Annotated in this window: 104 protein-coding genes, 1 tRNA gene and 1 pseudogene (1 of these 106 only partly in view); 50 read left to right on the forward strand and 56 right to left on the reverse strand. The window is 63.3% G+C overall.

Annotated features, from left to right (window positions below; all coding sequences use genetic code 11):
* The 4 genes from EN861_RS06385 to EN861_RS06400 form a co-directional block, all read right to left on the reverse strand.
* A partial coding sequence (locus tag EN861_RS06385; protein ID WP_135863019.1) for an E3 binding domain-containing protein occupies positions 1–862 on the reverse strand: 862 nt, incomplete at its 3' end.
* 3 nt (positions 863–865) lie between these two features.
* Positions 866–1864 (reverse strand): alpha-ketoacid dehydrogenase subunit beta, encoded by a 999-nt coding sequence (locus EN861_RS06390; protein WP_127279552.1) that lies wholly within the window; start codon positions 1862–1864, stop codon positions 866–868.
* Entirely contained in the window at positions 1864–2892 is a 1029-nt protein-coding gene (locus tag EN861_RS06395; protein ID WP_127279553.1) for a thiamine pyrophosphate-dependent dehydrogenase E1 component subunit alpha, read from the reverse strand. Before EN861_RS06395 ends, EN861_RS06390 begins: the two co-directional genes overlap by 1 nt.
* Positions 2893–2894: 2 nt before the next feature.
* Positions 2895–4223, reverse strand: coding sequence for an NAD(P)H-dependent oxidoreductase (locus EN861_RS06400; RefSeq protein ID WP_135863021.1), 1329 nt, complete (start codon positions 4221–4223; stop codon positions 2895–2897).
* A 294-nt stretch (positions 4224–4517) separates the two neighbouring features.
* Here EN861_RS06400 and EN861_RS06405 point away from each other — a divergent pair, with 294 nt between their 5' ends.
* The 4 genes from EN861_RS06405 (at position 4518) to EN861_RS06415 (ending at position 7343) form a co-directional block, all read left to right on the forward strand.
* Positions 4518–5405, forward strand: coding sequence for an acyl carrier protein (locus EN861_RS06405; RefSeq protein ID WP_245512004.1), 888 nt, complete (start codon positions 4518–4520; stop codon positions 5403–5405).
* Positions 5402–5572 carry a hypothetical protein gene (locus EN861_RS36075; protein WP_245512005.1) on the forward strand — a complete coding sequence of 57 codons (171 nt, stop codon included), beginning with the start codon at positions 5402–5404 and terminating at the stop codon, positions 5570–5572. The genes EN861_RS06405 and EN861_RS36075 overlap by 4 nt, the downstream gene beginning before the upstream one ends.
* Positions 5496–6272, forward strand: a complete 777-nt coding sequence (locus EN861_RS06410; RefSeq protein WP_245512006.1) for a class I adenylate-forming enzyme family protein — start codon at positions 5496–5498, stop codon at positions 6270–6272. The genes EN861_RS36075 and EN861_RS06410 overlap by 77 nt, the downstream gene beginning before the upstream one ends.
* 171 nt (positions 6273–6443) lie before the next feature.
* Positions 6444–7343, forward strand: coding sequence for a hypothetical protein (locus EN861_RS06415; protein ID WP_135863024.1), 900 nt, complete (start codon positions 6444–6446; stop codon positions 7341–7343).
* Here the strand turns inward: EN861_RS06415 and EN861_RS06420 are convergent.
* Together EN861_RS06420 and EN861_RS06425 are read right to left on the reverse strand one after the other, a co-directional pair.
* A complete protein-coding gene (locus EN861_RS06420; protein WP_135863026.1) occupies positions 7330–8109 on the reverse strand; it encodes a phosphodiesterase in 780 nt (259 codons plus the stop codon). The two genes, EN861_RS06415 and EN861_RS06420, sit on opposite strands and share 14 nt — an antisense overlap.
* A gap of 66 nt (positions 8110–8175) precedes the next feature.
* Complete coding sequence (locus EN861_RS06425) at positions 8176–8964, reverse strand: 3-hydroxybutyrate dehydrogenase (protein ID WP_135863028.1); 789 nt, start codon at positions 8962–8964, stop codon at positions 8176–8178.
* Positions 8965–9191: 227 nt separating this feature from the next.
* On the opposite strand from EN861_RS06425, the gene EN861_RS06430 reads away from it, so the two are divergent.
* From EN861_RS06430 to EN861_RS06440, 3 genes are all read left to right on the forward strand, one after another.
* Positions 9192–9980, forward strand: coding sequence for an acetoacetate decarboxylase (locus EN861_RS06430; RefSeq protein ID WP_127280247.1), 789 nt, complete (start codon positions 9192–9194; stop codon positions 9978–9980).
* Positions 9973–11133, forward strand: coding sequence for a patatin-like phospholipase family protein (locus EN861_RS06435; RefSeq protein ID WP_127280248.1), 1161 nt, complete (start codon positions 9973–9975; stop codon positions 11131–11133). The genes EN861_RS06430 and EN861_RS06435 overlap by 8 nt, the downstream gene beginning before the upstream one ends.
* A 183-nt stretch (positions 11134–11316) precedes the next feature.
* Entirely contained in the window at positions 11317–12168 is an 852-nt protein-coding gene (locus EN861_RS06440; protein WP_135863031.1) for an MFS transporter, read from the forward strand.
* A gap of 159 nt (positions 12169–12327) precedes the next feature.
* Here the strand turns inward: EN861_RS06440 and EN861_RS06445 are convergent, their stop codons facing one another.
* Together EN861_RS06445 and EN861_RS06450 are read right to left on the reverse strand one after the other, a co-directional pair.
* Positions 12328–13938: an inorganic phosphate transporter gene (locus EN861_RS06445; protein WP_135863033.1), complete on the reverse strand. Its 1611-nt coding sequence runs from the start codon at positions 13936–13938 to the stop codon at positions 12328–12330.
* Positions 13939–14045: 107 nt separating this feature from the next.
* On the reverse strand, positions 14046–15260 hold the full coding sequence (locus EN861_RS06450) for an ROK family transcriptional regulator (protein WP_127278696.1): 1215 nt from the start codon (positions 15258–15260) through the stop codon (positions 14046–14048).
* Positions 15261–15477: 217 nt separating this feature from the next.
* On the opposite strand from EN861_RS06450, the gene EN861_RS06455 reads away from it, so the two are divergent.
* The 6 genes from EN861_RS06455 to ugpC all read left to right on the forward strand — a co-directional run bounded on the left by EN861_RS06455 (position 15478) and on the right by ugpC (position 21689).
* Entirely contained in the window at positions 15478–16716 is a 1239-nt protein-coding gene (locus tag EN861_RS06455) for an extracellular solute-binding protein (RefSeq protein WP_135863035.1), read from the forward strand.
* A gap of 187 nt (positions 16717–16903) precedes the next feature.
* Complete coding sequence (locus tag EN861_RS06460) at positions 16904–17788, forward strand: sugar ABC transporter permease (protein WP_127278694.1); 885 nt, start codon at positions 16904–16906, stop codon at positions 17786–17788.
* Complete coding sequence (locus EN861_RS06465) at positions 17788–18633, forward strand: carbohydrate ABC transporter permease (protein WP_135863037.1); 846 nt, start codon at positions 17788–17790, stop codon at positions 18631–18633. Before EN861_RS06460 ends, EN861_RS06465 begins: the two co-directional genes overlap by 1 nt.
* Positions 18633–19655 carry an SIS domain-containing protein gene (locus tag EN861_RS06470; protein WP_127278692.1) on the forward strand — a complete coding sequence of 341 codons (1023 nt, stop codon included), beginning with the start codon at positions 18633–18635 and terminating at the stop codon, positions 19653–19655. Before EN861_RS06465 ends, EN861_RS06470 begins: the two co-directional genes overlap by 1 nt.
* A complete protein-coding gene (locus tag EN861_RS06475; RefSeq protein WP_135863040.1) occupies positions 19655–20593 on the forward strand; it encodes a PfkB family carbohydrate kinase in 939 nt (312 codons plus the stop codon). The genes EN861_RS06470 and EN861_RS06475 overlap by 1 nt, the downstream gene beginning before the upstream one ends.
* Entirely contained in the window at positions 20580–21689 is a 1110-nt protein-coding gene (gene ugpC, locus EN861_RS06480; RefSeq protein WP_135863042.1) for a sn-glycerol-3-phosphate ABC transporter ATP-binding protein UgpC, read from the forward strand. The genes EN861_RS06475 and ugpC overlap by 14 nt, the downstream gene beginning before the upstream one ends.
* A 41-nt stretch (positions 21690–21730) precedes the next feature.
* Here ugpC and EN861_RS06485 read toward each other — a convergent pair whose 3' ends face one another.
* The 7 genes from EN861_RS06485 to EN861_RS06515 all read right to left on the reverse strand — a co-directional run bounded on the left by EN861_RS06485 (position 21731) and on the right by EN861_RS06515 (position 31750).
* Complete coding sequence (locus EN861_RS06485; protein WP_127872024.1) at positions 21731–22399, reverse strand: SDR family oxidoreductase; 669 nt, start codon at positions 22397–22399, stop codon at positions 21731–21733.
* Between the two features lie 31 nt (positions 22400–22430).
* Positions 22431–23834 carry a GH1 family beta-glucosidase gene (locus EN861_RS06490; protein ID WP_127280295.1) on the reverse strand — a complete coding sequence of 468 codons (1404 nt, stop codon included), beginning with the start codon at positions 23832–23834 and terminating at the stop codon, positions 22431–22433.
* Positions 23815–25467 (reverse strand): amino acid ABC transporter permease, encoded by a 1653-nt coding sequence (locus EN861_RS06495; protein ID WP_135863044.1) that lies wholly within the window; start codon positions 25465–25467, stop codon positions 23815–23817. The genes EN861_RS06490 and EN861_RS06495 overlap by 20 nt, the downstream gene beginning before the upstream one ends.
* A 65-nt stretch (positions 25468–25532) precedes the next feature.
* A complete protein-coding gene (locus EN861_RS06500; protein WP_135863048.1) occupies positions 25533–26279 on the reverse strand; it encodes a transporter substrate-binding domain-containing protein in 747 nt (248 codons plus the stop codon).
* Between the two features lie 22 nt (positions 26280–26301).
* Positions 26302–27372, reverse strand: coding sequence for a LacI family transcriptional regulator (locus EN861_RS06505; RefSeq protein WP_135863049.1), 1071 nt, complete (start codon positions 27370–27372; stop codon positions 26302–26304).
* Between the two features lie 198 nt (positions 27373–27570).
* Complete coding sequence (locus tag EN861_RS06510; RefSeq protein ID WP_127278761.1) at positions 27571–28578, reverse strand: amino acid ABC transporter substrate-binding protein; 1008 nt, start codon at positions 28576–28578, stop codon at positions 27571–27573.
* A gap of 115 nt (positions 28579–28693) precedes the next feature.
* Positions 28694–31750 carry an aminotransferase class III-fold pyridoxal phosphate-dependent enzyme gene (locus tag EN861_RS06515; RefSeq protein ID WP_127278762.1) on the reverse strand — a complete coding sequence of 1019 codons (3057 nt, stop codon included), beginning with the start codon at positions 31748–31750 and terminating at the stop codon, positions 28694–28696.
* A 130-nt stretch (positions 31751–31880) separates the two neighbouring features.
* Between EN861_RS06515 and EN861_RS06520 the strand changes: the two genes are divergently transcribed.
* Positions 31881–32321: an Lrp/AsnC family transcriptional regulator gene (locus EN861_RS06520; protein ID WP_135863050.1), complete on the forward strand. Its 441-nt coding sequence runs from the start codon at positions 31881–31883 to the stop codon at positions 32319–32321.
* 37 nt (positions 32322–32358) lie between these two features.
* Here EN861_RS06520 and EN861_RS06525 read toward each other — a convergent pair whose 3' ends face one another.
* Positions 32359–32892: a TetR/AcrR family transcriptional regulator gene (locus EN861_RS06525; protein ID WP_127278764.1), complete on the reverse strand. Its 534-nt coding sequence runs from the start codon at positions 32890–32892 to the stop codon at positions 32359–32361.
* 145 nt (positions 32893–33037) lie between these two features.
* On the opposite strand from EN861_RS06525, the gene EN861_RS06530 reads away from it, so the two are divergent.
* On the forward strand, positions 33038–34411 hold the full coding sequence (locus EN861_RS06530) for an efflux RND transporter periplasmic adaptor subunit (RefSeq protein WP_127278765.1): 1374 nt from the start codon (positions 33038–33040) through the stop codon (positions 34409–34411).
* Positions 34408–37491 carry an efflux RND transporter permease subunit gene (locus tag EN861_RS06535; protein ID WP_135863051.1) on the forward strand — a complete coding sequence of 1028 codons (3084 nt, stop codon included), beginning with the start codon at positions 34408–34410 and terminating at the stop codon, positions 37489–37491. Before EN861_RS06530 ends, EN861_RS06535 begins: the two co-directional genes overlap by 4 nt.
* A gap of 105 nt (positions 37492–37596) precedes the next feature.
* Here the strand turns inward: EN861_RS06535 and EN861_RS06540 are convergent, their stop codons facing one another.
* On the reverse strand, positions 37597–38052 hold the full coding sequence (locus tag EN861_RS06540) for a L,D-transpeptidase (protein WP_127275743.1): 456 nt from the start codon (positions 38050–38052) through the stop codon (positions 37597–37599).
* A 342-nt stretch (positions 38053–38394) separates the two neighbouring features.
* Here EN861_RS06540 and EN861_RS06545 point away from each other — a divergent pair, with 342 nt between their 5' ends.
* Both EN861_RS06545 and EN861_RS06550 read left to right on the forward strand, forming a co-directional pair.
* The gene (locus EN861_RS06545) at positions 38395–38727 is read left to right on the forward strand and encodes a hypothetical protein (RefSeq protein WP_127275744.1); all 333 of its coding nucleotides are present in this window, start codon (positions 38395–38397) and stop codon (positions 38725–38727) included.
* Between the two features lie 40 nt (positions 38728–38767).
* Positions 38768–38935: a hypothetical protein gene (locus EN861_RS06550; RefSeq protein ID WP_127275745.1), complete on the forward strand. Its 168-nt coding sequence runs from the start codon at positions 38768–38770 to the stop codon at positions 38933–38935.
* 71 nt (positions 38936–39006) lie between these two features.
* On the opposite strand, the gene EN861_RS06555 is transcribed toward EN861_RS06550, so the two are convergent.
* Complete coding sequence (locus EN861_RS06555) at positions 39007–39708, reverse strand: response regulator transcription factor (RefSeq protein WP_127275746.1); 702 nt, start codon at positions 39706–39708, stop codon at positions 39007–39009.
* A gap of 45 nt (positions 39709–39753) precedes the next feature.
* Between EN861_RS06555 and EN861_RS06560 the strand changes: the two genes are divergently transcribed.
* Positions 39754–40527: a response regulator transcription factor gene (locus EN861_RS06560; protein WP_189343576.1), complete on the forward strand. Its 774-nt coding sequence runs from the start codon at positions 39754–39756 to the stop codon at positions 40525–40527.
* Between the two features lie 77 nt (positions 40528–40604).
* Complete coding sequence (locus EN861_RS06565; RefSeq protein ID WP_167531408.1) at positions 40605–42692, forward strand: PAS domain S-box protein; 2088 nt, start codon at positions 40605–40607, stop codon at positions 42690–42692.
* 133 nt (positions 42693–42825) lie between these two features.
* On the opposite strand, the gene EN861_RS06570 is transcribed toward EN861_RS06565, so the two are convergent.
* Positions 42826–43233: a hypothetical protein gene (locus tag EN861_RS06570; RefSeq protein ID WP_135863052.1), complete on the reverse strand. Its 408-nt coding sequence runs from the start codon at positions 43231–43233 to the stop codon at positions 42826–42828.
* A gap of 437 nt (positions 43234–43670) precedes the next feature.
* Between EN861_RS06570 and EN861_RS06575 the strand changes: the two genes are divergently transcribed.
* Positions 43671–44873, forward strand: a complete 1203-nt coding sequence (locus tag EN861_RS06575; RefSeq protein WP_135863054.1) for an aromatic ring-hydroxylating dioxygenase subunit alpha — start codon at positions 43671–43673, stop codon at positions 44871–44873.
* 10 nt (positions 44874–44883) lie between these two features.
* Here EN861_RS06575 and EN861_RS06580 read toward each other — a convergent pair whose 3' ends face one another.
* Positions 44884–46302: an aminotransferase gene (locus tag EN861_RS06580; protein ID WP_135863056.1), complete on the reverse strand. Its 1419-nt coding sequence runs from the start codon at positions 46300–46302 to the stop codon at positions 44884–44886.
* Between the two features lie 269 nt (positions 46303–46571).
* Between EN861_RS06580 and EN861_RS06585 the strand changes: the two genes are divergently transcribed.
* Genes EN861_RS06585 through EN861_RS06595 form a run of 3 tightly spaced genes read left to right on the forward strand, consistent with a single transcriptional unit; the run spans position 46572 to position 49433 of the window.
* Positions 46572–47489, forward strand: coding sequence for an ABC transporter permease (locus EN861_RS06585; protein ID WP_127872038.1), 918 nt, complete (start codon positions 46572–46574; stop codon positions 47487–47489).
* Positions 47486–48307 (forward strand): ABC transporter permease, encoded by an 822-nt coding sequence (locus tag EN861_RS06590; RefSeq protein WP_127275751.1) that lies wholly within the window; start codon positions 47486–47488, stop codon positions 48305–48307. The genes EN861_RS06585 and EN861_RS06590 overlap by 4 nt, the downstream gene beginning before the upstream one ends.
* Before the next feature lie 52 nt (positions 48308–48359).
* Complete coding sequence (locus EN861_RS06595; RefSeq protein ID WP_135863058.1) at positions 48360–49433, forward strand: ABC transporter ATP-binding protein; 1074 nt, start codon at positions 48360–48362, stop codon at positions 49431–49433.
* On the opposite strand, the gene EN861_RS06600 is transcribed toward EN861_RS06595, so the two are convergent.
* The 5 genes from EN861_RS06600 to EN861_RS06625 form a co-directional block, all read right to left on the reverse strand.
* Positions 49397–50707 carry a flavin monoamine oxidase family protein gene (locus EN861_RS06600; protein ID WP_135863060.1) on the reverse strand — a complete coding sequence of 437 codons (1311 nt, stop codon included), beginning with the start codon at positions 50705–50707 and terminating at the stop codon, positions 49397–49399. The two genes, EN861_RS06595 and EN861_RS06600, sit on opposite strands and share 37 nt — an antisense overlap.
* Positions 50704–51780, reverse strand: a complete 1077-nt coding sequence (locus EN861_RS06605; RefSeq protein ID WP_127275754.1) for an extracellular solute-binding protein — start codon at positions 51778–51780, stop codon at positions 50704–50706. The genes EN861_RS06600 and EN861_RS06605 overlap by 4 nt, the downstream gene beginning before the upstream one ends.
* Positions 51781–52182: 402 nt before the next feature.
* Positions 52183–53265, reverse strand: a complete 1083-nt coding sequence (locus EN861_RS06615; protein ID WP_135863063.1) for an ABC transporter substrate-binding protein — start codon at positions 53263–53265, stop codon at positions 52183–52185.
* Positions 53266–53290: 25 nt separating this feature from the next.
* Positions 53291–54001, reverse strand: a complete 711-nt coding sequence (gene betI, locus EN861_RS06620) for a transcriptional regulator BetI (protein WP_245512007.1) — start codon at positions 53999–54001, stop codon at positions 53291–53293.
* A 27-nt stretch (positions 54002–54028) separates the two neighbouring features.
* On the reverse strand, positions 54029–54829 hold the full coding sequence (locus EN861_RS06625; RefSeq protein ID WP_135863067.1) for a methyltransferase domain-containing protein: 801 nt from the start codon (positions 54827–54829) through the stop codon (positions 54029–54031).
* Positions 54830–55109: 280 nt separating this feature from the next.
* Between EN861_RS06625 and EN861_RS06630 the strand changes: the two genes are divergently transcribed.
* Genes EN861_RS06630 through EN861_RS06645 form a run of 4 tightly spaced genes read left to right on the forward strand, consistent with a single transcriptional unit; the run spans position 55110 to position 59792 of the window.
* On the forward strand, positions 55110–56729 hold the full coding sequence (locus EN861_RS06630) for an NAD(P)/FAD-dependent oxidoreductase (protein ID WP_135863069.1): 1620 nt from the start codon (positions 55110–55112) through the stop codon (positions 56727–56729).
* Positions 56716–58281, forward strand: coding sequence for an NAD(P)/FAD-dependent oxidoreductase (locus tag EN861_RS06635; protein WP_135863072.1), 1566 nt, complete (start codon positions 56716–56718; stop codon positions 58279–58281). The genes EN861_RS06630 and EN861_RS06635 overlap by 14 nt, the downstream gene beginning before the upstream one ends.
* A gap of 3 nt (positions 58282–58284) precedes the next feature.
* Positions 58285–59544 (forward strand): aminomethyltransferase family protein, encoded by a 1260-nt coding sequence (locus EN861_RS06640; RefSeq protein WP_135863074.1) that lies wholly within the window; start codon positions 58285–58287, stop codon positions 59542–59544.
* 2 nt (positions 59545–59546) lie between these two features.
* On the forward strand, positions 59547–59792 hold the full coding sequence (locus tag EN861_RS06645; protein WP_127872049.1) for a hypothetical protein: 246 nt from the start codon (positions 59547–59549) through the stop codon (positions 59790–59792).
* A 7-nt stretch (positions 59793–59799) separates the two neighbouring features.
* On the opposite strand, the gene EN861_RS06650 is transcribed toward EN861_RS06645, so the two are convergent.
* The 4 genes and pseudogenes from EN861_RS06650 to EN861_RS06665 all read right to left on the reverse strand — a co-directional run bounded on the left by EN861_RS06650 (position 59800) and on the right by EN861_RS06665 (position 62812).
* On the reverse strand, positions 59800–60858 hold the full coding sequence (locus EN861_RS06650; protein WP_135863076.1) for a dipeptidase: 1059 nt from the start codon (positions 60856–60858) through the stop codon (positions 59800–59802).
* Positions 60859–60955: 97 nt separating this feature from the next.
* Positions 60956–61255, reverse strand: a complete 300-nt coding sequence (locus EN861_RS06655) for a GNAT family N-acetyltransferase (RefSeq protein WP_015315410.1) — start codon at positions 61253–61255, stop codon at positions 60956–60958.
* 4 nt (positions 61256–61259) lie between these two features.
* Positions 61260–61877 carry an alpha/beta hydrolase gene (locus EN861_RS06660; RefSeq protein WP_127278574.1) on the reverse strand — a complete coding sequence of 206 codons (618 nt, stop codon included), beginning with the start codon at positions 61875–61877 and terminating at the stop codon, positions 61260–61262.
* 3 nt (positions 61878–61880) lie between these two features.
* Positions 61881–62812: pseudogene (locus EN861_RS06665) on the reverse strand (VOC family protein).
* Between the two features lie 225 nt (positions 62813–63037).
* On the opposite strand from EN861_RS06665, the gene EN861_RS06670 reads away from it, so the two are divergent.
* The gene (locus EN861_RS06670) at positions 63038–64597 is read left to right on the forward strand and encodes an alkaline phosphatase family protein (RefSeq protein WP_135863079.1); all 1560 of its coding nucleotides are present in this window, start codon (positions 63038–63040) and stop codon (positions 64595–64597) included.
* Between the two features lie 29 nt (positions 64598–64626).
* On the opposite strand, the gene EN861_RS06675 is transcribed toward EN861_RS06670, so the two are convergent.
* Positions 64627–65919, reverse strand: a complete 1293-nt coding sequence (locus tag EN861_RS06675; RefSeq protein ID WP_127278577.1) for a PRC-barrel domain-containing protein — start codon at positions 65917–65919, stop codon at positions 64627–64629.
* Positions 65920–66170: 251 nt separating this feature from the next.
* Between EN861_RS06675 and EN861_RS06680 the strand changes: the two genes are divergently transcribed.
* Positions 66171–67091, forward strand: coding sequence for a diacylglycerol kinase family protein (locus tag EN861_RS06680; RefSeq protein ID WP_135863081.1), 921 nt, complete (start codon positions 66171–66173; stop codon positions 67089–67091).
* Between the two features lie 29 nt (positions 67092–67120).
* Here EN861_RS06680 and EN861_RS35305 read toward each other — a convergent pair whose 3' ends face one another.
* Positions 67121–67294, reverse strand: coding sequence for a hypothetical protein (locus EN861_RS35305; protein WP_189343577.1), 174 nt, complete (start codon positions 67292–67294; stop codon positions 67121–67123).
* 155 nt (positions 67295–67449) lie between these two features.
* On the opposite strand from EN861_RS35305, the gene EN861_RS06685 reads away from it, so the two are divergent.
* Positions 67450–68982 (forward strand): HWE histidine kinase domain-containing protein, encoded by a 1533-nt coding sequence (locus EN861_RS06685; protein WP_127872057.1) that lies wholly within the window; start codon positions 67450–67452, stop codon positions 68980–68982.
* 26 nt (positions 68983–69008) lie between these two features.
* On the opposite strand, the gene EN861_RS06690 is transcribed toward EN861_RS06685, so the two are convergent.
* The 3 genes from EN861_RS06690 to EN861_RS06700 form a co-directional block, all read right to left on the reverse strand.
* Complete coding sequence (locus EN861_RS06690) at positions 69009–69470, reverse strand: hypothetical protein (protein WP_127872058.1); 462 nt, start codon at positions 69468–69470, stop codon at positions 69009–69011.
* A gap of 10 nt (positions 69471–69480) precedes the next feature.
* Positions 69481–69807 carry a DUF883 family protein gene (locus EN861_RS06695; RefSeq protein ID WP_135863083.1) on the reverse strand — a complete coding sequence of 109 codons (327 nt, stop codon included), beginning with the start codon at positions 69805–69807 and terminating at the stop codon, positions 69481–69483.
* Between the two features lie 126 nt (positions 69808–69933).
* Positions 69934–70695 carry a Crp/Fnr family transcriptional regulator gene (locus EN861_RS06700; protein ID WP_135863085.1) on the reverse strand — a complete coding sequence of 254 codons (762 nt, stop codon included), beginning with the start codon at positions 70693–70695 and terminating at the stop codon, positions 69934–69936.
* A 150-nt stretch (positions 70696–70845) separates the two neighbouring features.
* Between EN861_RS06700 and EN861_RS06705 the strand changes: the two genes are divergently transcribed.
* Positions 70846–71226 (forward strand): response regulator, encoded by a 381-nt coding sequence (locus EN861_RS06705; RefSeq protein WP_245464483.1) that lies wholly within the window; start codon positions 70846–70848, stop codon positions 71224–71226.
* Between the two features lie 44 nt (positions 71227–71270).
* Here the strand turns inward: EN861_RS06705 and EN861_RS06710 are convergent, their stop codons facing one another.
* Entirely contained in the window at positions 71271–71822 is a 552-nt protein-coding gene (locus EN861_RS06710; RefSeq protein ID WP_010911883.1) for an RNA polymerase sigma factor, read from the reverse strand.
* Positions 71823–71825: 3 nt separating this feature from the next.
* Entirely contained in the window at positions 71826–72029 is a 204-nt protein-coding gene (locus tag EN861_RS06715) for a NepR family anti-sigma factor (protein WP_127280183.1), read from the reverse strand.
* Positions 72030–72251: 222 nt separating this feature from the next.
* Between EN861_RS06715 and EN861_RS06720 the strand changes: the two genes are divergently transcribed.
* The 5 genes from EN861_RS06720 to EN861_RS06740 all read left to right on the forward strand — a co-directional run bounded on the left by EN861_RS06720 (position 72252) and on the right by EN861_RS06740 (position 75687).
* Positions 72252–73046 (forward strand): response regulator, encoded by a 795-nt coding sequence (locus tag EN861_RS06720; protein ID WP_127280180.1) that lies wholly within the window; start codon positions 72252–72254, stop codon positions 73044–73046.
* A 208-nt stretch (positions 73047–73254) separates the two neighbouring features.
* Positions 73255–73419 carry a DUF1328 domain-containing protein gene (locus tag EN861_RS06725; RefSeq protein ID WP_027031438.1) on the forward strand — a complete coding sequence of 55 codons (165 nt, stop codon included), beginning with the start codon at positions 73255–73257 and terminating at the stop codon, positions 73417–73419.
* Positions 73420–73582: 163 nt separating this feature from the next.
* Positions 73583–74617, forward strand: a complete 1035-nt coding sequence (locus tag EN861_RS06730; protein ID WP_135863088.1) for a sensor histidine kinase — start codon at positions 73583–73585, stop codon at positions 74615–74617.
* Between the two features lie 414 nt (positions 74618–75031).
* Positions 75032–75358 carry a hypothetical protein gene (locus EN861_RS06735; protein ID WP_135863092.1) on the forward strand — a complete coding sequence of 109 codons (327 nt, stop codon included), beginning with the start codon at positions 75032–75034 and terminating at the stop codon, positions 75356–75358.
* A gap of 83 nt (positions 75359–75441) precedes the next feature.
* A complete protein-coding gene (locus EN861_RS06740; RefSeq protein WP_027141909.1) occupies positions 75442–75687 on the forward strand; it encodes a YMGG-like glycine zipper-containing protein in 246 nt (81 codons plus the stop codon).
* Positions 75688–75823: 136 nt separating this feature from the next.
* Here EN861_RS06740 and EN861_RS06745 read toward each other — a convergent pair whose 3' ends face one another.
* The 4 genes from EN861_RS06745 to xylF all read right to left on the reverse strand — a co-directional run bounded on the left by EN861_RS06745 (position 75824) and on the right by xylF (position 80971).
* Positions 75824–77464, reverse strand: a complete 1641-nt coding sequence (locus EN861_RS06745) for a CHASE domain-containing protein (protein ID WP_127277538.1) — start codon at positions 77462–77464, stop codon at positions 75824–75826.
* Positions 77465–77613: 149 nt separating this feature from the next.
* A complete protein-coding gene (locus EN861_RS06750; RefSeq protein ID WP_135863094.1) occupies positions 77614–78426 on the reverse strand; it encodes an ATP-binding cassette domain-containing protein in 813 nt (270 codons plus the stop codon).
* Positions 78427–78436: 10 nt separating this feature from the next.
* Positions 78437–79789 (reverse strand): sugar ABC transporter permease, encoded by a 1353-nt coding sequence (locus EN861_RS06755; protein ID WP_127277544.1) that lies wholly within the window; start codon positions 79787–79789, stop codon positions 78437–78439.
* A 141-nt stretch (positions 79790–79930) separates the two neighbouring features.
* Positions 79931–80971: a D-xylose ABC transporter substrate-binding protein gene (gene xylF, locus EN861_RS06760; protein ID WP_135863096.1), complete on the reverse strand. Its 1041-nt coding sequence runs from the start codon at positions 80969–80971 to the stop codon at positions 79931–79933.
* Positions 80972–81235: 264 nt separating this feature from the next.
* Here xylF and EN861_RS06765 point away from each other — a divergent pair, with 264 nt between their 5' ends.
* Positions 81236–82480: an ROK family protein gene (locus EN861_RS06765; RefSeq protein WP_127277549.1), complete on the forward strand. Its 1245-nt coding sequence runs from the start codon at positions 81236–81238 to the stop codon at positions 82478–82480.
* A gap of 265 nt (positions 82481–82745) precedes the next feature.
* On the opposite strand, the gene phoB is transcribed toward EN861_RS06765, so the two are convergent.
* The 7 genes from phoB to EN861_RS06800 form a co-directional block, all read right to left on the reverse strand.
* Positions 82746–83435, reverse strand: a complete 690-nt coding sequence (gene phoB, locus EN861_RS06770; protein WP_010911896.1) for a phosphate regulon transcriptional regulator PhoB — start codon at positions 83433–83435, stop codon at positions 82746–82748.
* Positions 83436–83453: 18 nt separating this feature from the next.
* Complete coding sequence (phoU, locus tag EN861_RS06775) at positions 83454–84161, reverse strand: phosphate signaling complex protein PhoU (RefSeq protein ID WP_135863098.1); 708 nt, start codon at positions 84159–84161, stop codon at positions 83454–83456.
* Between the two features lie 25 nt (positions 84162–84186).
* Positions 84187–84990: a phosphate ABC transporter ATP-binding protein PstB gene (pstB, locus tag EN861_RS06780; RefSeq protein ID WP_127277554.1), complete on the reverse strand. Its 804-nt coding sequence runs from the start codon at positions 84988–84990 to the stop codon at positions 84187–84189.
* The gene (gene pstA, locus EN861_RS06785; RefSeq protein ID WP_135863100.1) at positions 84987–85838 is read right to left on the reverse strand and encodes a phosphate ABC transporter permease PstA; all 852 of its coding nucleotides are present in this window, start codon (positions 85836–85838) and stop codon (positions 84987–84989) included. Before pstA ends, pstB begins: the two co-directional genes overlap by 4 nt.
* A gap of 3 nt (positions 85839–85841) precedes the next feature.
* Positions 85842–86825 (reverse strand): phosphate ABC transporter permease subunit PstC, encoded by a 984-nt coding sequence (pstC, locus tag EN861_RS06790; protein WP_127872064.1) that lies wholly within the window; start codon positions 86823–86825, stop codon positions 85842–85844.
* A gap of 66 nt (positions 86826–86891) precedes the next feature.
* Positions 86892–87947, reverse strand: coding sequence for a phosphate ABC transporter substrate-binding protein PstS (pstS, locus tag EN861_RS06795; RefSeq protein WP_127277560.1), 1056 nt, complete (start codon positions 87945–87947; stop codon positions 86892–86894).
* A gap of 531 nt (positions 87948–88478) precedes the next feature.
* Positions 88479–93029: a PAS domain-containing protein gene (locus EN861_RS06800; protein WP_189343578.1), complete on the reverse strand. Its 4551-nt coding sequence runs from the start codon at positions 93027–93029 to the stop codon at positions 88479–88481.
* A gap of 1157 nt (positions 93030–94186) precedes the next feature.
* Here EN861_RS06800 and EN861_RS06810 point away from each other — a divergent pair.
* From EN861_RS06810 to EN861_RS06825, 4 genes are all read left to right on the forward strand, one after another.
* Complete coding sequence (locus EN861_RS06810; protein WP_135863104.1) at positions 94187–95980, forward strand: hypothetical protein; 1794 nt, start codon at positions 94187–94189, stop codon at positions 95978–95980.
* Between the two features lie 14 nt (positions 95981–95994).
* The gene (locus EN861_RS06815; protein ID WP_281041209.1) at positions 95995–96885 is read left to right on the forward strand and encodes an autotransporter outer membrane beta-barrel domain-containing protein; all 891 of its coding nucleotides are present in this window, start codon (positions 95995–95997) and stop codon (positions 96883–96885) included.
* A 31-nt stretch (positions 96886–96916) separates the two neighbouring features.
* Entirely contained in the window at positions 96917–97765 is an 849-nt protein-coding gene (locus EN861_RS06820; protein WP_245464328.1) for a DUF6065 family protein, read from the forward strand.
* Positions 97766–98177: 412 nt separating this feature from the next.
* Positions 98178–98393 (forward strand): hypothetical protein, encoded by a 216-nt coding sequence (locus EN861_RS06825; RefSeq protein WP_127872069.1) that lies wholly within the window; start codon positions 98178–98180, stop codon positions 98391–98393.
* A 44-nt stretch (positions 98394–98437) separates the two neighbouring features.
* Here the strand turns inward: EN861_RS06825 and EN861_RS06830 are convergent, their stop codons facing one another.
* The 5 genes from EN861_RS06830 to EN861_RS06850 form a co-directional block, all read right to left on the reverse strand.
* Positions 98438–98806 carry a cell envelope integrity protein TolA gene (locus tag EN861_RS06830; RefSeq protein ID WP_135863108.1) on the reverse strand — a complete coding sequence of 123 codons (369 nt, stop codon included), beginning with the start codon at positions 98804–98806 and terminating at the stop codon, positions 98438–98440.
* 15 nt (positions 98807–98821) lie between these two features.
* Positions 98822–99124 carry a hypothetical protein gene (locus EN861_RS06835; RefSeq protein ID WP_135863110.1) on the reverse strand — a complete coding sequence of 101 codons (303 nt, stop codon included), beginning with the start codon at positions 99122–99124 and terminating at the stop codon, positions 98822–98824.
* A gap of 451 nt (positions 99125–99575) precedes the next feature.
* Positions 99576–99650, reverse strand: a tRNA-Glu gene (locus EN861_RS06840).
* Positions 99651–99735: 85 nt separating this feature from the next.
* Positions 99736–100149: a VOC family protein gene (locus tag EN861_RS06845; protein WP_135863113.1), complete on the reverse strand. Its 414-nt coding sequence runs from the start codon at positions 100147–100149 to the stop codon at positions 99736–99738.
* Positions 100150–100162: 13 nt separating this feature from the next.
* Positions 100163–100546 carry a fimbrial protein gene (locus tag EN861_RS06850; RefSeq protein ID WP_127277834.1) on the reverse strand — a complete coding sequence of 128 codons (384 nt, stop codon included), beginning with the start codon at positions 100544–100546 and terminating at the stop codon, positions 100163–100165.
* Positions 100547–100572: 26 nt separating this feature from the next.
* On the opposite strand from EN861_RS06850, the gene EN861_RS06855 reads away from it, so the two are divergent.
* Together EN861_RS06855 and rpoH are read left to right on the forward strand one after the other, a co-directional pair.
* A complete protein-coding gene (locus EN861_RS06855) occupies positions 100573–101628 on the forward strand; it encodes an RluA family pseudouridine synthase (RefSeq protein ID WP_135863115.1) in 1056 nt (351 codons plus the stop codon).
* A 190-nt stretch (positions 101629–101818) separates the two neighbouring features.
* Entirely contained in the window at positions 101819–102730 is a 912-nt protein-coding gene (rpoH, locus tag EN861_RS06860; protein ID WP_015315375.1) for an RNA polymerase sigma factor RpoH, read from the forward strand.
* A gap of 260 nt (positions 102731–102990) precedes the next feature.
* Here rpoH and EN861_RS06865 read toward each other — a convergent pair whose 3' ends face one another.
* From EN861_RS06865 to EN861_RS06880, 4 genes are all read right to left on the reverse strand, one after another.
* Complete coding sequence (locus EN861_RS06865; protein WP_127277836.1) at positions 102991–103863, reverse strand: MBL fold metallo-hydrolase; 873 nt, start codon at positions 103861–103863, stop codon at positions 102991–102993.
* 145 nt (positions 103864–104008) lie between these two features.
* On the reverse strand, positions 104009–104668 hold the full coding sequence (locus tag EN861_RS06870; RefSeq protein ID WP_015315373.1) for a peroxiredoxin: 660 nt from the start codon (positions 104666–104668) through the stop codon (positions 104009–104011).
* Positions 104669–104882: 214 nt separating this feature from the next.
* Complete coding sequence (locus EN861_RS06875; protein WP_135863117.1) at positions 104883–105248, reverse strand: cell division protein ZapA; 366 nt, start codon at positions 105246–105248, stop codon at positions 104883–104885.
* Between the two features lie 11 nt (positions 105249–105259).
* Positions 105260–105532 (reverse strand): DUF4164 domain-containing protein, encoded by a 273-nt coding sequence (locus EN861_RS06880; protein WP_015315371.1) that lies wholly within the window; start codon positions 105530–105532, stop codon positions 105260–105262.
* Positions 105533–105794: 262 nt separating this feature from the next.
* Between EN861_RS06880 and tkt the strand changes: the two genes are divergently transcribed.
* From tkt to EN861_RS06910, 6 genes are all read left to right on the forward strand, one after another.
* Positions 105795–107786 (forward strand): transketolase, encoded by a 1992-nt coding sequence (gene tkt, locus EN861_RS06885; protein WP_135863119.1) that lies wholly within the window; start codon positions 105795–105797, stop codon positions 107784–107786.
* A 205-nt stretch (positions 107787–107991) separates the two neighbouring features.
* On the forward strand, positions 107992–109002 hold the full coding sequence (gene gap / locus EN861_RS06890; RefSeq protein ID WP_135863121.1) for a type I glyceraldehyde-3-phosphate dehydrogenase: 1011 nt from the start codon (positions 107992–107994) through the stop codon (positions 109000–109002).
* 186 nt (positions 109003–109188) lie between these two features.
* Positions 109189–111069 carry a potassium/proton antiporter gene (locus EN861_RS06895; RefSeq protein ID WP_135863123.1) on the forward strand — a complete coding sequence of 627 codons (1881 nt, stop codon included), beginning with the start codon at positions 109189–109191 and terminating at the stop codon, positions 111067–111069.
* Positions 111070–111228: 159 nt separating this feature from the next.
* The gene (locus tag EN861_RS06900) at positions 111229–112425 is read left to right on the forward strand and encodes a phosphoglycerate kinase (RefSeq protein WP_135863125.1); all 1197 of its coding nucleotides are present in this window, start codon (positions 111229–111231) and stop codon (positions 112423–112425) included.
* A 148-nt stretch (positions 112426–112573) separates the two neighbouring features.
* On the forward strand, positions 112574–113599 hold the full coding sequence (locus tag EN861_RS06905; RefSeq protein WP_127278668.1) for a class I fructose-bisphosphate aldolase: 1026 nt from the start codon (positions 112574–112576) through the stop codon (positions 113597–113599).
* Positions 113600–113777: 178 nt separating this feature from the next.
* A protein-coding gene (locus tag EN861_RS06910; protein WP_127278669.1) for a thioredoxin family protein crosses the window boundary here: on the forward strand, positions 113778–114243 show its 5' portion. The gene runs 272 nt beyond the window's last position; 466 of the gene's 738 nt are visible here — the first part of the coding sequence; the start codon lies at positions 113778–113780; its stop codon lies off the right edge, out of view.

Here is a 114243-nt window from a genome sequence, read left to right on the forward strand (position 1 = left end):
CCTTCAGCGCCATGGCCATCGCCTTGATCACCATGTCGTTGACCGACAGCTTGTAGGCGGGCGCCTCACCCTTGTCGGTCTTCTTCACCGGTGCCGCCGCATTGAGCTGCGTGCGCAGCGAAAGCAGTGCATCGAGCTCGCAGTCGAGCGTCAGGTAGAAATGCGGGATGCTGGTCTTGGCCTCGACCAGGCGCCGCGCGATGGTCTTGCGCATATTGTCGTGCGGGACGAGTTCATAAGAGCCTTGCTCGAACAGCTTCAGCACCTGATCGTCCGACATCGCCTTTACTGCCGGCGCAGATGCGGCAGGAGCTTCGGGAGCGACCGCCGGAGCCTCCCTGGCGCCGCCCTTGGCAATCGCCGCATCGATGTCCGCCTTGACCACACGGCCATGCGGGCCGGTGCCTGATATGGCTGAAAGGGTGAGACCCGCCTCGCGCGCCAAGCGGCGAGCCAACGGTGTCGCGCGTGCGCCCGACGGCGATTGGCCGATCTCCCCCCTTGTGGGGGAGATGCCCGGCAGGGCGAAGGGGGGCGCCTCGCTCCCGGCAGTTGAAAGGACATCGTGCTTCGTCGCGAGGGGGGAGACTGGCGCCGAGTCCTGCTTGGTCCCATAAGCCTCGCCGTCGGCATAGATCCAGGCGACCGGCGCGCCGACCGGAATATCGACGCCTTCCTTGCCGGTCACGTCGCGAAGCACGCCACTGGCAGGCGCATCGATCTCCATCGCGGCCTTGTCGGTCTCGATCTCGAACAGCACGTCGCCCTTCTTGACCTGAGCGCCTTCCTCGGCGAACCAGCGCGAAATCTGTCCGGTCGCCATGTCCATGTCGACCTTGGGAAGAATGACTTCGGTCGGCATCTCTCAGCGAACCCCTTTCACGAGGTCGCGCGCGGCGATGATGATGTCGGGAACCTGCGGCACCGTGGCCTTTTCCAGCTCCGGATTGTAGGGGATCGGCGTTTCCGCGCCGCCCAGTCGCACGATCGGCGCATCGAGATAATCGAACGCCTCGCTCTCGGCGATCATGGCGCTGACCTCGGCGCCGATGCCCAGCGTCTTGACGGCTTCGTAGACGCACATCAGCCGCGACGTCTTCTTGACGCTGTCGATGACGGTCTGCTTGTCCATCGGCCGGATGGTCCGGAGGTCGACGACTTCGACGTCGATGCCTTCGGCCTCCAGCGTGGCGGCGGCGTCAAGGGCCTTCTGCACCATGATCGAGGTGGCGACTATGGTGAGGTCGCGGCCCTCGCGGCGGATGTCGGCCTTGCCGATCGGCACGGTGTAATAGCCTTCCGGCACCGGCCCCTTCATCTTGTAGAGCAGCTTGTGCTCGAAGATCATGACCGGATCGGGATCGGCGACAGCAGCCAGAAGCATGCCCTTGGCATCATAGGGTGTCGCCGGCTGGATGACCTTCAGTCCCGGCACATGGCCGAGCCAGGCTTCCAGGCTCTGGCTGTGCTGCGCGGCGGCCCCCGTGCCGGAGCCGGCAGGGAAGCGCATGACGACAGGCACTGAAACCTCGCCGCCCAGCATGAAGCGCATCTTGGCGGCCTGGTTGACGATCTGCTCCATGGCGAGCGTGGCGAAATCCGAAAACTGGAATTCGAAGATCGGCCGCATGCCGGTGACGGCAGCGCCGACTGCGACGCCAGCACCACCCAGTTCCGAGATTGGCGTGTCCAGCACCCGGTCCGCGCCGTAACGATCGACCAGGTCGCCAGTGACCTGGAAGGCGCCGCCATAGACGCCGATATCCTCGCCCATCAGGAAGACGCGCTCGTCCATGTCCATGGCGATCGCCATAGCTTCCTGGATCGCCTGGGCGTAGCTCAGTTCACGCACCATCGCGTCCATCACGCCTGCTCCGTATACACGTAATTTCCGGTCTCGCTGACGTCGGGCGAGGGGCTCGCCTTGGCGAACTCGATGCCGTCGGCGATCTCTTGCGCCACCGCGTCGCGGATGGCTTCGATGCCCTTGTCGTCGATGAAACCGAATTCCCGCAACTCGTTCTCGAACAGCGTGATCGGGTCGCGGTTCGACATCCAGTCCTCGATCTCTTCCTTGGTGCGGTAGCGGTTGCGGTCGCTCTTGGAGTGACCGCGATGGCGGTAGGTCTTGGACTCGATCAGCGTCGGCCCCTCGCCCGCGCGTGCCCGCTCGACCGCCTTGTACGAAGCCTCGGCGACCTCGGAGAAGATGTTGCCGTTGACGATGACGCCAGGCATCGAATAGGCGGCGGCACGGTCGGCGATGTTCTTGACCGCGGTCGACCGGGCCGTCGATGTCGACATGCCGTAGCCATTGTTCTCGCAGACGAAAATGACAGGCAGCTTCCAGACCGCCGCCATATTGAGCGCCTCGTGGAAGGCGCCCTCATTGTTGGCGCCGTCGCCGAAGAAGGAGACGACCACCTTGCCGGTCTTCATCATCTTGGAGGACAGCGCGGCGCCAACCGCGATCGGAATGCCGCCGCCGACAATGCCGTTGGCGCCGAGATTGCCCTTGGCGACATCGGCGATGTGCATCGAACCGCCGCGGCCCTTGCAGTAGCCCGTGGTCTTGCCGAAGAACTCGGCGAACATGCGCTTCACTTCCGCGCCCTTGGCGATGCAATGGCCATGGCCTCGATGCGTCGAGGTGATCTGGTCATCCTCGCCAAGCGGCATGCAGATGCCCATGGCGCTGGCCTCCTGGCCGATCGATAGATGCATGGTGCCGTGGATGAGGCCGCGCGTGTAGCTTTCCTCTGCGCCCTCTTCAAAGCGGCGGATGAGGTACATCTTGTAGAGCACCTGCTTCAACTGCTCGGCGCTGTACTGGCGATAGACGAAAGGCAGGTTGGCGCGGCTGTCCGCGACGGCTTTGCTGGCTCCGGCCATGATCACGCCTCCACGGTTCCGTAGACGAGCTTGTCCTGGCGGGCGCGCAGTTCGGCGATCTTGGAGCCCGGAGCCGGGGTGGCATTGGCGTAGGTGATCAACTCACCCTTCTTGACGGGCGCCGTCACCGAACCGCCCTGCAGCAGGCCGCAGGGAATGGCCCTGACGGCATGCGCTTCCGGCGCCGTCATGATCCAGGCGCGATAGCAATATTCGCCGATCGCGTCGAGCTTCTCGCCCGGCTGCATGTCCTTCTTGGCAACCGCGGCCACTTCGGCCACCGGCTTGGCCAGCGGCACCATGTCGGCCTTGCCGTAGAGCACGACGCGGGCGCAGGTCAGAGGCACTTCGAGCGAAGTCAGGTGATAGGGGCGGTGGAAGGTGAAGTACGGGCCCTTGCCCATCTTCAGATCTTCCATGCGCTCCGAGATGCGCGGGTGGGACATGTCGGCGACGACGAAGACGCCCGGCGCGACGCCCTTGCCGATCGAATAGTCGACGACGCCGACCCTGGACAGGACGCCGCCATCCTTCTGCGGCACCAGGACCTTGTTCAACTCGCCAAGCGTCGCCGCAGGGCCATGCATGCCAGCCTTGTCCGGCACCAGTCCGGTGGCATTGGCGATCGCCGCCATCTCGACCATGGTCTTCGAGCCGTCGACGAACTCGACCAGCATGCGCACGTTCATGTGCCGGCGCCTGGCCTCTTCCTCATAGGCGGGCGGCGTGGCGTCGATGTTGAGCGGATTGTTCTTGCCCTTGCCGGCGGCGACGATCGGATGGCCCATCGCCGAGACGAATTCGATCAGCTCCATGCAGGAGGACGGCTCGTCGCCGGCGCCCAGCGAATAGGTGACGCCGAGCCGGTCGGCTTCGCTCTTCAGATAGGCGCCGATGGTGACGTCGGCCTCGACATTCATCATCACCAGATGCTTGCCATGCTCCATGGCGCGCAAACCGATCTCGGCGCCGACGGCGGGAACGCCGGTGGCATCGATGACGACGTCGATAAGATCATTGTTGATGACCAGGCTGGCGTCATTGGTGACCGCCACCTTGCCGGCTTCCATGGCAGCCGTCATCGCCGAAGCGTTCGACACTTCGCGCGCATGGCCGGTTTCCTGGAAGGCTATGTCCACCGCCTTGCTGGCGGCAGGCAGGTTCAGCTCGGAGATCGCCCCGATCTCGATGCCCGACATGTGGGCGACACGGGTGACGATGTCGGTTCCCATCTCGCCCGACCCGATCAGGCCGATGCGGATCGGCTTGCCCGATTTGCCGCGTTCCTCGAGATCGCGAGCAAGGCCCGTCAACGAAACATTGGAAGCCATACCGCTCATCCTCCCATAATGCAGGCTTGTTCAATTGCCTGACGGGTATTGAACATCTGTATTTCTGTCAAGACTAATGTCCAAAATCTGCGTGTTTTTGCAGCACTTTCACAATGCGTGCAGCACAGCAGAAAAAGCCGGTGGAGAGCCGGCAAACCGCGTAATTCCACATTGCCGTGACGAGACTGCACGCAATGGCGGCGCGCGTGCGTCCCGTCCCATGGCGCACAGGATACTTGTTAGGAGCCTGCGTAAAAGCGTTGGCAGTGAACATGCATCGGTTAGGGGCTTCCGATGAACGTGCAACAACGGGTTGGACCTGTGGCAGTGCCAGGCGATGGCCCGGCCCATGCGATTGCCGGCATCTTCGCCACGGAGTTGGGCGTACCGGCAGTCGGCTTCGACGACAATTTCTTCGATCTCGGCGGCGATTCGCTGATGGCGGAGACTTTGGTGCTTGCCGTGCAGAAGCGGTTCGGCGTCAAATTGCAGACCTCGGTCCTGCTCGAAGCCCAGACACCGCGCGAATTCGGCCGCTTGATCGCGTCGCTGGTACCGGAGCATCCGGCCCGCGAACTGATCGTGCCGGTGTCCGGCAGCGTCGGCCAGGAGCCGATCGCGATGATCCACGGCATCACCGGCTCGGCCTTGTTCGCCAATCGCTTCAGCAGGCGTCTGAAAGACAGATACGCGATCATGGCCGTGCGCGGCATGGGCACGGAACCCGGCGAGACGCCCTATTCCACCATGGCCGAAATTGGCACCAACTATTTTGAAGCCCTGACCTCGGTGACCGGCAGGCATCCCGAGATCATCGGTGGCATATGCGTGGGTGGCTTGCTGGCGATCGAGGTCGGCCGGCTGGGCCACGAGGCGACGGGCAAACGGCCGGCGATCGTGCTCATCGATCCGCCATCGCCAGGTTCGGCCTGGCTGGAACCAATGCCCGACGATCGCCTCACCGAGAGAAGGCGGCGCGATATCGCCCGCAAGGTGATCTACTGGCGCCTGTTGCGCGACACGCTGAAGACGGTCGCCTCGGACAGAGACGTCTGGGGCGGCATCTGCGCAAGAAAGCCTACAAGAGCGCGCTGCTGCAGACCGCTGCCGGCTTTGTGCCCTCGTCCTATCCCTGCGACATCCTCATTCTCGCCAGTTCGGAATGGGGCGCCACGACCGTGAAGGATTACAAGGGCTGGGCCTCCGACAAGGCCAGCGTGAAGACGGTCGTCATGCCGGGCACGCACAACAAATTCCGCAAGGCCAACATGGATGCGATCGACGCGGAGATCATCACGTTCCTCTCCGCCCGGGTCGGGGCCGTACGCAAGAACCCGCATCGCCAATGAGTTTTGGCCGGCAGATACTGGAGGCCTTCGCCGCCCATGGCGACAAGGTCGCGATGGTCAGCGACCGCTCACCTATGCCCAGGCGCTGGCGCAGAGAGGGCATCTTGCCGCCAATTTCGGCGCATCGGGCATCGGGCCGGGCGACCGCGTCGGCCTTGCCATGGTCGACAACATCGACGTGGTGCTGTCCATCCTTGCCTGCTGGAAAATCGGCGCCACCCCCGTCGTTGTCGATTTTCGAACCCCCAGGAGCCAGCGTGCCAGGCAGGCCCGCGACTTCGGCCTGAAAATGGTTTTCGAAAGCCGCGCCATGCCGGGCGACGAGGCATATCCGAACGCGCTTTTCGACGCCGGCTGGAAATCGGCCTCGGCGCCAGGATTCGACGCCAACGCCGCCGCGATGGATGACGCTAGTCCGGCCTTCCTGATCTTCTCGTCCGGCACGACGGGCGATCCAGAGGCCTACACGCAGTCGCATGAGGCGCTCGCCAGGCGCATCGCGGCGCGCCGCGGGGTGGTGGAGGGAACCGCCAAGCGATTCCTGACGCCGATGGCCCTGTCATACTCGGCAATGCGCCACCAGGTCCTGGGCTATCTGCTTTACGGCGCAATACTTGCAGCAATGAAGGGAATGGCGCGCAATGCGCGAAAGATCGCAACAAACATATCAACCCCGTGCAGAACCCGGATGGCGTTTTAGCGCTACGATGTCGCGATTGATAGCGCCCGCGACCAGATCAGGTTGAAATACAGCATGCGTGTACGGACCAGCCGGTGGTCGCGAATTCTCGCGGTTCAAGACCAGGGTTGTGGGAAGATGGGCTTCGTCTTATGAGCAGGCATCCGATTTTGGAGCAATGGCGAAGTTTGCATGAGTTGGAAGCCGGCCAAGGGCCTTGTTGATCTGCTGAACCACAACTGGCCTGTCAGAAAGGTCAAGGCTTTTCGCAACGCATTGATTGAGCGTGATTTTCGCGCGCGCGGCATTCCCGAAGGCCTGAAATTCGCCGAGGAGTTGCGGCAAACCGGCTCCCAGCGCTTCTGCTTTGTCATTGCCTTCAATACGCCCTGGGTCATCGATGCGCTCACCCGCGCCTGGCATTTGTATTCCTCGGGAATGACGCTGGTCGTCGTTGACAATTCATCCGATCGATCAGCCAGGGTGCGTATTGCGGACATCTGCAGGGAGCGAAAAGTCACTTATTTCGGTTTGCCTCGGAATCGGGAAGGCCATCCCAACCGGTCGCACGGGATTTCCATGAACTGGATCTTCCACAACGTCGTTCGGCCATTGCGGCCGGAGCTTTTCGGATTTCTGGATCACGACTGCTTTCCGATCGCCCGCGTGGACATTCCCGCAATGATGGAGGGAAAAGTCGTCTACGGCTCAAAGCGCCCAGCGCAAGCGGACCCTGAAGCCTGGTTCATGTGGGCTGGGTTCTGCTTCTTCCGCTTCAGCGCCGTGCAAGGACTGGACCTGGACTTCACACCGCGTTTTGTCAGCGGAATGGACACCGGCGGCGGAAACTGGACGCTGCTGTATCGCGGGCTTGCTGAGAACGACGTTTCGGATGCGCAGAAAACCGCAGCCGATCTCGACTTTGGTGGGATAGAGGCGGACCATCGCATGCTGGGCGGCGCTTTTTTTCACATCGGCGGCGCCTCGCACAGAAAACTGGTCATGACCCGGGAGTACCGGCGGCTGATCTCGGACCATGTGTGGGAGACCCACCTCGGCGGCGGCGAAAGCCGCCTCGTCAAGGACCCTTGACCGGCTCGGGCTGGCCGGCCCCAAAATCGTGGAAATGCACCACCACTCCATCCGCGTCGATGAAGATGACGGCATAGGCTGGCGGCTCATGGCCCAGCCGCCAGCTGTCCGAAAAATCCAGTGCGCTCTGGTGGTTGGTGCTGCGCAGCGTGCTGACTGGTATGCCGCGCCAGCTGCCGGCGATCAGCCGATGGACATGGCCGGCGAAGATGTGGCCGACATTGCCGTGGCGCCGGAGAATGTCATGCAAGGCATCGGCGTCGCCGAGCCTGACCTCGTCAAGCACCGGCATGTGGATCCGGAACGGCGGATGGTGCATGAAGAGGAAAACCGGCCGGTCGCGCGCTTCCTGCAGCTTCTCGTCGAGCCAGTCGAGACGGGCCGCGCACAGCCTGCCCTCGACATGTCCGGCGTCCAGCGTGTCGAGCAGGATCAGGCGGCCATCGCTGCCATCGAAGACGCTCTGGACGAACCCGCGCCCGGCCGGCGCTTCCGGGAACATCTCGAGAAAAAGCGCCCTGTCGTCGTGGTTGCCGAGCATCAACCGGCAAGGCGGCACGAACCCCGCCAGCGTCTGCCTCAATGCCGCATAGGCGGCGCGCTCGCCATCATTGGTCAGGTCGCCTGATACCACCACCAGATCGGCATCGGCATGGTTCCTGCCGATATCGGCCAGGCAAGCCTCCAGCCGGGCGAGCGGATCGGAGCCATGAAGACGGCCACCCGGCGCCATCAGATGCGGATCGGAGAGCTGGATGATTTTCATGGGCCCGCGCACTGCCTTCCTGCCGCCGCCTGGCGTCGGCCTGAAGCCGGTATGTTTCGACCAGCTCTACTGTGCCGTCCAGCCACCGTCCATCGGCAAGGTCGTGCCGGTGATCTGCTTGGCCGCATCCGAACACAGGAACAATGCCAGTGCCGCAAGCTCTTCCACGGTGACGAATTCCTTGGTCGGCTGTGCGGCCAGCAGCACGTCGTGCTTGACCTGCTCCTCGGTCATGCCGCGCGCCTTCATCGTGTCGGGGATCTGCTTTTCGACCAGCGGCGTCCAGACATAGCCGGGCGCGATCGCGTTCACGGTGATGCCGTTCTGGGCGACTTCCAGGGCCACCGTCTTGGTCAGGCCCGATATGCCATGCTTGGCCGAGACATAGGCCGACTTGAACGGCGAGGCGACCAGTGCGTGCGCCGAGGCCGTGTTGATGATGCGGCCCCATTTGCGGCTTTTCATGCCCGGCACCACCGCCTTGATGGCGTAGAAGGCGGCAAGCAGGTTGATGCGGATGATGGCTTCCCATTTGTCGTCGGGGAACTCCTCGATCGGCGCCACATGCTGGATACCGGCATTGTTGACCAGGATGTCGAGGCTGCCGAACGCCTCTTCCGCGTCATGGATCATGGCGGTGACCGCGGCGCCATCCATCATGTTGGCGTCGGAATAGCGGCACCTGACGCCGAAATCCTTCTCGATGCCGGCTCGCTCCTGCTCGATGGCAGCGGCGTCGCCAAGGCCATTGATGGTGACGTTGGCACCCTCGGCGGCAAAGGCGCGGGCGATCGCGAGGCCGATGCCGCTGGTCGAGCCGGTGACAAGCGCATTCTTCGAAGACAGGGAACCCATGGGGAGATCTCGCAAGAGGTGGGAGGGAGTGGTGTTGAGGCAGATAGTTTGTGCGGCGCAACAAGACAATGCCACGGCCATGTGTCGGCTCGATTACAGCCCCGCGACCGCCTTTGCCGGCTTCGTGAAAGGGCGTCTTGGCGATGACACGGCATTGTCATGCTGCCATGCAACATATTTCCCAGCGCATTCGCGCGGGGTCATTTTCGAACGTTGGGGGCACCTGGATGGAAATCGCCGATGTCGTGAAGCGCGCCTATGCGATGCCGCTCACCAATCCCTCCTTCCCGCCCGGCCCTTATCGTTTCTTCGACCGCGAATACATCATCATCACCTACCGCACGACACGCGAGGCGCTCGAGGCCGTCGTGCCGGCGCCATTGGAGATCGATGAGCCGCTGGTCAAATACGAATTCATCCGCATGCCGGACTCGACCGGCTTCGGCGACTACACCGAGACCGGTCAGGTCATTCCCGTACGCCATAAGGGCCAGCACGGCGGCTATGTCCATTCCATGTATCTCGACGACGACGCGCCGATCGCCGGCGGCCGTGAGCTGTGGGGGTTTCCGAAAAAGCTCGCCAACCCCAAGATCGTCCATGAAGGCGAGGTGATCGTCGGCACGCTGCACTATGGCAGCGTTCTGTGCGCCACCGGCACGATGGGCTACAAGCATCGGGAAGCCGACCACGATTCCGTGCTCGCTTCGCTCGCCGCCCCCAATTTCCTGATCAAGATCATCCCGCATGTCGACGGCACGCCGCGCATCTGCGAACTGGTCCGCTACTACCTCACCGACATCACGCTGAAGGAAGCCTGGACCGCGCCGGCCGCGCTCGATCTGCGGCCCCATGTCATGGCCGACGTGGCGAAGCTGCCCGTGCTCGACATCGTGTCGGCGGTTCACTTCAAGGCGGACCTCACGCTCGGCCTGGGCGAAGTCGTACATGATTACCTCGCTGACCACAGCCGATCCGCTGCCAGCGCAACCCAGCTGGAGAAAGTCAGTGCTTGAGCGTACCCGCAACAAGGCAGCAGCCGCCACCATCGAGGAAATCACGGCGCAGTATGACCGTATCGCGCTGGTCTTCCAAGGCGGCGGTGCGCTCGGCGCCTATCAGGCAGGGGTCTATCAGGCGCTGGCCGATGCCGGCTGCGAACCGAGCTGGCTATCCGGCGTCTCGATCGGCGCCATCAACGCCGCGATCATCGCCGGCAATGAACCGAGCCGCCGGTTGCAGCGGCTGGAACAGTTCTGGCAGACGATTTCTGGCCGCAAGATCTGGTCCTACACGCCCGAAGGCGACATCTACCGCGACATCCGCAACCAAACCTCGTCGTTGATGACGATGACGATGGGCCAGCCCGGTTTCTTCAAGCCGCGCAATCCCAATCCCTGGTTCCAGCTGTCGGGGGCAGAAGGCGCCACCAGCTTCTACGACACCGCCGAGTTGAAGGACACGCTGGAGAGCCTGATCGATTTCGATGTGCTGAACGACGGCAAGAAGCGGCTGAGTGTCGGCGCGGTCAATGTCAGGACCGGTAACTTCGTCTATTTCGACACCGAGAAGGTGCGGATCGCGCCGGAGCACATCATGGCCAGCGGCGCGCTGCCACCGGCCTTCCCCTCGATCCGCATCGAGGGCGAATATTACTGGGATGGCGGCATCGTCTCCAACACGCCGCTGCAATATCTGCTCGACCAGGAAGAGGACCGTTCCTCGCTGGTGTTCCAGGTCGATCTGTTCAGCGCTCGCGGCGTGCTGCCGCGCGGCATGGCCGACGTGCTGTCGCGCCACAAGGACATCATGTATTCGAGCCGCACGCGGCAGAACACCGACAATTTCGAGCGCATCCATGCGCTGAAGATGAAGCTGCTCGATGCGCTGAAGCGCGTGCCGCCGGAGCAGCTCAAGGAAGGCGAGAAGGAGCTGATCGCCGACTATTCCAACGCCGGCGTCGTCAACATCGTCCACCTGATCTATCAGCACAAGGGCTACGAGGGTCACGCCAAGGACTACGAGTTTTCAGGCACCTCGATGCGCGAGCATTGGGAGATGGGCCTCGAGGACACCGAGCGCACGCTGCGTCACAAGAAATGGCTGATGCTGCCGACCAATGCCGATGGCGTCACCATCCACGACCTGCATCGCGAAGATCCGACTTGATACTTGCACCCGCCACAAGCTGAGCAATCTCGGGAAAATGCATAGCGGTCGCTCGGCTGGAAGCCCGTAAACTGTGAAGCTCTGCTTCATAGGCCATCAACATTATCGCGGATAGCCGCTCGCGGAGAGCGGGCTTACATCTGGGCGCCAGCAGAATGCGCTGGGCTCAATGGAGTACCGCCGATGACCGCCGAAGCCGTTTCCCCTGCTGTCGTTCCATCGCGTGACGCCTGGCGCGGCCTGCTGTGGTTTGTGCCGCTCACGGCGCTGTGGCTACTCTTGATCTATCGTTGGCCGGCGATCCCGGACAGCGGCGTTCCGACCACGTTCCACCAGCTCGCGGCTCACGGGCTCGTCGCTCTGGGATTGTGGCTCGGCCTCGAACATACGAGCCTGACGCCCGGTCAACGTCGCGCGACCTGGTTGGCGATCATGATCGCGGACACGCTGTGGTTCGCCGTCGCTTGGAGCGCCGCGATCAATGGCGTCTTCCACCAGGACGCCACGGCTTTGCCGGCGTTGCCATCGGCCATCTTCCTGCCGGTGGTCATCGGCGCGCCGCTGTTGCTGTTCTCTGGGCGGATCGGGCAGGTGCTCGATGCGATGCCAGCGAGCTGGCTCGTCGCGGTTCAGCTCTACCGCGTATTCGGCAGTTGGGCTCTCGCGGCGTGGCTGCATGGTGCGCTGCCCGGCGTGTTCGCAGTGCCAGCAGGCATCGGAGACATGCTGACAGGACTGCTCGCGTTGCCGGCGGCGATCGCGGTGGCGAACGGCACAGCCGGAGGCGGGAGGGCGGCAACTCTCTGGAACGTCCTTGGCCTTGCCGATTTCGCTGTCGCGATCACCATGGGCATAATCACCTCGCCCGGCCCGTGGCAGTTGATCGTTCCGGATGTGCTGAGCATCGGCGCTGGCGATTATCCGGGTGTGCTAACCCCTGCTTTCGTGGTGCCGAGTTCAATCCTGCTGCATGTGTTGTCGCTGCGCCAGCTGCGCCGCCGTAGCCGGGCGGAAGTTGCGCGGCGGCAGGAGTGAGGCTGGAGCCGGCCAACGATTCCATCGAAAGCTGAACCGTTCGAAGCGGCGCGTTCGCTTGGGAAGGCGCACGCTCTGACTCCTCAGTGGTCTTCGCAGGATGGGCCGACAAAGAGAAACGGCGCCGCAGGTGGCGCCGTTCTTTTGAGGGTCTGGCGCTCAGAACACCTGACGGAAGACGATGAACAGCGCGAAGGCGAGCGCGATCGAGCACGGCAGGGTCAGCACCCAGGCGAGCAGCAGATTGCGCACCGTCGACCACTGCAGGCCCGAGCCGTTCGCCGCCATCGTGCCGGCGACGCCGGATGACAGAACATGGGTCGTCGACACCGGCAGACCCAGACGGTCGGCCATGCCGATGGTGACCATGGCGACGAGTTCCGCGGCAGCGCCCTGGCCGTAGGTCAGGTGGCTCTTGCCGATCTTCTCGCCGACCGTGACGACGATGCGTTTCCAGCCGACCATCGTGCCCAGGCCGAGCGCCAAGGCGACCGCGACCTTCACCCAGATCGGGATGAACTTCGTCGCGTTGTCGACGGCCTTGTGATAGTCGGTGACCGCCTTGAGATCGGCGGCCTCCATCGGCAGCAACTGCTTCTTGTCGATCAATTTCAGCGCCTCGCCGATCAGATAGATGTCGTTGCGGGCGTTGCTGACCAGATCGGTCGGCACATTATCGACCGAAGCGTAAGGCTGCAGCTCGGCCGTTGTGCTGTGGATGTAGGTCTGCAACGCAACCGTCGTCTTGTCGCTCCAGGTCCGGGTGCGCACGGCATCCTGCACCGCTGCCTTGGCATCCTTCGCATCGGCGACGGTGACACCAGGCTTCACATATTTGCCCAGCGCGGTCTCCACGCTAGCCGAAGCCGACTTGTAGGCTTCGAGATAATTGATGTCGGGCGTACGGTTCAGCGCATAGGCCGTCGGCACGACGCCGATCAGGATCAGCATGATCAGGCCCATGCCCTTCTGGCCGTCATTGGAGCCATGCGCGAAGCTGACGCCGGTGCAGGTGAAGATCAGCAGCGCCCGGATCCACCAGGGCGGCGGGGCATTGCCCTTCGGCGCCTCGTAGAGCGCCGGATTGCGGACGAGAAGCTTCATCGCATAGAGCAGGATGGCGGCGGCGAAGAAGCCGATGATCGGCGACACCAGCAAGGTCACGCCAACATTGGTCGCCTGCGACCAGTCGACGCCGCTGGTGGCGCTGCCGGCGGGTGCCATGAACTGGTTGGCGAGGCCGACGCCGATGATCGAGCCGACCATCGTGTGCGAGCTGGACGCCGGCAGGCCGAGGAACCAGGTGCCGAGGTTCCACAGGATCGCGGCCACCAGCAATGCGAACACCATGGCGAAGCCGGAGGAGGAGCCGACCTGCAGGATCAGCTCGACCGGCAGCAGCGACAGGATGCCGAAGGCAACCGCGCCGCTGGAGGTGAGAACGCCGAGAAAATTGAAGGCGCCGGACCAGATGACGGCGAATTCCGCCGGCAGCGAGCGCGTGTAGATGACGGTCGCAACCGCATTGGCGGTGTCATGGAAACCGTTGACGAATTCGAAGCCGAGCGCGATCAGCAAGGCGATGCCGAGCAGGATCCACGGCACCGTCTTGGCCGCCGCCAGGTCCTGGCTCAGCGCGTAGCCAACATAGACCACGCCGACCAGCACCAGCACCCCGAAGGCCGGCAGGAACCACTTCGCGCCGCCAGAACTATCCAGCGGATGATCTGGTCTCGGAATGCCCGCCTCACTAGAAACTATGTCCACCATGTCCCACTCCTATTGCATTGCAGCAAAGAACTGGAAAAGACGCTATGTCCGGACGATGAACCCTGTGTGACGTGGGGCGAGGCTCTGCCTTCGACGCACGGTCCCTTTCAAGCGGGCCCGGAGCGTGTCTTCAGGATCGCCGAGAACAGCGGATCGAAGGCACGGCTGATCGGCGCCGCCGCCGCGCCCAGCGCGATCGACCAGGGGTCGGTGGTGCCGAGCTGCAGCCGCGGCAAGGTCCGGCTTGGCCGGTCGGCGATCGACGGCAGCAGCGGATGCATCGCCTCGACAAGCCGGCGCGCCAGCGCTTCCGGCGCGCCGCTGGTCAGGATCACTGTCTGTGGGTCGAAGATGGTTTCGATCAGATGCACGCTCCAGCGCAGGTCGTGCGCCGCCCCGTCGATCCAGCGCATGATCTTCACGTCACCCGACGCGGCCAGCGCGCCGATCTTTCCGTAGAGGTCCTCGTCGGCGGGATCGAGACCGAGATGCTGGTAAAGCGAGGCCAGCGACGCGCGATGTTCGAGCGGTGTCGAGCCCGGACCGGCCGGCGACAGCAACGCCATGCCGATTTCGCCGGCATTGCCATGGCCGCCGCTGTACAGCTCGCCGTTGAGGATCAGTCCGGCGCCAATGCCATAGCCGACATAGAGGCACACCGCGTGGTCGACGCCATGCGCGGCACCCACGATGCGCTCCGCCGTCGCGCAGGCCGCGGCGTCGTTCTGCAGGCCGACATTCAGGCCCGTGCCCTTGGCCAGCGTGTCCAGCAGCGGAAACTTCTGCCAGGCCGGCATCATCCATTTGTCATCCGAATTCTTCAGGCCGAACGGGCCGGGCATGGCGACGCCGAGACCGACCAGGCGTTTCTCCGACTGCGAGGAGATGCCGGCCAGCTCACGCCGGACGCCATCGATCAGGGCCAGGATGACCTCGACGCCCTTTGACGGCTCGTTGAAAGGCAGGTTCGCCTCGGCGCGCGCCAGCACGCTGCCCATCAGGTCGACCGCGACCGCCCGCGTCAGGTGACGGTCGATCTGCAGGCCGATGGCGAAAGCGCCTTCGGGCACCAGCCTGTAGGGGGTCGACGGCTGGCCCCTGCCCTTGCGCACCGCATCGAGCGCCACGACCAGTCCATCGCTTTCCAGGTCCTCGACGATGTTGGATACCGCCTGCTTGGTGAGCTGCGTCGCCCGCGCCAGATCGGCCCGCGACAGCGCGCCATTGAGACGCAGCGCCTCGATCATGACGCGGCGATTATGCGCGCTGGTGCCCTCCTGGTTGGTGCCGCTTTTGGCGCGGATCGGGCTGATGTCGTCCATCGGCGTTTTCCCCTCTTGACTCCATTAGAATATTGATCGACTAATTAAGTCAAGCGAGTTGACTTAATGTAAGCCGGGCGCCGCAAAACAAGATGGTCAGGCTCCCAGCCTGTCGCCACGGGCAGCCGGTGATGATCAGGTCGCGCGACATGGATCCGGGAAGACGATGCCAAACGCAGGCACCGCCGACCCGTCAACGCCGGAATGGGAGAAGAAAATGCTTAAGACAATCACCAAGACACTGGTCGGCGCCGTCTTTGCCGGAGGACTGTTCGTCCCCCACGCATTCGCCGAAACGACGCTCAACGCGCTGTTCATGGCGCAGGCCGCCTACAGCGAGGCCGACGTGCGCGCCATGACGGATGCCTTCACCAAGGCCAATCCGGACGTCAAGGTCAATCTCGAATTCGTCCCCTATGAGGGCCTGCACGACAAGACCGTGCTCGCTCAAGGGTCGGGCGGCGGTTATGACGTCGTCCTGTTCGACGTCATCTGGCCGGCCGAATACGCCACCAACAAGGTGCTGGGCGATGTGTCTTCGAAGATCACGGACGACATGAAGAAGGGCGTGCTGCCGGGCGCCTGGACCACCGTCCAGTATGACGGCAAGTTCTATGGCATGCCCTGGATCCTCGACACCAAATACCTGTTCTACAACAAGGACATCCTGGAAAAGGCCGGCATCAAGACCCCGCCGAAGACCTGGGAAGAACTCGGCGCACAGGCCAAGATGATCCAGGACAAGGGCCTGCTGAAGACGCCGATCGCGTGGAGCTGGTCGCAGGCCGAGGCCGCGATCTGCGACTACACCACGCTGGTCAGCGCCTATGGCGGCGACTTCCTCAAGGACGGCAAGCCTGACTTCCAGAATGGCGGCGGCCTGCTGGCGCTGAAATACATGGTCGACAGCTACAAGTCGGGTCTCACCAATCCCAATTCCAAGGAATTCCTGGAAGAGGACGTTCGCAAGGTCTTCGAAAACGGCGACGCCGCCTTCGCGCTGAACTGGACCTACATGTACAACATGGCCAACGACCCGAAGGACTCGAAGGTGGCCGGCAAGGTCGGCGTCGTGCCGGCGCCGGGCGTTGCCGGCACAAGCGAAGTGTCGGCCGTCAACGGCTCGATGGGCCTTGGCGTCACCGCGGTCTCCAAGCACCCGGACGAGGCCTGGAAGTACATCACCTTCATGACCTCGCAAGCCACGCAGAACCAATACGCCAAGCTCTCTTTGCCGATCTGGGCCTCGTCCTATGACGACCCGGCCGTCACCAAGGGCCAGGAGGAGCTGATCGCCGCCGCCAAGCTCGGTCTGGCAGCCATGTATCCGCGTCCGACCACGCCGAAATACCAGGAGCTGTCGACCGCGCTGCAGCAGGCCATCCAGGAATCGCTGCTCGGCACATCTTCGCCGGAAGATGCCCTGAAGACCGCCGCGCAGAACAGCGGCCTTTGAGACAAGCTAGTCGTTCAATACGGGCGACACTACAGCGTCGCGTCCCTTATGACGCGCAAAAGACGCTGTAGCACTTTCTATCTTGCGCATGATCCTTTCCGGAAATCGGCCTCCGATTTCCGGGGTCATGCGCGAGTGCCGCCCGTGCTATGTCCGGATCACAGATGAAAGAAGAGAGGCTGCTCCGATGTCGAGCACCTGGATGACGACCCGCGCATGGCTCTTGATGCTGCCTTTGCTCGTGGTCATGGTCGCCGTCATCGGCTGGCCGCTGGTCGACACGGTCGGCCTTTCCTTCACCGACGCCAAGCTGGTCGGCACGGGCGGCGATTTCGTCGGCTTAGACAATTACTCCAACATGCTGTCGAGCTCGAATTTCTCGCGTACGCTGGTGACCACGACATTGTTCGCGGTCATCTCTGTTGCCGCCGAAATGGTGATCGGCGTCCTCGCCGCCCTTCTGCTCAATCAGGAATTTCGCGGCCGGGCCATCCTGCGCGCCCTGATGATCCTGCCCTGGGCATTGCCGACCGTGGTCAACGCCACGCTGTGGCGGCTGATCTACAATCCCGAATATGGCGCGCTCAATGCCGCGCTGACGCAACTGCATCTCATCGACGCCTACCGCTCCTGGCTCGGCGAGCCGGGAACGGCGCTGGCGGCCCTGATCGTCGCCGATTGCTGGAAGAATTTTCCGCTGGTGGCGCTGATCGCGCTCGCCGCTCTCCAAGCCGTGCCGCGCGACATCACCGCCGCCTCGCTCGTCGATGGCGCGGGACCTTTCAACCGCTTTCGCTTCGTCATCCTGCCCTATCTCGCCGGGCCGCTGATGGTGGCGCTGGTGCTGCGCACCATCGAGGCCTTCAAGGTTTTCGACATCATCTGGGTGATGACCCGCGGCGGGCCTGCAAACACCACGCGAACGCTCTCGATCCTCGTCTACCAGGAAGCCTTCTCCTTCCAGCGCGCCGGCTCGGGCGCGTCGCTGGCGCTGATCGTCACCTTGCTCGTCACGCTGCTCGCCGTCGCCTATGCGGCACTGGTGCGAAAGACCGCCGGGAGCGCCGCCTGATGGAACGCAGGAGCCCCGCCTTCACCGTCTTCATTTATGCCTGCGCGCTGCTGCTCGCCGCGATCATCCTGGCGCCCATCGCCTGGCTGTTCATCATGAGCATCTCGCCGGCCGCCGATCTTGCCGCCAAGCCGCTGCGCTGGTGGCCGCAGGCAGCCGACTTCTCCCGCTACCGACAATTGCTGTCGACGGCCGAAAACAGCGCGGGCGCCGCCTTCACCTCATCGCTGCGCAACAGCCTGGAGATATCAGGCATGGCGACGCTGGCGGCACTCGCCTTAGCCATCCCCGCCGGCTGGGCGGTATCGCGAACGCCCGCGATCGGCTGGTCGCTGTCGATGGTCATCGCCACCTACATGCTGCCGCCGGTGGCGCTCGCCGTGCCGCTCTATATGGGCCTGTCGCATCTTGGCCTGCTCAACAATGTCTTCGGCCTGGCGCTGGTTTATCTCACCATATTGGCGCCGTTCACCACGTGGCTGATGAGGTCCGGCTTCGATTCCATCCCGCGCGAGATCGAGGCGGCGGCGATGATCGACGGCGCCGGCCTGTTCCAGACATTGCGCATCATCACATTGCCGCTGGCGGCGCCGGTCATGGCGACATCGGCGCTGTTCGCCGTGCTGCTGGCGTGGGACGAATTCTTCTACGCGCTGCTGTTCACCTCCGACCAGCGCGCCAAGACCTTGACCGTCGCCATCGCCGATTTGGCCGGCGGCCGTGTTTCCGACTACGGCCTGATCGCAACCGCCGGCGTGCTGGCGGCCTTGCCGCCGGTGCTGATCGGCCTTGTCATGCAGCGGGCGCTGATCTCGGGCCTGACCAGCGGCGGTGTGAAAGGATGATGATGATGACTGCAGATAAGGAACGGCCGGCCGGATTGGTCGCCATCGACCGCGAAATGACGCGCCAGCACGCGGATGCGATCGCTTCGTTCCGGCAGAACACGGCCGAGGCGAAGAAGGCCGCAGCTTCCATCAAGCGCACCGGTCGTCTGCTCCTGCTTGGCATGGGCGGCTCGCATGCGGTGGGGCGTGCCGTCGAGCCGCTCTATCGCGGGCTCGGCATCGATGCGCTGGCGCTGCCGCTGTCCGAACAGCTTGGCCAGCCACTGCCGCTCACGGGCCGCACCGTAATCGTGACCTCGCAATCCGGCGAAAGCGCCGAGGTCGTCAGATGGTTTTCGCGGGCCGGCGGCAGCTCGGACATTTTCGGCCTGACGCTCGAAGGCGGTTCATTTCTCGCCCGCACCGCGCCTTGCCTGGTCGGCGACGGCGGCACCGAGCTGGCTTTCGCCGCCACACGCAGCCTGACCGTGACCCTGGCCCTGCATCTGGCCATCCTGGCTGCTCTGGGTGAGGATCCGGCCCCTGCCCTTGCCATGCTCGAGGCTCCGCAGGATTGCGACGTCGCCCCCGCGCTCGCAGCACTTGGCAAGGTGGATACGATCGTCACCTCCGGCCGCCGCCTGCAAGGCGTGGCCGAAGCCCTGGCGCTTGGCCTGACCGAACTGTCGCGGCTGCCCTGCTTTTCGCTCGAAGGCGGCCAGTTGCGGCACGGGCCGATGGAGATGCTCGGCCCCAAAATCGGCGTCATACTGTTTCGCGGCAACGACCCCACGTCGGAGCTGGTGACCGCCATGGCCCTTTCAGTGATCGAGGCCGGCGCGCCGCTGGTCATTTTCGACGCGTCCGGGCAAGCGCCTGTCGCCGGTGCCGTCACGCTCTCGTTCAGACCCGCTTCAGGGATGGCCGCTGTCTTCACCATGCTGCCGGTGGCGCAGCGCCTCATGATCGCCTTCGCCGACAGCCGCGTCGACAATGCCGGCACGCCCGTGCGCACCACCAAGATCACCAGGAGCGAGTGATGCGTCCGCTTGCGGTGATCGGCAACGTCAATGTCGACCTGATTGTCGGCCCGGTCGCGCCATGGCCGAAGGCGGGAACCGAGACCGTCGTCGATCATGACGAAATGCGCGTCGGCGGCCAGGCTGGCAACACCGGGCTCGCCTGGCAAGCGCTGGGCGTCGATTTCGCCATTGCCGCCAATGTCGGTGACGACCAGTTCGGCCATTGGCTTCGAGAAGCGTTCGGCGCCCGTGCCGAGAAATGGCCGGTCCGTCCCGAAGGCACGACCTTGTCGGTCGGCATGACCCATCCCGATGGCGAACGGACTTTCTTGACCACGCGCGGCCATTTGCCCCGCTTCAGCCTCGGGGATGTCTTGTCCGTTCTCGACGGCAGCGCGCTCTCCGGCGGCTACGCACTGCTCTCCGGCTCCTTCCTGACCGAGGACCTCACGCGCGAGTACAATGCATTTTTTGACTGGGCCGACAGCCACGGCATATCAGTGGCGCTCGACACAGGCTGGCCGATCGATGGCTGGACCGAGGCCAATTGCGCCGCGACAAGGGCGTGGTTGTCACGCTGCGCGCTGGCGTTGTTCAACGAAGTCGAGACGGTGACCCTGGCGGGATTGCCGAGTCCTGAGGGCGCGGCGCGGGAAATCCGATCCAGCATGAGGCAAGGCGCGACCTTCGTCGTCAAGCGCGGGCCGCGGGGCGCCATCGCAATCGGCCCGGATAGCGCGCTTGTCGAAGCCGCCGCGCCGGATGTCCGTGTCGTCGACACGATCGGCGCCGGCGACGTCTTCAATGCCGCCTTCCTGGCCGCTTTGGCGCAGGAACAGCCGCTGTCCGTCTGCCTCCGCGCCGCGACCTATGTCGCCTCGCGCGCCATTTCCACCTTGCCCCGCACCTATGGCGGGCCGATGCAGTCTGGGGAATCCATGCATGAGCGCGCTTGAAATCCGCGGCATCCGCAAAAGCTACGGCAGTGTCGAAACGCTGAAAGGCATCGACATCGCACTGCAGAGCGGTGAATTCCTGGTGCTGCTCGGATCGTCCGGCTGTGGAAAGTCGACGCTTCTCAACATCATCGCCGGCCTTGCCGAAGCGACCAGCGGCGATGTGCTGATCGGCGGCCGCTCGATCCTCGGCGTCCACCCCAAAAACCGCGATATCGCCATGGTCTTCCAGTCCTACGCGCTCTATCCGAACCTGACCGTGCGCCGCAACATCGGCTTCGGGCTGGAGATGCGCGGCGTCGCCACTGACGAGCGCGACAGGGCGGTGAACGAAGCGGCGAGATTGCTGCAGATCGAAGCTCTGCTCGACCGCAAGCCGAGCCAGCTTTCCGGTGGCCAGCGCCAGCGCGTCGCCATCGGCCGAGCGCTGGTGCGCAACCCGCAGGTCTTCCTCTTCGACGAGCCGTTGTCCAATCTCGACGCCAAGCTGCGCCTGGAGATGCGCACCGAATTGAAGCGCCTGCACCAGATGCTGCAGACGACCATTGTCTACGTTACCCACGACCAGATCGAGGCGATGACGCTGGCCAGCCGCATCGCCGTCATGCGTGACGGCAGGATCGAGCAGCTCGGCACGCCGGAAGAAATCTACAACGAGCCGGCAACACTCTATGTCGCCGGCTTCGTCGGCGCGCCGTCGATGAATATGCTGCAGGCCACCGTCACCGGCGGCAAGCTGGCCATTGCCGAATCCGATGTACGGATCTCCTTGCCGGCACGCTATGCGAACGCGGCTCGTGAAGGCGCACAAATGGTCGTCGGCATCAGGCCGGAAGCGCTTCGTGTGGCGACCGGAGCCGCCACCGACCTGTCATTGCCGGTGGAGATCGAGGTCGTCGAACTGACCGGCCCCGAACTGGTCACGACGGCCAGGATCGGCACGCAGCGGCTGACCGCTTGCCTCCCGCCGCGAGCCCAGGTCGCCAAGGGCGAAAAGCGCAGCCTCACCTTCGACGAGGCCGCGCTTCGCTTGTTCGACCCCTCGACGGGCAAAGCCCTGCCGGCGACGGGTCTCGAACGGACGACGTCCCACTGAGATATCGAGGGCATCGGGCGTAGACAGGCAGCACCATCTGGCTACCACCCGATATGCGTGCCATCGAGGGTCTGGAAGGAGCCGCTATTCTCAATCGTGGCGCTGTCGATCACCATGCGCAGGCCCCGCGCGCTGTCCTCGACAGCCAAGACCGCCTGATCGCCCCCCATGTCAGTCTTCACCCAGCCCGGATGCAGTGACAACACCGTTATCCCGTCGACGCGTAAATCCTGCGCCAGTTGAGCGCTTGCCATGTTGAGCGCTGCCTTCGAGCAACGGTAGGCATAGTCGTCATCGTAATCATCAATCAGTCCCTCGGCCATCGACCCGGCACGGCTGCCGATATTGGCGATGACCCCCATGCGCCCCGCGGCCAGGTTCGGGCGCAGCGCCCTCGCCAGCAGCAGCGGACCGAGCGTGTTGGTCCGCATGACCTTCAGGAATTCGTCCGGGGCGAATCTGTACAGGCCAGGGTTTCCGCTGCGGATGGCGGCGTTGTTGACAAGCACGTCCAGCGGCCTGCCACCAAGACGCGTGGCAAGATCCAGAATTGAAGCCGGATCGGCGACGTCGAGGGGGTGGAACTCGATGCGACCCTCGAAAGCTTGGGCCGGATGTGCGCGCCCGCAAGCGATCACCTGCCAGCCTTGTTGGGCGTATTGCCGCGCGAGTTCGCGGCCGAGCCCGCGCGCAGCGCCGGTTATCAGCACGGTCCGGTCGCCTTGCCCTTCTCTAGCCAAGTCAGGCGCTCTTCGCGACGGGCGCGGTCTCCTGCCGGGCGATCATTGCGTAGACGTCGCCGGAATACTTGATGTGGCGCTGCTGCGTCGCGAAATCGACATGGGTGATGCCGAAGGGCGTCGTATAGCCATAGGCCCATTCGAAATTGTCGGTCAGCGTCCAGGCGAAATAGCCGCGCACCGGCACGCCCTCGGCCGCCGCCTTGGCCACCTGCTCGAGATGGTCGACATAATAGGTGGCGCGCAGATCATCCCAGACATGCCCGTCCTTGCCGACGGTTTCCGGCGTCGTGGCGACGCCATTCTCGGAAATGTAGATCGCCGGCGGCGCATAGCGGTCGTTCACGTAGCGCAGGATGTCGTACATGCAGCGCGGCCAGATCTCGTAGTCGACCGCCGAATAAATGCCTTCCGGCTGTACCCGCCGGTAGCTCAGCGGCGCCAGTTCGTCACCCGCCGCGATCACCGAGCGGCGATAGATATTGATGCCGAGATAGTCGAGTGGCGCGGCGATGATCTCGTTGTCTTGTGCGTGGATCGGCGGCAACAGATCGCCGTAAAGCGCCAGCATGTCCTCCGGATACGCACCCTTGAAGACGGCGTCGAGAAACCAGCGGTTCTGGGCGCCGTCGAAGCGCCGTGTCGCGGCGACATCGCGCGGCTCGTCGCTGGCGGCCTCCGCGACGTTGAGATCGAAGACGATGCCGACCTGAGCATCCGCCACCTCGGCCCGGATGACCGGAACGGCCAGGCCATGCGCCAGTAAGGCATGATGACTGGCAGCCACGCCGCCCTTCACTCCGTCCCGGAATCCTGGCGCGTCCTCGCCGGTCGCGTGTCCCGACCAGCAGAACGTCCACGGTTCGTTGAGCGTCGTCCATTTCCTGACACGGTCGCCGAAGCTGCGGGCGGCAAGCCCGGCATAATCGGCGAAGGCGGCGGCTGTTTCCCGGTTGTACCAGCCGCCACGATCCTGCAGCGCCTGCGGCAGGTCCCAATGGTAGAGCGTTGCATAGGGCTCGATACCGGCTTCGAGCAGATCATCGATCAGCCGGTCATAGAAGGCGATGCCCTTGGCGTTGACCTCGCCACGACCTTCGGGAAGAAGCCGCGTCCATGCGAAGGAAAAGCGGTAGGCGCCAAGGCCGAGCGCCTTGAGCACGGCGATATCCTCCTTCCAGCGATGATAGTGGTCGCAGGCGACATCGCCGCTCGAGCCGTCCACGATCGCACCCGGAATGCGGCAGAACCGGTCCCAGATGCTTTCGCCCTTGCCGTCGGCATCAGGCGAGCCCTCGATCTGGTAGGCCGCGGTCGCGGCGCCGAACACGAAGCCCCGGGGAAAGACCAGCCCGGAGGCGCGGGCTTCGAGGGCTCGGCGAGCGTTATCGATGCTTGATGTCATATTTTCTCTCGATGGTGCTGACGAGGCTTGCCGCGGCCAGCGTCAGGAAAATGTAGAAGATGGCGGCTGAGTTGTAGGGCGCGAACGGCAGGAAACTTGCCGATTGGAATTCCCGCATGCGCTGCGTGATGTCGCGGATCGACAGGATCGACAAGAGCGACGTGTCCTTGAGGATGGCGATCAGCTCGTTGCCTAGCGGCGGGATGATGATGCGGAAGGCCTGCGGCAGCACGACCAGCCGGGCGGTACGCCAGCCGTTGAGGCCGAGACTGTGCGCTGCCTCGATCTGGCCCGCCGGGATTGCATTGATGCCGGAGCGGAAGATCTCGGCGAGATAGGCGGAATAGGCGAGCGCCATGGCGGCGATTCCCCGCACCAGGTTCGGCGGATCGACCACGCCCTGCGTCGCGTCCTTGAGCGCTCCGGCGAGCGGCAAGCCGACATAGAGCACGATGACCAGCATCGGGATGCCGCGGATCGTGTCGACGATGAATTCCGACCCGATGGACAGCGGGTGCCTGCGGTGGATATGGCCGCCGAAAGTCAGCAGGCCGAGCACGATCGCCAGCACCGCGATCGTGATGCCGAACGCCTTGTCGCGGTCGTTCAACGCCTCCGTTCGCCACAGCACCTGCAGTCCGTCCGGCGCCATCGCGGCTGGAACGAGCGCAGCACTGACATCAGGGATCTTGCCGATCGCGTCGATCGCCTCCCGCGCGCCCCGAAAGGTGCGCAGCGGCACCTCGTTGTTGTCGGGGCCGCCCGGAAATTGCCCATAGCGGACCGCACCGAGTATGCCGGACGGCGTGCCGGACGTGACCGCGACCTTCCCGGCGAGAGAGCCGACGAGCACGTAGCTGTCGCGCGGCTGAAGCAGGAACCACGTTGCGGCGCAAACCATGAGGATGGTTGCCGCGATGCAGGTCAGGTCGGCCCGCCAGCTGTATTTGAGCTTGAGGAGCCCGACCCAGAGCAGCCCCATCATTGCCGCCAGTATGTAGGCCGCGATAGCGGCGCGGATCGTCGTGGCGACACCCGCGGCGAATGCGATATGCGCGAAAAGCAGGATAAAGACCAAGCCCACGCCGTTCACCGCCGCAAGCGCCAAGCGCGCAAAACGCTGCATCGGGTTGCCGGTCTCACGACCGGCGCCGATGAAGAACATACCGAGCGCCACGATCGTCACGCCTAGATAGGCGCGCAACAGCATAGCGGCCTGACCGCGCACCATGAGGTCGGCGGCATCCGTCAATCGCCGTGGCGTGACGCCCTGAACCACCAGGTCGGAGGTGAACGGATCGACCGCGTTCGCCACGACCGATGCCGCGAAGGGATGGACCAGGCCGGTTGTCGCGAGCACCATGGCGGTGGCAAGGCTGATCCCGGCGGCAACGACCGCGAGGCGCGGCGATCTGGACGAGGCGCGCGAGAACACAACCACGGCAAGGCCGGCGATAAACGCGACGGCAAGCGCCAGGAAGCCCGGCACGAAGGCTGACGAGCCATTCTCCACGCCGAGGATGGCGCGAAGCGAGCGCTGGTAGTTAACCGACGAAGCAAAGAGATAGACGATGAACGGCAACGCCGCGACGATGATCAGATTGCTGGGCCGCAGGCGCATGAGAAGCTGCATCCGGTCCCGTCCTCCCGTTCCCATGGCTCCGGCGCCAGGCGCCGGAGCCGAAGTCCTTCAAGCGGCTATTTTGCGCCCCAGTATTTGGCGATCAGCGCGTCGAGGCTGCCGTCGGCCTTGATCGCCTTCAGCCCTTCATTGAACGCGGCGATGTTCTCGTCGCCCTTGCGGAAGACCAGCCCGAGAGGATCGGACTGGAGATTCCTGATCGGCACGACCAGCTCGCCGGCGAATTCCTTTTCATAGGCGGCGGCATTGGCGCCGTTGATGACAACGCCGTCGACGTCCTTGTTCTTCAGCGCGATGACCGAGGCCGCGAAACTGTCGTAAGCGACCACATTGTCCTTGCCGACAATGCTTTCAGCGACCTGCGCGTCGGTGGTGTTGGCCTGCGCCGAGAGCTTCTTGCCTTTCGCCTTGAAGTCATCGAGGGATAGACCCTCGTCTTCCACCCGCATGAGCACGGCCTGGCTGTTGACGATGTAAGGGTCGGAGAAATCCATCGCCTTCTTGCGTTCGTCGGTGATGGAGACGCCGGAGGCGACCAGGTCGAAACTGCCCTGGTCGAGGGCGGCGAAGATGCCGTCCCAGCCGGTGGTGACGAATTCGGCCTTGCAGTTGATCTTGCCGCAGACCGCCTTCAGGACGTCGACGTCGAAGCCGACGATCTGGCCGGTCGCCGTGTCGACGCTTTCCATCGGCGGCGAGGTGGTGTCGGAACCGACCTTCAGAACCTTGCCGCCCAGGTCGGCGGCGCTGGTAGCGCCGGCTGTCAGCAGCGCAAGCGCAAGCCCGATCAGGATTTTCTTCATGCTCTTCCTCCCATTTTGATGGTTAACTGCGGTTTCGCCCGCCTAGATTGTCCGGCTGCCGGCCGATGAGTTCGGGTCTCGACACCAGGGCGAGTTCCGCCGGGTCCTCGCCCGCCATGCGCCGCAGCAGAAACTCGCCGAGCTTGCGGCCGAGAAGCTCGATCGGCTGGTAGAACGTCGTGATCGGCGGAGTGAAATAGGCGCTGACGTTGATGTCGTCATAGGCGATGACGTCGACATCCACCCCGACGCGCCGTTCAAGGCTGCCCAGCGCCGACAGGACGCCCAGCGTGGTGGATTCGTTGATGCAGACCAGGGCGGTTGGCGGATTGGGCAAGCCAAGAAGCCTGAGCGCGCTGTCGCGGCCGAAGCGGGTGGACAGATCGCCGTCGGCCACGAGGTCGATCGACGCGGCAAGACCCGCCTCATGAAAAGCCCGCGAAAATCCATCGATCCTGTCCAGTGCATAGGAAAGACGCCGATCCGCGTTGATCAGGGCGATACGCTCATGTCCGCCCGCGATCAGCCGCGCCGTGGCGGTGAACGCCGCCCATTCATTGTCGACATCGACATGGGCGTAGACGAGGGGCTTGCGGCAACGGCCAAGTGACACGAATGGAAAGCCGCTTTCGAACAGCATGTCGATACGGGGATCATCGGCCAGCACGCCGGAAAAGATCAGGCCGTCGGCCGCGCTCTGGTCGACGATGCGGCGGGCGATGTCGAAGGCATCGCCAAAGCTCCGGAAGCCGTGCACGGACAGCTGATAGTCGCTGTCTTCCAGCGCCTGGCTTATGCCGCTCAGGATCTGCGTGTATTCGACACCGTCCCATTCATAGCCGACGGCGGACGTTATCGGCATCAGCACCGCGGCCCGATAGGTCTTGCCTGTCCTCAGCGCCATGCCCCGCGCATTCGCCTGATAGCCCAGTTCCCGCGCGGCGGCGACGATGGCATCCCTTGTCGGCCGCGCGACGACCGGCGATCCCCGCAGCGCCTTGGAAATGGTGGCGATCGAATAGCCGGTGTGGGCAGCCAACGTCTTGATCGTTGGCGAAAACTCTCGGCGTTCGGGTTCTCTGTTCTCTGCCATCAACGGCGACCCATTCCTCAGGTCGGCATCCGTATCATCGGATAAAAACGTTTTCAACAGGAATAAAAACGTTTTTATCCGACCATCATGACCAAGAGCGGTGGAGGCGGCAATGCGTCGAGGTCGCGCATCACCCCCCTTTCACATCGGCGAGCATCGCCGGGCGCGGACCTGGGGCACCCGGTTCGCCGGCAGGGGTCAGCGCGCCGGCGGCGCGTACATCAGGCCGCCGGCGTTCCACAGCGCATTGATGCCGCGCGCGATTTTCAGCTGGCTGGACTGGCCGAGATTGCGTTCGAACATCTCGCCGTAATTGCCGACCTTGGCGACGATATTGTAGGCGAATGCGGGGTCGAGCCCGAGCTGTTTGCCATTGTCGCCCTCGACGCCGAGGAACCGGCGGATCGTCGGATTCTGCGACTTCAGCGAGGCTTCCGCATTGGCCTGCGTGATGCCGTCCTCTTCCGCCTCGATCAGCGTAAACAGCGTCCAGCGCACGATGTCGAACCACTTGTCGTCGCCCTTGCGCACGGCTGGGCCGAGCGGCTCCTTCGAGATGATGTCCGGCAGCACCGTGAACGCGGCGGGATCGGTCAGCTTCAGGCGCTGCGCATAGAGCGCCGAGGCGTCCGTGGTGTAGACATCGCAGCGGCCGCTATCGAACGCCTTGATGATGCTGTCGGCGGAATCGATGACGACCGCCTCGTATTTCATCTGGTGCGCGGTGAAGTAGTCGGCGACGTTCTGCTCGGTCGTCGTGCCTTGTTCGGCGCAGACCGTGGCGCCTGAGAGCTTCAGCGCGCTGTCCACGCCGAGATCCTTGCGCACCATGAAGCCCTGGCCGTCATAATAGGCGGCGCCGACGAAATGGATGCCCATGCCGGTGTCGCGCGACAAGGACCAGGTCGACTGTCGCGACAGGACGTCGACGGTGCCGGCCTGCAGCGCCGTGAAGCGCTCCTTGGTCGACAGCGGCACGTAACTCACCCTGTCGGGGTCGCCGAAGACGGCGGCCGAGACCGCGCGGCAGAAATCGATATCGAAGCCGCTCCATTTGCCCTGGTCGTCGGGCGCCGAAAAGCCCGCGACGCCCTGGCTGACGCCGCAGATGATCGATCCCCTTTGCTTGACGATGTCGAATGTGTCCGCCTTGGCCGGCAAAGTGGCCGATGCGAGCAAGAGCGCGCTGACGATTGCATGTTTCATGGTTTCCTCCCTTGATGAGGCAAAGCCTCTCCTCCCGCCGGCACGTGACGCGCCGGACGTTCCTGAAATCGTTGATCCTGAATTCCGCCCGCGCGCCTCCTTGCGCGGTGTCGTCCTAAGCCCGTTCCGCCAGAACCGCGGCCAACGTCTCATCGAGAACGCCGACCAGATGATCTGCATTGGCCCTGCTGAAGATCATCGGCGGGCGCATCTTCAGCACATTGTCATGCGGCCCTTCGGTGCCGATCAGTACGCCGCGTGCCCGAACCCCGTCGTTGATGCGGCGGGCAAGGGCGGTCGCAGGTTTCTTGCTCTTGCGGTCCTCGACCAGTTCGATACCGAGGAACAGCCCCTGGCCGCGCACGTCGCCGATGATCTCGTAGCGGGCCTGCAGCGCCTTGAAGCGCGCCATGAGATAGTCGCCGATCTCCAGCGCATTGCGCCTCAGCCCGTCGCGCTCGATGACGTCGAGCACCGCGAGCCCGGCCGCGCAGGACACCGGATTGCCGCCGAAGGTGTTGAAATACTCCATGCCGTTGTTGAACGAGGCTGATATCTCCGTGGTCGTCACCACGGCCGCCATCGGGTGGCCGTTGCCGATCGGCTTGCCCATGGTGACGATGTCGGGCGTCACCCCCTGGGTTTCGAAAGCCCACCAATGGCTGCCGACACGGCCAAAGCCTACCTGCACCTCGTCGGCGACGCAGATGCCGCCGGCGGCACGCACCATCGCGTAGACTTCCCTGAGATATCCCCCGGGCAGGAACACCTGGCCGGCGACGCTGGGGATCGATTCCGCCAGGAACAGGCCGGGCGCGCGGCCTTGTCTCGCCATATCGGCGATCTGCTCGGTGACGCTCTCGGCAAACCGCTTTGCATGCTCGCCCTCCGGCCACTCCGCCGGAGCATGGTAACTGTCCGGAATGACCGCTTCGAACACATGCGCCGGGCGCCCCTTGCCGCCTTTGCGCTTGTATTTGTAAGGGCTGAGGTCGATCAGTTCCTGCGTCGTGCCGTGATAGGCCCAGTCGAGCACGATCGCCTCGCTGCGCCCGGTATGGGCCCGCGCCATGCGCAGCATCAGGCTGTTGGCCTCGCTGCCCGAGCAGGCGAAGGACGCCACCGACAGGCCGGCGGGCAGCGTCGCCGTCAGCCGCTCGGCATAGGTGACGATGGCATCGTGCAGATAACGGGTGTTGGTGTTGAGCTTGGCCGCCTGCCTCGCGATCGCCTCGACCACATCGGGATGCGCATGGCCAAGGTGGCAGACATTGTTGAAGCAGTCGAGATAGGCGCGGCCGCGATCGTCGATCAGCCAGGCGCCTTCGCCGCGCACGAACTTGATCGGCTCGGAATAGGAGATGGAGAGATTGGGCAGCAGTGACGCCTTGCGTGCGGCGACGATCTCTGGACGCGACCGGCCGCTCTGGCGGAAGGTTTCGGGCGGAATTCCGGCAAGGTCCGCGGCATCGGGAAACAATTCCTTCCACACGTCGAGATAGCGCTCCTCGCCGACCCCAAGGATGTCGCGCGCGGCAAGGCTCGTATCCGTCGATATCTGGAAATGCAGATGCGGCGCCCAGCCGCCATTTTCCGCCGGCGTACCCATCTCGCCGACGAGCGCGCCGGCTTCAAGCCGGTCGCCGGCCTTCAGCCGCCGCCCAGCCTCATGCGCCATGTGCCCCCACAGCGTGACGAAAGGCGGGCAGCCCGGCGGCACATGCTCCAGCGCCACGAGACAGCCATAGCCGAGCGGATCCTCCTCGATCTCGACGCTCCTGACGGTCGCGGCGAGCGGCGTGTAGAGCCGTGTGCCCGCCGGCATGAAAAGATCGAGGCCGAGATGGTTAGCGCGGCGCGCGCCTTCGACGAAACGCGACTCGAAAATGTCGCTGGTATAGACGGTGCGAGCCTCGCCCCAGGGACCGATGCCGAGCGCGACGCCATGTTCGGCACAATAGGCATCCCACCATTCGGTCGCCTTGTCGGGCTGCTGTGTCGCCGACGTCACCGTCATCGGATTTTGCGGATCGCCATAGGGCACGAGCGCCTTGGCAAGCGTCGCCGGGTGACGGTCGAGGATCGGCAGAAGTTGCGTGCGGTTGGCCGCGATCCAGCCTGTCACGGCGCGCGCTCCGGAGGCGGCTTCGAAGCCGCAGGCATGGCGCAGGATCGCCGTCGCGAAGCGCCGGTTCATCCTGCCCAGACGACGCAACAGCCGCCAGGCCGGTGCTTCCGAGATCGACAGGTAGGGATTGTCGGCTGTGCGGTCCTTGCGTGCCGCCGACAGCGTCACCGAGGTGACGAGACGCATCGCAATGAGATCGAAGAGCAGGTCGAGTTCTTCCTCACGCAATGGATACTCGGCATGGAAGCCGGCGGCGAGACGGGCGGCGGCGCCGATCGGATCCTCTGCATCGAGGATGGCATAGGCGCAGGCGACGGCAACCTCGGCGATGAGCACGCTGTGCAGCGCATCGCCGAAATCGATCAGCCCGGCGACACGCTCGGGCCTTTCGAGATCGACGAGCACGTTCCAGTCATTGGCATCATTGTGAATGACTTGCGCCCGCAATGCCGACAGCCGGGGCGCCACCTCGGCATCGAAATGATCGAGGAACCGCTCCAGCAAGGCGCGGTCCTGTTCGTCGTCAATGTGGTGAAGGCGTTGCCGCGCGGCACCTGCCTGGCGAATGTCCCAGTCGAAAGAGCGCAATGCGCCGGGATGGATGAAGCCTTGCAGGGCACGATCGAGCCGGCCAAGCGCGCCGCCCAGGCTTTCCAGCAGCGCCGGACTGGACGTGCTCTCGGCCAGCGGCCGTCCGGGAAGCCATGACACCAGGCGCACGGCATGATCTTCGCCGCCCGGCACTTTTGTATGGGCCAGCGAAGCGCCCCGCCCCGTCTTCCTGAGACGCGGCACGGCGAGGTCCGGACTATGGCGCTCCAGATGATCGAACAACGCGGTCTGGAATTCACTTTCGACGAGCGGCTCGCTGGCGTTGACGATCTTCAGGATCCAGAGCGATTGGTCTGGAGCGGTCAGCTTGAAATTCCGGTCGCGTTCGCTGTCGAGCGGTGTGACGCTGCCGGCAATGCCGAAGTGCCGCGTTGCGATATCGACGGCCTCGGTCTGCGAGATTTGAGGCGCTGGGTATGAGACGTTGGTCATCGGGCAATCCGGATCTGATTTGTCAAGCTTGGCATGGGCCAGAAAATCGGGCATCCGGCAAAGCGTCGGTTATACCGGCACAATGACCGCATTGACCGGCACATTGACGGAACCGTATGGAGCGCGCGCAATGAAGGAACTGGACGCCAAGGACAGGGACATTCTCGGCATCCTGTCGAAGGAGGCGCGCATCCCGCTGAAAACGCTTGCGGGGCGCATCGGCCTGTCGCGCAGCGCGACGAGCGAACGGGTTGCCTTGCTGGAAAAGAGCGGCGTTATCAGAGGGTATCGGGCCGATATCGGCCAACTGGACCCAGGGTTGATCCGCGCCTTTCTGCTGGTAACGCTCATCCGCACGCCGTCGATCGGCATTCTCGACCAGCTGGCGCGCTATCCGGAGGTCCGGCGGGTATCATCAGTCAGCGGCCAGCTCGATCTCATCGTCGAGGTCGAAGTACCGTCGATCGACCGCCTCAACACACTGCGCGACCTCGTTGCCACTCTCGGCGGCGTCGAGGACCTGACAACCGCGATCGTCCTGCGCCGGGATATCGAACGCGCCGTCGACTGAACGACGGCTGCGGCGGCGTCTTCGCCGGCCAGGCAGCCTATTTGGCGATATCGAGAAGTGAGGATACCAAAAGCTCGCGTTCGTCCTTCGACAGCACGTCGGAATCGAACAGGTTCATGCTGCGCAGTCCTTCGATCGCGAGATAGCAGACCAGCAGCGATTTGAGGTCCGGCGTCTCGCCTTTCAGGCGCTCGAAAAGCTGCCGCTTGAATGTCTTTATCGGCGTCATGAAATCGGGATCCTCGGCGATCGCCGAAAAGATCCAGGATGCGGACGGCTGCTTTTCCTCGCAATCCTCCGCTGACAGCTTGATATAGACGGCGAGGGGATTTTTGTCGTTGTCGTTGCTGTTCGCCGATTCCAGCGCTTGCTCGAAATCGCGTAGATAACCTTCGACAAGGCCCTGCATCAATTTGGCCTTGGTGGGAAAATTGTAGAGCAGTCCGCCCTTCGACACGCCGGCGCGGCTGGCGACGGCATCAAGCGACAGGCTACCAGGCCCGGATTCCCGGGCAACATCAGCCGCCGCGGCGAGAATCTTCTCGCGCGAATTCGGTCGTTGGGCTCTCATGGCGCCTCCCTAAGCAAGCTTAGGCCCAATTGACAAGACCGTCCAGACGGTACAGTAAGACCGCCATTATTTGAAATCGGGACCTGCGGTCGATATGTGTCCCGATGTCCGCGCTTCGCGCCGGATTTCGACTGAGGGGACTTCCTTGTTCAAGCGCATACTCCGTATATTTCTCATTATTGTGGTCCTTGCCGTGCTCGTCATCGTGGTCGGCGGCATCGTCGGCTTCAACTTCCTGCGCGACAACGGCATCAAGCAGTATTTCGCCACCATGAAGCCGCCGGCGGCGACCGTGTCGACGACCATCGCCAAGCCGTCGAACTGGACGCCGGGCGTCGAGGCCATAGGTACTGTCAGCGCGGTGCGTGGCGTCGACCTGACTGTCGAAACCGCCGGCATCGTCAAGGAGATCCTCTTCCATGCCAACCAGAAGGTTGCGGATGGCGCGGTCCTGCTGCAGCTCGATGATGCCGTCGAGCGGGCCGATCTCGAAGCGACGAAGGCGCAAGTGGCGCTCGTCGAGACGGCGCTGACGCGCGCCGTCGAACTGCAGAAGCGCGGCGTTAATGCGGAAGCTACGCTCGACACAGCGCGGGCGACGGCATCGGCCACCGCCGCGCAGGTGAACAAGCTGCAGGCGGTGCTTGACCAGAAGCAGCTGAGGGCGCCGTTCAGCGGCACGGTGGGCATCCCCAAGATCGATCTCGGCCAGTACCTAGCGACCGGCACGTCCGTGGTAACCTTGCAGGATCTGGACACGATGCGGGTCGACTTCTCGGTTCCCGAACAGCAGCTGCCGTTGCTCCAGATCGGCCAGACCGTTCGGCTTGGCCAGGGCGGCGGCGACATGCCTTTCGCCGGCAAAATCCGTGGCATCGACCCCAAGATCGACCCGTCCAGCCGGCTGGTGAACATCCGGGCGGAAGTCGCCAATCCCGAAGGCAGATTGACCCCTGGCCAGTTCGTGCAGGTGCGTGTCGAGCTGCCCGAGGAGCAGGACGTGCTGTCACTGCCGCAGACGGCGCTGACCACCAGCCTCTATGGCGACTACATCTTCGTGGTGCAGCCGGCCAAACCCGCCGGGGCGGCCCCGGCGCAGCCAGCCAAGCCGGAGGAAAAGCCAGCCGCGGCGGCCACCGACAAGCCGGCGGATGCCAAGCCTGCGGACGCCAAGCCGGCGGACGCGATGAAACCGGCAGCCGAAGCCCTGAAGCCGGCTGCTGAAGCCAAGCTCGCAGACGCAGCCAAGCCAGCGGACAAGGCCGCTTCCGACGCCGCCAAGCCGGCCGATCCGGCCAAGCCGGCGGCGGAAGCCGACAAGCCGGCGCTGGTCCTGTCACAGGTCTTCGTCAAGCCCGGCCGCCACAATCAGGGCATGGTCGAGATCGTCGAGGGTCTGAAGGCCGGCGACGAGGTCGTCACCGCGGGTCAGAACCGGCTCTTCAACGGCATGTCCGTCAACGTCGACAACACGATCGATCCGACCAAATCGGCGAACAAACAGGCCGACCAGCAATGAGCTTTTCCGATCTCTTCATCCGCCGGCCCGTCCTTTCGACGGTCCTTGCCTGCATGATCCTGCTGCTCGGGTTCCAGGGTATCTTCAACCTGTCGATCCGGCAGTATCCAAAGGTCGACGAAACGGCGATCACCATCACGACGGCCTATCCGGGCGCCAGCGCCGACCTGATCCAGGGCTTCATCTCCGCCCCGATCGCGCGCGCCGTCGCCTCGACCGAGAACATCGACTACGTCACCTCGTCCAGCCGTCCGTCCTCCAGCACCGTGACGGTGCAGATGAAGCTCGGCTCCAATCCCGACGTGGCGCTGACCGAAGTGCTGTCCAAGGTCCAGGGCGTGCGCGGCACCTTGCCGGACGCCTCCAAGGACCCGGTAATCGTCAAGGGTACGGGTCAGCAGTTCGCGATGATGTACATCTCGATGCAGAATCCGAACATGACCAAGGAGCAGCTGACCGAGTATATCGAGCGCGTCATCAGGCCCCGCATGTCGACGGTCGAAGGCGTCGCCGACGTGCAGATCTTCGGCGCCCAGGAATACTCGATGCGCGTCTGGATCGACCCGGTCAGGCTCGCCGCCCGCGGCGTGACGGCTGCCGAGGTGCTGACGGCGATCAACAACTCCAACTTCCTGTCGGCGCCCGGCAACACCCAGAACGAATATGTCGTCTCTTCTATCACGGTGCGCTCGACGCTGCAGACGCCCGAGGCGTTCGCGGCTCTACCGCTACGTTCGACCGACGGCAACGTAGTGCGCCTGCGCGATGTGGCTCGCGTCGAACTCGCCGCCGCCAACACCGACACAAGGGTCTCCTTCAACGGCAAGCCCGGCACCTTCCTCGCCATCTTCCCAACCCCGGCGGCCAATCCGCTGACCACCGCGGCCGCGCTCACCAAGCTCGTCCCGCAGATTCAGGAGACGCTGCCCAAAGGCATGACGATCGAGGTCGTCTACGACGCGACCGGTCAGATCAGCGCCTCGATCGACGAGGTGTTCAAGACCATCGGCGAGGCGGTTGCCATCGTCGTCGTCGTCATCCTGCTGTTCCTCGGTTCGTTCCGCTCGGTGATGATGCCGATCATCACCATCCCGCTGTCGCTGATCGGCGTCTGCTTCCTTTTGTTCGCGGTGGGCTATTCGATCAATCTTCTGTCGCTGCTGGCCATGGTGCTGGCGATCGGCCTTGTCGTCGACGACGCCATCGTGGTGGTGGAAAACATCCACCGCCACATGGAAGAAGACCACATGCCGCCCATGCAAGCGGCCTTCAGCGGCATGCGCGAGATCGCGTCGGCCATCGTCGCCATGACCATGACGCTGGCCGCCGTGTTCGCGCCGCTGGCCTTCACCGGCGGCCTGACCGGCGCCCTGTTCCGCGAATTCGCGGTGACGCTTGCCGGATCCGTGGTGCTGTCTGGCGTCATTGCCATCACCATTACGCCGATGATGTCGGCGCGCCTCCTGAAGCCCGGCAATGCCGGCCGCTTCCAGCGCATCGTCGACGGCACCTTCTCGCGTGTCGAGCACGTCTATGAGCGCGCCGTCACGGGGTCTTTGAACTATCGCCCGCTGACGCTGCTCATTGTGCTGGCGCTTGTCGGCGTGACCGGCTTCATGTTCACCAAGACCTCGACGGAACTGGCGCCGGAAGAAGATCAGGGCTTCCTGCTCTCGCTGGTGACGGGGCCGCGCTATGCGACCTCCGATTACACCGAGACCTACGTCAACCAGATCCTGGGCCTGGTGAAGGATATCCCCGAAACACGGGCGCAGTTCTCCGCCGTCGCGTTCGGCGGCACGACCAACAGCGCCTTCGTCGGTTTTGCCTTCAAGGATTGGGCGGAGCGGAAGCGCAATTCGAAGGAACTGCAGGCCGACATTACGGCTCGTATCGCCAAGGTGGCGGGTGTCCAGGCCTTTGTCTTCGCGCCGCCGACGCTACCAGGCTCCGGCGGCGGCTTGCCGATCTCCATGGTGGTGCGCTCGACCGGCGATTCCGCTCAGGTGTTCGAGGAAGCCGAGAAGATCAAGAACAAGGCGCAGGCCTCGGGCCGCTTCATCGTCGTCCAGAATTCGATGGCCTATGATGCGCCGCAGGTGACGGTGACTATCGACCGCGACCGCGCCGCCGCCCTCAACCTGCCGATCGCCGATATCGGCCGCACGCTGACGCTGCTGGTCGGCGGCGCTGAAGTGGCGCAGTTCGACCGCGACTCCAACAGCTACGACATCATTCCGCAGGTGCCGCAGGAATTCCGCGACAATCCCGAAAAGCTCGGCCAATACTTCGTACGCAGCGTGACGGGCGAGATGGTGCCGCTGTCGGCCGTGGTCACGATTTCGAACAATGCCTCGCCGGCGGCCATCGAGCAGTTCAACCAGTTGAATTCGTCGACGATCTCGGCGCTGCCGCTGCCCGGTGTCACAACCGGCGACGGTTTGAAAGTCCTCGAGGACATTGCGAAGGAGAGCCTGCCCGACACCTTCTTCATCGACTATTCCGGCCAGTCCCGGCAGGAGAAGGAACAGGGCAACACGATCCTGATCGCTTTCGGCGCGGCCGTCATTGTCATCTATCTGGTGCTGGCGGCGCAGTTTGAAAGCTTCCGCGATCCGCTGATCATCATGATGGCGGTGCCATTGTCGATCTTCGGCGCGATCGTGCCGCTCAATTTGGGCCTCGGCACGCTCAATATCTACACCCAGGTCGGACTGATCACGCTGATCGGCCTGATCACCAAGCACGGCATTCTGCTGGTCGAATTCGCCAACCAGCAGCGAGAACTGCATGGCATGCGGCGGCGTGACGCCATCATCGCCTCGGCCAAGGTGCGCCTGCGGCCGATCCTCATGACGACGGCCGCGATGGCGCTGGGCGTGGTGCCGCTGATCGTTTCCAGCGGTGCCGGTGCCGCGGCCCGCTATTCGATGGGCCTCGTCATCTTCACCGGCATCCTGGTCGGCACCATGTTCACGCTGTTCGTCGTGCCCATGTTCTACACCTTCATCGCCAGCAAGGACCTGCCGCATCTGGCGGAAAAGCCGGATCCGAAGCTGATGCCGGCGCTGCCGAGCTGACGCACAGGACGCAAGAAACAAAAAGAGGCCGGAATTTTTCCGGCCTCTTTTTTTGGCGGTCGCTCCAGCAGCTCCGGCATATGGCCGAGCGCGGCAACCTGCCTGCTACTTGACGATGACGATGCTGGTGTTGGCCGGCCCGAAGGTCTCGACAAGCTGGTAGAAATCGGCGGCATTGTCCGGATGCAGCCGCACGCAGCCATGCGAGGCCGGCTGGCCGAGGCGCTTGATGGCATAGGTGGCATGAACCGCGTAGCCACCGCTGAAAAAGACCGAATGCGGCATCGGCGCGTTGTCGTACTTTTTCGAATACCACATCTCGTGCATGCGCGTCGGCTTGAACGAGCCGGTCGGCGTCACATGCGCCCTGTCGCCGGTGGAAACCTTCCAGGCGAAGGTCGGCCGGCCGTCGACCGAGACTTCCATGACCTGCTGCGACAGCGAAACGCGTGCCACGACGGTGTTGGCGGCATGCGCGGCGTTTGCGCCGAACAGAAGCACGCTGCCCATGAACGCGGCGGCGGTGATGTTGATGAGCTTTGCGGAAATGGCGGTGTGCATGACGTTCCCTCTCTCTGCCGATCAGGCCGGCTCCAATTCGATGGGTGGCTTATCCCTCCCGCATGTTTCGGTGATATTTCGCGAAATACGCGTTTGTGTTTCGAATTTGTTTCCCCGGTTAACAGAGCAATCGGTATCGTCGGCAACTGTCCCATCCGAAACACGTGGTCAGGGATGACGTACATAGGTATTCATACCGAAACGAAAGTTCGACTTGCCGCTATATGAAAGGATGGAGGCGAATTTCGAAACCAAACTGCAACAAAGCGCGGCTTTTGGCGGCATGATCCGGATACGGACGGGAGGCAAAAGTTGACGCAACGAAAGCAGACGGCAACGACCATGGGAACGAAAACGAACACGCGGTCCTGGCTCTTCAGGATCAGCATCGCGGCGGCGGCCATCGGCGGCGTCGGCAGCATTGCCGGCCGCCCGGCGGCGAAGCTGGCAGCGATGAGTTCGAGCGAGATTTCGACCCTGCACGTCGCTCTGTTTTGCGCCACGGTCTGGATTGTTTCCAGCCTGCGCATCGCCCGGTTGAAGGCCCTCTGGCGGGTTGGCCTTCGGCTGCTGGTTTTGCGCGGCCCCTCCGGCAACTTGCTGCCGAGAGGACCGAAGGCCCGCGCCGCGACGGGGGGCTCCGTGGGCGGCGCGGGCACTTCGGGAGTTTCCTGAAGCGACCCGCGACACCGGCATTTTTTGGGGAATTCCGACGATGAAAACGAAATTCGCAGCTTCCGTGCTTTCCGCGCTGCTCTATGCGCAGGGTCTGCTCGGCTTTGCCGCACTCGCCAGCGTGCTCCTCAAGGAACGCGCTCACGCAAGCGAGTTCGTCGCCGGCGGCGACATGGCCTCGGGTCCGTCATTGCTGGTGGTGCGCTGAACCTCGCGCGCATCGGCGCGGAAATGGAAGGGCCGATGCTGATCCGGGCAACAAGCGGGAAAAGGCAGCCGTCAGTCGGCGAACTGCCGCGGCGGATCGAACCTGTAGCCGGCGCCGCGTATGGTGGTGATGGTCTCGGTATCGAGCTTGCGGCGCAGCCGCACGATGCGCGAGTCGATCGAGCGATCGAAGGCGTCGGCATTCTCGGCCGGCGCCGCCGCGATAATGTCGTCACGCGTCAGCACCTTGCGCGGGCTCGCCAGGAACAGCCTGAGCAGCGCCACCTGGCCGGGCGAGAGCTGCTCCTGCGTACCGGAGCGATGCATGACGATCGCCGATCTCAGATCGACGGTCGCGTTCTCCAGCACGATCAGTTCCTGGGTGCCCCTGCCACGCCGCGAAAGCAGGCCGCCGACACGCGCGGCGAGTTCCCTGACATTGAGCGGACTTTCGACGACGTCGGCGGCACCGAGCTCCAGCGCCAGCACCTTGTCGAGGAGATCGGCCGGCCGGCATATCAGGATGAAATCCGGTCCATGTTCGCCGCCCCCGCCTTGGCCGCCATAACGCCTGAGCAGATCCCGCCCTTCCGCCTGGCTGAGGCTATCCCCGACGACGACGACATCGATGCCTCTGCCCTCCAGCAGCGATTCCGCCTCCCAGGGCTGCCGCGCCTGACGCACGTCATGGCCGCGCCGCTCAAGATGGTCGGCAAGCTCGGTCGCCACGACCTCGGCGACGGAAACAAGCGCGATGACGGCTCGTGCGGCCATGTTTTCCAACCGTTCCCTGGCAACCGGATATGAGTGCTGGACATCATGTTTATACCCAATCTACTTTCCACTGAAAGTGGGAGCGAGAGCATCGTGCGGGCAAGAATTGTCATCGTCGAGGACGAGCCCGACCTGAGGGACGCGGTCGCCGAATATCTCGGCGCCGCGGGCTATGATGTGGCGACCGCGGAAACCGCGGCCGCCGCGCGCAGCCTGATCGAGACGCAGCCCTTCCATCTGGCCATCCTCGACATCGCCATGCCTGGCGAGGATGGCCTGTCGCTCGGCCGCTGGCTGCGCTCGAAAATGCCGATCGGCATCATCTATGCGACCGCCGCCGGCACCGCGCTCGACCGCATCGTCGGGCTGGAACTCGGCGCCGACGACTATATCGTCAAGCCGTATGAACTGCGCGAGGTGCTGGCCAGGGTGCGCAGCGTGCTGCGCCGTGTCCCGCAGCCGACAGAGCCGCAGGACAGGAAAGCCAGGACCGACCGCCGCTCCGTCGCCTTCGGCCCCTTCCAGGCCGATCTCGACGGCAGGCTGGTCACCGGCGCCAACGGCACTGTGATCGACATGGCCAAGAGCGAATTCGACGTGCTGGAGGTTTTCCTGACCCGCGCCAACCGGCTCTTGACCCGGGCTGCGATCTCCGAGGCGATCGGCTTCACCGAGGATCCGGAATCATCGCGCGCCGTCGACATCCGCATCATGCGTCTGCGCAAGAAGATCGAGACGGACCCGGCCAATCCGAAATTCCTGCGCACGGTACGCGGCGAAGGCTATATCTTCTCGCTGCCGACCGGCGACGGCAACTGAGCGTCAGACCCACGGGGGTTCCGCTCCACGGCCGTTGCCAGCCGATCGATGGCGTGACTCTGGAATAGCGGCTGACAATGACGGGCGACACGGCAAGCACGGATATGCAGGGTTTCAGGCAAGGCGCGGCGATGGCGGCCGTGCGTGTCGTGCGCCGGCTGCGCGAGGCAGGCGACTGGCAGCGCGAAATGGACGGCGTATTGGAAACGCTGTGCCACGCCATGGAATGCCAGCGCGGCATCCTGTTCCGCTTGCGCGAACTGCCCGGCCAGGGTTTCGCTCAGTCGGTCGCCGCCTATTGGATCGACCCCGATTTTGGCGGCGAACTGGCCTCACCGACCGTCATCATGCAGTCGATCGTCAATTCGGATCCGCTGCTGGAGCGGCTGGCCGAGGATGAGCGGCAAGGCAAGATATTCGCCGGGCATACGCGTGATCTCTCGGGGTTCCTGAGGGCCGATTTCGAAAAGCAGAACATCAAGTCGTTCCTGTCGGTGTCGGTCTTCGCGCACGGCCATCTCTGGGGCACGCTCGCGGTCAATGATTGCGTCGAGGAGCGTGAATGGACCGATGAGGAAGAGGCGACGCTGCACATCATCGCGCTCGCCATCGGCGACGCCATCGAACACTCCCCTTCCGACGCCCATGCCAGCGAGGTGATCCGCCGCACCATGCTGCAGGCCTCGCTCGACGCCATCATCGTCATCGACGAGGCCGGATCGATCATCGAATTCAATCCGGCCGCGGAAAAGATGTTCGGCTTCCAGCGCAGCGAAATCCTCGGCAAGGACCTGCTCGATACCGTCGTTCCGGAATATTACCGCAAGGGCTATTCCTCGGGCGCCGACTACATGTCCGGCCGCGGCGCGCCCATGGTCGGCCAGCGGCTCGAGACGGTGACGCAGAATGCCGCCGGCGAGGTCTTTCCGATCGAGCTGACGGCGACCGAGATGCGGGTCGCCGACCGCCGGCTGATCTTCGGCTCCATCCGCGACCTGCGCGAGAGGCTGCGCGCCGAGGAGGAGATCAACCGGCAGCGCGAGAAGCTGCACCAGAACGAGAAGATGGCGGCGATGGGCTCGCTGCTCGCGGGCGTCTCACACGAACTCAACAACCCGCTGGCCGTGGTGGTCGCGCAATCGACGCTGCTGCATGAATTCGCAAGCGATCCGCAGACCAAGGTGCGCGCCGAAAAAGTGCGCGCCGCCGCCGAGCGCTGCGGGCGCATCGTCAAGAGCTTCCTGTCGATGGTCCGCCTCCATCCGGCGGCGCAGGCCGAGACCGATCTCAACCAGGTGATCCGCGCCGCTCTCGAAGTGACCGCCTATGGCGCGCGCTCGAGCGGCATCATCATCGATACCGATTTCGCACCGGGTCCCTTGCTGGCCATGGCCGACGCCGACCACGTGACGCAGGTGGCGGCCAATTTCCTCATCAACAGCCAGCACGCCCTGGCTGGCGTCGCCGGCGATCGGCTGATCAAGGTGCGGAGCTTCCGTGGCGACCGGGGCAATCCCGGCTTCTCGGTCGAGGACAACGGCCCCGGCATTCCCGAAGCCATCCGCTCCCGCATCTTCGAATCCTATTTCACCACCAAGCCGGTCGGTGTCGGCACCGGCATCGGCCTGTCGATTTCGAAATCCATCATCGAGCGGCACAATGGCAATGTCTGGTTCGAGGAAGTGCAGCCGAGAGGCGCGCGTTTCGTCGTCCAGTTGCCCGCTATCTCGGCAGGCATGATCGCAGCTGGCGAAAGCCAGCCGCGATCGAGCGGCCTGCGCCATGCCCTGATCATCGATGACGAGCCTGACGTCGCCGGGTCCTTGTCCGACATTCTCGAATTGATGGGCATCAAGTCGCGGATCGCGCCGGTCTGGGAATCGAGCGCCGCCACCTTGAGCGGCCACATGCCGCCTGACATCGTCTTTTCGGATCTGCGCATGCCCGGCACATCAGGCATTTCGATCTACCGCGAACTGCTCGCCGAGCGCCCCGACCTGGCGCGGCGCTTCGTGCTGGTCACCGGCGACCTCATCGGCGCGAAGGCGGAAATCGAGGCGTTGCCGGCGCAGCAGCGGCCCCAGATCCTCGAAAAACCGTTCAGCACGCTGGATGTACGCAGCGTGCTTTCGACCATTGCCGAGCAGGCCGCGTTGAAAGCATAAAAAGAGGCCCCCGGCCGACGTGCGGCGGGAGCCGAGGAGAGCGCTGGAGGTGCGCTCGGGGAGGTCAGGGTATGATCCCCAAACGGGAACCTGTTTTCGGAATCATGCCCAGGCAGAAACCCGGAGACAAAAATCAGAAGATGTTCGGCGTGCTGGTCACCGGCACGGCGTTGGCGATCATGCGGATCGCGCGGACCTTGTGCGTTCCGGACTGCTGGGCGATGGCGCGCAGGCAATCCACGCTCTCGGCGCCCCAGGCTTGCCCCTTGCAGGCGAAATCGATCGCTGGCATCGGCAGGCGGGCGGTCGTGGTTGTGGTCGGCGCACCTTCGATGACGTTGGCAGGCGGATTCAACGAAGCGAAGGCCGGACCGACCGTCGGCGTGAACGCCATGCCGGCGAAGGCGCAAGCAGCCAGCGCCATGAACATTGCCATCGGGTGGTCGCTGGCACGCTGGCGAAGGGCCAGCTTCGGGCGGCGGTCAGCGCGCTCTGGAGCCTGAAAGCGGTTGCCGCTGGTGATCTGGACTTTCGCACGCATCATCTTCCCCTTCGTTGATTTTCTTTTTGCGATAAAACGAATTTAATCGCGCTCTGTAACGGCGCAAAGGTGACGAGAGCGCGGCAATGTAACCGGATTGAAACATCCATGCGGGCAGAAACGGTCAAAATCGGTCATTGGCTATTTTGACCTGAGTGGCGGGTTGCCCTCCGTGCGCCGCCGGGGCTTTCTTGCCAGCGCAATACCTTGTCGAGGGGCGCGATTTGCAGCGTGAACCGGCGACAGGGCGGAGGTTGTGGAAGTCCGGCTAACACCCGGATTTTCCGGGGTTTTCGGGGCCCGCGGCGGAGCCGGATGCCGTTGGAACCTGGGCTTACATTTCCGATACGGAATCTGCGTATTTCCACAAGCCATTGCATTTCAATGCAAAATATGATTATATTGAATGCATATTCAATAAAAAGAAGAGACGGTTCATGAACCCGCACCTCCGTGACGTGGCAATCCCGAACGATTGGGACCGGCGGGGATTACCGGGCTGGAGTTACCATTCCGCCGCCCTTCTAGAACTGGAGAAGGAGTATGTTTTCCGCAATCATTGGCAGATCGCCGGACATGTCTGCGACATACCGAATGCCGGTGATTATCTCACCATGGATGTCATTGGCGAGCGCGCTCTGATCGTACGCGGCAAGGACGGCGTCGTGCGCGGCTTCAACAACATGTGCCGCCACCGCGGCAGCCGCGTCGTGGCCGACAGCCAGGGCAATTGCAGGAACGCGCTGGTCTGCCCGTTCCATGGCTGGGTCTACAACCTCGACGGTACGTTGCGCGGCGCCGCCCGGCCGCGCTCCTTCCCCGATCTCGACAAGACCGAGTTCGGCCTGATGCCGCTCGATCTCGAAGTCTGGATGGGCTTCATCTTCATCCGCTTCCGCAATGGCGGGCCACAGCCCTCGGTCGCCGAGCTGTTGAAGCCGATCGAACCCGAATTCGCACACTACAAGGCCGCCGACATGGTGCCCTCCTGGGGCATCTGGACCCAGAAGACATCGGTCAACTGGAAGTCGGTGCGCGACGTCGACAATGAAGGCTATCACGTCGCCATGGCGCATCCGGCCCTGCAGGATCTCTACGGCGCCACCTATTTCGACGAGCCCTTCATCAACGGCGTCTCGCGCTCCTTCGCCACCTACAACCCGCATGCCGGCCGCCGCTGGAGCGTCAGGAACTACGTCAAGATCGCGCCTGAGCCGACGCATCTGCCGGACCATCTCAGGAAGGCCTGGGTCTATTACGGCATCTTCCCCAACGCCGTTCTGTCGGTGATGCCGGAATCGGTGCAGTTCTATCAGGAGTTTCCGCTGTCGACGGGTGAGACGCTGCTGCGTGGCGCCATCTATCGCTACCGCGACGAAAGCCGCGAGCAGGCCGCCGCCCGCTACCTCTCCTTCCGTATCGACCGCGACACCATGTCGGAAGATGTGCAGCTCTCTGTCTGGTCGAACGAATCCATGCTGTCCGAGGCCTTCGAGGGGTTTTACCTCTCCGACCTCGAATATGGCGTACGCACCCACCACGACCACCTGCGCAAGCAGATTCCGGTGCTGGGCCTGGAGACCGCGCCAGAGGAAAAGGACATGTGGAATCTGAACGACGCGCTGCGGTCGCGAGGGTAGAAGCTGCCAATCATCCCCGCCACACGCCCTCTTTCCTGAGATCATCCATCGTGCGTGAAATGCCTTCGCGCAGGATCGCCACCATGTCGTCGATCTGCTCGCGCGTGATGATCAGCGGCGGCGACATCACGCACATGTTGATCAGTGGCCGCACCAGCAGGCCAAGTTCGTGGCAGTGGGCGTCGATGCGCTTGCCGACATCCTTGTCGAGTTGCAGTGGATCCTTGCTTTCGCGGTCAGCGACGCATTCCACGCAGCCCATCAGCCCCACGCCGCGCACCTCGCCGACCAGCGGCAGCTCTTCCAACGTCTTCAACCGCGCCTGGAAATAGGGCGCGACCGCCTGCGTGTGGGCAAGCACGCTTTCCTCCAGCAGGTCGAGATTCTTCAAGGCCACCGCGCAGCCGACGGGATGGCTGGTGTAGGTCAGGCCATGGCCGAACAGCGCATCGGGATGGTTGGACCGGCGCAGGTTTTCCAGCAGCCGCTCCGAGATGATGACGCCGCCGAGCGGGAAATAGCCTGAGGTGACGCCCTTGGCGAAGGTGGTCATGTCCGGATCGATGCCGAACACATCGCCCGAGGCAAAGACATGGCCAAGTCGGCCGAAGCCCGTCACCACCTCGTCGGAGACGTAGAGGATGTCGTTGCCACGGCAGATCTCGCGGATACGCTTGAGATAGCCGTCGGGCGGCACGACGACGCCGCCGGAAGCCTGCACCGGTTCGCCGACGAAGGCGCCTATTCTGTCGGCGCCGACGCGCGCCACCGTGTCGCGGAACTGGTCGACGAGGAAATCGGTGAAGGCGGCAAGGCTCATCCCTTGCGGGCGCCTGAACGGATCGGGCGAGGACAGCTTGACCACCAATTCGTCGGCGCCGTCCATCCAGTCGCGATCGCGCGGACGGCCATTGAGCGAGGCCGACAGATAGGTCGAGCCATGATAGGCGCCGCCTCGGCTCAGGATGAGCTTCTTTTCCGGCCGGCCACGCACATTGTTGTAGAACTGCATGAAGCGCAGCGCCGTCTCGACGGCCGAGGAACCGCCCGTGGTGTAGAAGACATGGCTGAGTTCGCCTGGGGCATGGCCGGCGATGCGTTTGGCAAGCTCCGCCGATGGCGCGTTCATCGTGTACCAAGGCGTGTTGTAGGACAGCGCCATCGCCTGATCGTACATCACCCTGGCGAGTTCCTCTCGACGATGGCCGACATTGACGCACCACATGCCGGCAGGCCCATCGATCAGCCGCTTGCCGGTGCTGTCGGTGATGTAGATGCCATCGCCCTCACCGATCAGCGCGCGCGCCTCCGAACCGACGGAACCGGCATAAGGCCAGGGCTGGATGAGATGACGCCTGGCCAGTTCGGCCGCATCGTCGTTGCCAGGGCCAGCCGTTTCGCGTGCCTTCAGATCTCTCAGAGCCGCCATCATCGCCTCCACATCATCCCTCGAATTTCCCGGGCATCAATCCGGTCCACCATGGCCGAGATCGTCGCCCTGCTCACCCGATTTTGAATGTCCGTTCAATCAACATTGCAGAATTAGCGCTTGATTTCAATCCGCGGATGCGCGCATGATGAAAGAAAGCCGGCAAGGGGAACAATAGCCGGCGCCAGCCCAATGGGATGCCGTATGGCGGGACAGTCCAGGCCAGCAACCGAGATCGCACCCGGAGCCCTGCCCCCCGGTGCCCTGCAATGACTGTGGCTGCGGAAGGGTCGCCCCCGTTGCGCATGACGCGGGCCAGACGAAATGCCCTTCTGCGATCCGAGCCCGTACAGGGCTTTGCCCTGATCAGCCCGACCTTCCTCTACGCGCTGATCCTGTTGGTCCTGCCGATCATGGTGGTCATCGCCCATTCCTTCTGGACGCAGCACTACCTGACCATCGACCGCACCTTCACGCTGGAGAACTACCGCGTCGCGCTGACCGAGCCGATCTACCGCGATCTGTTGTGGCGCTCGCTCTACATCTCGCTGACGGTCAGCCTGTTCACCGTCGTCCTCGCCTACCCGATCGCCTACTTCATTTCCTTCCATGGCGGCCGTCACAAGAGCCTCTGGCTGTTCCTCATCACCATACCGTTCTGGACCAGCTATCTCTTGCGCGTGATGTCGTGGAAGGTCATCCTGGGCTATAACGGCGTGTTGAATTCCGGCCTGATGGGCCTCGGCATCATCGACGAACCGTCGACAGCCCTGCTCTACAATTCGAGCGCCGTCATCATCACCCTCACCCATGCCTGGGCGGCCTTCGCCATTCTGCCGATCTTCGTTTCGCTGGAGAAGGTCGACCGCACGCTGGTCGAGGCGGCTACCGATCTTGGCGATGGTCCCTTGCGCTCGTTCCTGCGCGTGACCTTGCCGCTGTCGGCGCCAGGCATCATTTCCGCGGCGCTGATCGTCATGATCCCGACGGTCGGCGACTATGTCACGCCAAAGCTCGTCGGCGGCAAGGACGGCGTCATGATCGCCAACGCTATCCAGGCGCAGTTCGGCAAGGCCGCCAACTGGCCGCTCGGCGCCGCACTTTCCGTCACCACCATGCTGATCGTCTCCCTGATGGCGGGCGCCACGGTGCTGATCATCCGCACCTTGCAGAGGATGGCGCGATGAGAGCGCGGCGCTTCCTGCCGGGCGGCTGGCTGTCGGCCTATGCGTTCCTCTACATCGTCTTCCTCTATCTGCCCGTCATCTTCCTGCCGATCTTCTCGATCAACACGGCGGCGACGCCGAAATTCCCGCTGACCGGCTTCACCCTGCAATGGTACGAAGACCTGCCGCGCACGCCGGCGCTGCTCGACGCCGCCTGGAACAGCCTGATCGTCGGCGTCTCGGCGGCCATCCTCTCCACCGTACTCGGCATCCTCGCCGCCCGATCGATCACCCGCTACCGCTATCCCGGCCGCCGCGCCATCAACGGGCTGATCATGGCGCCGCTTGTGCTGCCGGAAGTCATCGTTGCCATCTCCATGCTGCTGGTGATGCTGCAGCTTGGTTTGAGCTTGTCACTGTTCACCGTCGTGCTTGGCCACGTCCTGGTCTGCATTCCCTATTCGATGACGGTGCTGACCTCCGGCTTCGAAGGTTTCGACCGCAGCCTCGAGGAAGCCTCCGCCGATCTCGGCGAAAGCGCCTTCGGCACCTTCCGGCGCGTGACGTTGCCCATGGTGGCGCCGGCGATCATTTCCAGCCTGCTGGTCTGCTTCACCATCTCGCTGGACGAGTTCATCATCGCCTTCTTCCTGACAGGCACCGAGGCGACACTGCCGATCTACATCTGGGGCCAGTTGCGTTTCGCGTCGAAACTGCCCGGCGTGCTGGCGCTGGGCACGCTGCTTTTGGTCGCCTCCTTCCTGCTGATGACGATCGCCGAAATCCTGCGTCGCCGCGCGGCCAGACGTACCCAGAACGAGGGAGGCCTCTATGCCTGAGCAGCCGCGGATCGAGCGCCCTCACGCGGACAGGATCCAATCCGAAAGACCGATGATCGAGATCCGCAACGTCACTCGCAGCTACGGAGCGTTCAAGGCGCTGGACGACGCCTCCCTTACCATCAGGGAAGGCGAGTTCTTCTCGCTGCTCGGACCCTCCGGTTGCGGCAAGACCACGCTTTTGCGCATGATCGCCGGCTTCGACAATCCGACCAGCGGTTCGATCGCGGTCGGTGGCCAGTCGATGGAAGGCATCCCGGCCAACCGCCGGCCGACCAACATGGTGTTCCAGAGCTACGCGATCTTCCCGCACCTCAATGTCGAGCAGAACGTCGCCTACGGGCTGAAGCGGTTGAAGCTGCAGGGCGGCGAAGAGAAGCGCCGAGTTGAGGAAGCACTGGGGCAGGTCTCGCTCACCGGCCTCGGCAAGCGGCTTGCCACCGAGCTTTCCGGCGGCCAGCGCCAGCGCGTCGCGCTTGGCCGCGCCCTGGTAATGCGGCCAAAAGTTCTGCTGCTCGACGAGCCGCTGTCGGCGCTTGACAAGAAGCTACGCGAGCAGATGCAAGTCGAGTTGCGCCGGCTGCAGCAGGCGGTCGGCATCACTTTCGTACTGGTCACCCACGACCAGTACGAGGCGCTCGCCATGTCCGACCGCATCGCCGTGATGTTCGGCGGCAAGATCGCGCAGGTCGCCTCGCCAAAGGAAATCTACCAGCGTCCGGTCAACCGCCAGGTCGCCGACTTCCTGGGCGGCATGAATTTCGTCAAGGCCGAGATCGTCGAGGAGAACGGCGCATCGCTGATCGTCGACACGCTCGGCTTCGGCCGCATCAAGACCGACAAGCCCAAAGCCTTCGTTCGCAATGGCGGCGCCGCGACGCTCGGCATCCGACCGGAACGCCTGCGCGTGCTATGGGACAACGCGACAGCCAAATTCGAGGTCGCCGGCAAGGTGGTCGAGCGCCACTATTTCGGCGAGATCACCCATCTGATCGTCGAAATCCCGGGCCTGGAAAAGCCGTTGTCGGTGACCGAGACCAACGATTTCGGCGCCGACGATATCCCGGTCGGCACCCCGATCCGCCTCGCCTATGATCCCGAAGCTCTGGTCGCGATGGCCGACTGAACATCGGCGATGATCCTGCGCGCCGCAATGCGCCCGGCCACGATCGCGCCTTCGACATAGCCCGGGAATGACGGCGACAATTCCGACGAAGCGAAATGCAGCGGCGGCGCACCGGCAAGAATGGTGCGTTCGGCATCCCTCGCCGTCACGTCGATGATCAGGTCGCTATAGGCACCGCCGCTCCAGCCATCGTGCGTCCAGTCGCGGCGGCTGAAATCGAGACTATCCGCAGCCTCCGGACCGAGCGCCTCCACAAGCCTCATCGTCACCTGCGCCCGCAGGTCCGCCTCGCCGAGTTCGTGCCAGCGCAGCGCCAGAGGCCCGCCGGCGAAGACGACAAGCGCCGCATGATCGGGATCCTTGCTGGCGTCGCAGGCAAACAGCCCCGGCAGATCCCGCCACATCACCATCCCGCTCAAATCCCGCTCGCGCCAGAATGGCCTGGGATAGCGCACCAGGATCTTGATCACGGCGCCGCTTTCCCAGGCGCCGAGCGCCCTGTCCAAGGCTGCTGGCAGGACGGGCGTGAAATCGAGCTTCGCGGCTGTCGCCGGCGGCACGGCCACCAGAACGGCGCGCGCTTCGATCACGCCATTGCTCGAGACAACACGAACCCCTGGCGGACCATATTCGATGCGGGTGACCGGTTCACCGAGCCTCACCCGGCCGTCGAAATCCCTAGCCAGATCGTCGGCCACCGACTGCATGGTCTCGCGCAGGGAATATTGCAGCTCCGGCACCTCATTGGTGATGCGCCGGTCATTGTCGATCAGGTACCAGAGCGGCACCTTCTCCAGGGCCAGGCACCACAGGCCTTCGATCATCGACCGGAAGGCCGCCTTGGCGTCAGCCGTGTCGTTCTGGCCTTCGAGCCAGTCGGCAACGGTCAGGCCCTCGATCGCGGGATCGTTGGGCTCGATCCTGTTCATGCGTTCGCGGATCGCCATCGAGGCATGATAGGTGCGCTCGGCTCTCGGGGCCGACATCGCCGGATGGGTGATGAAATCGCCCTCGACGTAGGTCTCGACGAAGGTCTTGTCCTGAGCCCGGGCCAGTTCCATCAGCTGAGGCATGTCCTCGCACAGGAACTGGCCGCCGCTGTCGATGCGCTCGCCAAGTCCGTTTCGCACCGCCTCGACGCGGCCGCCGACACGATCGCGGGCTTCCACCAGCACGAAATCGACGCCGGCGCGCTTCAATTCGATCGCGGCCGAGAGACCGGTGAAGCCGGCCCCCACGATGACGACGCCGGTCCTTTCGGTCTTGTCGCTCAATAGCCGGCCTTGATCTTCTCGAACTCGGCGACCATGCGCTGCTTCAGTTCCGGCGCGACGGGTTGCTGGAACAAGGTCTTGTCGAGGAACTTGTCGAGATTGTCGAAGCCGCGGTCGGCCAGCACCTTGTGGTCGATCGCAGCCATCCCGGCGCCATTGCCGTGGCCGTAGCCGAAGGTCTTGACCATATAGTCCGACACGCCGGGCGCATTGACGGCGCTGAGGAAATCATAGGCCTCGTCGAGCTTGCCTGGCGCATCCTTCATCAGCACGTAGCCGCACACCCAGGTCGAAATCCCTTCGTTGGTCTCGCGGTTCATGGCGATCGGCAGCCCCTGTCCCTTCAGCGTCACGAAGGTCTCGTTCCAGCCCCAGACGAGGTCGACCTCGTTGCCGATAAAGGCCTGGTTGAGGTCGGTGTCGTCGGTCCAGTAGAAACGGATGTTCTTGTGCACGTCACGCAGGAAAGCGGACGCCTGCTTGAACTGGTCGTCGGTCATCTTGGTCCAGTCCTTGAGACCGATGACTAGGCTCGCCAGCGCATAGGCGTCATCGACATTGTCGCCGATGGTGACGCGGCCCTTGAACCGCGGATCGGCGAAAATCTTGAGCGACTGTGCCTGTTGGGCCGTCACCTTGTCGGTGCGGTAGAGCAGCGAGGTGTTGCCCCAGTCGAATGGCATGAACCAAGCCTTGCCGTCGGCGGTGACGGCGAGATCCTTCATCGCCATGATACCTGGATTGAGATCCTTCCAGCCAGCGATCCGGGACGTGTCGAGCGGCTGCAGCAGGCCGGCCTCGCGCCACTTCACCACGCTTTGCGAGCAGGGATGCGCGACATCGGCCTTGAAGCCTGCCCGCATCTTCTCGAAGGCCTCGTCCTCGTCGCCGAAGAAAGCAAAGGTCGGCTCGGCGCCGTATTTGGTCGTGTACGCCGGATGCAGCAGCGGATCCTCATAGCCCGACCAGTCGAATACGACGAGGTTACCGCCGCCTTCGGCGAGCGCGTAAACCGCGCCGGCGCCAACCATGCAGGCGGCGGCGACAACAAGACGGCGAAGCGCGGAATTCATGGTGCGAAAACTCCCCCATCGCGAAAGATGCCGAGAGCGAGGTTAGGAGAATTCCCAAGCTTTGGCGAGGCCGCGAATTCGATGGAGCAACCACTTCGGACCAACTTGCGGCCGGGACCGGCAATCATTGAAGTCAGCGCTGCCCCTCATCGCCCTGCCGGGCACTTCTCCCCGTATGGCGACGGGGAGAAGAAGGCTGCCCGCAGTGCCGGCACTCTTCCTGCAACGTCGGCGATTGGCGAAACCGGCGACGACAGCGCCCCTCTCCCCGTCACTATACGGGGAGAGGATGCCGGCAGGCAGGTGAGGGGCGGCGCCAGCGCTCGAATGGATGATGGCAACCCGAGCGATCACCCTAGTTCCATATCCGAGCGGGTAGGAACGGCCACTCGAAAGCAGGCCTCAATAGCCCGCTTTGATCTTCTCGAACTCGGCGATCATCTTGAGCTTGAGATCGGACGGCAGCGGCTGCTGGAACAGCGTCTTGTCGACGAATTTCTGCACGTCGTCATAGCCTTTTTCCTTCAGGACGGCCTGGTCGACACCAGCCATGCCCTTGGCGTTGGCCTGGCCGTAGCCCCAGTCCTTGACCAGCACCTTGGCGATCTCCGGATCGTTGACTGCGTTGAGATAATCGTAGGCCTTGTCGATGTTGCCGGGCGCATCCTTGAACAACACATAGCCGCAGACCCAGGTCGAGATGCCCTCCGCCGTGTCCTTCTTCGACTTGATCGGCATGCCGGCTGCGACCGACTGCACGGTCGCATCGTTCCAGGCCCAGGCGAGGTCGACCTCGCCCCCGCTCAACAACTGCACGATGTCGGTGGTGTCGGTCCAGTAAGAGCGGACATTCTTGTGCACCTGGCGCAGGAAATCGGATGCCTGCTTGAACTGGTCGTCCGTCATCTTGGTCCAGTCCTTCAGGCCGATGGCGAGGCTCGCCAGCGCATAGGCGTCGTCGACATTGTCGCCGATCGACACCCGGCCCTTGAACTTCGGATCGGCGAACGCCTTCAGCGACTGCACGTCCTTGTCGTCGATCTTGGAGGAATTGTAGGTGAGCTGCGTGTTGCCCCAGTCCCAGGGCATGAACCAGGCTTTTCCGTCATCGGTGGTGGCAAGGTTTTTCATCGCCATGATGCCGGGATTGAGGTCCTTCCAGCCTGTGATCTTCGACGTGTCGAGCGGCTGCAGCAGGCCAGCCTCGCGCCATTTCACCACGCTCTGCGAGCAGGGATGGCCAAGGTCGGCCTTGAAGCCGGAGCGCACCTTCTCGAACGCCTCGTCCTCATCGCCGAAGAAGGCGAAGGTCGGCGAATCGCCGTTCTTCTCGACATATTTCGGGTGGAAGCCCGGATCCTCGTAGCCGGACCAGTCGAACACGATCAGATCCTTGTCGGCGGCGATCGCCAAGGCGGCGGCGGAGGCCGCCAGGGTTCCGGCCAGTGCGAGCGTCAGTGTCAGGCGTCTTGTCAGTGTCTTCATTGCTGTTCCATCCTCTGTGGTTTTCTTATGATTTCGTCTTTTCTGATGATTTGGTCGGGGCGGCGGCGTTCCGCGGGTAGTGTTTCGGGAAAGCCGCCGACAGGAATTCGTTCGCCGCCTGCAAGGAGGTCTCGCGGGTCGTGTTCTCGGTCCCCATCATCAGCCGCAGCCAAAGCCCTTCCAGCATGGCGCTAAGCGCCAATGCCATGACCTGCGGCTCATAGGCGTAGCCGCCGCTCTGCTTGAGCGTCGCACAGAGCTCGATGAAGATGTCCTGATAGACGACGTCGCGGGCGCTGCTCAGCGCCTGGTAGGTCGGCCGTGACTTGGCCTCGCCCCAAAAGGCGCACCATGCGGCGAGCTTGCGCTTGTTGCAGATCGAGCGGTCGAAGTCGGCAGCGACCAGGGCCTGAAGTTGGTCGGCAGGATCGTCGCCTGCCTTCTGCAGCGCATTGCGCCAATGCGCCGAATACTCGTCATACATATGCTGCAGCGTCGCGACGAGCAGCTTTTCCTTGCTCTCGAAATGGAAATTGACGATGCCTCGCGACAGGCCGGCGCCATCGGCGACATCGGCCATTGTCGTCTCCGAATAGCCGCGCTTGGCCAGCGAATCGATCGTCGCCTCGATGAGCTGAAGCTGCCTGACCTCCTTCGAGGCCTTGCGCCCGCGCTTCTCGGATTCGGCTTTCCGCGCCGGTTCAAGGAGCGCGTCCCTGGCGTCTGCCGTTTTCATGCGTGTGATGGTCTCCAGCATCGCCGGCTATCGCTTTGCATCCGGCTTCGACCCGCGAAGATGAGTGGGACGGTGCTCTCCACTGTCAAGCACCTTCTGCATGGCTTCCCAGGTTCGTATGTTCTTGTCGACATAGGCCGCGCCCACCACTGCGGCAACGGCCGGATAGAGTGGTCCCTTCAGCCTTTCGAGCTCCCCTCGCGCCACCTCGCGGTACCAGGGATTGCAGTCCCTGACGGTGACATCGGCAAAACCGGCGCCACGCATCGCCTTGGCATAGCGCGCCGGCGAGGCCATGGCGAAGGACAGCCCCTCGGCCGCGACATACGCCTTCATGTCGGGTGATGGTTCGCCGTCATGCGACATCATCCAGTTGGAGGCGGCAAAGACCCCGCCCGGCTTGAGCACGCGGAAAATCTCGGCGAAGAGCCCGTCCTTGTCGGGCACATGCAACAGCGCATCCTTGGAAAAGACGACATCGAAGTATCTGTCGGCGAAAGGCAGCAATCCCGGAGGCGCCTGAACGAAGCTGGCGCGCTCACCAAGGCCGCGCGCGGCGGCGCGCTGCCTGGCCGCCGCGATCACGGGCCGTTCGACATCGAAGCCGGTGGCGTGCGCCGCGCCGTGACTCTCGACCAGATGCAACGTGATGCCACCGCAGCCACAGCCGATATCGAGGATCGTCCTGCCCTTGAGCGAAAGCCCCTCGACCACCCGGTCGACCTCGTCCGGCCCGCCTGGCGACAGGTAGCCATCCCCCCACAGCGCCTCGAGGAAGCGGATGGCGGTGTCGTCATATTCCGGTTCGGCGTCTGCCGTTTCGATCATCAGCCCTCGGTCCCCCAATCGACGGAATGCTCGGTTCGAACGCCGGCGAAGCGTAGCGCAGATGCGGGAAAACGCAATATCATTTGTTGAACATTCATTCAGAATGACTGGACAGAATGGCTGATGTCATGCCAAATTCCGCGCATTCGGGAACAGATCACGCAAAAATGAAGAGCGGGTCGCCTAATTAATTCGAGGAAAAGTGTGAGCGGTTTTCCCCGGGAGAAGCGCATAGCGCTTCCCCTTGGGAATGACGCAAAACAGGGAGGACTGGGCCACAATGAAAGCTTGGGATGCGATCATCATCGGCGGCGGACATAACGGTCTGGTCAACGCCTGCTACCTCCAGCGCGCCGGCCTCGACGTGCTTGTGGTCGAGAAGAACGACTGGGTAGGCGGTGCTGCCACCAGCCGGGAGCTGACGCCGGGCTTCCTCTACTCCAACTGCTCCTATGTCTGTTCGCTGTTCCGCCCCGAAATCATGCGCGACCTCGACCTGCCGCGCTTTGGCCTGCAGGTCATTTCCTATGAGGGCGGTGCGGTGTTCAGGCGCGACGGCGACTACCTCGCCAATTACCGCGACCACGACGCGCACCGGCGCGAATTCGCCCGCTTCTCCAAAAGGGATGCCGAGGCCTATGACCGCTACTCTCGCGACGTGACGCGCCAGTGCCGCTTCATCCAGCCGTTGCTGATGCGCACCGCGCCGGACCCGACCAGTTTGCGGCCGCGCGACCTCGGCGAACTGCTTTATCTCGGCAAGAAATTCGCCGGTCTCTCCGCCGAGGAAATGGCGCTGACGCTGCGCTTCTGGACGATGTCTATCTCGGAATTCCTCGACGAATATTTCGAGACCGACGTCATCAAGGCGAACTTCGCGCTATCCGGCATCATCGGCACGGCACTCGGACCGATGTCGCCCGGCACCGCTTACGTGCTGCTGCACCACTATATGGGCGAGGTCGACGGATCGGTCGGCGCCTGGGGCTATGCGCGCGGCGGCATGGGCGCAGTCACCAAGGCGCTGGCAGCCTCCTTCAAGGCCTCCGGCGGCACGATCCGCACCAGCGCCGAGGTCGACCATGTGCTGGTGAACAGAGGTAAGGCCAAGGGCGTCGTTCTTGCCGGCGGCGAGGAGATTTACGGCAAGCTGGTCGTCTCCAATGCCGACGTGAAGCGCACCTTCCTGAAGCTGGTCGAGGAGAAGGAACTGCCCGACATCTTCCTGCGCCGGGTCAAGAACTTCAAGATCCGCGGCTCCTCAGGCAAGGTCAACATCGCGCTCGATTCGCTGCCGGAATTCCCGGCGCTGCCGAAGGACTCGCCAGTCTATCGCGGCGACATGCATTTCACCGATTCGATTGAGCGCATGGAGCGCGCCTATGACGACTGGAAGGCCGGCCGTTGGTCCGCCGATCCCTTCCTCGACATGGTGATCCCGACGACGCTCGACCCGACCATGGCCCCGCCGGGAAAACACTTCATGAGCTGCTTCGTGCAGTACGCGCCGCCCAAGGTGAACGGCCGCGAGTGGACCGATGCCGACCGCGACGGTTTTGCTGAAAGCGTGATCGCGCAGATCGCTGAATACTCGCCGGGGTTTCGCGACCGCATCGTCCACATGGAAGTGCGCACGCCGCGCGAAATCGAGGCCGAGGTCGGTCTCACCGAAGGCAACATTTTTCAGGGCGAACTCACCTTCGACCAGCTTCTGTTCAACCGCCCGGTGCCGGGCTATGCGCAGTATCGGTCGCCGCTCGGTGGGCTCTATATGTGCGGCTCCTCGACCCATCCCGGTGGCGGCGTCATGGGCGCGCCCGGCCGCAATGCTGCGGCCGAAATCCTGCGCGATCTCGCAAAATCCACCTCGCATATGAGCCCGGCCCATGACGTTATTTGATGGCATCGTTATCGGCGGCGGCCATAACGGGCTTGTCGCTGCCGCCACGCTGGCGAAGGCCGGCCGCAAGGTGCTGGTGCTGGAAGCCGCAGCCGAACCCGGCGGCGCGGCGCGCACCGAGGAATTTGCGCCCGGTTTTCGCGTCTCGTCGATCGCGCATGTGCTGAACCGGCTGCACCCCGATGTGATGAAGACGCTGGAGCTGGAAAAGCACGGGCTGCAAATCGCCCGCGCCGACTTCATCCCGTCAGTCGCATTGTCGAAAGATGCACCGCCACTTGTCCTGCATGGCGCCTATGGCGAGGTGCTGACCGGCGCCAGTTCGTCGGAACAGTCCGCCTGGAAGGATTTGCGCGCGCAGCTGTTGCGCTATGCCGGCATATTGAAGCCGTTCCTGTCGCGCCGGCCGCCTGATCTCGGTGGCATGTCGCTGCTGGAGACAGCTTCGCTCGGCCAGACCGCGCTAGCGTTGAAGAAACTCGGCAAGGAAGATATGCGCGACTTCCTGCGCGTGCTTCTGATGAACGTTGCCGACCTGCTTGACGAGCAGCTCGCCGACGACAGGCTGAAGGGGCTGCTCGCCTTCGATGCCACCCTCGGCAGTCATCTTGGCCCGCGCTCGCCGACCTCGCTGCTCGGGCTCTATTATCGTCTGGCCGGAGAGATCGGCGGTGCGGCCGGAGCGCAACTGCTGCCACGGGGTGGCATGGGCGCGGTGGTCGTGGCCATCCGCACTGCCGCCGAAAAGGCCGGCGTCACGATCCGCACATCGGTGCCCGTCGCAAGGATCATTGTCGAGAAAGACCGCGCCGTCGGCGTCGTCCTCGACAATGGCGAGGAGCTTCGCGCCAGGACGATCGTCTCCGCCATCAACCCGGCGACCACCTTCCTCGATCTTGTCGGACCACGCGGGATCGATACCGGCTTCATGCGCAAGGTGAAAAATATCCGCATGAAGGGTGATGCCGCCAAGCTCCATCTGGCGCTCGACCGGCCACCCCAATTCACTGGCGCCGATGCCGCCGACCACAAGGGGCGGCTGGTCATCGCCCCCTCCCCCGACCATGTCGAGCGTGCCTTCAATCCGTCGAAGTACGGCGAGTTCTCGCCCGAGCCGGCGATGGAGATAACCTTGCCCAGCCTTGCGGACCCGTCGCTGGCGCCAGACGGCGCCTGCGTGCTGTCAGCCGTGGTGCAATACGCGCCCTATCAGTTGAAAGAGGGTTGGAACGCCGGCAAGCCGAAATTCCTCGAGGCAATCCTGGCTCGGTTGGAAGCCTACGCGCCTGGCATCGGCAAGACGGTGCGCCATGCCGAGCTTCTGACGCCTGCCGACATCGAGAAGCGCTACCGTATGCCCGGTGGTCACTGGCATCATGGTGAACTGCAGGCAGATCAGATGCTGATCTCGCGTCCTGTCTCCGGCTGGTCGGGCTATGACACGCCGCTCGACGAGCTGTTCCTGGCCGGTGCTGGTTCGCATCCCGGTGGTGGTGTTTCCGGTGCGCCCGGGTTGAATGCCGCGCGGCGCATCATCGCGATGAAAGGGTAGGTTATGGCTCAGGCAACCAGGAAGAAGCCCGTTGCAACGACAGCCAATGCGGCTGTTTCTGCCCGCACCCTCGCGCAAACCCACTTCCGCACGCTGCGTCTCGGCACGCCGTTCCAGCCGCGCCTCGATGCGCTGGCCAAGACCCAGGACTGGTACAATTGGGCCGGTTACCGCGCGCCGCATTCGCTCTGGGACGAGGAGCTCGAATATTTCGCCATCCGCAGCCAGGCGGCGCTCTTCGACATCTCGCCAATGACCAAATACCGCATCGAAGGCCCGGATGCCGAAGCCTTCCTCGACCGCGTCACCCTGCGCGATGTCACCAAGCTCAGGCCCGGCCGCGTTCATTACACCGCATGGTGTGACGACGAAGGCTTTGTCCTCGATGACGGCACGCTGTTCCGACTTTCGCCAACCCGCTTCCGGCTGTGTTCGCAGGAGCGGCATCTGCCCTGGCTGCTGGACAGCGCCCTTGGTTTCGACGTCACCGTCGAGGAAGAAACCGAGGCCGTCGCCGGGCTCGCCTTGCAAGGCCCCACATCTTTCGCCGTGTTGCGCGATGCGGGCTTCACCGGTGTCGAGAAGCTGAAAATATTCGACCTCGCCGAGTTCCCGCATGACGGTGGCACGGTCATCATTTCACGCACCGGCTTCACCGGCGATCTCGGCTACGAATTGTTCGTGCCGGCCGACAAGGCGCTGAGTCTCTGGGACCGGCTGATGACGGCAGGCGAACTGCGCGGCATCAGGGCCATCGGCTATACCGCGCTCAACCGCGCGCGGCTCGAAGCAGGGCTGATTGTCGCCAATGCCGATTTCACCACCGCCGAACACGCCATCCGCGCCGACCGCCTGCGCATGCCCGACGAGATCGGGCTCGGCTTCATGATCGATCTGGAAAAGGCCCATTTCAACGGCCGCCGCGCCATCCTCGAAGCGAGGACAAGACGCAGACTGCGCCATGTCCTGGTCGGGCTGGAGATCGAGGGCAACATCCCGGCCGAACACGCCATCGTCTACTACAAGAAGAGCCAGGAAGTCGGCTTGGTCAGCGCCGCCATGTGGTCGCCGATGGCGAAGCGCAACATCGCCATCGCCTCGCTGGCGCGGCCCTATGGTGATACTGTCGTGGAAGACCTCTGGGTCGAAATCTACGCCATGCGCGAGCTGCAGTACCAGAAGCTGATGAAACGGGCCAAGGTGGTGGCGCGCCCCTTCATCAAGCTCGACCGCCGCACCGCCAACCCGCCGGCGGATTTCTGAGCATGGCCGAGGAAGAAGGCGAAGCCGCCGAACAGTGGGAACTGGTCAACACGCCGCTCGGTGAGAAATGGTCGGGCCGAACGCGCTACGCCGCCGCCATGTTCTTCTACAAGCGCGACGAGATGAGTGCGGAGACCCTGGAGGTCTACCGCATCTGCGCCAGGCTCGATTCGGAAAACCCGTTGCCGATCATTCGCGACCGTGGCGTCGGCAAGGATTGGCTGAAGCGCATGGGCTACGACAAGTAGCGCCGGCTCAGCCGATCGTGCGCTCGAGCATGCTTAGCCAGTTGCGGTAGGCGATCTTTTCGATCAGCGCGCGGCCGAAACCGCGCGCCGCCAGCGCATCGACGAGTTTAGGCAGACCGGCGACGTCGCCGATGACGGCCGGGATCATGGCGCCGTCGAAATCCGAGCCGAGACCGACGCCGTCCTCGCCCAGAGCCTGCAGCAGGGAATCGATATGGCGCACCATGATGTCGAGGCTGGTGTCGGCATTCATGCGGCCGTCCTCGCGCAGGAAGCCGGTGGCGAAGTTGAGGCCGACCATGCCACCGGATTCGCGGATCGCGCCGAGCTGCCAGTCGGTCAGATTGCGCGAATGGCCGCAGATCGCGTGCACGTTGGAATGGGTGGCGACCAGCGGCGCATTGCTGATTTCAGCGACATCGCGAAAGCCCTTCTCGTTGAGATGCGAGAGGTCGATCATGATCTTCAGTTCGTTGCAGGCCTTGACCAGCGCCTTGCCGGCATCGGTCAGGCCGGGTCCGGTGTCGGGCGAGGACGGAAAGCGGAACGGCACTCCGTGGCCGAACGCGTTCGGCCGGCTCCAGACGATGCCGAGCGAACGCAGGCCCGCGGCATGCAGAACGTCGAGCATGGAGAGTTCGGGATCGATCGCCTCGACGCCCTCGATGTGGAACACCGCGGCAATCGTGCCTTGCGCCATGGCGTGGCGCACATCGCCGGCACTGCGGCATACCGCCAATGCGCCGGCACGCTCCAGCCGGAACAGGATCGACGCCATCGCGATCGTCGAGTTGAGCGCATCGGCGCGCGGAACCTCGGGCGGCAACGGCTCGCTGTCGCTCGGCGCCGAAGGCACGGCGCTGCGCCGCGCTTTCTCGACCGGCGGCGGGAAGATGGCGAACATGCCACCGGCGAATCCGCCGGCCTTGGCGCGCGGCAGGTCGATATGGCCGCCCGATTTCCCTTCGACGAACAGCTTTTCGACGTCCCTGTCCTTGGACTGATAGAGCCTCAGCAGCGTGTCGTTATGGCCGTCGAAGACGGGGACGAGGTCGGATTCGGTCATAGGGGGGTCATTCGGTTCGTTCATCGGCGCGGGAGCGATATATCATACCCACTTAGGCAAGATGTGCTACCCGCGCAAATGACAAAGCCTGTCCGACCTATTGCTTCAGCACGTCGGCCCATTCCGGATGGCGGCGGAACTGGGCGTTGGCGAACGGGCAGAGCGGGATGATCTTCTTGCCCGCCGCGCGCGCATCCTCGACGGCGCGGGTGACGAGCCGAAGCCCGGCGCCCTGGCCGCGAAAGGCGTCCGGCACTTCGGTGTGATCGATGATGAGCTGGTGCTCGCCGATCTTGGTGAAGGTCATTTCGGCTTCGGCGCCGCCGGCGCCGCGCAGGACGTAGCGACCCTTGGAACCGCGATCTTCAAGTTCGATCTCTGGCAGCTGATCGGGCATCTCTTTACACTCCTTGGGCACCGGCAAAAAGCCGCCGCGCCGCCTCGATTTCGTTTGGCCGCACCTCGTGCCCGCCTTCGTGCCACTCCACTGTGACATCGGCGCCATCGGCACGCAAATAGGCTTCGAGCCGCGCCGTCAGGTTCGGCGGGCAGATCGGATCGCGCCTGCCGGCGGTCACCAGGATCTGACGGCCGGCAAGGCTGCCTTTCACCTCCGGCTCGAACGGGATCAGCGGATGCATCAGCACCGCGGCGTCGAAAAGATCAGGGGCTTCGAACACCAGCGAGGCCAGGATGTTGGCGCCGTTGGAATAGCCGAGGCCGAGCACGGCCGATGGCGTCGTCGCCTCGACATGGGCCTTGACGAAGCCCACCATCTTGCCCGTCGCCCGCGCAAGGTCGTCCATGTCGTAGACGCCTTCGCCGGTGCGGCGGAAGAAACGCGCGGCACCTTGTTCTGAAACATCGCCGCGCGGCGAGATGATGGTGGCCTGGGGCGCGAGATCGCGCCCCAGCGAGACAAGCTGGCTCTCGTCGCCGCCCGTGCCATGGAAGACGAAGAGCAGCGGACCACCCGGCGAACCGGGCAGCATCTTGTGGATGAAAGCGTCCTTGCTCATCGCTCAGCCCTCCAGCTTCTGCAGATGCTGTTCGAGATAGGGCCGCAGGTGCTGATGCTGGGTGGGCAGCTTCAGCGCCTCGCCGAGATGGGCGGTGTCCTCATCACGGTCAAAGCCCGGCTCGTTGGTGGCGACTTCGAACAGCACGCCACCGGGCGTGCGGAAATAGATCGCCCAGAAATAGTCGCGGTCGATCACCGGCGTCACGCCATAGCCTGTATCCATCAGCGCTTTGCGCACTTCAAGCTGCTTGGCGCGGTTCTCTACGGCGAAGGCGACATGATGGACGGAGCCGGCGCCGAGATCGGCGAAGGGGGCCGTCGGCAGCGATTCGATGTCGACGACATCGGCGCCGTTGCCGTTCTTGACGGCGAGCCGCCTGACATTGCCTGACTTGTCGACTTCCTCGTAGCCCATGAACTTCAAAAGCTCCTCGGTGGCGCCTCCATCCTTCAGCCTCAGCGAAACCGAATGAAAGCCGCGGATCGCCTCGTCAGCGGCAACACCGCCCTTCACCCAGGGCGCCCTGGTGTCGGCCTTGTCCTCGACGAGGGCAAAGCCGTCGCTGTCCGGACCGTCAAATCTGAGCCGCTTCTGGCCAAAACTTTCCTCACGGGCGACATTGGCTACACCTTCGTCGGTGAAGCGTTTTTCCCAATAGGCGAGCGTGCCGTCCGGCACGGAGTAGACCGTGGTGCCGACTTCGCCGACGCCATGGCGGCCTTTGCCGATGTTGGGAAACGGAAAATAGGTCATCACCGAACCCGGCGTTCCGACCTCGTCGGCATAGTAGAGATGGAGACATCAGGCGCGTCGAAATTGACCGTCTTCTTGACCCGGCGCAAGCCGAGCTTGTGGGTGAAGAAATCATTGTTCTGCCGTGCATCCCTGGCCATCGAGGTGACGTGATGCAGGCCCTTGATCTGGTCGAGCATGTCTTTGCTCCTTCCCTTGGTGTTTGTGCGGCCCTCGCCGCTGTCCACGCCAATATGAGGACACGATCTGTTGTGGCAAAGGCGGCAAACACAGAATGGACTGTGCTGTAAAAGTGAACAGTGACAAGAAACTCGTTCACCATTCGGCCAAAGACCATGGCCTTGCGCGGCTGATGGAATCGGTTCCATGTGCGCATTCGAACGTGCTGGGAAGGGGTAGCGCAAGTGACTGGAAAAGGCAGGCGGCCAAATGTCCTCCTCATTACCTGCGACCAGTGGCGCGGTGACTGCCTGTCGACTGCCGGCCATCTCCAGGTGAAGACGCCGAATGCCGATGCGCTGGCCGCCGAAGGTGTGCTGTTCAAGCGCCACTACGGCGGCGCGGCTCCGTGCTCGCCCGCGCGCGCCTGCCTCTACACAGGCCTCTACCAGATGAACAACCGTGTCTGCCGCAACGGCACGCCGCTCGATGCCCGCCACGGCAACATCGCGCTTGCCGCGCGCAGCGTCGGTTACGATCCGACCTTGTTCGGCTATACTGACGTGTCGCTCGACCCGCGCCAGCTGGCACCGGCCGATCCACGGTTGCACAGCTATGAAGGCGTGCTGCCCGGCTTCACGGTGCGCCAATTGCTGCCCGAACATCAGAAGCAGTGGCTGTCATGGCTGAAGCAGCAGGGCATCGATGCCAGCGCTGGAAGTCCTGATATCCATCGCCCCGTGGGCGAGGCGGACGGCGCGGTGACTGAAGCGCCACCCGTTTACTCCAAGGACCAGACGCCAACGGCCTTCCTTGCCGGCGAATTCATCCGCTGGCTGGGCGAGCAAGAGGAGGCCGCGCCATGGTTTGCCCATCTTTCCTTTATCAGCCCGCATCCGCCCTTCATTGTGCCGGAACCGTACAACACCCGATACGATCCGGCGGACGGCCCGGCTTTTCACCGTGCGGAAAGTTGGCGAGCCGAATCTCAGGGCCACCCCTACATCTCCTATGATCTTGGCCGGCAAAACCGCGCAAGGTTCCGCCCCGGTGCCACGGGCAAGGTACACGACTGGAGCGAGGATGATTTCCGCCGCATCCGAGCCATCTATTACGGCATGATCTCCGAAGTCGACGCACAGCTCGGCCGCCTCTGGCAAGCGCTGAAGACCGAAGGCGCCTGGGACAACACCATCATCGTGCTCACCTCCGACCACGCCGAAATGATGGGCGACCATTTCATGCTGGGCAAAGGCGGTTATTTCGACGGCAGCTATCACATCCCGCTGATCATCCGCGATCCCCGCCATCGCAAGGCCGCTGGCAGCACTGTCGATCGCTTCACCGAAGCTGTGGACATTTTGCCTACGCTCATCGACCTGCTCGGCGTGGCTCCCGAACCGCATCTTGACGGGTGCTCGCTGAAACCCTTCCTGAGCGGTGGAACGCCCGCCGTTTGGCGCGACGCGGCGCACTGGGAGTTCGACTTTCGCTCGGTCGCGGACGGTGAAGCCGAACGGCACTTCGGCCTTACCTCGCGCCAGTGCAACCTCGCTGTCATCCGCACGCAGAAATTCAAATACGTGCATTTTGGCGGGGGCTTGCCGCCTTTGCTCTTCGACATGGAGAACGACCCTGGCGAATTGAAGAACCTCGCCAGCAGTCCGGCACATCGCTCCACCCGCCTGGAATTCGCCGAAAGGCTGCTTGCCTGGCGGGCCGAACATCTCGACCAGTCGCTTGCACTCTCGGAACTGACGGAAAACGGGGTGGCTGGATACGCAAGGTCGCAGGCAGGGCGGTAAGGGATCTCCCCTACCGCCCGTTTCCTTGCCTATCGAACGATCAGACGCTGCTCGTCGCGCTTCTGCGCGTAGGAGCCCTTGTCGTAAGCCGCTTGCTTCTCGAGCTGCTCCTTGGTGAAGGTCGTATAGAGGTACTTCTTGCCGTCCTTGTCGGTCATGAACTTCAAATTATCCATGCCAACCGCGACCTCCTTCGAACCGATGCCGAGGAAGCCGCCGACGTCGACGATCACAGCATCGGTTTTCTTGTCGGGCGCCAGCACGACATCGCCGATCTCGCCGACCTTGGCGTCGTTGGCGCCATAGACTGTCGTGCCCTTCAGATCGTCAGCCCTGATCTCGCCAATCGGCATCTCCGTCAGCTTCGACTTGTCGATGGCCGCGGTCTTTGTCTGGTCGGGAGCGGTGGCGTCAGCCGGCGCCGCCGCCGTCTTGTCCGCCGGAGCGGCAGCAGGAGCTGTCGCGGTGGCTGGCGCGGTTGCCGCCGGCTCGTTCGATGCCGTCGTAGCCGGTGCCGGATCATAGGCCTTGCGGTTGAAGTCCGGCTGCGCCTGCAGTTCTTCCTTGGTGGTCTGCGCAACCAGCCAGCGGTCGCCATTCTTCTGTGCCCACTGCGCCTTGGCGAAATCATAGGCGACGTTCTTTTCCCCCATGCCGAGGAAGCCGCCCACGCCAATAATCAGCGACTTTGCCTTGCCTTCCTTGGTCAGCACGATGTCGTTCACGTCGCCGATCTTCTGGGCGTCGTCGCCTGTGCCGTTGTAGACATTTTCGCCGATGATGTTTGTGGCCAGATTGCCATCAGCCTGTTTCACCGGTTCCGCATTCGCCTCCGCGGGCTTCTGCGCGGTGTCTGTCGACGTGGCCGGCGCCTGGGCAGTCGTCGATGCGGCCGGGGCCAGCGCATAAGCCTTGCTGTCGAATTCCGGATGCGCCGTCAGCTCGTCCTTGGTCGTCTGCGCGACCAGCCAGCGGTCACCGTTCTTCTCGGCCCATTGCAGCTTGTCATAGTCAAAGGCGACGTTCTTGGTTCCGACGCCAAGGAAGCCGCCGACACCGATGACGACGGATTTCACCATGCCGTCCTTGTCGAAGACGACATCAGTGACCTTGCCGATATTCTCGGCATTGTCGCCAGTGCCGTTGTAGACGGTTTCGCCGATGATATTGGTGACGATGCTGCCCTCAGCGTGCACCACCGGCGCGGCCGGCTCCTGCGCCGCAGGCTGCTTCGCGGGGGCCGGGGTTGCAGTGCTTTGGGCGAAGGCACCGGTCGCGACCATTGTCGCAAGGGCGGTCGTGGCTAAAAGGGTGCGGATCATGATAGTCTCTCCTCGTGCTGATTTCGTGCACGCCGCGCCCGGTTGAACCGTCGCTGGGGAGATCGGACGCGGCATCTCTACAGGTTCACAACGTCGTGACCATGCTGTTGTTCCCACGAAGCGAATGCGCGCTACCCAGCTTCGAATCCGGCCTGGATTGCGGCGCAGCCGGAACCTTTCCAAGCCCGCCGCGTTTCAGCCTACGGCTGGGCGCGTCCTGGTTAGGTTGTGATTGAGCAGCGGAGCGGGGCATGAAATTTGCAGCGGTGCTGAACCGAGATGGCGGCACCTTGCGTACCACCGATATCTCAGCTTTCTCCGACCGCATGCATCAGACGCTGGACGCGGCGGGCCACTCTCTCAGTATCGATATCGTTGCCGGCAAGGATGTCGTGGTAACCCTCGACAACGCCGTGTCACGCCGCAGCGTCGATGTCGTGCTCGCCGGCGGCGGTGACGGCACCATCTCGGCCGCGGCCGCGAGGCTGATGGGCAAGAAAAAGGCGCTCGCCATATTGCCGGCCGGCACGATGAACCTGTTCGCGCGCGGCCTCGGCATTCCACAGTCGCTCGATGCCGCGCTAAAATCCTTCGCCGACGGCGAAATCATCGCGGTCGACATGGCCACGGCCAATGGCCAGCCCTTCGTTCACCAGTTCTCGATCGGCATGCATGCCAAGATGGTGCAGCTGCGCCAGGGGATGGAATTCGGTTCGCGCCTGGGCAAGATCAGGGCTTCGGCAAAGGCGGCCTGGGCAACGATCAAGAACCCGCCGGCGATGAACGTCACGCTCGGCATCGGCGACGCCGAGGTGATGGCGCGCATATCAGGCATCGGCGTCACCAACAATCTGTTCGGCGAAGGCCATCTGCCTTATGCCGACAACCCTGCCGGCGGCGTGCTCGGCATCTATGTGACGGTGGCGCAGCAACGCGCCGAACTGCTCAAGTTCTTGTTCGACATTGCGCGCGGCAAGTGGCGCGACAACGAGCATGTCGAAATTCACCAAGCCGACCGTACGGTGCTGAAAATCCATTCCGGCGGCAGAAAGTTCCGGGCCGTGATGGATGGCGAACTGGTCAGGCTCGATCGTGAGACGACGATCGAAATCCATCCCGGAGCGCTCAACGTCCTGGTGCCGTCCAGCATCGCCGAGGCAAAGGCTGCCTGATGCGGTCTCGAACGACGAAAGCCAAAAAACTAGCCGCCCGGCGCGCTTCCTTGCTCGGTCGCCGGTGTCTTGGCCGCCCGGCCATAGATTTCAGCGGCACCCCAGGCCGCGAAACTCAGGAGCAGCGCGGCGATCAGGATATACAAGACATGCCAGCCCCACCGTCCCTGACGCGCTTTGTTTTCGGGAATGATCTTGGTCATGATCGGCCCTTGTCTCGATTTGCGCCGGCTGACGCGGCCGGCGAAACATGGTCGGGTAACGGTTCCTCGCTAGGATGGTTCCAGGCAAGCCGGACCAGTGCCGGCGAAGAGACCAACAGGATGGCGGAAGTCGGGACTGGGCATTGGGGACTTGGGTGAGCAGCAAGGCGGAAGCAGCGCTGGGTCTGCCAGCCGAGGTCGCGCGCGCGGTGAAGGACGAAGACCGGCTCGCCGTGCTGCGTGGGCTGGAGGTGATCGATTCGACGATCGACGTGGATTTCAACCGCATCAGCAACCTCGCCGCGGCCGTAATGCAGGCACCGATAGCGCTGGTCACGCTTGTCGATCTCGAGCGGCAATGGTTCAAGTCATGCTTTGGCCTCGACGAAACGGAAACGGCGACCAGAATTTCCTTCTGCGCCCACGCCATCGCCGCCGGTGACGGCCCCATGGTGGTGACTGATGCGACGGCGGATCCCCGCTTCAAGAACAACCCGCTGGTCACAGGCGAGCATCATGTGCGCTTCTACGCAGGCGCGCCGATGCTCGTGGCCGGCGCCAGGATCGGCACGCTGTGCGTGATGGATCGCAAACCCCATGTCTTTCCATCCAGCGCCACACTGGACCAGTTGACGATGCTCGCCGGTCTCGCCGGCAGCCTGTTCACCCTGAAGGATGCAACCCGCAGCGGCGCGATCGCCGAGGCCGCACTGGCGCGCGAGGAAAAGCGGCGCGCCATCGCCCTCGACGCGGCGTCGCTCGCCAGCTGGGCATGGGACATCCGCACGGACATGATCGAGTGCGACGTCAGGCTGTCCGAACTGTTCAACCTGCCGCGCTCGACGCGTTTGCGGGCGCGCGACATCCTGACCGCCATCGACCCGCGCGACGTCTATCAAACCGAAACCCGCTTTCGCGACGCCTTGACCGGCAGCGACGACTATTTCGGCGAATACCGGGTGAAAGGCTTTCATCCACCGCGATGGGTGGCCACGCGCGGCAGTGTCATCGAGCGCGATGGCGACGGCAAGCCGACGCTGATTTTCGGCGTCAACTACGACATCTCGGAACGCAAGCTTGGCGACGAACGGCAACGGCTGCTGCTCAGAGAACTCAACCACCGTGTCAAGAACACGCTGGCAACGGTCCAGGCGCTGGCGACGCAGACCGTGCGCCATGCCCGCCAGCCGAGCGAATTCCTCGAGGCCTTCCGCGCGCGGCTTCAGGCCCTGGGTATTGCCCATGGTCTGCTGTCCGACCGCGAATGGCGCGGCATCGGCATCCGTGAACTCGTCCAGATCGAGATCAAGCCCTTCGACACCGCCGACCAGCCACGCTTGACGATCTCCGGCGCCGATCTGTTGCTGTCGCCTGATCAGGCCGTCGGGCTCGGGCTGATCCTGCACGAACTGGCCAGCAACGCGCTGCAATATGGATCGCTGTCTGTTGCATCGGGCAAGGTTGATCTCGGCTGGAAGGCGCAAGGCAGGAAAGGCGACCGGCGCCTCGTTTTCACCTGGCGCGAAAGCGGCGGTCCTGAAGTTGCGCCTCCGGAGCGGCACGGCTTTGGCTCGATCCTCATCCGGCGCAGTCTGGCCAAGGTCATTTCGAGCGAAGTGACCCATGAATTCCGGCCGGACGGCGTCTTCGCCGAAATATCGATGCCGCTGGAAGATCTGTCGGAGTGAGACGAGGCAGTGCAGGTGCCAACATACTACTCCTCGCCGGCATCCGGATGATCGGTGTCCGGCTTCACGTTCTCGCGGTAGATGGCATAGGCCGCCAGTGCCACGGCCGGACCAAGAATAACCCCGAGTCCGCCTTTTCCCTTCAGCAATGTCGGCAGCACGGCGAGCGCGGCCGTAATGCCGATCGCCTTCATGTCGGCCTTGCGCCGCCTTGCCTCGCGGCGGACCCGGGCGCCCGCCATCAGCCGGTGGATCAGAAGAACAAGGCCCGCGATCACCAGGAAGCCGACACCGAAACCAATCGCGGCAGCTAGCGATCCATACCGCACCGACGTCCAGATATAAGCTGCCCCGACCAGGAAGCCGAGGCCGCAGAATGCCGCCAACGCTGCAAACGCGTAGACGACGGCCGCCGTGCGCGCGCGCCGCACGGCGGCCATTGTTTCACCCGAGGCGAAAGCCGAGAGCAGGGAAGCCAGCAGTCCCATCTCGGCGGAACTAGCGACGCGCCAGCAGTGCGAACAGGAAGCCGACGCCAGCGGCGATTGCAAGAGACGTCACCGGCTTTTCGCGTACGCTTGCCACCATCTGCGCCTCAATATCCCTGGCGTTGCCGCGCAGGCTGTCGAAGGCGGCCTCACCTTGGGCGCGCAGCTGTTCGACGCCTTCGGCCGCCGCCCGGCGCGCCGTGCCGTAGCCGTGTTCGCCGGTCTTGGCCAGCTGTTTGGTGAGCTTGTCGATATCGGCTTTCAACTGCCTGATGTCGGCTTCGAGATCCGGATTCGTCCGCGCTTCGTTGGCGGTCTTGCTTGCGGCGGTTGCCATTGCTTAACTCCTTGTGATTGCTCGATTTCAAACGCGCCGTGCGTCCCAAAGTTCCGATGCCCGGACAAACTAGCCGAAAACCCGGTCATGCGCACCCGATCCGCCGCCCTGGCAAGAAGTGCGGTGTCAGATCAATGGCCGGCGGCCCTCGCCCAGCCCCTCCCAGCCGGCGAGCTGCTTCAGCCCTTCATTGTCGACGACCCCGCACCCGCCGTCGCGCCAGACGATCAGCTGGCGATCCATCAGCTTGCGGATCGTCTTGTTGGTGTGAACCAGCGACAGGCCAAGCGTATCGGCGATGTGCTGCTGCGTGATCGGAATCTGGATGGTTTGCTTGCCGTTCAGTCCGACGACCTTGGCTCGGCTGGCGATGAAGGCGATAAGATAGGCGGCACGCTCGATCGCGCTGCGGCGGCCGAGACTGAGCAGGTTCTCGTCCAGCATGCGCTCTTCGCGCGACGCGATCCAGGTGATGTCGTAGGCGAGACCGGGATGGTTGCGGTAGAGTTCATGCAGGTTATCGCGTTCGAACACGCAAAGCAGCATCGGCGACAGGGCCTCGACGGAATGCTGCATCTCCCCCATGACGCTACCTTGCAAGCCGATGAGATCGCCAGGCATGAGATAATTGAGGATCTGTCGGCGGCCGTCCTGCAACAGCTTGTAGCGAAATGCCCAGCCGGACAGCACGGTGTAGAGATGGGCGCTGTGGCTTCCTTCCACGAGAACAGTGGCACCCTTGTCGACCGTGAGCTCGCCCTTCTTGAATTGACTGATGAAGGCCAGCTCCGGTTTCTCGAACTCCCGGAATACCGACAAGGGCCGTAACGGGCACTGCTCGCAAGGATATTGCCGGCTTGAAAAAGAGCGCCCGATCTGGCTTGGCATTTCGATCCCCCGTTGCGAAAGTCTGCCGTCGGCAGGCCAGTTTCACGCGCTTGCCCGAGATCGCTGTTTCGTCGCCGGCGCATGTCTTTTTTAAATGACAAGACACCAAATTGCGATCATGAATCCCGGCGTTTCAAGGAGCGATTGCCTGTGCCCCAATTACTTGACGGATTGCGCATTCTTGTCTTGGAGGATGAATTCCTCATAGCCATGGATGTCGAGCAACTCTGCCGTGACCACGGTGCGGGCGAGGTGGTGGTTGCCCGCGACCTGGCCGAGATCGACGGCCGTAAGGTCGCGACGCATTTCGACGCGGCCATTGTCGATCTGATGCTGGGCGGCGCTTCGACGCTCGAATTCGCCGCGGGCCTGCGGGAGACCGGCGTCCCGTTCGTGTTTGCGTCCGGCTACTCCGATGCGGACGAGATCAAGGCATCCTTTCCCGGGGTGAGGCTGGTCACCAAGCCCTATTCAGGCGAAGACCTCGTTGAAGCGGTGGCGCTAGCCTACGGTCGCGGCTCCCCCGGCTAAGACTGACGCGACGGCACTCGAATTGCCGTGATGCAGCCCGTATTTCAATGTGCCGCCGTGCCCGTGACCTGGGCGGAGATCGCATCGGGACCATACTCGTCCTCGCCGGAGATTTTCAGGATTTCCTGAAGGCGTGTACGAGCCCTGCTGACGCGGCTCTTGATCGTTCCGACAGCGCAACCGCAGATTTCGGCGGCCTCCTCGTAGGAGAATCCCGATGCGCCGATCAGGATGATGGCTTCGCGCTGGTCCTCCGGCAATTGCTCGAGGGCGCCGCGAAAATCCTTGAGGTCGAGCTGGCCGTGCTGTGCCGGATGCACCGCAAGCCGGGCCGTCATGATGCCGTCGCTGTCCTGCACCTCGCGGCCGCGCTTGCGCATCTGCGAATAGAATTCGTTGCGCAGGATCGTGAAAAGCCATGCCTTGAGATTGGTGCCAGGCTGGAAGCTCTCATGCTTGTCCCAGGCCTTGACCAGCGTTTCCTGAACGAGGTCATCGGCCTTGTCGGCATTCTGCGTCAGCGACACGGCAAAGGCCCGCAAGCTCGGGATTGCCCCAAGCAGATCGGTCTTGAAGCCTTGGGAGACCGCGGCCATGACCTAGTCCTTCTTCTGTGCGGGTTCGGCTTGTTCCAGTTGGCTGAGCAACTGGGCGAAGCGATCCGGCACATTGTCGGAGACCAGCTCGTCGTAATATTGTTTGAGTTTGCGTCCGATTTCGGAGTTCGGCCCCAGCGGGTCGCCGGCACCGTTCCGGCGCCTGCCCGCGGCGCCAGCCAAAATATCTTTCGTCATATCCTTCATTTCGCCCTTATAGTCCCAGCGCCCAAGCCGCCCATAACAACACAACACAAGGCAAGCGACACCCTCGTCTGGGTTGCCCATCCCGATATCAAACGCCGTTCCCATCTATTCGTTCCATATAGGCCGGAACTTTTTCGGAAAACCCGCGTTGTATTAGCGGGGCTTGCAACAAGCTTGACCTGCAATCCGTGCACTCGCGTCATCTGAGGGAGACGTCTTACCATGAGTTTATCCGCCACCATCGCACCGCACCTGCCGTTCCTGCGCCGCTTTTCGCGTGCCGTCTCGGGATCGCAAGAGAGCGGCGACGCGCTGGTCGCCGCGATGCTCGAAGCCATCATCGCCGACATCGAGATCTTCCCCGAGGCATCGAGTGACCGGATCGCCTTGTACAAGGTTTTCGCCAAGCTCTTCACATCGGTTGCCATCCGCGTCCCGCAGGAGCAGGCACAATCGGCGTGGGAACAGCGCGCGGCCGCCAATCTCAATGCCATCGCGCCGCTTCCGCGCCAGGCCTTCCTGCTGGTTGCCGTCGAAGGTTTCAGCGAGGACGAGGCGGCCGAAATCCTCGATGTCGGTGACCAGCAATTCTCCGAGTTGCTTGCTCAGGCAAGCAACGAGATTTCACGCCAGGTGGCGACCGATGTGCTGATCATCGAGGATGAACCGCTGATCGCCATGGACATAGAGGAGATGGTCGAGAGCCTCGGTCATCGCGTGGTAGGAACGGCGCGTACCCATGCCGAAGCGGTGACGATGTTCGGCAAGACCCGACCGAAGATGGTGCTGGCCGATATTCAGCTCGCCGACGGCAGCTCAGGCATCGAGGCCGTGAACGAAATCCTCTCCTCGACATCGGTGCCGGTGATATTCATCACCGCCTTTCCCGAGCGTCTCCTGACCGGAGAGCGCCCCGAACCCGCCTTCCTCGTGACCAAGCCGTTCAATCCCGACATGGTGAAGGCGCTGATCAGCCAGGCGCTGTTCTTCGATCGGCAGGCCAAGGCTGCCGCATAGATCGCGGCCTCCGGAAGCCGGACAAGATCAAAGAAAGGCCGCCGGATGCGACCCATCCGGCGGCCTTTTTTGACAAGCCGGATCGGCTACCGGCGAATTTCCAGCCGGCGCTGCCCGGAACGATTTGCAAGCCCCGTCTTTTTCGGCGAATGGTGGAACAAACCGCATCCACCCACGTTTTTATCGCATCATTCGAAGGAGATGAACCATGCTGTACTGGGCGCTCGTATTTCTCGTCGTGGCGATTATTGCCGGCGCGCTTGGTTTCGGCGGCATCGCCGGCACATCCGCCGGAATCGCGCAGATATTGTTCTTTATCTTCCTCGCTTTCCTGGTCATTTCGCTTCTGGCCGGCCTGTTCAAGAGGGCATGAGCCTGACGGCTCATCAGGTGAACACTGGAAGCCGCACCCCTCAAACGGTTTCCAGCCACCGCCGGGCGGGGTCCTTCAATGGACACCGTCCGGCGGACCGCTTTTAGGGGAACCCATTCGACAGTGAGCCGTTCAGCCTGAGTTGGGTGGACAGATTTGATCGATGCGCTCCAGGACTTCAGATAGAACGGAAGGCGCACGGAGCGATGAAGTCATCGCCATGCATCCGGCCGAAAGTGGCATGCAGCTTGGTCGGGCTCTTCTCCACGCGCTGCACAATGCCGGCATTTCCGTCCTTTACCAGGATCGCGAGATGAAGACCGTATGGGCCCGCAACATGCGCGCGCCCTGGGCTTCCGACGATGCCGATGGGAACGGCATCCTGCAGACGGCGCAGGCCGATCGCATCGGCGCCGCCAAGCACGATGTGGTCGCGACCGGCGATCCTCAGCGCCTTGAAATCAGTGTTCCGGTCGAGAATGGCGTCCGCTGGTTTCAGATTTGGGTCGATGCCGACCGAGGCGACGATGGCGATGTACAAGGCGTCGTCACCACCATGGTCGAGACGACCGAGCAGAAGCGGCGCGAACAGACATTGACGACGCTGCTGCGTGAAGTCAGCCACCGCTCGAAAAACCTGCTGGCGATCATCCAGAGCATCGCGACCCAGACCGGTCGTTATTCCGACGGCGTCGGCGACTTCCTGACGCGCTTCCGCGGCCGGCTGCAGTCGCTGGCGTCCTCCCAGGATCTGGTGACATCCTCCAACTGGCGAGGGGCAGCCCTTCATGAGCTGGTGGCGAGCCAGGTCGGCCGCTACGGAGCGAACCCATCGCACAGCCTGCGCTTCCGTGGCGCCAATCCCTACCTCAATCCCAACGCCGCGCTGCATATCGGCCTGGCGATGCACGAACTCGCCGTCAACTCCGTCAGCTATGGCGCCCTGTCCCGGCCTGACGGTTTCGTCGAGGTCACCGCCAACCTCGACGCCGCCGCCACGGGGGAGGTAGCCCTGTCTTTGACATGGGCCGAAACGATAGGGACCGACAACGATCGCGGCGGTCAAAAGCGATTCGGCAGCGTCGCCTTGGAGCGGGTGGTGCCAGCATCCCTGAACGGAACCGCGGACCTCAATATCGGCGGCGGCCACCTCGAATATCGCCTTGTCGTTCCGCACAGCAATTTCGAGACGCAGTGAGAGCCTCGGCAAGCAGCGATTCTTAACCGGCTATTCACCATAAGGGCGGATGCTGTTTTTCCCGGATACAGCCGGAACCTGCCCCGCCGTCGGACATTGTTTGCAGGCTTGCAGCGCGATACCGGAGGATGTCTTGACAGTCGCCGACATGAACAGACTGGAACAAGCCGCACGTATTTCGATGGGCGAATTTCTGGAAGCCGAATCCTCCGTAGAAACACCCCTCGAGCAGATAAGGGTTTGGCGAAGGGGCTCCTTCTTGCCTTGACCGTGACAATGTTGCTGGTCGTTGTCTGGCAGTCGACCTGACTTAGGTCCTGCCCTGTTGTCATCCAAGTATTCGCGTAACTCCCTTGGAAGGACAGGAACTTTTTGACGATGTTGGCCGTTATTGCGGCCAGAGGAACATCTGTCATGGAACACATAGCCGCGTTGTTACTGGTGATCGGTTGCTCGAACTCGATGGCCGAATGTCGGGAATTGCAGGTCCCAGTCAGTGTTTTTGCAACAGCCGACGAATGCACCGCTGAGCGCCCCTTCGCGATGGGCGACGTACAGGGACAGGCGCAGCATATTGTCGCCAAATGCCTCGCGGTCGACCCCGCGTTGGAGGACGACTACGATCAAATTGCCTGGAAGGTGCGGCCAGACGGTAGCCTTGACGCTTCGTTGGTGATTTCCAACCTCGTCATGGCATCGAACACGATCCGCCCAGAAAAAGACCACCTTAGCCAACAATAAATTTGCAGCAGCAAAGGCCATCGTTTCGTGCTAAATGGCGGTTGGAGCTTACTAAAGTGTGGACACAAGTGAGGAGTGACTCTATGCGGAAAATACTTATTGCCATGGTTGCGGTGGTTGCCGTCAGCGGCTGCACCACGACTGAGCAGGACGTCGTCGGCGGCGGCTTGATCGGCGCGGGCGTAGGCGGATTGGTCGGCGGCGGCAAGGGCGCGCTGATCGGCGCGGCCGTCGGTGCCGGGTCCGGCCTGCTGGTTCGCAACCTGCGCAACGGCTACTGCCAGTATCGCGATCATCGCGGCCGGATCTACACGGCCCGCTGCAACTAATTCAGCGATCGAAGCATTTCCAGGCGCTGTTCGGCGATTCCATGAAACGCTGAACCGCTCTGATGGAATACAGATCCGGGGGCCATGTCCGGCCTCCGGATTTTCTTAGCGTTCGACGCTGGCGGCCGGCAGGATTTTAGCCGACCAACGGAATTCTGATTTCCACCTTCAGGCCGTCAGCCTGGAAATCGCGCTTGATCGTGCCGCGCAATTCGCGCGTGACGTTGAGGTCGATCAGTTTGGTGCCGAATCCGGTTACGGCCGGCGCCTCGATCCTGTTTTTCCCGACTTCCCGCCAGTTCAGCGCCAGCATCCGCTCGCGCCCACGCCCTTCCAGCGACCAGTTCACTTTCAGCGCCCAATCTCCCTTGGAGGAATTGGCGGAATTGCCGGCTTCACCATATTTCAGCGCATTGGTGGCGAGTTCGTGAAAGGTCAGGCCAAGCGCCTGCGTCGTGGTTTCGTCGAGCAGCACCTCCGGGCCTGACAGGAGACCCTCCGGCAGTTCCTTGCCGAACACCTGGCCGAGCTCGATTCGCAGCAGATCGGCAAGGTCGGCTTTCTGCCAGCGCGAGCGCGTCAGCATATCCTGCGAGGCGGCCATCGCCTGCAGCCTGGCCGAGAAGGAAGCGGAGAACTCATTGACGTCGGTGGCCCGCGACGCCGTCTGCCGCGCGATCGCCAGCACCCTGGTGATCGAGTTCTTGATGCGATGCTTCATCTCCTGCAGCATCAGGTCCTTTTCGAGCAGGCTCTTTTCCGTTGTCTCATGCAAGGCCGATACCGCGTCATAGGCCCGCTCCTGGTAGCGCGCCACCAGCGCGATGGCACCGGCCAGGAGCAGGCCGAACAGTCCCAGCATGACGGGGATGGCGCGCGACGAGGGTTGCGAGAAGGCGCTGGTCGGCCTGAACAAAACGGTCCAAGGGCGCCCCGCCACGGTCATCTTGCGGGTGACCAGCAGCCGGTCTCCCAGGGATGAAACCGGTGGCGTCTCCGAGCGGAACAACAGATTGTCGCCGTTCACCGCTCCGTCGTAAATCTCTGTGTTGACCGGCAGCAGCGGCGCACGGCTCAGCGCGATCTGGAACAGGTCCCGGGCCCGGAAGGCGGCATAGAGAAAGCCGGCGGTCGAGGATCGCGATGCGTTGATGACCTCCGGCGCCGTTTCTACATTGAGCCGCACGAAGACCAGGAACCCGGTGAAGGTCTGCGCGACGCCCGTGCCCTGGCCGAGCTGCACCAGCCCGCTTGCATGCTGCTGGTCGTCGGCCATCGCCTTTTCGATCGCCACGCGCCGCACCGGCTCGCTGAACATGTCATAGCCGATGCTGGCCTGGTTGGACGGATCCAGCGGCTCGAAAAGGGCTATCGGCGTGCGCCAGGGCTGCGTCGTATCCGGATAGACCGGATGGCTGGCGCCGAAATCGTGGAGGATGTCGCGCTCCACTGCGGCTTCGTCGCCCGTCTTGACCAGCCGCAGGAAGCCGATGCCGCGCAGGCCGGCAAAATTGCTGTCGATATCCAGCGCCTTGAAGAAGGCCTTGAACTCGCTCTGGGAAATATCGCCGTTGCGCGCATCGAACAGGGCCTGTGTCGAGCGCAACAGCGACAGATGCAGGTCGATGCGGCTCTCGATCCGGTTGAGGGCGTCATCGGCCGCCCCTTCGAACTTAATGCGGGCGGCCTCCTGCGTCGCGAAATAAGCGAACCCCGCCATGGTCATGCTGATCAATGCAACGGCTATGAACGCGACGATTGGAAAAAGCTTCTTCAACGGATGATGCGGTCCATGAGCAAAACAGGACCTTTATGGGCAACTCGCCGGGCCAACACAATGGTCAGGCCAAGCCATCGTGATCACTGGCATATCAGGTGAACGGCAACGGGGCGTGCCCGAGCGGCCTGGCCGGCCTGCGGCCGGCCTCAGGCGGCGATCCTCAGCGCCCCCGGCCCCGGTATGGCACCTGGAGGACATTTGCCCAGGATGATCATGCCCAGCACTTCGTCCTGGGTGACGTCCGTGGTGCGTGCCGTGCCGACCACCTGGCCGTTCTTCATCACGCAAACCCGGTCGGCGAGCTCGAACACGTCGTGGATGTCGTGGCTGATCAGGAAAATGCCGATTCCGTCGGACTTGAGCTGCCTGACCAGTTCGCCGACCTGTGCCGTTTCCTGGGGGCCGAGTGCCGCCGTCGGCTCGTCCATGATCAGGATGCGGGCGTTGAACAGGATGGCGCGTGCGATCGCCACCGACTGCCGCTGTCCGCCTGACAGTTTGATCACCGGCTCCTTGAAGCGCTGGAAGCGGGGATTGAGCCGCCCCATCACCTTGCGCGCCTCGGCCTCCATGGCGACGTCGTCGAGCGTGCCCCAGGCGGTCATCAGCTCGCGGCCGAGGAACAGATTGGCGGCGGCATCGACATTGTCGGCCAGCGCCAGCGTCTGGTAGATCGTCTCGATGCCGTATTTCTTGGCGTCGCGCGGGTTGGAGATCGCTGCCTCCTCGCCATTGACGAAGATCTGGCCGGCATCGCGCTTGTAGGCACCGGACAGGATCTTGATCAGCGTCGACTTGCCGGCGCCGTTGTGGCCGAGCAGCGCTACGACCTCGCCCGGGAAAAGGTCGATCGACGCGTCGTCGACGGCACGGATGCCGCCGAAGGCGATCGAGATGTTGCGCATGTCGACCAGCGGCGTGCCCATGGGGGCCGTTGCGGGGGCGGTTTTGTCAGCCATGATCGTATCCCTAAACCCGCTTGCGATAGACGGTATCGAGCCACACCGCGATGACCAGCACGGCGCCGACGACGATGCTCTGCAGCGGCGAGTCGACGCCGAGCAGCACCATGCCCGACTGCAGCGACTGCATCAGCAATGCGCCGAGCATGGCGCCGATGATCGTTCCCGAGCCGCCGGCAAGCGACGTGCCGCCGATGACGGCCGCGGCAATGACGAGCAGCTCGTCCAATGTGCCAAGCACATTGGTGGAGGAGTTCTGCCGGGCCGACGAAATGGCGGCTGCGATCGTGGCCAGCACGCCCATGATCATGAACACCTTCATGGTGATCCAGCGCGTGTTGATGCCGGCGAGATTGGCCGCTTCCGGATTGCCGCCGATGGCAAAGACATAACGGCCGAAACGGGTGCGGTTGGTGATGAAGGTCATGACCAGGCCGACGGCGACCGCCATCAGCACCGGTATTGCGATGCCGTGGGCGATGAACAGGCCGCCCTCGGGTACGGTGATGTTGTTGGCGGCCGCGTAGCGGTTCACGATGCCGATCGGCCATGGATAGGAGTTGGCCAGCCAGACCGCGCCCATGATGACGGCGCAGGTGACGGCGCCGAGCAGCGTCTCGGCCCAGACCGGCCGCAGCGGGAAGCGGAAGCGCTTGCGCTGCACGCGCCCGTTGAACAGCGCGAACACGACGGCCAGGCAGGCGACGATCCCCACGACCCAGCTCCAGGTGGCGCCGATCGATCCGGCCGGGCCGCCACCCATCAGCTGGAAGGTGGCGTCGAGCGGTGCCACCGTCTGGCCTGACGTGACCCACCAGGCGGCGCCGCGCCAGACCAGCAGGCCGCCCAGCGTGACGATGAAGGCCGGCACTTCGAGATAGGCAATGACGAAGCCCTGGAAGGCGCCGATCAAAAGGCCGAGCGCCAGGCCGATGACCAGAGCCAGGACCCAGATCCATGGGTTGCCGAGTTCAAGCCCCACGAACCGAACCAGGAAATGCACCTGCGCAAAACCCATGACCATGCCGATCAGGCCCTCGGCGGAACCGACGGACAGATCGATGTTGCGCATGACGATGACCAGCACCATGCCACAAGCCATGATGGCGACCGCGGACGTCTGCACCGACAGGTTCCACAGATTGCGCGGCGTGAGAAACGTGCGGCTGTCGAAATCGAGCGGATTGACGCCGAGACGCAGGCTCGAAATCACATGCAGCGCGACCCAGATCAGCAGCAGGGCGCCGATCATGCCGAGCATGCGGGTGTCGATCTCGGTCGCCTTCAGGAACCGGGCGACCGCGCCGAGTTCCGAGGCGCGCGCGGTGTCGGCCTGCGGGTTGGACGTCGTATCGGTCATGATTTCCTCCAACCGGCTGGCCGTCTACGCGGATGCCGAAGCCAGCCTAGAAGCTATCCGCGTGATGCGGAAACACAAATCTTTTTGAGAAAACGCCGCGGCTTTGGGCCGCGGCGCCTTCATTTCTTCAAGCGGTCAAACTCAGTTGCAGGCCGCAACGCTGCCGGCGGCGATGCCCGCGCAGACTTCGTCCTTCTTGATCCAGCCGGCGTCGATGACGAGGTTGAGATTATCCTTGGTGATGGCGACCGGGGTCAGGAACAGCGACTTGACGGTGTTGCCGCCAGGCGTCGTGAAGTCCTTCACGCCGGCGATGTCGGTCATCTTCTTGCCGTCGGCGAGCTGCGAGGCGATCTCGGCGGCGTTCTTGCCGAGTTCACGCGCGTCCTTCCACACCGACACGGTCTGGGTGCCGAGCGCGATGCGGTTGAGCGCGGCGTGGTCGCCGTCCTGGCCAGAGACCGGCACGGTGCCGGCGAGCCCCTGCGCCGTCAGCGCCGCGACGACGCCGCCGGCGGTGCCGTCATTGGCCGCGACCACCGCGTCGACCTTGTTGTCATTGGCGGTGAGGAACTGCTCCATGTTCTTCTGGGCGTTGGCGGGCAGCCAGCCGTCCGTATAGGCCTCGCCGACATTCTTGATCTTGCCCGAGTCGATGGCTTCCTTCAGCACTTCCATCGAGCCCGAGAACAGGAAGTCGGCATTCGGGTCGGCACCCGAGCCCTTGATGAAGACGTAGTTGCCTTCAGGCTTCACCTTGAACACTTCGCGGGCCTGCATGCGGCCGACTTCCTTGTTGTCGAAGGTCAGGTAGAAGACGTCCTTGTTTTCGATCAGGCGGTCATAGCCGACGACCGGAATGCCCTCGTCGAGCGCTTTCTGCACCGCCGGACCGATGGCCGAGGCATCCTGCGCCAGGATGATCAGCGAATTGGCGCCCTGCGAAATCAGGCTCTCGACATCGGTCAGCTGCTTGCCGGGATTGGACTGCGCATCGGCGGAAATGTACTTGTCGCCCGCGGCCTCGATCGCCTTCTTCATGGCGGCCTCGTCGGTCTTCCAGCGCTCTTCCTGGAAGTTGGACCAGGAAACGCCGATGACCTTGTCCTTCGCCTGCGCGACCGACACCAGTGTCAGCGACATGGCGACACCCGCCAGGATGGCGGCTGTGAATCTCTTCATGATATCCTCCCTGCGCCGCGTATGGCGCGACCAAACTGGCCCGAAGGCCGGCACAAAGGCTCTATTTTTTCGAGCCTCGAAAAAACACTGGTCCATCACCGGAACACTGTCAACATCGATTCTGATGGATTTTGAGGTGCCGGAAATTTTTTTTCGAGCCTCGCAATAAATAAATGACAGCACCGGCCGCTTCTGCCAGTGTTTGACCCTGTTGCCGGAGGTATTCGAGGGGGATCAAGAACCGCGGCAACCGGGAGGGAAAGCATGTCGGTGGGAATCCGCCACGACGATCTGCGCCGGCGCAACCGCGCAATGGTGATTGCAGCCGTGCGCCGGGATGGTCAGCCCTCGCGCACCGAGATCGCCGCCACCACTGGCCTCAGCCACTCGACCATATCGGCGATATCCGCCGACCTGATCGGCGAAGGTATCCTGACCGAAGGAAAGCCGAACGAGGCCGGCTCACTCAAACGCGGCCGGCCGCAGGTTGGCCTCGGCCTCAACCCCGAGGCCGCGGCTGTGATGACCGTGGTGCTGTCGCTGAATTTCCTATCCGTCGCCGTCATCGATTATGCCGGCCAGGTGGTCGCCGAGGAGCAGCGCCGGCTGGACACGCTGACCATGTCGCGCGAGGCGCTGATCGGCGAATGCACGGCAATAGTGCGCCGCCGCATCGAGGACCCCGATCTCGATATCCGCAGTGTTGCCCGCATCGCGCTGGCGATCCAGGGCATCACCGACACCAAGGCGCGTGCCATGCTGTGGTCGCCGATCACGCCGCAGACGGACATTGCCTTCGCCGACATACTCGAAGCCGAATTCGGCATCCCCGCCACCATGGAGAACGACTGCAACATGATGGCGGTGGCGTTGCGCTGGCGCGACCCTCAACGCTACCGCGACGACTTCATCGCCATCCTGCTCTCGCACGGCATCGGCATGGGCCTGGTGCTCAAGGGCGAACTGTTCACCGGCACCCATTCATCGGGCGGCGAATTCGGCCACATGATCCATCGCCCGGGCGGCGCGCTCTGCCGTTGCGGGCGGCGCGGCTGCGTCGAGGCCTATGCCGGCAACTATGCCATCTGGCGTAATGCCAGGCAGCTTGGCGAGGACGCCGAACCGGTCGCCGATGTCAGCGACGCGCAGATGCGGACACTCGCCGCGACGGCAAGGGAGAAAGACGGACCGGAGCGCGAAGCCTATCGCAAGGCGGGCGAGGCGCTGGGCTATGGGCTGGGCAGCCTGTTCGCGTTGATCGACCCGGCGCCGGTCGCCATGGTCGGTGTCAGTGCCGCCGCCTTCGATCTGATCGAGCCGGCCTTGCGCGAGGCCATCGCCCAGACCGCCGGCGGCCAGCATTCGGAATCGATTTCCTTCGACACCGAGCCGAACGAACTGCCGCTCATTCGCGAAGGCTGCGCCATGCGCGCCTTGACCTTCGTCGACCAGGAGATTTTCGCGCCGGGCGTGCAGGCGAGAGGCAGTGCTGGGAAGAGCGTCGCCTGAGCGAACGCTCCGGTGAATCACCACCAATGCTGGAGGTTGGCCGAGCGCCCTCAAGGTCGTCATCCCTGGGCGGAGCAGCCGCGAAGCGGCGTCGCGGAGACCCTGGGATCCATGCCGTGACCTCGATCGTAGAGTGCAACGGCGCAGAATTCTGCACCGCGGCGACGCGTCGAGGTCCCGGCATGGATCCTCGGGTCTGCGCCGCGTCGCTTCGCTCCTTGCTCCGCTCGTGGATGACGAAGTCAGGGGCGTAGCCGCCCTCGACCTAGTCTTCCCTGATCGCGTAGCCCGCGCCGCGAATGGTGCGGATGACGTCGGGCATGCGGCCATTGTTGACCGCCTTGCGCAGCCGGCCGACATGCACGTCCACCGTGCGCTCGTCGATATAGATCGTCTCGCCCCAGACATTGTCGAGCAACTGGCTGCGCGAGAACACCCGGCCGGGATGGCGCATCATGAATTCGAGCAGCCGGAACTCGGTCGGTCCGAGCCGGATTTCGCTCTTCTTGCGATAGACCCGGTGCGATTCACGGTCGAGCACGATGTCGCCGACCTTGAGCACGCTGGACAGCACTTCCGGCTTGGCGCGACGCAGCAGCGCCTTGACCCGGGCCATGAATTCCGGCGTCGAGAACGGCTTGACCAGATAGTCGTCGGCACCGGTCGAAAGGCCACGCACGCGGTCGCTCTCCTCACCGCGCGCCGTCAGCATGATGATCGGCAACCTCTCGGTCTCGGGCCGCATTCGCAGGCGCCGACAGAGTTCGATGCCGGAAACAGCCGGCACCATCCAGTCGAGCACCAGGAGGTCGGGCACGTTCTCCTGGAGGCGGATCTCGGCTTCGTCGCCGCGCGTCACCACCTCGACCTGATAGCCTTCCGATTCCAGATTGTAGCGGAGGAGCACGCCGAGCGGCTCCTCGTCCTCCACCACCATGATGCGTGGCGCGATCATTGGCAGATCATCCTATCGTCAAGCCGCCGGCGCCGACATCGCCGTCTCGTCCTGCTTCGGACGATTGGCGGGCAGTTGCGTTCCGGTCAGCACATAATACGCATTCTCGGCGATGTTGGTCACATGGTCGCCGATGCGCTCGAGATTCTTGGCGCAGAACAAGAGATGCGTGCAAGCCGTGATGTTGCGCGGATCCTCCATCATGTAGGTCAGCAGTTCGCGGAACACCGAGGTGTATTTGACGTCGATGCGTTCGTCGTCATTCCTGAGCTTGGCGAGGGCGGCGGCATCGCCGGCCGCATATTCCTCGACCACGCCCTGCACCTGGATCAGCACCAGCTGCGCCATGGAATCGATCGAGTGCGACAGGTCGCGCGGCGTGGCGGTGAGGCCGACGGAACCGACACGCTTGGCGATGTTCTTGGCAAGGTCGCCGATGCGCTCGAGGTCGCCCGCCATGCGGATCGAGCCGACGACATGACGCAGATCGTCGGCCATCGGCTGGCGCTTGGCGATCAGGGTGATGGCGCGGTCGTCGAGTTCGCGCTGGCGCGCATCCATGATGGCGTCGTCGGAGACGACGCGCTGTCCCAGCGCGTTGTCGGAATTCAGCAGAGCCTTGGTGGCGCCGCCGACCATCGTGCCGGCGAGATCGCCCATGTCGCTGATCAGCCTGCTGATCTGTCCGAGATCCTCATCGAAGGCTGCGACTGTGTGTTCGGCCATGATCCTGGTCCTCGTATGCGTGATATCAGCCGAAGCGGCCGGTGATGTAGTCCTGCGTGCGCTTCTCACGAGGCGACGTGAAGATCTTCTCGGTCTTGTCGAATTCGACCAGTTCGCCCAGATACATGAACGCCGTCTGGCGCGACACGCGCGCCGCCTGCTGCATGTTGTGGGTGACGATGACGATCGTGTAGTCGGCTTGCAACTCGTCGATCAGTTCCTCGATCTTGGCGGTCGACAGCGGATCGAGCGCCGAGGCCGGTTCGTCGAGCAGGATGACTTCCGGCTTCACCGCCACGGTGCGGGCGATGCAAAGACGCTGCTGCTGGCCGCCCGACAGGCTGAGGCCGCTGGCGTTGAGCTTGTCCTTGACCTCGGTCCACAATGCCGCGCGCTTCAGCGCCTGTTCGACACGGCCGTCCATCTCGGACTTGCTGATCTTCTCGTAGAGACGGACGCCGAAAGCGATGTTCTCGTAGATCGACATCGGGAACGGCGTCGGCTTCTGGAACACCATGCCGATCTTGGTGCGCAGGAGATTGAGATCCTGCGAGCGGTCGAGGATGTTCTGGCCGTCGAGCAGCACCTGGCCGTCGGCGCTCTGCTTCGGGTAGAGCTCGTAGATGCGGTTGAAGACGCGCAGCAGCGTCGACTTCCCGCAGCCCGACGGGCCGATGAAGGCGGTGACGCTGCGCTCGGGCAGCGACAGGCTGATATCCTTCAACGCCTTCGACTGGCCGTAGTAGAAGTTGAGGTTCTTGACCTCGATCTTGGCCTTATCCACGGCCACTTCGGGCGTGTTCAACTCGGTGGACAACATCGGTTTCATCTGTCCTCTCTGCGTCCGGTAAGGCTGCGGGCGAAAATGCTCAGGCCGAGAACCGTCAGGGTGATTATGAGTGCGCCGGTCCATGCCAGTTGCTGCCATTCCTCATAGGGGCTGAGAGCGAACTGGAAGATGGTGACAGGCAGGCTGGCCATCGGCGCGTTGAGATTGCTCGACCAGAACTGGTTGTTGAGCGCGGTGAAGAGCAGCGGCGCCGTCTCGCCGGAGATGCGGGCGATGGCGAGCAATATGCCGGTGACGATGCCGGAGAGCGCGGCGCGGTAAGCGACAGATTTGATGACCACCCAGCGCGGCGCGCCGATCGCGGTGCCGGCTTCACGCAGCGCGTTCGGCACCAGGTTGAGCATGTCCTCGGTGGTGCGCACCACGACCGGAATGACCAGGATGGCCAGCGCAACGGCGCCGGCAATGGCGGAGAAATGTCCCATCGGCCGCACCATCAGCTCGTAGACGAACAGGCCGATGATGATCGATGGCGCCGACAACAGGATATCGTTGATGAAGCGCACGATGGTGGTGAGCTTGGAGAAGCGGCCGTATTCGGCCATGTAGGTACCGGCGAGCACGCCGATCGGCGTGCCGACGATCACGGCGATGATCGTCATCACCACGCTGCCGTAGATGGCATTGAGCAGGCCGCCGGCGTCGCCGGGCGGAGGCGTCATTTCGGTGAACACGGCCAGCGAGACGCCGGACAGGCCCTTGTAGAGCAGCGCGCCGAGGATAAGCGCCAGCCAGGCGAGGCCAATGCCGGCGGCGACGACGCACAGCGTCATCATCACGCCATTCTTGCGCTTGCGGCTTTGGTGAAGCGATGCGGCTGTCGACATCGGTCAGGCTCCCGTACGGGCGTCGATGCGCATCAGCATGTAGCGTGCGATGGCAAGGATGAGGAAGGTGATGACGAACAGGATCAGGCCGAGCGCCACCAGCGAGGAGGTGTAGAGATCGCCAACGGCTTCGGTGAATTCGTTGGCGATGGTCGCCGAGATCGTCGTGGCGGGCGCGAACAGCGAAGTCGAGATGCGGTGCGCGTTGCCGATGACGAAAGTGACGGCCATCGTTTCGCCGAGCGCACGGCCAAGGGCGAGCATGACGCCGCCCATGATACCGATCCGGGTATAGGGAATGACCACGCGCCGCGTCACTTCCCAGGTCGTGCAACCGATGCCGTAGGCCGACTCTTTCAGCACCGACGGCACCGTGTCGAACACGTCCTTGGTGATCGAGGTGATGAAAGGCAGGATCATGATGGCGAGGATCATCGCCGAGGTGAGCAGGCCGATACCATAGGGCGGGCCGGCAAACAGATTGTTGAGCCCGGGAACACCATGGAACAGCCAGATGATAAAGGGTTGCACCGTCGTCTGCAGGAACGGTGCCAGCACGAACAGGCCCCAGATGCCGTAGATGATCGAGGGGATGCCGGCGAGCAGTTCGACCGCCATGCCAATCGGGCGCCGCAATGCGCGCGGGCAAAGTTCGGTGAGAAAGATCGCGATGCCAATGCCGAGCGGCACGGCAATCAGGATGGCGATGGCGGATGTGATGATGGTGCCGTAGATGGGCGCCAGCGCACCGAATTTCTCGGTCACCGGGTTCCAGCTTTCCGTGGTCAGAAAGGAGAAGCCGAAGGTCGAGAGCGCTTGCCAGGAACCGGCAAACAACGAGATGGCGACGCCGCCAAGCAGGACCAGAACCAGGATCGCGGCGGCGCGGGTCGCCGCATGGAAGATCGTGTCCGTCAGCGCGAAACGTCTGACGATGGCATCGCGCGAGCCCTTGATGGCTGGCAAGGCTTCCTGGACAGCACTCATGTCAAGCTCGGCTCTCTGTGTTGAGAAAAAGGAGCGCCGCGCAAAGCGGCGCTCCTTCGGGTGATGTTACTCGCCAGCGTAGACCGGCTTGCCGCCGGCCTGGATGTCGGCCTTCCACGAAGCCTTGATCAGGTCGACGACGCTGTCGGGGATCGACACGTAGTCGAGCGCCTTGGCGGTTTCCTTGCCGTCCTTGTAGGCCCAGGCAAAGAACTTCAGCGCTTCGCCGGTGGCGGCGGCATCGTCCGGAGCCTTGTGGATCAGCACCCAGGTCGAGGCGGCGATCGGCCAGGTGGCGTCGCCGGGCTCGTTGGTGATGATGACGTTGAAGTTCTTGGCAGTCTTGAAGTCGGCATTCGAAGCGGCGGCGCCGAAGGACTCGAGCGACGGCTCGACGACCTTGCCGGCTGCATTCAGCATCTTGGAGTAGGACAGCTTGTTCTGCTTGGCATAGGCATATTCGACGTAGCCGATGCCGCCGTCGGTCTGCTTGACGGTGTTGGCAACGCCTTCGCTGCCCTTGGCGCCGACGCCGGTCGGCCATTCGACAGCCGTGTCCGAACCAACCTTGTCCTTCCAGTCGGGCGAGAGCTTCACGAGGTAGTCGGTGAAGTTGAAGGTGGTGCCCGAGCCGTCCGAACGATGCACGACGGCGATCGCGGTCGACGGCAGGGTGAGCGAGGGGTTCAGCGCCTTGATCGCGGCGTCATCCCAGGTGGTGATGGCGCCGAGATAGATCTGGGCCAGCGTCTTGCCGTCGAGGACGAGTTCGCCCGGCTTGATGCCCGTGAGGTTGACGATCGGCACGATGCCGCCCATCACCATCGGGAACTGCACGAGGCCGTTCTTTTCCAGATCGGCGTCGGACATCGGCTTGTCGGTGGCGCCGAAGGTCACGGTCTTGGCGATGACCTGCTTGATGCCGCCGCCCGAGCCGATCGACTGATAGTTGAGGCCGATGCCGGTGTCCTTCTTGTAGGTGTCGGCCCATTTGGCGAACACCGGATAGATGAAGGTCGAGCCGGCGCCGGAAAGGTCAGCTGCCATTGCTGCGGAAAGGGTGAGGGTGGACGCCGCAGCCATTGCAATCGCAACGGCCGCCGAGCGGATGAAATGTCTCATGTGGCCTGCTCCTGTTCGGAAGATGGTCTCTCGGCGCCATTTCCTCCGGCGCCCGCTGAGGCCAATAGCCTTCGATTATAACAGTCGCATGACAGTTTCGTGTCAGCCCGGTAACGCGTCGCCCGCACCGGGAAAGGCGCTGATGCCCGGCGCTCGCGGCCCGGTCCGGGTTTACCGCCGGAATCAGGGGCTTGAGCCGTCCGGCGGCTGGAATCACCCAGGATTCGACCGAGCTTTCCCACGTGAATAAAATCCGGACGGGAGCGCGTTGCTCGCAGCCAGAGCGTGTCATGGCCGGGCCATCGCCAAAAACAGGTCCGTTGGGGTAGGTGACGCTGTTTCTTGCAGGCGGTCGCTGCTCCCGCCCGTAACCGAGAAGAGCGGAATTCGATTTTGCTATTGTTCCGGCTGGAGGCAGCCTTTGATATGGCGCGATCGCACCATAGTCACTGCACGCAGGGGTTGCGGCAAATCCCCTGCTGATTCCCTTGATTTGCCTCGCCGGATCCTGAAATCCGGGCGACGGGGGTGCTATCCCGCGTTGCGGTGGACCTGACGGCCGGCGCCAACCCAGCGCTCGACCTTCTCAAGCAAGGCCCTGGGGCTGATCGGCTTGGGCAGATAGTCGTCCATGCCCGCCTCCAGGCAGCGTTCGCGGTCGCCCTTGAGCGCATGCGCGGTGACGCCGACGATCGGCACATGCGTGCCGGTTTCCTGCTCCAGCAGGCGGATCGCGGCCGTCGCTTCGAGACCGCTCATCTCCGGCATCGAGACATCCATCAGGATCATGCACGGGTTGAGCGTGCCGAAAGCGTCGAGCGCCTTGCGGCCATTGCCGACGATCTCGAAACCATATCCGGTCTCGCCGAGGATCTGGGTGAAGACCATCTGGTTCACCTCATTGTCCTCGGCCACGAGGATATCCAGCCTGTGCCCGCCGACCGTGGCAGGCGGCCTGGGACGAACCGGTGGCGGCTGCAGCTGCGCGCGCTGCTCGGCTACCGCCAGAGACGACCGCAGGGCAACCTCGAGCACCTCGCCCGCTGGCGGCTGAACGGCGTGGCCGCTGGTGGTGTGGCGATGGCGCTGGATGGTCGCGACCAGCGTCTCCAGGAGCGCCGAGGAGCGTGCCGGTTTGATCAATTGCGCGTCGATGCCAAGATCGCGGTAGCTGGTGTTGGCAAGCGACTGGTCGACCGAGGTCAGCATGATGATCGGCGTGTCCGCGAGGCCCTCGGTATTGCGCACGATGCGCGCCATTTCGGCGCCGGTCATCTCGGGCATCTGGTAGTCGAGCACCACGCAGTCGACCGCCACGCCATAAGCTGCCGCGGCGATCAGCACCTTGAGGCCTTCGGCGCCGCTTTCGGCAGCGCAGGAATCGAACGTCCAGGAGGTCATCTGCTCGGTCAGGATGGCGCGGTTGACGGCATTGTCGTCGACGATCAGCACGCGTGCGCCGGTCACGTCCACCGGCGTGATGCGCTGCCCGTTCTGCTGCCCGGCCCCGGGCAGCGTCACCGTGAACCAGAATGTCGATCCCTTGCCCTCGGCGCTCTCGACGCCGATGTCGCCGCCCATCAGGTCGACCAGCCGCGAGGTGATGGCAAGGCCAAGGCCGGTGCCTTCGTGGCGCCTCGTCGACGACGTGTCGACCTGGCTGAATTTCTCGAACACCAGTTTCAGCTTTTCCTCGGGGATGCCGATGCCGGTGTCGGTGACCGAGATCGTCAGCCTGGTTCCCGTCGGAACCCGTTCTCCGGTCACGTCGACCAGCACATGGCCTTCATCGGTGAACTTCACCGCGTTGCCGAGCAGGTTGGTGACGATTTGCCGGATGCGGCCGACATCGCCGATGAACAGCCTTTCGAGCCGCGGCTCGATACGCACGATGAGCTCGAGGTCCTTTTCCTTGGCCCGCGTCGACACCAGCGTCGCCACGTCCTCGATCGCCTCGGCGAGATTGAAGGGCGCCGGATCGAGCACCAGCTGGCCGGCATCGATCTTGGAGAAATCCAGGATGTCGTTGATGATGGTCAGGAGCGCGTTGCCCGATTTGACGATGATGTCGGTGAAGGTCTTCTGCTTCAGATCGAGATTGGATTTGGCCAGGAGTTCAGCCATGCCCAGCACGCCATTCATCGGCGTGCGGATTTCGTGGCTCATATTGGCGAGGAATTCCGACTTGGCGCGGTCGGCGAGCACGGCGCGCTGGCGTGCCTCGCTGAGCTCCGCTTCGCGTTGCTTGAGCTCCGTAATGTCGGTGGTGGAACCGATCAGGTAGAGCGAACCGTCGGAGGCGATCATTGCGCCCTTGCGGGCAAACTGATGCCTGACGCTGCCGTCGGGAAGGCGAACCGTCTCCTCGATCTCCTGGGTCTCGCCGGTACGCAGCACGGCGAGATCGCTGGCCACGAAGGCCTCGCCATCCGGCCCGAATATCTCGACGTCGGTCTTGCCGATCGCCTCCTGTTTGCTGAAGCCGGTGAGGTCGCACCAGCCCTTGTTGACATAGAATTGCCGGAGGTCGGAGCGCTTGGCGTAGATCGACACCGGTACGTTGTCGATCAGGCTGCGGAACACCTCGTTCTCGCGCATGCTCTCTTCCAGGGCTTGCTCGCGTGCCTTGACGTCGGTGATATCGGTGCTGGAGCCCACCAGATGCACCGATCCGTCGGTGGCCACCAGGCGGCTCTTGCGCGTCATCAACTGCCGCACCCTACCGTCACGATGGGTAACGGGCTCCTCGACTTCGCGCACATTGCCGTTCGTCACGACATCGGCGTCGTCCTGGCTGAAGCCCTCCGCTTCCTCGCCGCTGAACAGCTGGCGGTCGGTCCGGCCGATGACATCGTCCTTGGTGAGGCCGGTGAGCGCGCACCAGGCCTTGTTGACGAATTCGATGCTCAGGTCCTGCGCCTTGATGAAGGCGGCCACCGGCAACTCGTCCATGACGTGGCGGAAGAGATCGATCTGGCGCATCGAGTCACGGAGCGCGGCCTCGCGGCTCTTCAGGTCGGTGATGTCGACGCGCACGCCGATGAACGTGCCGTCGCCGGTGCGCATGTCATAGACCTGGTACCAGCGTCCATCCGCATTGAGGCGCTCATAAGAAGAATTGGGCAGCCGGTAACGCGCCAGGATGCCGTCGAGCCAGCGTTCGGAATCGACTTCGTACAGGCTGTCGATCCCAGGATCGCCGCTCGAACGGAAATAACCGACCGAATGGCCGAACTCCAGCGCTTCGCGGAAGGTGCGGCCGGGGTGCCAGAAGGGTTTCAACGCCGGCAGCGTATCCTGCAGCCTGTGGTTGGCGAAGACGAACTTGTCGTCCCGGTCGTAGATGATAACGCCGGCCGGCAGTGATTCCAGCACGTTGGCGAGATGCTTGCGCGCATCTTCGGCTTCGGTCTCGCGCCGCTTCATGTCGGAAATGTCGAAGAGAAAGCCGGCGACATAGTCGCGGCCGCTGGCCACGCGGACGCGATTCTTCCTGACGATGCGCGAACGGCCGGCGCCGCCGGCCTCGAAGCTTTCTTCCACTTCGTATTGCTGTCCGCTGGCCAGCACCTCGCGTTCGCTGCTTTCGAACAGCGCGACCTGGTCCGGCCCGAGGAAATCGCCTCCCGGCCTGCCAAGCATGGCTTGCGGCGCCTGCTTGAACAGCGCCGCGAAGGCCTCGTTGACGAAGACGAAGCGCAGATTGTCGTCCTTGACGAAGATCGGATCCTTGACGCCGTTGATCACCGCTTCCGCCAGCCGCGCCTTTTCCAGCGCTTCGGCGAGTTCGGCCTCGCGATCCTTCATGTCGGTGACATCGACATAGGAAATGAACCGCTTGCCGCCGGCCAGCGGCGCCATCGACGAGATCAGCGTCCGGCCGTCATTGCGCGGGAACTGCCGCGATCCGGCTATGCCGGCCCTGATTTCAGCCTCGCGCTCGGCCACATGCCGCTGCCATGTCGCGTCGTCCGAACCATACGGGTCGATGTCGCGGCTCGCGTCCATCAGCTCGCGGAAGCTGCAGCCGGTCTCGGCGCGCCGGGCGTCGATCTGCCAGAAATCGTAAAAGGCGCGGTTGATGACCTCGGCACGCATGTCGGCGTCGAGGACGAGAACACCGATCGGCATCTGATCGACCATGGTGCGCAGATTGGCGAAAGTCTCGGCGATCTTGGCGTTGGCATTCTCGATCTCGGCGTCACGCCGCTTGACCTCGGTGACCTCATAGTAGGTCAACAGGCGTTTGCCTCCCGACAGAGCCGTGACGGAGAACATCATGGTCCGCCCGTCGGCGTGGGCAAACTCCCGAGGCGCAACGGTACCGGCCCTGATCTCCTCGACGCGGGTGGCGAGGTAGCGCTGCCATTGCTTCTCGTCGATGTCGCCATAGATGCCGTTGCGGCGGTTGAGTTCCATCAACAGACTGAAAGGCGCGCCGACGGTCACGGTCCCATCCGGAATCCTGGAGAGATCGCGATAGGCCTTGTTGACGATCAGTGTGTCGAGCCTGGCGTCCAGAAGCACGACGCCCATATGCATGGCGTCCATCGTCCGCTCGAGATCGGCAAGATGCTGGACAGGCTCGCCGCCAACCGGCGGTTCCATGCCCTCGAAGGCGCTGGCCAGCGCGGTGACGTTGCGGCCCATGCCGCGATAGCCGGCAAATTTTCCGTCGCCGTCGAAACGCGGGAAGCCTGAAGTCAGCACCCAGCGGCAGTCGGGGCGGCCGCCCTTCAGTTCGTAGACGAAGTCGCGGAACGGCCGGTGCGCCTGCAAATCCTCCAGATGGCCTGCCGCGCTGCGGTTGCCCTTCAGGACCTGATTGAGAAAATCGAAGCGGAACCGGCCGAGCACGTCAGCCGGATCGATACCCGTCGCCGCCTGGTAGCCTTGTGAAAGCCAGGAAAAGCGCAGTTCCGCATCGGTTTCCCAAATCCAGTCCGAGCCCGCTTCGACGAGTTGGCGCAGCACGTCGGCGCCATCCATGTCGACGCCGGATGATCCGTCGCCGCCATGCGCGGCGGCCTTGCCGGGGTCGCGCTTGCCGCGCGCGCCGATTGCTTCGTCCACTTCCGCCATGCTGTCCCCACCCCGAAAATCAAGGCCGAACCCTCCCTCCGCGGTTCGTCGGCGGAATGTGCCGCAGAAGCATTAACGATCCGCTAACCTTAACGGCGCAACCGGCCTGTTCCTGCTGCGTTATTCCGTCCGGTTGTGGCGTGGAGCAAGGCCGCGCTATAAGCATGCGCAGGGGTGGTGCTAATGTATGGACGGATAGGGCCTTTCTTGCTGGGCGTGGCGCTGCTTTTCGGCGGCGGCTGCTCGCGCAGCTATGACGGCACGGTCATTATCCCACGACCGCTCGACGCCAGGCGGATCTGGGACCGGCCGCCGCCCAATATCGACTACCAGCCTCAGGTCGGCACTGGCGCCTTTCCGGGACCGCCCCAGCAACCCGGGCGGGTTTCCGACCGCAGAGCCAAGCCTGCCGTGCACAGGCGGTATCAGACCAAGGTATCACCGCCGCCTCCGCAGTCATCGGACTCCGAAAAACAATTGGCATGCAGGAACGTGAGCGCACCCGGCCAAAGGGTTCGCATGGTCTGCGACTAGTGCATGTCGCCCAAAAGTGACCTCGTTTTGGGAAGACGACATGCATAAAAACAAAGATCTGGCGCAAATCGTCCTGCCAATAGGCCACGCCACGCCGGAAGCGGTGCACCCGGTCAATCAGGGCAGCCGCCCACGGCTTCTGGATTTGTAGGATCCTTTCAAATGATGGCAGGGGCGATTCAAATGATGGCAGGGGCGATCGCAACGCGAAAGCGGCCACATCGCGTCCCGATTAAGGTCATTCCAATTCGCCCGACCCAAAATCCGCGCCGCCGGAGATGCCACCCCGCACCGCAACTAACAGCGATTGTTGCGCTTTAAGTCTCGCGGCCTGAGCTAAATCATGGACTCAGGAGCATTGCGAACCCCGTCGGCAAAGCTGGATGTCTGGCCACCAGGCAGTTCCGGCGCGATAAAATGCGAGGAAGATTAACGTGGTCTCTCGGGCGGCAGTGCTTCGTCGTAATCTTTGCTTGATCTGAGATCATATACGACCAGAGGCCAATGTTGCACATATGACACGTCAATTCCAGTAATCATTCTCGACAATTTCATGAGATTGACAATCCTGACGATGCAAACCAACGTCTGTACCGGGGTGCGCGGCTGTTATGGATTGACCTATGGCTGAGCGGTTTCGCACGTCCAGAATTGCCTATTTGAAAGCCGTTCGAACTCATCCCGCCGAGCGCATGAACGCGGCCAACGGATCCGAGAGGACCTCGGCCCGATTTCCCGATCAGCGCGCAGCCAAGCGAGGTTGCCGAAACCCTCTGACGGTTCGCAACATGCTTCTTCAGTCTGTTGCGTCCGCCTCGCTTCTTTGCCTGAGCGATCTGCGGGCTTTTGCCGCCTGCGTGGAAGCGCCTCCCGGTACCCTGATTATTGAATGCAGGGGGCAAATCAATAGCGGCTTCACGTCCGCGGGGTTGTCGGTCACGGTCAATGCCGATTCCACGGCGGTTTTCAACGCTCCCGTCACGATTGAGGGACCGGGCACAAGCACGTTCAACAATCTAGGCACGGCCAACGCCGATGTGATCGCTATAGGCAACACCAGTTTCACCTTGAACAACGCAGGCGTGCTGGACAATGCCGTTCGCGCGACCGACAACGGCACCTTCCAGCTAAACAACCATGGCCTGATCGACGGGGGCGTCTTTCTTGCGGGGTCGGGTGTCAACAACATCATCAACTTTGCCGACGGTCAGGTTCAGAACGGCGTCACCAGCACGGGCAATTCCAACGATGCCGTGATCAACCTAGGGTTCTTCGCCGGCTCGATCAGCCTCGGCGCCGGAGATGATGTACTGGATCTGGCCGCGGGAGATGTTCAGACTTCCGTCGACATGGGCTCGGGTAACGACAACTTCAGGTGGATCGTCGGCAATGTCGCAGCGACCGTGCAGATGGGCGATGGCGATGACACTGCCCTTTTTGTCCGTCTCACGCAAAACAACCTGACCGCCGGCAAGATCATCGACGGCGGCTTGGGGACCGACACGCTTACCTGGGACCATACCACCAACGACCAGGGTGCTCAGCAGGGCGACCAACCCACGAATATTGTCAACTGGGAAGACTTCAGGCTCACCAACCGGTCGCAGCTGAGGTTCATCTTTACGACGGGCGTTCTGACGCTCGGCGACACGCAAACAGGAACTGGGACGCTCTCTATCGATTCCACCAGTTCGGTCCTGGCGGGCAATTCGTTCGGTTATGGGGTCGTGCCGTTCGATTCGTCGCAGCTGGTCACGGTGAACAATGCCGGGGCCATCGACCTAACGAATGATTCGCCGGCGCCCGGCACCGGAACCTCCCTGCATGACACGTTCACGATCCACGGCAACTACGTCGGCCAGGATGGTCGTCTTTTGCTCAACACCTTCCTTGGCACCGACAATTCTCCCTCCGATCGGCTTGTTATCGAGAATGGCGCGGGGCGTGGCTCGACCAGCATTCTTGTGACGAATGTTGACGGGCCTGGCGCCCTGACGACCGGCAACGGCATCCAGGTTGTCGATGCGACCAACGGCGCCACCACCACTGCCGGCGCGTTTGCGCTCGGCGGCCCCGTCGCCGCCGGTGTATTCGAATACAATCTGTTTCGCGGCGGCGTGACGCCATCAGCGGCCACGGATAACGACTGGTTCCTGCGCAACACAGTGTCGCCGCCACCGCCGCCACCACCGCCACCACCGCCACCGCCGCCACCGCCGCCGCCGCCACCGCCGCCACCGCCGCCGCCACCGCCGCCGCCACCACCGCCGCCACCACCGCCGCCGCCACCACCACCGCCGATCCCGAACGTTCGTCCGGAGGTTCCGGGGCATGTGATCGCGCCGCTCGTTGCACAGCGAATGGGGCTGATGACGCTCGGCACTTTCCATCAAGACGCGGCGACCAGTCGCTTCTGATCGGTGATGGCGCCTTGATATATTCAGCCCCCGACTCGCAGGGCTCGGACATGCCGGCGGATGGCAGCCCGCCGCCCGCCGTTTGGGGCCGCGTGTTCGGTGCTCAAAGCGATCTTGGCGCCGACGCAACGCTCAGCATCGCCGACTTCAAAATTGGACCGGAATTCAACGGCAATTATTGGGGCCTGCAGATTGGCAGCGATATCGCAGGCGTCGAACACGACAACGGCCATGTCGACCGTTTCGGGTTGTTCTACACGCATGCCGAAGCGTCCGGCGACATCAGCGGCAACGTGCTGGGCGGCCTGGAGTTGCCCGCCGGAAGTCTCGATCTGACCGAAAACAGCATCGCCGGTTACTGGACCCACACAGCACCTAGCGGCTGGTATGTCGATGTCGTGGCCAAGTACGCCTGGCTTGACGGCACCTCCGAATCGAATCGCGGAATCGGCAGCGATGTTCAGGGCAACAGCTTCGCCGCCTCGGCCGAGACGGGCCTGCCCTACATGTTTGCCCAAGACTGGGCGATTGAGCCGCAAGCGCAGCTGATATGGCAGCGCATCCACTTCGATGACAGCCGGGATCCATTCTCCGCCATCGGCCACGACCCGTTCGACGCAATGACCGGGCGAATCGGGGCACGCCTGGAACACAGCATGGGAAAGGTGCTGGCACATGCCGGCATCAACCTTTGGCACGGCTTTTCGGCGGAGTCGGTCGTTACCTTCAACACCACCCCGCTTGTGCTTGACACCAGCGGAACCTGGCTCGAGCTGAATGGCGGCGCGGCCTTCGACGTCAGTAATAACGTTTCAGCATTCGGCGACGTCAGCTATTCGTTCGATATCGACAGCACCCATCAGCAGACGTTCGGCGGCCAGATCGGACTGAAGGTGAGATGGTAACGTGCCGATGTGAGTACCTGGGCCGCGCCTCGTGGCGAGCGCGACCTTGCACCAGGCTGGTGCGTCCCAGGCGATGGCGAATCCTGTTGCCATCGAGGGCGGTCAAGAGCGAAACTCGTTCAGGCAACAACAGAGCCTCCATCTCATGAATCAGCTTATCGCCTACGTCGCCGAGGGACATGAGTTGCGCATCCGGCCTGCACCGCCCGAACGGGACTGGATGGACAATACCGACGAGCGGTTTGCCTACCGATGCCTGCCGCTGAACATAGCCAATGCTCATGGCTGGGAAATTTTGTGCGCGACTGCCTTTTCGGCCATCTGGGACGGCCGCGGCAGCGTCGACGCTATCCGAATAAAGCCAAAACCTGGAACTGTTCCACCAGCGGTCACCCATTTTGGCAACGGAACGCTCACATTCCACGTCCCTTGTCTTTTCCGGACGGACCCTGGAACCAATCTGTTCGTGACCGGCCCCCTCAATCGTCCGAAAGACGGCATCGCGGCACTGTCGGGGATCATCGAGACTGATTGGTCACCCTACACTTTCACCATGAACTGGAAGTTCACGCGCCCGAACCAGAGGGTACATTTTGAAACCGGCGAACCTTTTTGCCATTTGTTCCCGCTCGCGCGTGGCGGTCTCGACAGCGTGACGCCGGAGCTACGCAACCTTGCTGAAAATCCGGAGCTCCAAGGCGAGTTCAAGCATTGGTCGGAAAGCCGGGACAACTTCAACGCCGCGCTGGCCGATCCGGCATCAAGACCTGCCCAGGACAAATGGCAGAAATCATATTTCCGCGGTGTATACCCATCGGGGGCCCCCTGTCCGGAGGGGCACCAAAGCAGACTGCGCTTGCGACCATTCGCAACGAAATGATCGCGTGCGTCGACGGTTCGATGATTTGCGGAGCAACGACCGAGCAGTTGGTCCACCCAAAGTAAATCGAACCCTGTTCCCGCGCGCCCACCAGCTTTGGGACGACGACGGGCATGTCATCTGGAATGAAAGCACGTTGCGGTAACCGGTGATTTGAAATCGGACCTGTCGTCCGGATCGATATCCGCCTAAAGGCTGACCGCGTCGTCGGGCTGACGGCCCGCACACTCACGGATCAGGACGCCGGGGAAGTGATCCCCAGCAACATCAAGACCAGCAAGCTGGACTTCTCGGCCTCCAACCGGGGGCATTGAGCGATCCCTCTAGCCGATGCGATCAATCAGGCGTTACCGGTGGCTGGCCTTGAAACCTTTGCCCGTGCTGCTGCGTTGAAGGGCGAAGGAGAACGCAGATGTCGATCCACTTCACGGTATCGGAACTGACAAGAAACCTTTTTCACTCTCTCGGGCTGGATCACGAGCGTGCCCCACGGCCGCTTAATGCCGAGCAAAACCTGTTGCTGGAGTGCTATCTCGCAGGGCAGATTCCGGAATCGGCCTGGAGCGACTATGTCTTCGAGACACCGGACCTGGCACGGCATGCCGAACTGCGGCGCCTGAGCCATTGATCTGCCGGCTGGGGAAAAAGGCTCGGCAGCAATTGTCTTGAGAGCTATTTCTTGGGTGAAACGAATTGCAACGTGAAGACGTTGCCGCCAATGCCTTGCGCCAGATCAGGTGAAAAATTCAGCGGCGTGCAATTCTTGACCGCGGCGACGGCCGCATCAATGAACGACTTGCGCGCCTTCTCGTCCCCGGCCACGTTGGCCGCGGTTGGCCGCGGCGGACCGATCAGAGTGCCGTCGCGCTTGAAACTGAAGCTCAGGGTTACAGTCGAATTCCCGGCATCGGCGGGCGGCGTCCAGCATGACTGGATCGCGGCTCCGACATCGTCCATGTTGTTGAGTGTTGCGGCATTCGACGGACAGACGATCCCTATCGACATCACACCCGCAATGACCAGTTCGGCAACACCCTTCATCGCAAGCCCTCATCGTCACGACCAGCCGGCAATCCGCACGGGACCGCCGGGATCGATGGTAGAGCCAACACCGGCAATGGCAATATCCCTTGCCAAAAAGTTGTTCGGACAGAGCATGGCCAATGTGAGCCAATAGCCGAAAACAAAAAGGCCGGCACTGAGCCGACCTTTCCTTTTCACCTCGGCAGTTGCGCCAGTACATCCGTGGTCGCGGGCCGAAAGCGAATTGACCCCAATAGACAGGCTATTGGTAAACCAGACCTTAACGCGCCTGTCGTCCCACGCGCCCAGTCGGGAATCGCTGAGCCGCGAAGCCATCCTCTTGCGGCAGGACGGCCTATGCGACCGCCCTGAATTCGGCTTCTGGCACCGTCCCGAGACCCGCGCACTGCGCGCACACCATGGTCTTTCCGGGACAACCACTTTGATGCGTCCCTTGCGGGCAGCAATGCCCTTTTGACGCACGCCATCTGGAGCAATCGAAAACCTTGCCGCCGCCATGGCAGTGCGTGCATATCATCGTCACGGAAGTCATTCCAAACTCTACCCGACCCGAAATCCGCGTTGCCGCGAAAGCTACCCCGCCCCGCAAGTATCAGAGATCGCAGCGCTTTCAAGCGCCCCGGCCTGACTTAAATTGGGTGGATCCGGGCACACGACGTCCCGGGCTCTCGCGGCATTTGCGCGCTCTTTCGAGGCATGCAGAGCCCATGCCGGTACTGGTGAGAAATTGTTCGATTGTCCTGAGATCAACGACCGCGCCGTTGCTTGGTACGCCCAAGGGGAATCGAACCCCTGTTCCCGCCGTGAGAGGGCGGTGTCCTGACCGCTAGACGATGGGCGCGCTCAAGAAGGGGCGATATAGGCTGGCGGCTGGCAAAAAGCAACTGGGCTTTCCAGACTTCGTGGACTTTGCCGAACGGCTCTGATCAGCCCTGCCGTTTCGGCTCGATCAGGTCCCAGAGATTGCCATGGAGATCGGCGAAAACGGCCACGGTGCCATAGGCTTCGCAACGCGGCGCCTCGCGGAACTCGATGCCCTTGTCCAGCATCATTGCGTGGTCGCGGGCAAAGTCGTCGGTTTCGAGGAACAAGAAGACCCGGCCGCCGGTCTGGTTGCCGATGCTTTTCCTCTGCGCCTCGTCGGATGCTTCGGCAAGCAGCAGCCTGGCGCCCTGCCCGTTTGCCGGCGCGACGATCACCCAGCGTTTGCCGCCGCCGAGATCGACGTCCTCGACCAGCAGAAAGCCCAGCCGGCCGACATACCAGGCGATCGCTTCGTCATAGTCTGCGACAACCAGCGCCACGGTCGCGACACGGCGATGTTCGGAGTATCCGGCCACCGTCTTTGCCTGCCTATTTGTTGCGGATTGCAAAACGGCCGATCAGGCGGCGCTCTGCTATATCATAGACGAAGATCGCACGGCTCCCGTCCGCGAGTTCTGCATCGATCGAAAGACGATCGCCCGACAGCGACTGACTGACCACCTTGGCGCCCACCGGCAGGACGATATCGGCGCTGGCCGGCTCGCCCGCCGGCGTCTGGACGTCGCCGGACAGCGCCGGGTTGGCCGGCGGCGCCTTGCGTGATTTGTAGACAATCGCCGCGATCACCACCATAAGAGCCAGAAAGAGCAGGCCGAGATTAATGGCCATGAAGCGGATGAGCTTGCCGCGCAGCTTGTCGACCTCGGGGTCAAGCGGCTTTTCCTGTTCTTCATCGGCATCGGGCCGGGCCATGGCAAATATTCCAGAATGGTTTTTCGATGAGCGCTCATAGCGAAGAGGCCCCCGAATTGATAGAGGACCTGTTGATGGGGGCTGCGCCCACCTTGCTGGTCGCCGGCGCGGATGCGGCCGGCCAACGCCTGGACCAGTGGCTGGCGGCGGCCCTCGGCCCGGACATGTCACGCAGTCGCGTGCAGATGCTGATCAGGCAAGGCGCCGTCGTCATCGACGGCAAGCCGGTCGACGAAACCAAGCGCAAGATGAGCGCCGGCGAAAATGTGTCGGTGGCCATGCCGGAACCGGAGCCGGCGCAGCCACAGGGCGAGAACATCGCACTCGACGTGCTCTACGAAGACGACGAGTTGATCGTCATCAACAAGCCTGCGGGGCTGGTCGTGCACCCCGGCGCCGGTAACTGGACCGGCACGCTGGTCAATGCGCTGATCCACCATTGCGGCGACAGCCTGTCTGGCATCGGCGGGGTACGCCGGCCGGGCATCGTCCATCGCCTCGACAAGGAGACAAGCGGCGTCATGGTGGTCGCCAAGACCGACCGCGCCCACAAGGCGCTGTCGGAGGCCTTCGCCGACCACGGCCTGACGGGCGACCTCGAACGAGCCTACCTTGCGCTGGTCTGGGGCATACCGCAGAGGCCGACTGGAACGATCGACGCGCCGCTTGGCCGCGCCGCCGACCGGGTGCGCCGCGCTGTCGTGCCGGAGGGCCGCGACGACGCGCGCCACGCCGTCACCCGCTTTGCCGTGCAGGAGCGTTTCGGCGAGGACCAGCGGGAATTCGCCACCGCAAGCCTCGTCGAATGTCGGTTGGAAACCGGCCGCACCCACCAGATCCGCGTTCACATGGCCCATATCGGCCACCCCGTCATCGGCGACCCCGATTACGGCCTGGCGTTCCGTACCAAGGCCAACCGACTGCCGGAGCCCCTGAAAAGTCAGGTCAAGGCATTTTCCCGGCAAGCTTTGCATGCCTGGCTCCTTGCATTTCGGCATCCCACCACCCATCTAACGATGAGGTTCGAGGCGCCGATACCGGGGGACATGGAGGAACTCGTCGGCAGCTTTCGCAAACTCTGAACCTGCCATCAAAAAACCTGAGTGGCATTGTTCACTTCAACGTGACACACTGTTTCGTGTTGAACAAATGCCTGTCTTTTCTGGTTTTGTTCCTGTATAAGTTCTGATGTCGCGGGCGAGCCTTTTGGTGCTCGCGTCACATGCCCGCCGTGTTTCGGGGGCATCACTCCAATAGAGAGGGGGCGCTATCATGGCCCAGTCATTACCCAGTATCGTTTCCGGCGAAGGCGGCCTCAGCCGCTATCTGGAAGAAATCCGCCGCTTTCCCATGCTGCAGCCGCAGGAAGAGTACATGCTCGCGAAGCGTTACGCCGAGCATGAAGACACCACGGCCGCGCACAAGCTCGTCACCAGCCATTTGCGGCTCGTCGCCAAGATCGCCATGGGCTATCGCGGCTACGGTCTGCCGATCGGCGAGGTGATCTCGGAAGGCAATGTCGGCCTGATGCAGGCCGTCAAGAAATTCGAACCCGAGCGTGGTTTCCGTCTCGCCACCTACGCCATGTGGTGGATCAAGGCCTCGATCCAGGAGTACATCCTGCGCTCGTGGAGCCTCGTCAAGATGGGCACGACCGCCAACCAGAAGCGTCTGTTCTTCAATCTCCGCAAGGTGAAGGGCAAGATCCAGGCGCTGGACGACGGCGACTTGAAGCCCGACCAGATCGCCGAGATCGCTACGAGGCTGAACGTTTCCGAGGCCGAAGTGGTGTCGATGAACCGCCGCCTGTCCGGCGACGCGTCCCTCAACGCGCCGATCCGGGCGACGGAAGGCGAGTCCGGCGAATGGCAGGACTGGCTGGTCGACGACCACGAAAGCCAGGAAGAGATGCTGATCGAGCAGGACGAGCTGGAAAACCGGCGCGGCATGCTGTCGGGCGCTCTGGCCGTGCTCAACGATCGCGAGCGGCGCATCTTCGAGGCGCGTCGCCTCGCCGAGGAGCCGCTCACTCTGGAAGAACTGTCGGCCGAGTTCGATATCAGCCGCGAGCGCGTTCGCCAGATCGAGGTGCGCGCCTTCGAGAAGGTGCAGGATGCCGTCAAGGCCGCCGCCAAGCGCCAGATGCAGGCGCTGCGTACCATCGAGGCACAGCCGGCGGCTTAAAGCCGGGATCAGCCAGGAATATCAAGGCGGCGTCAGGAAACTGGCGCCGCTTTTTTGTTTGGCGAAGCCGACGACACAGCCCTTTCTCCCCGTCACTCTACGGGGAGAAATGTCCGGCAGGACAATGAGGGGCGGCACCGAGATTGCGCGATTGCCACCGGCGCAGCAACTGCCAAACATCATCGCCAAACGTCGGCGCCGCCCCTCATCCGGCTGCCGCCACCTTCTCCCGTATACTAACGGGGAGAAGGGACCGACCCTCACAACCCGTCCAGTGGAAATTTGAGGTACCGCCGGCCATTGGCTTCCGGTTCCGGCAGCCGGCCGCCATTCATGTTGACCTGCAGCGCATGCAGGATCAGCCGCGGCATCGGCAATGTGCGGTCGCGCGCCTCGCGTAGCGCCACGAACTCGGCCTCGGTGCGCGCGGCGACAAGATGGGTGTTGGTGGATTTCTGTATCGCCACGGTGCTTTCCCACAAGGGCTCGCGGCCACCGGGCTGATAGTCATGGCCGACGAAGACACGCGTCTCGTCGGGCAACGCCAGGATGTCCTGGATCGAGCGCCAGAGCCGTGCGGCGCTGCCGCCGGGGAAATCCGCCCTCGCCGTGCCGCTGTCGGGCATGAACATCGTGTCATGCACGAAGGCCGCATCCCCCACCACATAGGTGATCGACGCCAGCGTATGTCCTGGCGAGAACAGCACCTTGACCGGAAGGGTTCCGATCCGGAACGTCTCGCCCTCGGCGAACAACCTGTCCCACTGCGTGCCGTCGGCGCGAAAATCGGGCCAGTTGTAGATGACCTTCCACAGGGCCTGGACGTCGACGATCCTGTCGCCGATCGCCATCGGCGCTCCGGTCTTCTGTTTGAGGTAATGCGCCGCCGAGATATGGTCGGCGTGCGGGTGGGTGTCGAGGATCCATTCGAGCTCCAGCCCGTTCTCCCCGACGAAACCGAGCAGGGCATCCGCGCTCCTCGTACCGGTTGCGCCGGATCTCTCGTCGAAATCCAGGATCGGATCGATGATGGCACATCGCTTCGTCGCCGGGTCCGTGACGACATACTGAATGGCCCCGGTCGGCTTGTCATAGAAGCCGCTGACCAAAGGCCTGGCCAAAGCTACATCCACGTCCGGCTCCCTCACCCCACGGCCGGCAGGAACGATTTTCTCCACCGGAACCCATTGCGGGCATGGTTGTCCGCTCCCGCGGGCCAGTCAAGCATGACTTGGCTCGCAGAAGCGGAAAACCAAAAACGGTTGCGACGCTTTGGCTTCAGGCGGAAGGCTGTTTGGTCTTCCTGAGATAAGGCAGGATGGTCTCGTAGGCGCCGAAGCGCTTGATCGCATCCTCGTTGGAAACGGCGGCGGTGATGATGACGTCCTCGCCCTGCTTCCAGTTCGCCGGCGTCGCCACCTGGTGCTTGGCTGTGAGCTGCATGGAATCGACCGCGCGCAGGATCTCGTCGAAGTTGCGCCCTGTCGTCATCGGATAGGTCAGCACCAGCTTGATCTTCTTGTCCGGTCCAATGACGTAGACCGAGCGCACGGTGGCGTTGTCGGCGGGCGTGCGGCCTTCCGAGGTCTCGCCGGCGCCGCCTGGCAGCATGTCATAGAGCTTGGCGACCTTGAGGTCCTTGTCGCCGATCAGCGGATAATGCACCGAATGGCCGGTGGCCGTCTTGATGTCGTCCTGCCATTTGCCGTGGCTTTCGACCGGGTCGACCGAGATGCCGATGATCTTGACGTTGCGCTTCTTGAACTCGCCCTCGAGACCCGCCATCGTACCAAGCTCGGTCGTGCAGACCGGCGTGAAATTCTTCGGATGGCTGAACAGGATCGCCCAGCCGTCGCCGATCCAGTCATGGAATTTGATGGCTCCCTGCGTGGTTTCTGCGGTGAAGTCCGGCGCAATGTCGTTGATACGAAGACTCATGACCTATCCCTACCCCTTGTGAAATGTAGCCGGTATTCTTTTCGCCGGCCGGTGCCGGCGCCCGATCGTAGCACCGCAGCGTGACTGATTAAACGCTGGAGATGACGGCTATTCAGCCGGCGGGCAAAAATTTTTCCGTGTCCGCGGATCGGGCGCGAAAAATAAGGCGCGACATCGGGCATGAGACAAACGCCAGGGATCGGCGAGGCGCGCCTCAGGCCTTGGTGATCGCCAGCGACGTCGCCAGATCTTCCATCCGCTGCGCCAGGGCGCCAAGCGCGCTGGTCAGCACGCTGTCACTCTTGTCGGCCTTGGTCAGCGCCTCGTCGCGCGTCTTGCGCAAGGTCAGCACTTCGCTCTCCATGCCCTTGACGCGCTTCTGCAGTTCGGAAAGCTCGTCCATCACCATGATGCCGGCCATGACGGTCAGCCGCTGGTCGCCGATCTCGCCAAAGGAATCCTTCAGATGCGAGACATAGCGGTCGAAGCGTTCGGCGAGATCGACCAGATGCTCTTCCTGGCCCTCGTCGCAGGCCATGCGGTACTGCTTGCCGTCGATTGAAACCGTGACCTGTGCCATCGGGCCAGCTCCTATCTGTCCAACACGGCGCGGATGGTTTCCATCGCGGTCACCAGCCGTCGCGAGACTTCCTTGTTGGCGTCTTCCAGCCGTTCGGCGCGCGCTTCGGAATTGTCGAGCTCCTGCGCCAGCCGGGAGCGATCGGCATTCATCCGCTGCACTTCGGCCTCGGCTTCCGAATAGTCTCGTTCATGCTCGAGCTTGGCCGCGACGGCATTTTCCAGCCCCTCGATGGCCTTGCTCAGCCTGGCGATTACTTCCTTGAGCGTGGTTTCCCCGGTCATGGCCTTCGTCCTGTGCCCTGCCCATCACCGAATCGTTCGCGTTCAGAACGCGTTATGTCAGAAACATTAGGCACCGGGTGAAGGCAACGTCAACAAAGCTCTCGCGACTGTCCCCCGCTAACGCTAATGTAGGCCCGCCGACGGCATCACAAGACCGGCAAATCTGCACCCGATTTGTTGACTAAAAGCCCGCGCCTGCTATGTGTCGCGCACCCTTTTCAAGGGCTCTCCCAAGCCCTCAAACCCCCACCTCGGAGGAACCATGACGTCGCGTGAACAACATGACCGGATGGCCAATGCGATCCGTTTTCTCTCCATGGACGCCGTCGAGAAGGCGAATTCCGGCCATCCCGGCCTGCCCATGGGCTGCGCCGACATCGCCACGGTGCTGTTCACCCGCTTCCTGAAATACGACCCCAAGGCCCCGCACTGGGCCGACCGTGACCGCTTCATCCTGTCGGCCGGCCATGGCTCGATGCTGCTCTACTCGTTGCTGCATCTGACAGGCTACGAAGACATGACCATCGACCAGATCAAGCACTTCCGCCAGTTGGGTTCGAAAACGGCGGGCCATCCCGAATACGGCCATGCCACCGGCATCGAGACCACGACCGGCCCGCTCGGCCAGGGCCTCGCCAATTCGGTCGGCTTCGCGCTCGGCGAGCGCATCATGAACGCCGCCTTCGGCAATGACCTCGTCGACCACTACACCTATGTGCTGGCCGGCGACGGCTGCCTGATGGAAGGTGTGTCCCAGGAAGCCATCGCGCTTGCCGGTCACCTCAAGCTCAACAAGCTGATCGTCTTCTGGGACAACAACAACATCTCGATCGATGGCCCGGTATCGCTCGCCGACAACACCGACCAGGTCGCCCGCTTCCAGGCCTCCGGCTGGAACGCCAGCCATATCGACGGCACCGATCCGGAAGCGATCGCCTATGCCATCGAAGCTGCCCGCCATTCCGACAAGCCGACGATGATCGCCTGCAAGACGACCATCGGCTTCGGCGCCCCGACCAAGGCCGGCACCAACAAGGCGCACGGTTCACCGCTCGGCGCCGACGAGATCGCGGGCGCGCGCAAGTTCTTCAACTGGGACTCGCCGCCCTTCGAGATTCCGGCTGACATCCTCGACGCCTGGCGCACCGCCGGCAAGGCCGGCGCCAAGCCGCGCACCGACTGGGAAGGCCGCCTGGCCAAGGCCGATCCGAAGCTGAAGGCCGAATTCGAGCGCCGCCTCGCCGGCAAGCTGCCAGGCAATTTCGACGCCGTCATCGCCGACTACAAGAAGAAGCTCTCGGCCGACAAGCCGAAGGTCGCCACCCGCAAATCGTCGGAAATGGCGCTCGAAGTGATCAATGGCGCGGTGCCGGAGACCATCGGCGGCTCGGCGGATCTGACCGGCTCCAACAACACCAAGACCAGCCAGACCAAGAACATCACGCCGGACGACTACGGCCAGCGCTATGTCCACTACGGCATCCGCGAGCATGGCATGGCTGCCGCGATCAACGGCTTGACGCTGCATGGCGGTCTCATCGCCTATGGCGGCACCTTCATGTGCTTCTCCGACTATGCCCGCCCCTCGATGCGGCTTGCCTCGCTTATGGGCATTCGCTCGATCTTCGTCATGACCCATGATTCCATTGGTCTGGGCGAAGACGGCCCGACCCACCAGCCGGTCGAGCACCTGGCGGCCCTGCGCGCCATCCCGAACCACAATGTGTTCCGTCCGGCCGACGCCGTGGAAACCGCCGAATGCTGGCAGATCGCGCTCGAATCCGAAAAGACGCCGTCGACCCTGGCGCTGACCCGGCAGAACCTGCCGACCGTCCGCACCGAGTTCACCGAAAAGAACCTGAGCAGCCAGGGCGCCTATGAACTCGCCGCCGCCAGCGGTGAAGCCGCGGTGACGATCTTCGCCTCCGGCTCCGAGGTTGAGATCGCGCTCGGCGCCCGCGACCTTCTGGAAAAGCATGGCCACCCGACCCGTGTCGTCTCGGTGCCCTGCTTCGAACTGTTCGACAAGCAGAGCGACGCCTATCGCAAGAAGACCATTGGCGACGCGCCGATCAAGATGGCGATCGAGGCCGGCATCCGCCAGGGCTGGGACCATCTCATCGGCTCCGATGGCATCTTCATCGGCATGACCGGCTTCGGCGCCTCCGGCACCATCGAGCAGCTCTATCCGCATTTCGGCATCACCGCCGATGCGGCTGCCAAGGCCGCTGAAGCCCGCCTTCACGGCAAGTGAGGCCCGGGCAGGTCGCCCAAAATTGCATCGCGGCGTTGGGAACGACATGCACCAAACAAAATCCGGCGAGATCGCGTGAAAAGCGGTTTCGCCGAACTGGCCTAACCTAATCGATTTAAATCTGGCCCGCTGCGGCTGGATTCTTCGCCCGTCCGCCGCTATGAAGCTGCGGACCAATCGCCTTCCAGCTCCCAGGGAGAGAATAATGACCGTCAGAGTTGCCATCAACGGATTTGGCCGCATCGGCCGCAACATCCTGCGCGCCATCCATGAGTCCGGCCGCAAGGACATCGAGGTCGTCGCCGTCAATGATCTCGGCCCGGTCGAGACCAATGCCCACCTGCTGCGCTTTGACAGCGTGCACGGCCGCTTCCCCCATGAAGTGTCGGTCGACGGCGACCAGATCACCGTCGGCAAGGAGAAGTTCAAGGTCACGGCGATCAAGGACCCGACACAGTTGCCGTGGAAGGAACTCGGCGTCGACATCGCGCTCGAATGCACCGGCATCTTCACCGCCCGCGACAAGGCCGCCGCGCACCTGACCGCCGGCGCCAAGCGCGTGCTGGTCTCGGCTCCCGCCGACGGCGCCGACCTCACCGTCGTCTACGGCATCAATCACGACAAGCTGACCAAGGACCACATCGTCATCTCGAATGCGTCCTGCACCACCAACTGCCTGGCGCCGCTTGCGGCCGTCCTGCATGAAACGGTCGGCATCGAAAAGGGCATGATGACGACGATCCATTCCTATACGGGCGACCAGCCGACGCTGGACACCATGCACAAGGATCTCTACCGCGCCCGCGCCGCCGCCCTGTCGCAGATCCCGACCTCGACCGGTGCCGCCAAGGCGATCGGCCTCGTGCTGCCCGATCTCAAGGGCAAGCTCGACGGGATCTCGATCCGCGTGCCGACGCCGAATGTCTCGGTCGTCGACTTCAAGTTCATCGCCAAGCGCGCGACCACGGTCCAGGAAATCAACGAAGCGGTCATCGCCGCCTCCAACGGCAAGCTGAAGGGCATCCTCGGCGTTACCCATCACCCGAACGTGTCGATCGACTTCAACCACGATCCGCGCTCCTCGATCATGGCGCTCGACCAGACCAAGGTGATGGACGGCAACTTCGTTTCGGTGCTGTCGTGGTACGACAATGAATGGGGCTTCTCCAACCGCATGAGCGACACCGCCGTGGCTTTCGGCAAGACCATCGCCTGATCGAGGATCTGTCTTCCCGACACTCGAAACGCCCGGCTTCGTCCGGGCGTTTTCGTTTGCCGGAGCAGCAACGCGAAAATCGGCGGCGCGGGGCAAAAAACCACCCTCCCGCCTTGCACTGGTCACGCCTTCGCCCCACTCTCCCGTAAAGCCAGCAAGCAGAGGAATTCGAGGGGCAAATCACGGATGGAGCATGCGATCTATCTCGTTACGCTGGTCGGCACGGCGCTTGTTGTCGCCGCCGCGTTTTCGAGCCTGATCGCCTTCCGCTTCGGCGCCCCCCTCCTGCTCCTGTTTCTGTGCATCGGGCTCGCCACCGGAACCGACGGCCTCGGCATCCAGTTCGACAACGCCCGTATCGCCTATTTTGCCGGCTCACTGGCGCTCGCCGTCATTCTGTTCGATTCCGGTTTCGGCACGCCGCTCAACGCATTGCGGCAGGCGGCAGGACCGGCCCTGTCGCTGGCGACCTTCGGCGTGCTTCTCACCACCGGCCTGTTCGGCGCCGCCGCCTACTATCTGCTCGATCTCAGCTGGCTGGAATCCTTCCTGCTCGGTGCCGCCGTCGCCTCGACCGACGCGGCGGCGGTGTTCTTCCTGCTGCGCGCCGGCGAGATCAATCTGCGCGAGCGCGTGCGCTCCACGCTCGAGGTGGAATCGGGCACCAACGATCCGATCGCCATCTTCCTGACCATCACGCTGGTCGAGATCATCGCCGCCCACGCCAATCCCGAAGCCAATGTCCTGGTCACCAACCTGATCCTCGGCTTCCTCGTCAACATGGGCCTCGGCGCCATCGTCGGCGTGCTTGGCGGCCTCGCCATCGTACGCCTGGTCGATCGGCTCAACCTCGACCATGGCCTGCTGCCGATCTTCGTGCTGACCCTGTCGCTGATGGTCTTCGCGGCCGCCGGCGCGATTGGCGGCTCGGGCTTCCTGGCGGTCTATATCGCCGGGCTCATCGCAGGCAATTCCGACATCCGCGCCGTCACCATCCTGAAGCGCTTCCAGGACGGCATGTCGTGGCTGGCGCAGATCATCATGTTCCTCATCCTCGGCCTGTTCGCCACGCCCTCGCAATTTCCGGCGATCATGGTGCCTGCGATAGCGCTTGGCCTGTTCCTGATGTTCATTGCCAGACCTGTCGCCGTGTGGCTCTGCCTGATCCCATTCCGCCTGCCGCGTCCCGAAGTCGCCTTCGTCTCCTGGGTCGGCCTGCGCGGCGCCGTCTCGATCCTGCTCGCCATCACACCGCTGCTCGGCGGGCTGGAGAACGGCCGCACCATCTTCAACGCCGCCTTCATCATCGTTCTGGTGTCGCTGGTCATCCAGGGCTGGACGGTCGGCCCGCTGGCGCGTCGCCTCGGTCTGATCGTGCCGGCGCGGCTCGGACCGCTGGACAAGGTCGAACTGGAACTGCCCGGCTCCGCGCATCACGAACTCCTTGCCTATCGTGTGGCGCCGGGCAGTCCGGTGGCGCGCGGCGAGCGCATCCCGCGCTGGGCGCGGCCCTCGCTGGTGCTGCGTGACGGCCGTTCGATGCGTTTCCAGGACATGGGCCGGCTCGCCGCCGGCGATCAGGTCTACATCTTCGTGCCCGACCGCTATCCGCGCCTGCTCGACAAGCTGTTTGCCAGCCGCGCCGTGGTCGACCCGGAGGATGCCGATTTCTTCGGTGCCTTCGCCGTCGATCCGGCGCGTTCCGCAGCCGAACTGGAAGCCGCCTATGCGCCCGGTCTCACCGAGGCCGAGCAGAAACAGACCGTCGGCGCGCTGGTCACAGCGCGGCTCGGCGGCCATGCCGAATATGCCGACCGCGTGCTGCTCGGCCCGATCGAACTGATCGTCAGGGATGTCGACGACAAGGGCAGGATCACGGGTCTGGGCCTCTCCTTCGAGCCGACCGCGCCGGTTGCGCGCGTGCCGGTCTTCCTCAGCGCCGGCGAGATGGGCGACCGTCTGAGCGCCTTTATCCGCAACTGGCGCAAGCCGGCCGAGGCGCAGGTGGCGGCACAAGCGGATGACACCCCTGAGCCGCCGGTCGAGAAGGCATCGGTCGAACGCTGACTCGGGCGACCGTTTGCACCGCCCCCACATACGCCGGAGTGGTATTCACGGACTATGTCCGCGCCGGTCTCAAAATTTCGCATCCGACCTCGGCCTAAGCCTTGCATCGCCGCCGATGCGGGGTATGGTCCCGGCGATTTTCAGACGAAAGGGACCGGCATGGCTGCCTTCAAGACACTGGACGACATCGGCAACATAAGCGGCAAGCGCGTGCTGGTGCGCGTCGACCTCAACGTTCCCGTCGCCGACGGCAAGGTCACCGACGCCACCCGCATCGAGCGCATCGCGCCGACCATCGCCGAATTGTCCGGCAAGGGTGCCAAGGTCATCCTGCTCGCCCATTTCGGCCGGCCCAAGGATGGCCCCTCGGCCGAATTCTCGCTGGAGCCGATCGCCAGGGCCACCGCGCAGGTGCTCGGCCGCCCCGTCGGCTTCGCCTCCGATTGCGTCGGCGACACGGCGGGCAGCGCTGTCGCCGCCATGGACAAGGGCGACGTGCTGCTGCTCGAAAACACCCGCTTCTACAAGGCCGAGGAGAAGAACGATCCCGCCTTTGCCGAACAGCTCGCCGCCAATGGCGACATCTTCGTCAACGACGCCTTTTCGGCGGCCCACCGGGCGCACGCCTCGACGGAAGGGCTGGCGCGCCTGCTGCCATCCTTTGCCGGCCGCACCATGCAGGCCGAACTCGAGGCGCTGGAGAAGGGCCTGGGCAATCCGGTGCGTCCGGTCGTCGCCATCGTCGGTGGCGCCAAGGTCTCGACCAAGATCGACCTGTTAATGAACCTGGTGAAGAAAGTCGACGCGCTGGTTATCGGTGGCGGCATGGCCAACACCTTCCTCGCCGCGCGCGGCACCGATGTCGGCAAGTCGCTTTGCGAGCATGACCTGGCCCCGACCGCCAAGCAGATCATGATCGAGGCCGCCGAAGCCGGCTGCGCCATCATCCTGCCGGTCGACGGCGTCGTCGCCAAGCAGTTCAAGGCGGGCGCCGCCTGCGAGACCGTCGCCATCTCCGACGTGCCGGCCGACGGCATGATCCTCGATGTCGGCGCCAAGACCGTGACGACGATCGGAGAGTGGATCGACCGCGCGGCGACGCTGGTCTGGAACGGTCCGCTCGGCGCCTTCGAGATCGAGCCGTTCGATCACGCCACGGTGGCGGCGGCCAAACATGCGGCCGCGCGCACAAAGGCCGGCAAGCTGGTCTCGGTCGCCGGCGGCGGCGATACGGTGGCGGCGCTCAACCATGCCGGTGTCGCCGACGACTTCACCTATGTCTCGACCGCCGGCGGCGCCTTCCTGGAGTGGATGGAAGGCAAGCCGTTGCCCGGCGTCGACGTGCTGAAGCGCTGAAGCGTTCGGCCGCTCCCCGGCAATTCGATCAACTCGAAGGGAGCCGGCGGCGGCGCCGGCGACTTTCAATCGATTCGAGCTTTCCGGCGTCATTCCTTTGGCGGTAGTGTTCTGCTAGGCGCAGATCAACCGGTTCAGGAGAAGCAGAATGAGCGAACGTCTCGAAGACATTGCCGCCGCGATCGTGGCCAACGGCAAGGGCCTCTTGGCCGCCGACGAAAGCTCCGGCACCATCAAGAAGCGCTTCGACGTCATCGGCGTCGAATCGACCGCCGACAGCCGCCGCGACTACCGCGAGATGATGTTCCGCTCCAGGGACGCGATGACCAAGTACATTTCCGGCGTCATCCTCTATGACGAGACCATCCGCCAGAAGGCCGCCGACGGCACGCCTCTGGTCGACATCATCAAGGCATCAGGCGCCATTCCCGGCATCAAGGTCGATGCCGGCGCCAAGCCGCTGGCCGGCTTTCCCGGCGACACCGTCACCGAAGGCCTCGACGGCCTGCGCGAACGGCTTGCCGACTATTACAAGCTCGGCGCCCGCTTCGCCAAATGGCGTGCGGTGATCGACATCGACACCGCCAGGGGCGTCCCCTCGGCCACCTCGATCGGCGCGAACACCCATGCGCTCGCCCGCTATGCCGCCCTTTGCCAGGAAGCCGGCATCGTGCCGATCGTCGAGCCTGAAGTGCTGATGGACGGCGCCCACGACATCGGCACCTGTTACGAGGTTTCCAAGGCGACGCTGACAAGGCTCTACGACGAACTCCACGCGGCCCGCGTCGTGCTTGAAGGCACGATCCTGAAGCCGAACATGGTCCTGTCGGGCAAGAAGTCGGGCATCGTGGACAGTCCCGAGCAAGTCGCCGAAAAGACCATAAAGCTGTTCCGCGAGACGGTGCCGGCGGCGGTACCGGGCATCGCCTTCCTCTCCGGCGGCCAGGAGGACGAGGAGGCGACCGCCAACCTCAACGCCATCAACGCCATCGGTCCGCACCCGTGGAAGCTGACCTTCTCCTACGGCCGCGCGCTGCAGGCGGCGCCGCAGAAGGCCTGGAGCGGCAAGGCGTCCAACATCGCCGCCGGCCAGGCCGCCTTCACCCACCGCGCCCATATGAACCATCTGGCCGCACTCGGCAAATGGAAGGCGAGCCTGGAACAGGCTGCCTGAAGACCCCCTGCTATCCCTTCCCTTCAAACCCGGGCCGACGTGCCCGGGTTTTTTGTTTTGGCGCGCCGGCCTTGGGGCCAGGCATTCGCATTCTTATTTCCTCTGGGCATTCCTGGCAGCGGCGATGTCGGCTCGCGCCCATCCCGTACGTCCTTGGGGTGCAGACAGGGAGAAGTTCATGCATCGCAACAAGGTCGTTTCGCGCGAAGACTGGTTCGAGGCCCACAAGGCACATCTAAACCGCGAGAAGGAACTGACGCGGTTACGCGAACGCGTTGCGGCCGAGCGGCGGCAGCTACCCTGGCTGAAGGTGCGGAAGGATTATGTCTTCGAGACGGAACACGGACCAAAGAAACTGGCCGATCTCTTCGCCGGCCGCAGCCAGCTGATCGTCTACCACTTCGTGTTCGCGCCGGGCTCGACGCATCACTGCGAGAGCTGTGCCTTCGTCGCCGATCACATCGACGGCGCCAACCAGCATCTCAGGCATCATGACGTGTCGCTTGTCGTGATCGCGCGCGCGCCGCTCGCCGAGCTGCTGCCTTACAAGCAGCGCATGGGATGGAAATTCGACTGGGTGTCCTCCTATGCCTCGGATTTCAACTTCGACATGCAGGTCTCCTTCACCGACAGGCAGATCGCCT

Origin of the sequence: Mesorhizobium sp. M8A.F.Ca.ET.218.01.1.1, from assembly GCF_004791165.1 — a bacterium.
GTDB lineage: Bacteria > Pseudomonadota > Alphaproteobacteria > Rhizobiales > Rhizobiaceae > Mesorhizobium.

What these genes read in the sequence shown, in the direction of transcription:
- EN861_RS06400 (WP_135863021.1), bottom strand. Translation starts at nt 4,223, where the DNA reads ATGGCTTCCAATGTTTCGTTGACGGGCCTTGCTCGCGATCTCGAGGAA.
- EN861_RS06720 (WP_127280180.1), top strand. Translation starts at nt 72,252, where the DNA reads ATGAGTTTATCCGCCACCATCGCACCGCACCTGCCGTTCCTGCGCCGC.
- EN861_RS06700 (WP_135863085.1), bottom strand. Translation starts at nt 70,695, where the DNA reads ATGCCAAGCCAGATCGGGCGCTCTTTTTCAAGCCGGCAATATCCTTGC.
- EN861_RS06835 (WP_135863110.1), bottom strand. Translation starts at nt 99,124, where the DNA reads ATGGCTTCGCGGCTCAGCGATTCCCGACTGGGCGCGTGGGACGACAGG.
- gap (WP_135863121.1), top strand. Translation starts at nt 107,992, where the DNA reads ATGACCGTCAGAGTTGCCATCAACGGATTTGGCCGCATCGGCCGCAAC.
- xylF (WP_135863096.1), bottom strand. Translation starts at nt 80,971, where the DNA reads ATGAAGAGATTCACAGCCGCCATCCTGGCGGGTGTCGCCATGTCGCTG.
- EN861_RS06655 (WP_015315410.1), bottom strand. Translation starts at nt 61,255, where the DNA reads ATGCCCGATCAGCTGCCAGAGATCGAACTTGAAGATCGCGGTTCCAAG.
- EN861_RS06505 (WP_135863049.1), bottom strand. Translation starts at nt 27,372, where the DNA reads ATGGCAGAGAACAGAGAACCCGAACGCCGAGAGTTTTCGCCAACGATC.
- EN861_RS06905 (WP_127278668.1), top strand. Translation starts at nt 112,574, where the DNA reads ATGAGCGAACGTCTCGAAGACATTGCCGCCGCGATCGTGGCCAACGGC.
- EN861_RS06630 (WP_135863069.1), top strand. Translation starts at nt 55,110, where the DNA reads ATGAAAGCTTGGGATGCGATCATCATCGGCGGCGGACATAACGGTCTG.
- EN861_RS06430 (WP_127280247.1), top strand. Translation starts at nt 9,192, where the DNA reads ATGGAAATCGCCGATGTCGTGAAGCGCGCCTATGCGATGCCGCTCACC.
- EN861_RS06580 (WP_135863056.1), bottom strand. Translation starts at nt 46,302, where the DNA reads ATGGCGGCTCTGAGAGATCTGAAGGCACGCGAAACGGCTGGCCCTGGC.
- EN861_RS06765 (WP_127277549.1), top strand. Translation starts at nt 81,236, where the DNA reads ATGTCGGTGGGAATCCGCCACGACGATCTGCGCCGGCGCAACCGCGCA.
- EN861_RS06830 (WP_135863108.1), bottom strand. Translation starts at nt 98,806, where the DNA reads ATGAAGGGTGTTGCCGAACTGGTCATTGCGGGTGTGATGTCGATAGGG.
- EN861_RS35305 (WP_189343577.1), bottom strand. Translation starts at nt 67,294, where the DNA reads ATGACCAAGATCATTCCCGAAAACAAAGCGCGTCAGGGACGGTGGGGC.
- EN861_RS06445 (WP_135863033.1), bottom strand. Translation starts at nt 13,938, where the DNA reads ATGGTGGACATAGTTTCTAGTGAGGCGGGCATTCCGAGACCAGATCAT.
- EN861_RS06455 (WP_135863035.1), top strand. Translation starts at nt 15,478, where the DNA reads ATGCTTAAGACAATCACCAAGACACTGGTCGGCGCCGTCTTTGCCGGA.
- EN861_RS06415 (WP_135863024.1), top strand. Translation starts at nt 6,444, where the DNA reads ATGAGTTGGAAGCCGGCCAAGGGCCTTGTTGATCTGCTGAACCACAAC.
- pstA (WP_135863100.1), bottom strand. Translation starts at nt 85,838, where the DNA reads ATGTCGACAGCCGCATCGCTTCACCAAAGCCGCAAGCGCAAGAATGGC.
- EN861_RS06715 (WP_127280183.1), bottom strand. Translation starts at nt 72,029, where the DNA reads ATGAAGGATATGACGAAAGATATTTTGGCTGGCGCCGCGGGCAGGCGC.
- EN861_RS06615 (WP_135863063.1), bottom strand. Translation starts at nt 53,265, where the DNA reads ATGAAGACACTGACAAGACGCCTGACACTGACGCTCGCACTGGCCGGA.
- EN861_RS06660 (WP_127278574.1), bottom strand. Translation starts at nt 61,877, where the DNA reads ATGAGCAAGGACGCTTTCATCCACAAGATGCTGCCCGGTTCGCCGGGT.
- EN861_RS06750 (WP_135863094.1), bottom strand. Translation starts at nt 78,426, where the DNA reads ATGGCTGACAAAACCGCCCCCGCAACGGCCCCCATGGGCACGCCGCTG.
- EN861_RS06565 (WP_167531408.1), top strand. Translation starts at nt 40,605, where the DNA reads ATGACGGGCGACACGGCAAGCACGGATATGCAGGGTTTCAGGCAAGGC.
- EN861_RS06755 (WP_127277544.1), bottom strand. Translation starts at nt 79,789, where the DNA reads ATGACCGATACGACGTCCAACCCGCAGGCCGACACCGCGCGCGCCTCG.
- EN861_RS06645 (WP_127872049.1), top strand. Translation starts at nt 59,547, where the DNA reads ATGGCCGAGGAAGAAGGCGAAGCCGCCGAACAGTGGGAACTGGTCAAC.
- EN861_RS06640 (WP_135863074.1), top strand. Translation starts at nt 58,285, where the DNA reads ATGGCTCAGGCAACCAGGAAGAAGCCCGTTGCAACGACAGCCAATGCG.
- EN861_RS06625 (WP_135863067.1), bottom strand. Translation starts at nt 54,829, where the DNA reads ATGATCGAAACGGCAGACGCCGAACCGGAATATGACGACACCGCCATC.
- EN861_RS06520 (WP_135863050.1), top strand. Translation starts at nt 31,881, where the DNA reads ATGAAGGAACTGGACGCCAAGGACAGGGACATTCTCGGCATCCTGTCG.
- rpoH (WP_015315375.1), top strand. Translation starts at nt 101,819, where the DNA reads ATGGCCCAGTCATTACCCAGTATCGTTTCCGGCGAAGGCGGCCTCAGC.
- EN861_RS06810 (WP_135863104.1), top strand. Translation starts at nt 94,187, where the DNA reads ATGGCTGAGCGGTTTCGCACGTCCAGAATTGCCTATTTGAAAGCCGTT.
- EN861_RS06425 (WP_135863028.1), bottom strand. Translation starts at nt 8,964, where the DNA reads ATGGGTTCCCTGTCTTCGAAGAATGCGCTTGTCACCGGCTCGACCAGC.
- EN861_RS06900 (WP_135863125.1), top strand. Translation starts at nt 111,229, where the DNA reads ATGGCTGCCTTCAAGACACTGGACGACATCGGCAACATAAGCGGCAAG.
- tkt (WP_135863119.1), top strand. Translation starts at nt 105,795, where the DNA reads ATGACGTCGCGTGAACAACATGACCGGATGGCCAATGCGATCCGTTTT.
- EN861_RS06405 (WP_245512004.1), top strand. Translation starts at nt 4,518, where the DNA reads ATGAACGTGCAACAACGGGTTGGACCTGTGGCAGTGCCAGGCGATGGC.
- pstS (WP_127277560.1), bottom strand. Translation starts at nt 87,947, where the DNA reads ATGAGACATTTCATCCGCTCGGCGGCCGTTGCGATTGCAATGGCTGCG.
- EN861_RS06555 (WP_127275746.1), bottom strand. Translation starts at nt 39,708, where the DNA reads ATGGCCGCACGAGCCGTCATCGCGCTTGTTTCCGTCGCCGAGGTCGTG.
- EN861_RS06475 (WP_135863040.1), top strand. Translation starts at nt 19,655, where the DNA reads ATGCGTCCGCTTGCGGTGATCGGCAACGTCAATGTCGACCTGATTGTC.
- EN861_RS06550 (WP_127275745.1), top strand. Translation starts at nt 38,768, where the DNA reads ATGAAAACGAAATTCGCAGCTTCCGTGCTTTCCGCGCTGCTCTATGCG.
- EN861_RS06680 (WP_135863081.1), top strand. Translation starts at nt 66,171, where the DNA reads ATGAAATTTGCAGCGGTGCTGAACCGAGATGGCGGCACCTTGCGTACC.
- EN861_RS06735 (WP_135863092.1), top strand. Translation starts at nt 75,032, where the DNA reads ATGGAACACATAGCCGCGTTGTTACTGGTGATCGGTTGCTCGAACTCG.
- EN861_RS06540 (WP_127275743.1), bottom strand. Translation starts at nt 38,052, where the DNA reads ATGCACACCGCCATTTCCGCAAAGCTCATCAACATCACCGCCGCCGCG.
- EN861_RS06595 (WP_135863058.1), top strand. Translation starts at nt 48,360, where the DNA reads ATGATCGAGATCCGCAACGTCACTCGCAGCTACGGAGCGTTCAAGGCG.
- EN861_RS06570 (WP_135863052.1), bottom strand. Translation starts at nt 43,233, where the DNA reads ATGCGTGCGAAAGTCCAGATCACCAGCGGCAACCGCTTTCAGGCTCCA.
- EN861_RS06710 (WP_010911883.1), bottom strand. Translation starts at nt 71,822, where the DNA reads ATGGCCGCGGTCTCCCAAGGCTTCAAGACCGATCTGCTTGGGGCAATC.
- EN861_RS06410 (WP_245512006.1), top strand. Translation starts at nt 5,496, where the DNA reads ATGCGATCGACGCGGAGATCATCACGTTCCTCTCCGCCCGGGTCGGGG.
- EN861_RS06465 (WP_135863037.1), top strand. Translation starts at nt 17,788, where the DNA reads ATGGAACGCAGGAGCCCCGCCTTCACCGTCTTCATTTATGCCTGCGCG.
- EN861_RS06490 (WP_127280295.1), bottom strand. Translation starts at nt 23,834, where the DNA reads ATGACATCAAGCATCGATAACGCTCGCCGAGCCCTCGAAGCCCGCGCC.
- EN861_RS06585 (WP_127872038.1), top strand. Translation starts at nt 46,572, where the DNA reads ATGACTGTGGCTGCGGAAGGGTCGCCCCCGTTGCGCATGACGCGGGCC.
- EN861_RS06515 (WP_127278762.1), bottom strand. Translation starts at nt 31,750, where the DNA reads ATGACCAACGTCTCATACCCAGCGCCTCAAATCTCGCAGACCGAGGCC.
- EN861_RS06740 (WP_027141909.1), top strand. Translation starts at nt 75,442, where the DNA reads ATGCGGAAAATACTTATTGCCATGGTTGCGGTGGTTGCCGTCAGCGGC.
- EN861_RS06635 (WP_135863072.1), top strand. Translation starts at nt 56,716, where the DNA reads ATGACGTTATTTGATGGCATCGTTATCGGCGGCGGCCATAACGGGCTT.
- EN861_RS06495 (WP_135863044.1), bottom strand. Translation starts at nt 25,467, where the DNA reads ATGCAGCTTCTCATGCGCCTGCGGCCCAGCAATCTGATCATCGTCGCG.
- EN861_RS06545 (WP_127275744.1), top strand. Translation starts at nt 38,395, where the DNA reads ATGGGAACGAAAACGAACACGCGGTCCTGGCTCTTCAGGATCAGCATC.
- EN861_RS06420 (WP_135863026.1), bottom strand. Translation starts at nt 8,109, where the DNA reads ATGAAAATCATCCAGCTCTCCGATCCGCATCTGATGGCGCCGGGTGGC.
- EN861_RS06440 (WP_135863031.1), top strand. Translation starts at nt 11,317, where the DNA reads ATGACCGCCGAAGCCGTTTCCCCTGCTGTCGTTCCATCGCGTGACGCC.
- EN861_RS06730 (WP_135863088.1), top strand. Translation starts at nt 73,583, where the DNA reads ATGCGCTCCAGGACTTCAGATAGAACGGAAGGCGCACGGAGCGATGAA.
- EN861_RS06800 (WP_189343578.1), bottom strand. Translation starts at nt 93,029, where the DNA reads ATGGCGGAAGTGGACGAAGCAATCGGCGCGCGCGGCAAGCGCGACCCC.
- EN861_RS06605 (WP_127275754.1), bottom strand. Translation starts at nt 51,780, where the DNA reads ATGAATTCCGCGCTTCGCCGTCTTGTTGTCGCCGCCGCCTGCATGGTT.
- EN861_RS06395 (WP_127279553.1), bottom strand. Translation starts at nt 2,892, where the DNA reads ATGGCCGGAGCCAGCAAAGCCGTCGCGGACAGCCGCGCCAACCTGCCT.
- EN861_RS06560 (WP_189343576.1), top strand. Translation starts at nt 39,754, where the DNA reads ATGTTTATACCCAATCTACTTTCCACTGAAAGTGGGAGCGAGAGCATC.
- EN861_RS06675 (WP_127278577.1), bottom strand. Translation starts at nt 65,919, where the DNA reads ATGATCCGCACCCTTTTAGCCACGACCGCCCTTGCGACAATGGTCGCG.
- betI (WP_245512007.1), bottom strand. Translation starts at nt 54,001, where the DNA reads ATGAAAACGGCAGACGCCAGGGACGCGCTCCTTGAACCGGCGCGGAAA.
- EN861_RS06470 (WP_127278692.1), top strand. Translation starts at nt 18,633, where the DNA reads ATGATGATGACTGCAGATAAGGAACGGCCGGCCGGATTGGTCGCCATC.
- phoU (WP_135863098.1), bottom strand. Translation starts at nt 84,161, where the DNA reads ATGGCCGAACACACAGTCGCAGCCTTCGATGAGGATCTCGGACAGATC.
- EN861_RS06460 (WP_127278694.1), top strand. Translation starts at nt 16,904, where the DNA reads ATGTCGAGCACCTGGATGACGACCCGCGCATGGCTCTTGATGCTGCCT.
- EN861_RS06390 (WP_127279552.1), bottom strand. Translation starts at nt 1,864, where the DNA reads ATGGACGCGATGGTGCGTGAACTGAGCTACGCCCAGGCGATCCAGGAA.
- EN861_RS06690 (WP_127872058.1), bottom strand. Translation starts at nt 69,470, where the DNA reads ATGGGACTGCTGGCTTCCCTGCTCTCGGCTTTCGCCTCGGGTGAAACA.
- EN861_RS06870 (WP_015315373.1), bottom strand. Translation starts at nt 104,668, where the DNA reads ATGAGTCTTCGTATCAACGACATTGCGCCGGACTTCACCGCAGAAACC.
- EN861_RS06855 (WP_135863115.1), top strand. Translation starts at nt 100,573, where the DNA reads ATGAGCGCTCATAGCGAAGAGGCCCCCGAATTGATAGAGGACCTGTTG.
- EN861_RS06695 (WP_135863083.1), bottom strand. Translation starts at nt 69,807, where the DNA reads ATGGCAACCGCCGCAAGCAAGACCGCCAACGAAGCGCGGACGAATCCG.
- pstC (WP_127872064.1), bottom strand. Translation starts at nt 86,825, where the DNA reads ATGAGTGCTGTCCAGGAAGCCTTGCCAGCCATCAAGGGCTCGCGCGAT.
- EN861_RS06590 (WP_127275751.1), top strand. Translation starts at nt 47,486, where the DNA reads ATGAGAGCGCGGCGCTTCCTGCCGGGCGGCTGGCTGTCGGCCTATGCG.
- EN861_RS06525 (WP_127278764.1), bottom strand. Translation starts at nt 32,892, where the DNA reads ATGAGAGCCCAACGACCGAATTCGCGCGAGAAGATTCTCGCCGCGGCG.
- EN861_RS06510 (WP_127278761.1), bottom strand. Translation starts at nt 28,578, where the DNA reads ATGAAACATGCAATCGTCAGCGCGCTCTTGCTCGCATCGGCCACTTTG.
- EN861_RS06535 (WP_135863051.1), top strand. Translation starts at nt 34,408, where the DNA reads ATGAGCTTTTCCGATCTCTTCATCCGCCGGCCCGTCCTTTCGACGGTC.
- EN861_RS06825 (WP_127872069.1), top strand. Translation starts at nt 98,178, where the DNA reads ATGTCGATCCACTTCACGGTATCGGAACTGACAAGAAACCTTTTTCAC.
- EN861_RS06450 (WP_127278696.1), bottom strand. Translation starts at nt 15,260, where the DNA reads ATGGACGACATCAGCCCGATCCGCGCCAAAAGCGGCACCAACCAGGAG.
- pstB (WP_127277554.1), bottom strand. Translation starts at nt 84,990, where the DNA reads ATGAAACCGATGTTGTCCACCGAGTTGAACACGCCCGAAGTGGCCGTG.
- EN861_RS06575 (WP_135863054.1), top strand. Translation starts at nt 43,671, where the DNA reads ATGAACCCGCACCTCCGTGACGTGGCAATCCCGAACGATTGGGACCGG.
- EN861_RS06895 (WP_135863123.1), top strand. Translation starts at nt 109,189, where the DNA reads ATGGAGCATGCGATCTATCTCGTTACGCTGGTCGGCACGGCGCTTGTT.
- EN861_RS06850 (WP_127277834.1), bottom strand. Translation starts at nt 100,546, where the DNA reads ATGGCCCGGCCCGATGCCGATGAAGAACAGGAAAAGCCGCTTGACCCC.
- EN861_RS06875 (WP_135863117.1), bottom strand. Translation starts at nt 105,248, where the DNA reads ATGGCACAGGTCACGGTTTCAATCGACGGCAAGCAGTACCGCATGGCC.
- EN861_RS06725 (WP_027031438.1), top strand. Translation starts at nt 73,255, where the DNA reads ATGCTGTACTGGGCGCTCGTATTTCTCGTCGTGGCGATTATTGCCGGC.
- EN861_RS06500 (WP_135863048.1), bottom strand. Translation starts at nt 26,279, where the DNA reads ATGAAGAAAATCCTGATCGGGCTTGCGCTTGCGCTGCTGACAGCCGGC.
- phoB (WP_010911896.1), bottom strand. Translation starts at nt 83,435, where the DNA reads ATGATCGCGCCACGCATCATGGTGGTGGAGGACGAGGAGCCGCTCGGC.
- EN861_RS06880 (WP_015315371.1), bottom strand. Translation starts at nt 105,532, where the DNA reads ATGACCGGGGAAACCACGCTCAAGGAAGTAATCGCCAGGCTGAGCAAG.
- EN861_RS06650 (WP_135863076.1), bottom strand. Translation starts at nt 60,858, where the DNA reads ATGACCGAATCCGACCTCGTCCCCGTCTTCGACGGCCATAACGACACG.
- ugpC (WP_135863042.1), top strand. Translation starts at nt 20,580, where the DNA reads ATGAGCGCGCTTGAAATCCGCGGCATCCGCAAAAGCTACGGCAGTGTC.